We start from the raw sequence: 111550 nt of genomic DNA, 5'->3' as shown, positions 1-111550 counted from the left end.
CGACTGCGGACCGACCGGGTCGATCTCTATTACGCGCACAAGGATTACCCTGAGCTCGACATCGCGCAGATCGTCGAGGCATTCGACGGTGCGGTGCGCAGCGGCAAGGTGCGCGCCTTGGGCGCCTCCAACTTCGATGCGGCACGGCTCTCGGCAGCGCTGGACCAAGCAGAGGCAGCTGGCGCCACGCCGTTCGCCGCCTTGCAGAACGAATACAACTTGGTGGCACGTGATGCCTACGGGGAGGATCTTCAGAGCCTGGTGACGGAGCGCGACCTTGCGATGCTGCCCTTCTTTGGGCTGGCGTCAGGGTATCTTACCGGCAAGTACCGTACCGAAGCGGACTTCGCGCAATCGCTTCGGGGTGGGCGTGCCAAGGAGCTGGCTGGCACCAATGGTCCGCAGGTCTTGCAGGCGATGGACGAAGTCGCCGCAGAAACCGGCGCAAGCCATGCAGCGATCGCGCTGGCGTGGCTGGTGCGCCAGCCCGGCATTCCAGCGCCGATCGCGAGCGCGCGAACAGTCGAGCAGTTGCAGCAATTACTCGACTTTACGCGCGTTGAACTGACCGACGACCAGCTTGGACGACTGAGCGCAGCGGCTTAGGCGGGGTCTGCCAGACCCTGTAGCCCCAGCGGGTCGTACGGACCGATCGCAAGCTGCTCGAAAGTGCCGATGCCCTGTTCGCCGGTCGCTGCAGTAACGCGGCAGATCAGTTGGACATGCAAGTTATCGGGCCGCGCGGGGTCGATCGCCGCGAGGTCGATGTCCTCCCGCTCCACTTCCAGGGTACCGTGGTCGAGGCCATGGTTCCATTTGGGCGAGGTATAGCCCAGCCCCCGCATCTGAAACCGCCCGAGTACCTCGAACTCGAACCGCTCATCGGCAAACGATAGCGTCCCGCGTTGCGGCCATCGTGTCCCCGGCGCAGGCGGCGCGTCCATCGAACTGTGTTCGAATTCGCTGAAAGCTTCGGCACCATTACCGTCCGGCGCGATGACTGCTCGGGTATTCCACGGCGTACCATCCTGATGCGCGTTGAGATGCCAGAACAGACTGCGGCTGGGCAGGTTGACCGGAGTCCACTGCCAGAAGAACTGGCGAATCCCGCCGCCCGCCGCCTGCGGGTCCGAGGCACCGACCGGCCGCACCCCCCAGCTTCGGTCGCGAGTGCCGGCCGTGCCCGATGCGACACTCTCGCGTCTGCCGTCGATCTCAATCCACCCTTGGTAGTGACCGTTCTGGGTCAGCCGCGTGTAATCCATGATCGTGCGCGGTCCCACGCGCCATGTGAAGCGCGGCTCCTCGATCGGAAATGCGCGGCCGGTAAAGGTCAGGTCTGCGGATATCCCCTCCCCCTCCACCACCACCCGCAGTTTATGCAGCGGCTCGAGTATTTCTATGCGTATGGGCCCGCAGGACAGGTCCATACGCTCCATGCCCAGCTTGCGGCTGGCGTGCAGGCAATGTTGGGTCCCGCCCCTGATGGCGCAGAAATGGGCGTCCGCCACATCGAGGTGGGGATAGACGCCGAACGCGATCGCGAAAAATCCGCTGCCGTCAGGCGCATAGCCGTTGAAGAAATAGCGGTCGTAAAAATTGCGGTCCGTACCGGCATAGGCAACCGGCTCGGCGGTCTGGTGGATCGGATAATCGTCGCCTTTGGACAGCATCTCAGGCCTTTCCAGTCAGTAGATCGCTGGACTGGTGTTCTCGTGCGAGCGCGCAAGCACCCCGCGCCATCGACAGGAAGTTGGCGTCCCCGCGCTCCGTGCGCTCGACGAAAGCGGCACTGAACACGGCGGTGGACACCCCGTGCAGTGCACCCAGCCGGTAATCATCCCACACCGCGTCACGAGATAATGCGATCCCCCGTCCGGTCATCTCGGCACAGTAGAGATTGATCAGTTCGCCCTCCGCCTCGCGCCGCAAGTCATCGCCGATGCCGCAGCCGAGGAAATAGCCCAGATCGGTCAACCCGCTGCCGACCGCCACGGTCTGCCAGTCGAGCACCGCGATCGGTTCGGCCCCGCCGCGGATGTCGAACAGCATGTTGTCGAGCCGGAAATCGCCGTGAATGAGGCAGCGATCGCCCCCTTCGCGGCCGAACCACTGTTCATTCGCCTCGTTCAGTTCGGCGCACACCTGCATCAGTTCGGGTTCGAGCGTATCGGCGTAACGCTCGGCGAAGATGGCCTGCGCCTGCGGATATAGCGCCTTGACCTGCGCTAGCGCTTCAGGCCGCATGTGCAGCCACTCGCGGTCGATCATCTCCGCGTTGTTCCAGCTGGGCGCATGGATGGCGGCAGCCTGGCGGATCGCCTGTCGGGCCTCGGCCAACGAACAGCCGCCAAGCTGATTTCCCTGGCGGCATGGACCCAGGTCTTCGAACAGCAGGATAAAATCGGATCCGGCGTCATCGACCTCTGCGGCATAGGTTTGCGGAACGCGCACGTGCAACCGCGATGCCAATTCCCGGTAAAACAGCACTTCCTTGCGATATAGCCCGAACGCCGCTGCTGTGCCGCGGCTCGTGGTGTCGGCCGCCGGAAACTTGCCGGCCAGGGTCGCCGGCCCTTCGCCCCCTTCGTACGCGATCATGAAGCGAACGCTGTCGCCCACCTGGCCCGTGCCGATCGGCTGCCAGTCGACGCTTGTCACTCGCCCGCGCTCTAACTCTCCAGACGCTTGCAGGCGTTCGGTCAGCCATTCGGCGCTCACGGCCGACGGGTGCGCTGGAAATCCGCTCACGCTCTCTCCCTCTTTGCGAGGAACGCTACGGGTTGCCGTCGCTTATGACAATCGAGCTTGCGCACGGGGGTATCATGGACGGACCGCTTGAATGGATTGCCGCGATCGGAACGATGATCGCTGCCGGTCTGGTCGCCGCCGATCTCGGCCGGCGCGTCACGGGTTTCGGGTTCGTGCTCTTCTGCGCCGTGGCCATAACCTGGGTCGTGTCGGGCCTGACCAGCGACGCCCTGCCGATCGCGGCGATGAACGGCGTGCTGCTGATCATCAATGCATACGGGGTATGGCAGTACCTGCTGAGCCCGAAGAACCGCAAGGTCATGGATCGGCTCGAGCCGGTCGTAAAGAAGATTGAGCACGAGGTGGAAGCGGAGGAGCGGGCTTAGCCCTTCCCCCGCCGCCGATCACCAGACTTTCACGCGCTGATCCGGCGCTAGGTACAGCTTGTCACCTTCCTTCACGCCAAACGCGGCGTACCATTCGGGCATGTTTCGCACGGTGAGCGCCCGGTACTGGGCCGGAGCGTGGCCATCAGTGGCGATCCGCTGGCGCAGCGCAGCTTCGCGCATCTTGCTCGCCCAGGCTTGCGCATAGGCGATGAAAAAGCGCTGGTCGCCGGTGAAGCCGTCGATCACCGGCGCATCCTTGCCATTCAACGAGGCGCGGTAAGCATCGTATGATGCCTGCAGGCCGGCGATATCGGCGATGTTCTCGCCCAGGGTGAGCTCACCCTTCACGTTGAGCCCCGGGAACGGCTCGTACGTGTCGTACTGCGCGGCGAGCGCCTTGCCCGCCTCGTCGAACTTCTGCTTGTCGGCGTCGGTCCACCAGTTGCGCATCGCGCCGGTGGAATCGAATGCCGCGCCATTGTTGTCGAAACTGTGGCTGATCTCGTGGCCGATCACTGCTCCGATCGCGCCGTAGTTGAACGCTGGATCAGCCTTGGCATCGAAGAATGGCGGCTGCAGGATCGCGGCGGGGAAGTTCAGCGCATTCTGCACCGGCAGGTTAACCGCGTTGACCAGCTGCGCGTTCATCCACCACTCGTTCTTGTCGAGCGGCTTCCCGATCTTGCCAAGCTGCTGCTGGTAATGTGCGCGCTCCGCCGCGAGCACGCTGGCATAAGGGTTCTTGGGGTCGATCGTCAGGTTGCCGTAATCGACCCAGATGTCAGGATACCCGACCCCGACCGCCATCGTTTCAACCTTCTTTTTGGCTTCCGCCTTCGTTTCGGGCGCCATCCAGTCGAGCGCCTCGATCCGGTTGGCGAACGCGGTCTTGATGTTGTCGACCATGCCCTGGATTTCGGTCTTGGCCGAGGCGGGGAAGTACTTTTCGGCGTAAAGCTTGCCCAGCGCATCGCCCATGTATTCGTTCAGCGCAGCCAGCGCCCGCTTGTCGCGCGGACGTTGCTGTTCCTGGCCGAACAGCTGCTTGCCATAGAACGCGAAGTGCAGCTGATCGAGCTTGCTCGGCAGAACATCGGCGTGACTGTTGATCTGGTGGAAAGCGAGCCAGTCCTTCCACGCGTCGAGCGGCTCGCTCTGTACCAGCGCGGACAGCTTGGTGATCGCGCCCGGGTGATAGGCGTCGAACGTCTGGTACTCATCCAGGTTGGCGGCCTTGAAGAACGTGTCCCAGTCCATCCCCGGCGCATTGGCCGCGAAATCGGCTTGCGACCACAAGCTGCTGGCGGTCGCCCAATCGTCGCTTTCCTCGCGGCTCGCGTGCGCCTGCGCGATCTTCATTTCGAGGTTGAAGATGCGCTGCGCCTTGGCTTCGGCGTCGGCGACATCGGCCGCCGTCAGCAGTTCGGCGATATATTGCCGGTACCCGGTGCGCAGCCCGGCCATCTTCGGATCGGACGAGAGGTAGTACTCGCGCTCAGGCATGCCCAGGCCGCCCTGCAACAGGTACGGTACCACCTCCCCGCCCTTCAGCGCCTGGGTCACGAACACCCCGAACAGGTTCTCAGTCCCGAAGTCGGTCGCATTGAGCGGATCGACGTCGGCGCGGACCTGCGAACCCAGGACCTGCGCCAGCGCTGTCTTGTCGGAAATCTGCGCAAAGCGGGCCAGATCGGCCGCGATCGGTTGCATTCCCGCGGCGTCGATTGCCTGGGTGTCGAGGTAGCTCTGATAAAACGCCTTTACCTTGGCGCCCTCGCTTCCTTCCTCAGGATTCGATGCGACGATCTCGGAAAGCAGCGCCTCCAGGTTCTTCTCGGTCTGCTGGTCCGCGATCCAGAATCCGCCTACGCCCGAGCGGTCTGCCGGAATCTCGGTTTTTGCCAGCCACCCGCCGTTGGCGTACTGATACCAGTCGTCCCCCGGCTTGGCCGAGATATCCATCCAGTCCTTGCGGATCCCGATCTCGGTGCCGGGGGTCGAGGCGATCTCGGTCGCGGCCATGTCGCAAGCGACAGGCCCCAACGTCGCGGTGGCGACGCCGAGCATCAAGGCGGCCATCAAACGGGTATTCATCGGCGACTCTCCCGAACCGAACGGTTGCAATCGCCACCGTCTAGGAGCGTCAGTGCCGGTACGAAACAGACTTGATCCCCGTACAACCGTCTTTCGTCGAAAAGTCGCTCAGCCCGCCAGACGGCCCAAGCACGCTGCGCCCGGGTACACCGCGCTGGTGCCCAGTTCCTCCTCGATGCGGATCAACTGGTTGTACTTTGCCAACCGGTCCGAGCGCGCGAGGCTGCCAGTCTTTATCTGTCCGCAATTGGTGGCGACCGCGAGATCCGCGATGGTGGAATCCTCCGTTTCACCTGACCGGTGGCTCATGACGGCGGTGTAGCCCGATCGCTGTGCAAGGCTGACCGCCTCGAGGGTTTCGGTCAAGGTGCCGATCTGGTTCACCTTCACCAGCAGCGAATTCGCGAGGCCTTTGCCAATCCCCATCTGCAGGCGGCGCGGGTTGGTGACGAACAGGTCGTCGCCGACAAGCTGGACCGTCCCCCCGACCCGGTCGGTCAATGCTTTCCAGCCCTCGAAGTCGTCTTCGCTCATGCCATCCTCGATCGACCGGATCGGGTAGGCATCACACAACTGTGCCAGGAATTCGGCGTTTTCTTGCGGCGACAGCGACAGGCCTTCACCAGTCATCGCGTACTTCCCGCCGTCGAAATACTCGGTCGCCGCGCAGTCGAGCGCCAGCGCGATGTCCTCGCCCGGCTTGAACCCCGCCTGCTCGATCGAACTCATGATGAAATCGAGGGCGGCGCTGGTGCTGGCGAGATCGGGCGCGAAGCCGCCCTCGTCCCCCACGGCGGTCGAAAGACCCTTCTGGTGCAGAGCTTTCTTGAGAGTGTGAAACACCTCCGCACCCCAACGCACGGCTTCCGCCAATGTGGGCGCGCCGATCGGCATGATCATGAATTCCTGCACGTCGATCGGATTGTCGGCGTGCTCGCCGCCATTGATGATGTTCATCATGGGGACTGGCAACACGTGCGCGGCAACCCCACCGATATAGCTGTAGAGGGGCAATCCGCGCGCATCGGCCGCGGCCTTGGCGACCGCCAGACTTACACCGAGAATCGCGTTGGCACCCAGGCGGCTCTTGTTGTCGGTTCCATCCGCCTCGATCATTCCCAGGTCGATATCGCGCTGGTCTTCCGCATCGACGCCGGTGAGCAGTTCGCGCAGCTCGCCGTTGACGGCCTCGATCGCCTTGGTCACGCCCTTGCCCATGAAACGGGTTGCGTCACCGTCGCGCAACTCGACCGCTTCATGGGCACCTGTGCTGGCGCCTGACGGAACCGCGGCGCGACCGAAGCTGCCGTCTTCCAGGACCACGTCCACTTCGACCGTCGGATTGCCGCGACTGTCGAGGATCTCGCGCCCGTGAATGTCGATAATCGCGGTCATGGGGGTGCTCCAGACAAGAGGGTGTTGTATCGGGTTAAGACAGTGCCATATCGAGGGCAGCCGCCCTGTATGAGGCGGAACTATGCGGCGCAAGTCGCGTTCACCAAGCAATATCCCCCGGCCCACGGCCGGCGGCGATTTGTGTATTCGAGGGCAAGAAGGACAAACCACATGGCTGAGCCGACCCAGACTCCCAAACCCAAGACCACGCGCAAGGCGAGCAGCAGCAACCTGTCGGCTGACGCCGCCATCGCAGGCGCCGGTGCCAACGCCGCGGGGACTGACACCGGAGCGGCTACTGCCGCGACGATGAACAGCAACACGGCCGAGGCCAAGGGCCGGTTCAATGCTGCCTTGCAAGAGGCAAAAGCTGGCGCCGCTGCTCTGCGCAGCGAGGCAACAGAACGTGCGGCTGCGTACCGCGACCAGGCGCGCAGCCACAGTCAGGATTGGGTGGCGGAAGCCAAGACTTACGGTGATCAGGCGCGCGGCAAGGCCGGAGAACTGGCGGTGGACGGCAAGGGCCGGGTCGCTGAAGCCATCGCTGCGTTGGGCCGGGCGGTGTTCGACACCGCTCCGACGGTAGATGAAAAGCTGGGCGCCAAGTACGGCGACTACGCCCGCACCGCATCGCGTTCGCTCCAGGATGCATCGGCGCGGCTGGAAGCCAAGTCGGTAGACGAGATCGGCGAGGACGCACGCGAGTTCGTCCGTAAGAGCCCTGGCCTCGCAATCGGCATCGCCGCTGTGGGCGGTTTCTTGCTAGCGCGGATGTTCCGCAGTTCGAACGACTGACCCCTTCCGTTCCCGGGAGGGCACCTTGAGCGAACTCCAACCTGGTTTGAATGCTTCCGCCGGCCATGCGCCGGCGGAAGATCCTGCGTCGTTAGCCGACCATTCCCTGCGCGACGATGTCCGCGCGCTGATCGATGACGGCAAGACGTACGTCGAGGCGGAGCTGCAATTTCAGAAGAGCCGCGTAGCCTTGGTGGCCAATCGCGGACGATCCGGCGCGATCTTCGCGGTCGGCGCCCTGATCCTGCTGCATCTTGCCCTGATTACGCTGGCCATCGGAGCGGTCTACGCCCTGGCACCGGCAATCGGACGGTGGGGAGCAGTGGCGGTCGTGGTCGGCTTGCTCCTGATCGGCGGCATCGTGCTGGGCGTGATCGCGAAGCGGCGGTTCGGGGCACTGTCGATGGCGTTCAGCGGAGACTCCCGGCGATGACCGATCAGCTCGAGCGGAATTTTCGCGAGGACCGCAGGGTGCGCGATGCGGCGCGCGCGCTGGTGGATGCGGATCTTGCGAACCTGCGGGCAAATTACGCCGCCCGCGGACTATCCGACCGTATCAAGCATCACTTGACCGAAGGCGCCGCCGACGTGCTCGATGAGGCTGTGGCGGTGACCGAGGACAACAAGGGGGCGGTTGCGGCGCTGGTCGTGGCAATTGTCCTGTGGTTCGCTCGTCATCCGATCATCGACCTCCTTACAGACAGCGAGCCCACCCCGGAACATGAACCAACGCAGAGCCGTTGACGACCGAGCCACACTTTCAGGGATCCGGTAACTATGACCGACAGCCAAAAGCGTACTGAACTCAAGAACAAGATCGACGCCGCCGAGAAGCGTAACCAAGAGCGGAGCGGCGAGCAATCGTTCGGTGACTATGCGCGCGAAACGCGTGACAGAGCGACGTCGTTCGCCAAGGAACATCCGATCACGACCGTCCTAGGCGCCGCAGCAATCGGCGTTCTGATCGCCTCCCTCGTCCCAGGCCCCGGCCGCCGTTTGCGGAAGCGGGCGACCAAACAGGGTGCGGCATGGGCCGGCATGCTCGCTGACCTTGCCGTCAGCTATGGGTCGCAGGCCCTCGATAACGCCAGCAGCGCGGCGCGGTCAGGACAGGACAAGCTGGGCGATCTGGGAGACGCCTTGGGCCAAGGCGCGCGCACCGTTCGCAGAAGCGCGGCAGGCTTCGCCGACGAAGCCGGTACCGTCGGACGTGACGCGGGAAATCGCGCAGCCCGCACATTCCGCGATCTGCGCTCGCGCATTACCAACTAAGCCATTTGACTAAACGCAACCGATCGGCGCGGCGGGGTTCCCCTGCCGCGCCGGTTTGCCTATGGGGCGCGCGAATTCTCCCCAAGGATTGATCGATGACCGACAAGAAGCAGTTGCTCCACCTCGTCATGGGTGGCCGCGTAGCCGACCCGCAGACGCTTCAGTTCCAGGATCTCAATGCCGTGGAAGTGGTGGGCATCTTCCCCGATTATCCGACAGCGCTCGAGGCTTGGCGCAGCGCTGCGCAACGCACTGTCGACGATGCAGAGATGAAGTTCGTAATCGTCCACCTCCACCGGTTGCTCGACCCCGGGGCGGAGGGCAACTAGCATCATCGACCGACCGTAGCGAGATGACCGTTACCCTGGCGACAACGGTGCTCAGCGGGAATTAACGGCGAACGTCACGCCGATCGAGCCACGAATGGGCAGTCACCCACGAGCGCCCGCCCCTGCCACGACCTAACACACCGCGCGCGCGCCATCGCGTAGCGGTCGGCAGCTAGTTCGGCTTGTAGGAGACCTGCGTCGGCTCGGACCGCGTCAGGCGGGGAACGCTAGTGCCGACGGGTATCCAGGCTGTCGGGTTGTCTAGATGAACTCGACTTTCTCGACGAGATAGAACTTGTCGCCCGACGGCACGGTGACCTCGATCTCATCGCCAACCTTCTTGGTGATCAGCGCACGGCCGAGCGGTGAGTTGTAGCTGATGCGCCCCTGCTTGGCGTCTGCTTCGGTCTGACCGACGATCTGGTACTTCACCGGCTTCTCTTCGTCGTCGAGCAAAGTCACCGTCGCTCCAAACACGATGCGGTCGCCTGACAGCGAGGCCGGATCGATGATCTGGGCGCGGGTGATGCGGTCTTCCAGATCGGCGATCTGCGCTTCGACCTGGCCCTGACGTTCCTTTGCCGCGTGATATTCCGCGTTCTCGGACAAATCTCCGTGAGCGCGAGCCTCCTCGATCGCATCGACGATCTTGGGCCGTTCAGCGCGCAGCACTTTCAGGTCCGCGGTGATCCGCTCGTAACCTTCGGCCAGCATCGGCACTTTTTCCATCGTAGCCATCCGTATCTTTCTAATCTGCTCGTGCGCTCGGACAATTCGCGAGGGTGGCTGCCGGAGAGACAACCTCGTGCCGGTCGCGATGTCGGGGAGAACGCGTGGTGTTTGTCAGCTATAATAGTCCTGCAGCGGTCGCACTGCAAGCTGACTGGCCTTCACCTCGGTAATCGCGCGAGTAACCGCCAGGCTCGCTGCCGCGGTGGTGTAGTACGGCACCTTGGTTGCGAGAGCGCTCGCGCGGATCGACTGGCTGTCGAGCAGGGACTGCCAGCCTTCGGTGGTGTTGAAGATCAGCGCGATATCGCGGTCGATGATCCGGTCGACGATGTGCGGCTGCCCTTCGGCCACCTTGTTGACCCTTTCGACCGCGAGTCCCTGTTCCGCGAGGAAGCGCTGCGTTCCGCCGGTCGCGACGGCGGTGAAGCCATGCTCGATGAGCGCCCTGACTGCCGGAACGATTGCGGCCTTATCGCTGTCCTTCACCGACACGAACAGCACGCCATCATGCGGCAGGGTGTCGCCGGCGCCCAACTGCGACTTGAGGAAGGCAGTCGGGAAATCGCGGTCGATGCCCATGACCTCGCCGGTGGATTTCATCTCCGGGCCAAGCACGGAGTCGGAGCCGGGGAAGCGTGCAAAGGGAAAGACCGCTTCTTTCACCGCCATGTAGTTGAACGTCCGCTTGAACGGCGGGAAGCTCGACAGCGGCTCGCCGGCCATCACCCGCGCGGCGATCTTGGCGACCGGCTGGCCGATCGCCTTGGCGACGAACGGCACCGTGCGGCTGGCGCGGGGGTTCACCTCGATCAGGTAAACGTCATCGCCCTTCACCGCGAACTGGATGTTCATCAGCCCACGCACGCCGAGAGCCATGGCCAGCGCCTCGGCCTGGCGCTCCATCTCGGCGACGATTTCAGATGACAAGCTGTACGGCGGAAGGGTGCAGGCACTGTCGCCCGAGTGGACCCCGGCTTCCTCGATGTGCTGCATGACGCCGGCGATCCGCACCTCGGTACCGTCACACAAGGCATCGACATCGCATTCGATCGCATCGCGCAGGTACTGGTCGACCAGCACCGGGCTGTCGCCACTGACATTGACCGCGGTGGCGATGTAGTTGTCGAGCTGCGCCTCGCTGTCGACGATCTCCATCGCGCGCCCGCCGAGCACATAGCTGGGCCGCAACAGGACCGGATAGCCAATGCGCCGCGCGATAGCGGCCGCTTCGTCCCGGGTGCGCGCCAGGCCGTTGGCGGGTTGCTTGAGATTGAGCTTGGTCACCAGCTTGGCGAACCGCTCCCTGTCCTCGGCAAGGTCGATGGCGTCGGGCGAGGTGCCCAGAATCGGAATGCCTTCGTCCTCCAGCGCCTGCGCCAGCTTGAGCGGAGTCTGCCCGCCAAACTGGACGATCACCCCGACCAGCTCGCCGCGCGACTGCTCGACCCGCAGGATTTCCAGGACATCTTCGGCAGTTAAGGGTTCGAAATACAACCGGTCCGAGGTGTCATAGTCGGTGCTCACCGTTTCCGGATTGCAGTTGACCATGATCGTCTCATACCCCGCCTCGCTGAGCGCGAAACAGGCGTGGACGCAGCAGTAATCGAACTCGATGCCCTGCCCGATCCGGTTCGGCCCACCGCCAAGAATGACGATCTTGCGGCGGTCGCTGGGGGCTGCTTCGTCCTCCGGCTCGCCAAACGTCGGCGCCTCGTATGTCGAATACATGTACGGCGTGACCGCCTCGAATTCGGCGGCGCAGCTGTCGATGCGCTTGAACACCGGGAACACGCCCAGCTTGCGGCGCAAATCGCGCACCTCCGCTTCGCTGGTGGCACCGGCCATCGCGCGCAGGGTGTCGTGCAGCAGCCCTGCCCGCTTGGCCTGAGTTTCGCCCAATCCGCCCGCGACACCGACCGAGCGCACCGCCAGCGTGGCGAGCCGCTTGTCGGAAAAGCCCATCGCCTTCAGCCGCCGCATTTCCTGAGCGGTTCGCGGCAAACCTTGATGGCCCAGCATCTTCTCTTCGTAGATGATCGCTTCGATCTGGCGCAGGAACCATGGATCGTAGCCTGTGATCCGGGCGATTTCCGCCAGTTCGATGTCTTCGCGGAAAGCCTGCGCGACCTTCAGCAGGCGGTCGGGCGTGCGCTTGCTGAGCGAGGCGAAGATTTCGTCCCTGGGCGCGCCCTCAAGCTCGACGACGCGGTTGAAACCGTCGAGCCCGGTTTCCAGACCGCGCAGCGCTTTCTGCAACGATTCCTGAAAGTTGCGACCGATAGCCATCACTTCGCCGACCGACTTCATGGCGGTGGACAGCTCGTTCTTCGCGCCCTTGAACTTCTCGAACGCGAAGCGCGGGATCTTGGTGACGACATAGTCGATCGTCGGCTCGAACGCGGCGGGCGTGGCACCGGTGATCTCGTTGGTGATCTCGTCCAGCGTGTAGCCAACCGCAAGCTTCGCCGCCACGCGAGCGATCGGAAAGCCGGTCGCCTTGGACGCCAGCGCCGAAGATCGCGAGACGCGCGGGTTCATCTCGATGACGATCAGCCGGCCAGACTTCGGATCGACTGCGAACTGGACGTTCGAACCGCCTGTTTCCACACCGATTTCGCGCAGCACGGCGATGCTCGCCGACCGCATGATCTGGTATTCCTTGTCGGTCAGCGTCAGCGCGGGAGCGACCGTTATCGAGTCCCCGGTATGTACTCCCATCGGATCGACATTCTCGATGGCGCAGATGATGATCGCGTTGTCGTTCCGGTCGCGGACGACCTCCATCTCGTACTCTTTCCAGCCGAGCAGCGATTCCTCGATCAGGACTTCGGTGGTCGGGCTGGCGTCCAGACCCTCGCGAACGATCCGCTCGAACTCAGCCTTGTTGTAGGCGATCCCGCCGCCGGTGCCGCCGAGGGTGAAGCTCGGCCGGATGATCGAGGGCAACCCGGTCCGCTCGAGTACCGCGAACGCCTGCTCGACAGTGGTGGCCACCCCGCTGCGTGCGCTTTCGAGCCCGATTTTGTCCATCGCCTCGCGGAAGCGCTGGCGGTTCTCCGCCTTGTCGATCGCGTCGGCGTCGGCGCCGATCATCTGCACGCCGTACTTGGCGAGAGTGCCGTCATTGAATAGGTCGAGCGCGCAATTGAGCGCGGTCTGCCCGCCCATGGTCGGCAGCACCGCGTCGGGCCGCTCCTTCTCGATGATCTTGGCGACGATCTCGGGCGTGATCGGCTCGACATAGGTGGCGTCGGCGAACTCGGGATCGGTCATGATCGTGGCGGGGTTGGAGTTGACCAGGATCACCCGGTACCCCTCCTCCTTCAACGCCTTGATCGCCTGCGTGCCCGAATAATCGAACTCGCACGCCTGCCCGATGACGATAGGACCGGCGCCGATGACGAGGATTGAAGAGATGTCAGTGCGTTTGGGCATTACTCGCCTTGCGGTAGATAATGTTGGCTTGGATGGCACGCTTGGCTGTCTCTGCGAGAATGCAGTCGACCGCTTTCTTGTTCGCAGGAACCAAAGCAATCTCCGTGGTCGGAGAGTGGTCGTTGTAGAGAAACGTTGTCTCGAAGAACTTCGCTCCGCAATTCCGAGCTAGGTCGCCCGTCGCGTTGGCGATCATATCCGCGTCTCGGACATTGTCTTGCGCCCCCAGACGCTCAGGCTCAATCAACTCGAGGATCGCCGTTTCCGGTTGTGCGGGGGCGGGAGCAAATTGCTTTGCAAAAACGGCTATGATGGCTGTGACACCAGCCCCTAATGCGAACCAAATTAGCTTGGTTCGCCTCACCCCAACATCCCCACGAACTTCTCGAACAGGTAGAAGCTGTCCTGTGGCCCAGGGCTCGCTTCGGGGTGGTACTGGACGCCGAAGGCGCGCTTGCCCTTGATAGCGATCCCGCAGTTGCTCCCGTCGAACAGGCTGACATGGGTCTCCTCCACCCCCTCCGGCAGCGCAGTGTTGTCGACCGCAAAGCCGTGATTCATCGAGGTGATCTCGACCACGCCGTCTTCCAGCCGCTTGACCGGGTGGTTCGCGCCGCGGTGGCCCTGGTGCATCTTGCTCGTCCGCGCCCCGGCGGCGAGGCCGAGGATCTGGTGGCCGAGGCAGATGCCGAAGATCGGCACGTCCTTGTCCAGCAGCGCCTTCACCGTCGGCACCGCGTAGGCGCCGGTCGCCGCGGGATCACCGGGGCCGTTGGATAGGAACACCCCGTCAGGCTTCAGCGCCTCGATCTCGGCCAGCGAGGTCTGCGCCGGCACCACCGTCACCCGCGCCCCGGCCTGCGCCAGGTTGCGGAAGATGTTGTCCTTGCTGCCATAGTCGATCGCGACCACGTGCGGCTTGCCGTTCCAGTCCGCGCGGCCATAACCCTTGCCTAGTTCCCACGCGCCGCCGCCCCATTGCTCTTGCTTCTCGCGGCTCACCCGCTGGGCGAGGTCCATGCCCTCAAGCCCCGGCCACTCGCGCGCCCGCTGCAGCAGCTTGGCGAGGTCGAACTTGCCCTTGGGATGATGCGCGATCACCGCGTTCGGTGCGCCCGACAGGCGGATGCGGCGGGTGAGCGCGCGGGTATCCACGCCCGCCAGACCGATCTTGCCCTTTGCGCTGAGCCAGTCGCCCAGTTCCTGCTCCGCACGAAAGCTGGAGTGCGGGGTCACTTCCTCCCGCACCACGCAGCCAACCGCGCCTTCGACCTGACTCTCCACATCCTCGGCATTGGCGCCGACGTTGCCGATGTGCGGAAAGGTGAAGGTGACGATCTGCGCGGCGTAGGAGGGATCGGTCATCACCTCCTGATAGCCGGTCATCGCGGTGTTGAAGCACACCTCGCCCACGGCCTCGCCAACCGCGCCGAAGCCCTTGCCCCAGATCACCGTGCCATCGGCCAATACCAGCACGCCGGTCGCGCCTTCTGGTTGCGCAGGCGTATTGGCAGGATCAGGCATGGGCCCTCCGAGTCAGTGTTTTTCCGGCAATGTCGCTAAGTCCCAGCCGCTAGGCCCGGTTCCTTGCAGCGTCAACCCGCGCTAAGCGGCGCCTCAACAGCTCAACCGAAAGGCAGACCGAATGATCCGCGATACCATCAAGCAAGCCCAGATCGACGCGATGAAGGGCGGCGACAAGGAGCGGCTGGCCGCGGTGCGCCTGATCCTTGCCAAGCTGAAGGACAAGGACATCGAACTGCGAACGGCCTCGACCCAGCCCGACGATGACGCGCTGGCGGTCGATGTCCTGCAAAAAATGGCCAAGCAGCGGCGCGAGTCGATAACCATGTACGTTGAGGGTAATCGCGAAGAACTCGCCGAGCAGGAGCGCAAGGAGCTCAAGGTCATCGAGGAGTTCCTGCCACAGCAGCTTTCCGAGGACGAGACCCGCGCCGCGATCGCCGACATCAAATCAACCCTCGGCGCCGAATCGATTAAGGATATGGGCCGCGTGATGGCGGAACTAAAAGCCCGGCATGGCACTGTGCTCGACATGCAGACCGCCAGCCGGCTGGTCAAAGAGGCGCTGTCCTGACCGGGACACGCGCCGAAAGGGGGACACATGAGGAAACTGATCTCCGCATCGGCGCTCGCGCTGGCACTGGCGGCGTGTTCTGACCGCGACCCGTCGCCGCGCGAGGTCGGCGACCAGGAAGTGACCGACCTGAACCGCGTCGACAGCGACGGCGCGGCGGACGCGGCCGCCAAGGCTTTGACGGCGGGCGACCTGACCGAATTCACCCTGGGCGGCCGGATCGAGGAGAAAACTCAGGCGATGCGCAACAGCGCCGGCAACTTCGCCGACCTCCGCAGCTTCGTCGCGTGCCCCAAGGGTATGGATCCGTGCGATCCCGCGACCGCCCCGGCGGGTACGGTCTATACCTATGTCATGGTCGTCTATCCCGGCGGCGATAACGACGAGAGCACCGGCATCGGCGCGAACAATACCGCGAGCGACATCGAGCGCGCGACTTCGTTCCGCATGGTGATGCCGGCGCACGGTTTCACCGGCAACGCCGGTTATGCCAAGCCGGAAGCGCTGGCCGCGATCGGCCGCAAGGCGGACGTGGTGGTAAGCTGCGATGCCGGCAAGCTGGTGTGGACGGTGAGCGCGGGCGACGGCGGCGATCAGTGGGAGCAGAAAGAGCCGCTGACCTTCTATTGGCAAAGCACCCTGCCCCCGGCGGGCCTCGCCCCCGCGTATGCGTTCGACGCCGACAGCACGGAAGCGATCGGCAGCGGTCTCTACCCAGCGGCCAGGCAGGGCGTCAAAAACGCCTGCACCTGAGGTTGCATCGCAAGGCGATTCGCCCGCATTGAGGGCGCATGGCGCTATCCCCGCAATGGCTTGATGAACTGCGCGCGCGGATAACGCTCAGCACCGTGGTGATGCGCACCACCAAGCTGCAGCGCGCCGGTCGCGAGTGGAAGGCGTGCTGTCCCTTCCACGACGAAAAGAGCCCATCATTCTACGTCAACGACGCGAAGGGCTTCTACCACTGCTTCGGCTGCGGCGTGCACGGCGACGCGATCCGCTGGATGACCGACCAGCGCGGCATGTCGTTCATGGATGCGGTCAAGGAACTTGCCGGCGAGGCGGGTCTCGAGGTGCCCGCCCCCGACCCGCGCGCCGCCCAGCGCGCCGAGCAGCAGGCCGGCCTGCACGAGGTGACGCAGGCGGCGCAGGACTGGTTTCGCGCCAGTCTCGACACGCCCGCCGGAGCGAAAGCCCGCGAGTACCTCGCGAGCCGCGACTTCGATGCGCATACGCTGGAGCGGTTCGGCTTCGGTTACGCGCCGAACGCCCGCAACGCGATCGGTGGCGCGCTCAAGCAGTTCGACCGGGCCATGCTGATCGAGGCGGGCCTGCTCATCGCGGTGGACGAAAAGGAGCCGTACGACCGTTTTCGGGACCGCCTGACGATCCCCATCCACGATCCGCGCGGGCGGGTGATCGGGTTTGCGGCGCGCATCCTGGACGCTGACAAGAAAGACGCGCCTAAATACCTGAACTCGCCTGACACGCCACTGTTCGACAAGGGCCGGACCCTGTTCAATCTTCACCGGGCGGGCCCCGCCTCCCGCAAAAGCGGCCGGATCGTGGTGGTGGAAGGCCAGATGGACGCGGTCGCGATGGCAGCGGCGGGCTTCGAGGATGCGGTGGCACCGATGGGGACCGCGCTGACGGAGCGGCAACTGGAGATGCTGTGGCGGTTGGCGGATGCGCCGATCCTCTGCTTCGACGGCGACAACGCGGGCCAGCGCGCGGCGATGCGAGCGATCAGTCGCGCGCTACCGATGCTGAGCCCGGCCAAGACCCTGTCCATCGTCCAGCTGCCCCCCGGCCTCGATCCTGACGACCTGATCCGGCAGCAAGGTCCGCAGGCGATGGAGGCCTTGCTTGCCGCGCCCGCGAGCCTGATCGACACGCTATGGGCGTTCGAACAGACCGCGGCACCGCTTCGCACTCCGGAAGACAAGGCCGGGCTGCAAGCGCGGCTGATGGTGCACTGCGACGCGATCGAGCAGCCGGACATCAAGGCGCTCTATCGCCGCGAATTGCTGGAGAAGTTCTCCGCTTTCGCTTTCCCACCACGCCCGCCGCGCGCCGCGCGGGAAAAGCGCGAATGGAAAGGCGGCTTCATCAAGGCTGCCAATCCGCAGCTCGACCCTGTGGTCGCCGGGCGGCTCCGCCAGGCCGCCGATGGTGGATCGCGCGACCTGCTGGCAAGTGCCGTGATCGCCGGGCTGCTTCGCTTTCCGGACCAGATCCTTGCTCACGCCGAACCCTTGGCGCGGTTCGCATCCAGCGACGGGCGCAGCGGTCCGGCACTGGAAACACTGATCGAAGCGGCTGAAATGCTTGAACCCGGCCACGCCACGCCCATATCCGCACCGCAGGGTTTCGCACCTCCGCCGGACAAAAGCCGTTTTGCCTTCCTCGATGAAGGCGCCGATCCGCAGGACGCGCGCGAAGACTTGGCCGAAGCCGTGTCGCTTTTGGTGGAACGGCCCGCTTTGGAAGCCGCCCTGGCGGTCGCCACCGCGCGCTTCGAAACCGAGCCGGAGGCCGCGTTCGCGGAGCAGCAGCGGCTGCTCAAACGAAAGCTGGCGTTCGAGAAACGACTCGGGCTAATGGCGAGCCGCAGGGCCGCGCGCGCGGCTCAACCCGAAATTGACTCTCCGGTGGCAGACCCCGGCATTCCGGACGAAAACTGAATGACACGAGACGAAATGGCCACTCAAGAAGACGCCAACGGCAAGGACGACGCCCCGCTCATCGACCTCAATGAAGCGTCGGTGAAGAAGCTCATCATGAAGGCCAAGCGCCGTGGCTATGTCACGGTCGACGAGCTGAACGAAGCGCTGCCGCAGGACGAACTGTCGAGCGAGCAGATCGAGGACGTCATGTCCGCGATCAGCGAAATGGGCGTCAACATTGTCGAAAACGACGAGGATGCCGAAGCAGACGGCGAGTCCGAGGAAGACGTCGAAGAAGTCGGCACCGACGAAGACGACGACGACGAAGGTGCGTCCAACAAGCCGTCGAAACCTGCCGCGGCCGCGAAGAAGAAAGAGGTCATCGAGCGTACCGACGATCCGGTGCGGATGTACCTGCGCGAAATGGGCGCGGTGGAACTGCTCAGCCGCGAGGGCGAGATCGCCATCGCCAAGCGCATCGAAGCGGGCCGCGACATGATGATCATGGGGCTGTGCGAAAGCCCGATCACGTTCCACGCCATCATCCTGTGGTCGGAAGCGCTCAACAACGAAGAGATGCAGCTTCGCGAGATCCTCGATCTCGATGCCATGCTGTCCAAGGAACCGCCCGTCGAGAAGATGGAGGAAGGCGCCGAGGACGACGAAGACGGCGAAATCTCCGAGGAGACCGCCGGCCCGACCTACAAGGAAGAAGAAGAGGTCGAGGAAGAAGAGGAAGCCGACGAGGACGAGGACGGCGAGCCGCGGTCACGCCGAGTCGAGGAGGAAGAGGAGGAGGACAACACCCTCTCCCTCGCTCAGATGGAAGCGGCGCTGAAGCCGGCCGCTCTCGAGACCTTTGCCCGCATCACCGACCTGTTCAAGAAATTCGAGAAGCTGCAGAACGAGCGCGTCGACGTGCTTGGCCGGGGCGAGGATTTCCCCAAGGCCAAGGAAAAGAAATACGAGGATCTGCGCGAGCAGCTGACGGCCGAGGTCGAAAGCGTGCAGTTCCACGCCACCAAGATCGAATTCCTGGTCGACAACCTGTATTCCTTCAACCGCCGGCTGACCACGCTGGGTGGGCAGATGCTGCGCCTGGCCGAACGGCACAAGGTGAAGCGCGCCGACTTCCTGGGCGCCTACATCGGGAATGAGCTGGACGACACCTGGCTGCAGGCGAATGCGAAGAAGGACAAGAAGTGGGCGGCCTTCGCCGATAAGGAAGCCGACGCCGTCGAGCGCATCCGGGCGGAAATCGCCGACATCGCCAGCGCCACCGGCATGTCGCTCCCCGAGTTCCGCCGGATCGTCAACATGGTCCAGAAAGGCGAGCGCGAGGCGCGGATCGCCAAGAAGGAGATGGTCGAGGCGAACCTGCGCCTGGTTATCTCCATCGCCAAGAAATACACCAATCGCGGGCTGCAATTCCTGGATTTGATCCAGGAGGGCAACATTGGCTTGATGAAGGCGGTCGACAAGTTCGAGTACCGCCGCGGCTACAAGTTCAGCACTTATGCCACCTGGTGGATCCGGCAGGCGATCACCCGCTCGATCGCCGACCAGGCGCGCACGATCCGCATCCCGGTCCACATGATCGAGACGATCAACAAGCTGGTGCGGACCAGCCGCCAGTTCCTCCACGAACAAGGCCGCGAGCCCACGCCCGAGGAAATGGCCGAGCGGCTGTCGATGCCGCTCGAGAAGGTCCGCAAGGTGATGAAGATCGCCAAGGAGCCGATCTCACTCGAAACCCCCATCGGGGACGAGGAGGACAGCCATCTGGGCGATTTCATCGAGGACAAGAACGCGATCATTCCCGTGGATGCGGCGATCCAGTCGAACCTGAAGGAAACCGTCACCCGGGTGCTGGCGTCGCTCACCCCGCGTGAGGAGCGTGTGCTGCGCATGCGGTTCGGCATCGGCATGAACACCGATCACACGCTGGAAGAAGTCGGCCAGCAGTTCTCCGTGACCCGTGAACGCATCCGGCAGATCGAGGCGAAGGCGCTGCGCAAGCTCAAGCACCCCAGCCGCTCGCGCAAGATGCGCAGCTTCCTCGACCAGTAACGAGCGCGTCGCCGTCACCGTTGTTGTGCAGTTGTCGACCGGTCGGGGCAGTCTGCCCGTGCAGGTTGTTTACGTGCGCGAAGGTTCCGTGTGCGAGGGTGCCGGAGCATGAACGCGGACCTGCCGATTGACTTCGCCGCCCTGCTGGCGAAGTCGCCCAATCCTTACGTCCTGATCGATCGCGACCTGACGATCGTATGGATGAACGACGCCTACCTTGCAGCGACGGGGCGGCGGCGAGAAGACATTCTTGGCCAGGGAATGTTCCAGGCATTTCCCAGCGACCCCGCAAGCGAAAGCCACCGCTCGCTCGAAAGCTCTTTCTCGCGGGTGCTGCGGACCGGCGAAGTCGATGAGTTGGCGCTGATCCGCTACGACATCGCCAATCCGTCGGGCGAAATGGACACCCGGTTCTGGAGCGCGACTCACACGCCCGTTCACGACGATGCGGGCACTGTCCGCTATATCCTGCAGCATACGGTAGACGTCACCGAGCTTCACGGGCTGCGGCGATTGCGGGATGAAGCCGGTGTCTTTGAGCGGGCCGGAGCGATCCAGGCGCGCAATCTCGACCTGGCCGAGGAGCGGGACCGGTTCCGGGCCTATTTCGAACAAGCGCCCGGCTTCGTGGCGGTTCTTGCCGGGTCCAGGCACGTGTTCCTGATGGCAAATGCCGCATATCACCGGCTCGTCGGTGGACGCGAAATTATCGGCAAATCAGTTCTCGATGCGCTGCCCGAGGTCGCGGACCAAGGCTTCGTCGGCATCCTCGACAAGGTACGCGCGGAGCGGAAGACGTATCTGGGGGAACGGGCCGAGGTCCTGTTGCGAACCGAGGGGTCCGAAGAGCTTTCGTCCCGCTTCCTCAACTTCGCGTACCAGCCGATCATGGGCAACGGCCAGGTCGAAGCGATCCTGGTGCAGGGCCATGATGTCACTGAAGAGGTCGCAGCCGAGGAAGCGCAAAAGCTGCTGATCAACGAACTCAATCACCGCGTGAAGAACACCCTCGCCATCGTGCAGGGTCTGGCCGCCCAGTCCTTTCGCAAACTTGAGAACGGGAACGAGGCGCTGCACGCCTTTGATGCTCGGCTGAAGGCCCTGGCCGCCGCGCACAGCTTGTTGACCGAGCGCAATTGGGAACCGGCGCAGCTGGCGGACACCGTCCGCAGCGCGGTGGAGGCGACCGTGGGGACCGACATCAGCCGGTTCACCCTTTCCGGGCCCGACATGACGCTCACCCCGCAAACCGGGGTGTCGCTGGCCATGGTCCTGCACGAGCTGAGTACGAATGCGATCAAGTACGGCGCGCTGTCGGTTGATGATGGTCAGGTGACGGTCGACTGGACCACCGAGGCCGAACAGGATGCATGTGTGCTGACGATCGACTGGCGGGAGTCAGGTGGGCCAAGGGTCGCGCAGCCTACCAGGCGCGGGTTTGGCACGCGGCTTATCGAACGGGGCCTATCGGCGGAAGGCGAGAACAAGGTAACGCTCGACTTCCACCCCGATGGCCTGCAGTGCCACTTTGTAATGCGAATTGAAGGGCGTAGCCGATGAGTCTGGCCGGTTTAAAGATCCTCGTCGTCGAGGACGAGCCGATCATTGCGATGGCGCTGGAAGAACAGCTTGAGGACGCGGGCGCGCAGCCGGAAGTCGCCGGGTCGATCCAGCGTGCGCATGAGCTGCTGGACGCGCGGTCGTTCGATGCAGCGATCCTCGACATCAATGTCCACGGCGAAAAGAGCTACTCGGTCGCGCAGATCCTGGCTGGCCGTTCGGTTCCGTTCGTGTTTGCGTCGGGATACGGCGACACGCTGAACCCGGCGGAATATGCGAACGTCCCGACGTTGACGAAGCCATATGACATCGCTGCCGTGGTGAACGCTTTGGCAACCGCGCGCGCAGAATGAGGCGCTGCGTTTGGCGGGGGACAGCTCTGCTTTGAGGTAGCGATCCGCCCGCCGAGCGCCTATGTGCGCCGCCATGCGCATCGCCATTGCTTCCGATCATGCCGCGGTCGACCTCAAGGCCGCCCTGCGCGAGTGGCTGATCGACGAAGGCCACGAGGTCGCGGACCTCGGGCCCGACAGCCACGACAGCGTCGACTATCCCGATTTCGGTTATCGTTTGGCCGAGGTTGTAGCGGATGGCACTGCCGGTCTTGGCGTAGCCTTGTGCGGATCGGGCATCGGCATATCGATCTCGGTCAACCGCCACCCCTTGGTACGCTGCGCGCTGGTGTCGGAGCCGCTTTCGGCGGCCCTGGCGCGCGAGCACAATGATGCCAACGTGATCGCGCTCGGCGCCCGCCTGACCGGGATCGATATGGCCAAGGCGTGCGTCGGCGCGTTCATCGGCACCGAATTCGGCGGCGGACGACACCAGCGCCGGGTCGACAAGCTTTCCAACCCGCCCCCGTTCCAGGAGCCGGCATGAATCCCGCAGCCACCATCGACCGTCAGACTTCCGCCGATGCCCTCGACCGCTTCTGGGGGGATGATCTCGAGGCCGCGGATCCCGAGATCGCGGCTGCGGTGCGCGATGAGCTGGAGCGGCAGCGGACCCGCATCGAACTGATCGCCAGCGAGAACATCACCAGCCGCGCGGTGCTGGAAGCGACCGGATCGGTCTTCACCAACAAATATGCCGAAGGCTATCCGGGCAAGCGGTATTACGGCGGCTGCGAACATGCCGACGTGATCGAGAACCTCGCGATCGAGCGGGCCAAGCAATTGTTCGGATGCGCGTTCGCCAATGTTCAGCCCAACAGCGGCAGCCAGATGAACCAGGCGGTATTCCTGGCGCTGCTGCAACCGGGCGATACGTTCATGGGCCTCGACCTCAACTCGGGCGGTCACCTGACGCACGGTTCGCCGGTTAACATGAGCGGCAAGTGGTTCAATCCGGTCAGCTATGGCGTGCGCCGCGAAGATGAGCGGATCGACATGGAAGAAGTCCGCGCCACCGCGCTCGCGAACCAACCCAAGCTGATCATCGCCGGCGGCACCGCGTATTCGCGAGTATGGGACTGGGAAGGCTTCCGCCGCATCGCCGACGAGGTGGGCGCGTACCTGCTGGTCGACATGAGCCACATCGCGGGCCTGGTGGCCGGCGGCGCCCACCCCTCCCCCGTGCCGCACGCGCACGTGACGACGACGACCACGCACAAGAGCCTGCGCGGTCCGCGCTCCGGCGTGATCCTCTGGAACGACGAGGCGCTGTCCAAGCCGGTCAACATGGCGGTGTTCCCGGGCTTGCAGGGCGGGCCGCTGATGCATGTGATCGCCGGCAAGGCGGTGGCATTCGGTGAAGCGCTGCGGCCGGATTTCGCCGAGTACGCGCAGCGGATCGTGGAGAACGCGCGTGCCTTGGCAGCGGGCGTCGAGGCCGGCGGGCTGCGGGTGGTGTCTGGCGGCACCGACAATCATTCGATGCTGGTCGACCTGACGCCCAAGGACGTGACCGGCAAGGCGGCCGAGCATGGCCTCGACCGCGCTTATCTCACCTGCAACAAGAACGGCATTCCCTACGATACGCGCAGTCCGTTCGTGACCAGCGGGATCCGCCTCGGCACCCCGGCGGGAACCACCCGTGGCTTCGGGCCGGAGGAATTCCGCACGATCGGCGGGCTGATCGCCGAAGTCGTCGATGGGATGTCGCGCAATGGACCTGACGGCGATGCCCAGGTGGAACAAAGCGTTCGCCGCCGCGTCAGCGAACTGTGCGAAGCATTTCCCGTTTATCCCGGAAGGAATTGATGATGGACCAGAACAGCAACAACAACGGCGGGGGCCAGGATTGGGTCGCGGACGTGAAGACCGAAGTCAGCGGCATGGCCAAGGAAGGCATGCATCACCCGTCGACCAAGCCGGTGCTGGCGGGCGCCGCGATCGGCGCGGTGGCGGGCGTGCTGCTGCCGTTCGTGTCGCTGCCGGTGGGACTGGTCGCCGGCGCGGGCATCGCGCTCTACAACCGCGTCAAGAAGTAAGGCGCGCCAGGCCGGATGCGCTGCCCGTTCTGCGCCCACGACGATTCGCAGGTCAAGGACAGCCGCCCGACCGAGGACAGCACCGCGATCCGCCGCCGCCGCCAGTGTGAACGCTGCGGCGCGCGGTTCACCACCTTCGAACGGGTCCAGCTGCGCGAAGTGGTGGTGGTGAAATCAGGCGCCAATGGTCTGGAAAGGCGGCGTGAGCCGTTCGACCGCGCGAAGCTCGAACAGTCGATCGCGCTCGCGGTGCGGAAGCGCGGGCTGGAGCAGGAACGACTCGACCAGCTGATCAGCGGCATCCAGCGCCAGGTCGAAACGTCCGGCGAGAGCGAGGTGCCATCGGCGCGAATCGGCGAACTGGTGATGGAGGGGCTGCGCCAACTCGACAGCGTCGCCTACATCCGCTTCGCCAGCGTGTACCGCGACTTCAGCGAAGCGCGCGATTTCGAACAGTTCGCCAGCAGCGTACGGGACATCGGCGGTGGCTGATGACCCGGTCATCGTGCTAGTGCGCCCCCAGCTAGGCGAGAACATCGGCAAGGCGGCGCGGGCGATGCTCAACTTCGGGCTTACCGAACTGCGCCTGGTTGAGCCGCGCGATGGCTGGCCCAACCCCTCGGCCGGGCCTGCGGCATCCGGCGCGGACATCGTGCTTGAAAAGGCACAAGTCTTCGCGACCACCGCCGATGCGGTCGCTGACTGCGCGCACGTGTATGCGACCACGGTGCGCAAGCGCGGGGTCACCAAGCCGGTGGTGACGCCCGAGGCAGCCGCGCGTGAAATCCATTCGCAGATCGGCCGCAGCGCGATCCTGTTCGGGCCCGAGCGATCGGGGCTGGAGACCGATGACGTTGCCCTCGCCCGCGCGATCCTGACGGTGCCGATCAATCCCGAATTCGGCTCCCTGAACCTGGCGCAGGCGGTCATCCTCGTCGCTTATGAATGGTCCAAATCCCAGGCGCTCAGCTCACCGACCGAGGAGGAGCTACTGCCCCCAGCCCCGCAGGTCGAATTGGAGGGGATGATCGCCCAGCTCGAGACGATGCTTGAGCCCAAAGGGTTTTTCCGGCCGGAAGACCGCAGGCAACATACCCGGCGCACCTTGCGGAGCCTGCTGACCAAGCCCGCGTGGAATCACTTGGAGGTCCGCACCGTCCGCGGGGTGCTCAGCCACCTGGCCAAGCCCGATCGGTACTAACCGCGCAGACGGTCCCACTCGATCAGTTCGTAGGCGATCGATGCCTCGACCAATTGGTCCCACAGTTCCGCGATCCTGTCGCGCGGAAGGCCGGCCGCAGCCGCCCGGTCGGCCGCAGCGGCGATCACCGCAGCCTTCCGCCCTTCGTCGCGGACTGACGCCCGGTCCTGCTTGATTCGAGCCGCGGCGCGCATGTAGCCAAAGCGGCGCTCCAGCAAATCGATCAGCTCGCGGTCGGTCTGGTCCACGCCCGCGCGAACTTCGCGCATGGTCTGGCAATCGTCAGGTGAAACGATTTCGGTCATGGCGCGCGCGTTGGCCGTTCGGCGCGCGTTTGTCGAGAGCGCGACCTTGACCTTGGCGCGGTTCCTGCTAGGGGCGCGCTTCGCATTTGATCCCGTATCCCGGTGAAGCGGAGATCGCGGCGGACATATTCGGTCCGCCGGGCGATGCCGGGTTAAACGGCCGCCGTTTGGGCGGACCTGCAAATTGAAGGAACGACACCATGTCGAAGCGCAAGAGCGCCAAGCACAAACTCGACCGCCGGATGGGCGAGAACATCTGGGGCCGTCCCAGTTCTCCCGTCAATCGCCGCTCGTATGGCCCCGGCCAGCATGGTCAGCGCCGCAAGGGCAAGACCAGCGATTTCGGCCTCCAGCTGCGCGCCAAGCAGAAGCTCAAGGGCTACTATGGCGACGTGACCGAGAAACAGTTCAAGTCGACTTACGCCGAAGCCAGCCGCATGAAGGGCGACACCGGCCAGAACCTGATCGGCTTGCTCGAGCGCCGGCTGGACATGGTGGTGTACCGCGCGAAGTTCGCGCCGACGATCTTCGCCGCGCGCCAGATCGTCAGCCACGGCCACATCCGCGTCAACGGCGTGAAGTGCAACATCGCCAGCCGCCGCATCGCCGCGGGCGACGTCATCAGCCTGGGCGACAAGGCCAAGGAGATGGCTCTGGTTATCGAGGCGCAGAGCCTGCCCGAGCGTGACATCCCCGATTACGTCAGCCCCGATGGCACCGACAAGATCACCTTCACCCGCGTGCCCACGCTGGACGAAGTGCCTTACCCGGTGACGATGGAACCGAACCTGGTGGTCGAGTTCTACTCGCGCTGATCGCCAATCATTCGGAATGATTTGAAAGGGCGGTCCCGCGGGGCCGCCCTTTTTGCATGTTAGGGTGCGATCTCCGCCCCATCCCACGCGAAATGACGGCCGCTGCTGGCGGGGGTGAGGCGGTCGAGGACGGCGAGCAGATGATGCGCGGCCTCTTCAGGGGAAAAGGTCTCCCGACCGGCGGCAAACCTTTCGCTCAAGGAGGTGGCGACAGTCCCGGGATGGAGAGTGACGCACAGCGCCTCGGGCCTGCTGCGGGCAAGTTCCACCGCCAGCGTGCGGACGAGCTGCACCAACGCGGCCTTCGACGCGCGGTAGCCGTACCACCCCCCCAGCCGGTTATCGCCGATACTGCCGACGCGGGCACCGAGAGCCGCGAACGCGCTGCGGCCATAGCGGGGCAACAGCGGCAGAAAATGCTTGGCGACCAGCGCGGGCCCGGTGGCGTTCACCGCAAACAGCCGCGCAAGGTAGTCGGCATCAAGCGCAGTCCAGCTTTTCTCCGGCCTCTTGCCGCCGAGCGAGAGCGCACCGCTGGCGACAATCACCAAGTCGGCCACCCCGCCCGCTGCAACCCGCTCAGCCGCCCGCGCGATCGACGGCTCGTCTTCGATATCGATGTGCCTGTCTTCCGGGCCACTGCGCGACAGGCCCACGACCGTGCAACCACGCTTGTCCAATTCGGCTGCCAGCGCGCTGCCGATACCTCCGCTCGCGCCTATCACCACGGCGCGAGACCACGTCATCCCTTTGCGCCGTACTCAGCGAGAAAGGCGCTGGCGAAAGCGGTCATCCGCCCCTCGGCGATCGCGCTTCGCATGGCTTGCATCAGCTGCTGGTAGAACGACAGGTTGTGCTCCGTCAGCAGCATCGCGCCCAGCATCTCGCCAGCCTTGATCAGGTGATGAAGATAGGCGCGGCTGTAATGGCCGCACACCTCGCACGAGCAGCGCGGGTCGAGCGGCCCGGCATCCTCGGCATGACGCGCGTTGCGCAGGTTGACCGGGCCGGCCCAGGTGAATGCCTGCCCATTGCGGCCCGATCGGGTTGGCAGGACGCAATCGAACATGTCCACGCCGCGCAGCACCGCGCCCACCAGATCGTCGGGCTTGCCAACCCCCATCAGGTAACGCGGCGCATCATGCGGCAACTGCCCGGGCGCGAAATCGAGGGTGGCGAACATCGCCTCCTGCCCCTCGCCCACGGCCAGCCCGCCGATGGCGTAGCCATCGAAGCCGATCTCGCGCAGCGCACCGGCTGACCGAGCGCGAAGCCCCTCGTCGAGCGCCCCCTGCTGGATGCCGAACAGCGCCGCGTTGTCCGCGTGCTCGCCCCCTGCATCGAAGGCGTCGCGGCTCCGCCGGGCCCAGCGCATCGACATCTCCATGCTCGCCTCGATCTCGGCGAACGGACGGTCGGTGCGCGGGCATTCGTCGAATGCCATGACGATGTCGCTACCCAGCAGGCGCTGGATCTCCATCGATCGTTCGGGCGTCAGCAGGTGCTTGGACCCGTCGATATGGCTGGAGAACGACACGCCCTCCTCGGTCAGCTTGCGCAGGCTCGCAAGGCTCATGACCTGATAGCCGCCGCTATCCGTCAGGATCGGGCGCGGCCAGTTCATGAACCGATGAAGGCCGCCCAGCCGCGCGACCCGCTCCGCGCCCGGCCGCAGCATCAGGTGATAGGTATTGCCGAGCAGGATGTCGGCACCGGTGGCGCGGACGCTGTCCGGCTTCATCGCCTTCACCGTGGCAGCGGTACCCACCGGCATGAAGGCAGGTGTGCGAATTTCGCCGCGGCGCATGGCGATCACACCGGTACGCGCGGCGCCATCGGTGGCGTCGATCGTGAACTCGAAACGGGGCGTCATGACGTGCGCCTAGCCTCTCATCCAAGAAGCCGCCAGCCCGTGGAGCGGCAGGTTATGCTAACCAAGCGCAACATTGGAACCGCGTCGGGCCACCATCATTATCCCGGTACAATGACCAAATATCGCTTCGTCACCCCGACACGCACCGGCAAGTGGTACTCCGACATCGAGCAGGCACAGCGTTTTGCGGAACGCATCGGCGCCGGGTTCTTCGAACGGATGACCCGCCGTTTCGTCGCCTACAAGGACACCCGGCTGGAAAGCGCCGACTTCGTCAACTCCTGAGCCGCCAGCCAGAGCGGAAGATCCACGCGATGATCGTGATGCAGATCGCCAGGAATGCCAGCGTCAGCCCGAGCGATACGCCGATGCTTACATCCGCCTTGCCATAGAACGTCCACCGCAGACCGTTCACCAGATAGACGATGGGATTGCCCAGCGCGATCGTGCGCCACGGCTCGGCCAACATGTCGATCGAATAGAACGTGCCGCCCAGGAACGTCAGCGGCGTTAGGATAAGCAGCGGCACCATCTGCAGCTTCTCGAACCCTTCCGCCCACACGCCCAGGATGAATCCCAGCAAGGAGAAGCTGGCCGAAACCAGCAGGATGAACAGCAGCGCGAAGAATGGATGCGCGATCGTGTAGTCGACGAACAGCGTCGCCGTCAGCAGGATCACGGCAGCCAGGATCAAGCTTTTGGTCGCGGCCGCGCCGACAAATCCCAGCAACGTCTCGGCCACGCCCACCGGGGCCGAAAGCAGCTCGTAGATCGCCCCGGTGAAGCGGGGCATGTAAATCCCGAAGCTCGCGTTGCTGGTGCTTTCGGACAGCAGCGTCAGCATTAGCAGGCCGGGCACAATGAAGGCGCCGTAGTCGACCCCGCCGACATCGTTCATCTGCCCGCCGATCGCCGCGCCGAAGACGATGAAATAGAGGCTGGTGGTGAGCACCGGGGAAACCAGCGAACCGAACACGGTACGCATGAATCGCATCAGTTCGTTGCGATAGATCGCATAAGTGGAGCGCCAGTTGATCATGCCGCGCCCTCCTCGACCAGACCGACGAAGATGTCCTCCAGGCTCGATTCCTTCTGATCAAGCGCGGTGTAGGCGATCCCTTGCTGCGGCAGCGCCTGCGCGACCGCGGCGATCTCCGCCTTGCCTTTCCCCGCCCCGTCGCCGCCGCGATAGGCGAGCGTGAGGCCGTCGTCCTCCAGATGCAGCGGGTAGGCGCATAAACTGTCCGGCACTGCGCTCAAAGGCGCCGCGAGGCGGAAACGCGCCTCGGTACGGCCGAGCCGGGCCATGATCGCGGCCTTGTCGTCGACCAGCAGCAGGCGCCCCTGATTGATCACCCCGACCCGGTCGGCCATCTCTTCCGCTTCCTCGATGTAGTGAGTCGTCAGGATCACGGTGACGCCCTGGTCACGCAGGCGATCGATCTGCCGCCACATGTCGCGCCGCAGCTCGACATCGACGCCGGCGGTCGGTTCATCGAGAAACAGCAGTTCGGGATCGTGGCTCAACGCCTTGGCGATCAGCACGCGGCGTTTCATGCCGCCGGACAGGGCGCGGATTTGCTCCTTGCGCTTGTCCCACAGGCTCAGCGAGCGCAGCACCTCTTCGATCCGGGCGGGGTCCGGCGGCGATCCGAATAGTCCGCGCGAATAGGCGACCTGCCGCTCAACCGTATCGAACATGTCGAAGCCCAGTTCCTGCGGCACCAACCCGATCCGCTTGCGCGCGTGCCGCCAGTGCTGCGACAGGTCCTGGCCGAAGGCCGTGATGCGCCCTTCGGTCACCCGCACCAGCCCGCAGACTGCGCCGATCAGCGTCGTCTTGCCGGCGCCGTTGGGCCCCAGCAGCGCGAAGATCTCCCCGCGCCGGATTTGCAGATCCACCCCGTCGAGTGCCTTGAGCCCGCTGGGATAGACCTTGGTCAGCCCGGCGATGTCGAGAATCGTTTCCATTCGCCACCGACCATTGCCGCCCGCCGCGCCGGGCGCAACCAGTCTACGCTGCCGGCAGCCAATTCCCGTGGAACCCCGGCGGAATGATGTGCGGTACATGGATCCGCGCGACGTCCTCCAAGGTTGCAGCGTCGAGGATCGCAAGGTCGGTGGTCTCTCTATCCCGGTCGATGATGTAGCCCATCACCCATCCGTCACCCTCCGGCGCGTCGGCGTGCCGGGGGACGAACACGAACTCGCCCAGCACCGCGTGCGGTCCGAATTGGCGCTCGATCTGCGTCCCTGCCTCCAGATCGTGCCGGATCAGCGGTGCCGGACCGACAAAGTCCGCACTTTCCTTCTCCGGCAGGCCGGTCGCCCAAGCATAACGGTACGGCTGCGCGAAATACCGTTCGTCCGGTCGCGGGAACTCTTGCGGGGTCGCATCCAGGGTAACCCGCGTCACGGCGCCGCCCGACGGATCGACGGTCCAGCGCTCCAGCCCCAGGTTGCGTCCCGCTGGACCGCCGCCGTCGCCATCGAACATCGTGTCGTAAGCGCAGGCGTCGATCACCACTCGGCCCTGCTCGTCTTCATAACTGTTGGCGACGTGAAAGACGTAAGCGGGATCGACATCGTGCCAGGTCACGCTGGTCGGGCCGCCATCGCGGCGCACCAGGCCGACGCGCGCGCGGTGCTCACGGTTCCAGCGGTAGGGGAACTTGTGCCCGCTCAGCAGCGCTTTCATCGAGAACGTCACGGGCAGGTCGAAGATTACCACATAATGCGAGGTCAGCGCGCAATCGTGGATCGAGGGGCCGTTGCGGACCGCGATGGGCATTTCGCGCAGAACCGTGCCTTGGGCATCGAGAGCAACGTGGGTGACCCGGTTGGGCGCCGCCGCGTCGTAACAGATCGCATGAAACTCGCCTGTGACCGGATCGTGATGCGGGTGCGCAGTAAACGAACCGGCGAGCCCGCCGCCGAAGTCGCTGTACGCAAGCGTTTCGAGTCCGTCGCTCAGCTCGGCGGGATACGATCCTGCCTCCACCAGCGCCAGTGTCTTGCTGGCGACTTGAATCACGTTGGTATTGACGGTGTCGCTCATTCCGCGCCGCGGGCCCGGCGCGGCGGACGGACCGCCCGCTTCCTCCAACGCGTTCGAGCGGATGTAGCGGTTGCGGTACCACTCGGCCCGGCCATCCTTCAGCTTGATCCCGTGGACCATGCCGTCGCCCGTGAACCAGTGGTGCCCCTTGCCATCGGCGAAATGCGGATTGGGTCCGATGCGGACATAGCGGCCGTCGAGTTCCGGCGGAATGTGTCCGCTTACCGCCAGATCCGTCAGCGTCAGCTCGTCCGCCATCGGCGTGTGCAGGCCGCTCAGGAATGGGCTGTCATCGCTCAGCCGCTTGCGATTGAGCCCAGCGAGACTGGTCACGCCTGCGGTCACTGCCCCGCGAATGGTTTTCTCCAGCACGCTTGCCATTGTCGACTCCTAGGCCTAGCTCGATGTGAACAGCGTCAACTTAGCGGCTATGTAAACAGTGTCAACATCAGAATCGACTTATCATCACGGCTCCCTGCGCGATGCGCTGATCGCTGCGGGGATGAAGTCGCTCGAGGGGCCGGACGGGCTCGATCTGTCGCTGCGCGAACTGGCGCGCACAGTGGGGGTTTCGCCAACGGCGGTTTACCGGCACTTCCCCAACAAGGACGCGCTGCTGGCCGCTCTGGCGCGCGAGGGATTGGCGCTGCTGGGTGCCGCGCAGCGCAGCGCGCACGATGCGGCGGGCGGCGGTCCAGCGGGTTTCGTGGAGATCGGCCGCGCTTACGTGCGGTTTGCCTTGGCCCACCCCGCGCTGTTCCGGCTGGTGTTTGCCCATGGTGAACCGGCGGGTGACAAGTCCGACCCCGCGTCCGCGCTGTTGCACGAGACCACGGCCGAACTGTGCGGCGGCGATGGCCCCGCGGCAGGCCGGCTCGCCCTGCAGGCGTGGTCGCTGGGTCACGGAATTGCCATGCTGATGCTCGACAAGCGGCTGCCCGCGGATGATGCGCTGATCGAGCAATTGATCTGCCCCGGATCCTTCCTGGATCTGGGGAACGGCGCGTTTGACCGGGCGTAAGTTCACCAGATATCCAAGGAGCAGCGAATGAAGGGCTATCACGGCGACATCGAGAGCGCGACCGAGGGCAACACGGACTTCCGCCGCGTCCTGTACACGGGGCACAATATTCAGCTGGTGCTGATGAGCATCCCGCCGGGCGAGGAAATCGGCGCCGAAGTGCACGAGGACCGCGACCAGTTCTTCCGCTTCGAAGCCGGCGAGGGAGAGGTGATGGTCGATGACACCACCTACCGCGTCAAAGCCGACGATGCGGTGATCGTGCCGCAGGGCGCGCGGCACAACGTGCGCTGCACCGGCAGCGAGCCGCTCAAGATGTACACGATCTACGGCCCGCCCGAACATATCGACGGCACCGTTCACCGGACCCCGGACGAGGCGAAGTCGGCCCACGAGCATTTCGACGGCAAGACGACCGAGTAGCGGCATCCCCCGCGGAATCAGGGGAGCAGCAGCGACGAATCCCCATAGCTGTAAAAGCGATATCCGCTCTCGATCGCGCGGGCATAGACCGCCTGCATCCGCTCGCGGCCCATCAGCGCCGATACAAGCATGAACAGGGTCGATTTCGGCAGGTGGAAGTTGGTCATCAGCCCATCCACGGCTCTGAATCGATAGCCGGGGGTGATGAAGATGGAGGTGTCGCCCGCAAAATCGCGGATGATGCCGTCCTGGCCGGTGGCACTTTCGAGCAGGCGAAGCGATGTGGTGCCGACCGCAATCACCCTGCCCCCCGCCTCTCGCGCGGCGTTCAGGCGCGCCGCGGTCGGCGCATCGATCCGGCCCCACTCCGCGTGCATGGCGTGGTCATCGGTGTCGTCGGCCTTGACCGGGAGGAATGTGCCCGCGCCGACATGCAGCGTGAGGATTTCGCGCGCCACGCCAGCCGCCTCCAGCGCGGCTATCAGTTCCGGCGTGAAGTGGAGCGCGGCGGTCGGCGCCGCCACCGCCCCGTCGCGCGCGGCGAACATCGTCTGGTAGTCGCTTCTGTCGCGTTCGTCCGTCGGGCGCTTGCCGGCGATGTAGGGCGGCAGCGGCATCCGGCCCGCCCGCTCAAGCAGGACCTCGACCGGCTCGTCGCCGGCAAACGCCAGGGTCCAGGAACCATCGGGATGGCGGGCTTCGGCCACGGCGGCGACGTCCGCGCCGAACACCACCGTGTCGCCCTCACGCAGGCGCTTGGCATTGCGCACGAACGCGTGCCACCGCCTGAGGTCGACCCGCTTGTGCAGCGTCGCGCCGATCCGCGCCTCGCCCCGGCGGCCTTCCAGTTGCGCCGGGATCACGCGGGTGTCGTTGAACACCAGCACATCGCCCGGATTGAGCAACGTCGGCAAATCGCGCACAATGCGGTCGGCGAACGCTTCTGCGCCCTGCACCACCAGCAGACGTGCCGCGTCGCGCGGCGCGGCCGGCCGCAGCGCGATCAGTTCGGGCGGCAATTCGAAATCGAACAGGTCTACGCGCATCGGATTCCCGCCTGCGCGCCCGCTTACTGCGTCAGCGGCGCGTTCAGCTCGTCAACACTGACCGGGGATTCGATCGCGGGCGCCGGCGGCGCCACCGCCTGCGGCTTTCCGTCCGCGGCGATGGAGGCTTGCAGCACCACGGTAGGCTCAGCCGGCGGCTCGCCCCGGTTGATCGCGTCGACGGCATCCATCCCGGCGATGACCCGTCCGAAATTGGTGTATTTCCGGTCGAGGCTGAAGCGCGGATAAAACGTGATGAAGAACTGGCTGTTTGCCGAATCGTCGCTCGCCGCGTGGGCCATCGAGATGGTCCCGCGCAGGTGCGGCATCGGATTGAACTCCGCCTTGAGGTCGGGCAACGAAGATCCGCCGCGTCCGGTGCCGGTGGGATCGCCGGTCTGCGCCATGAAGCCTTCGATCACGCGGTGGAATTTCACCCCGTTGTAGAACCCCTCGCGCGTCAGGGTCTTGATCCGCTCCACGTGATTGGGCGCCCAGCTCGGCATCAGGCGAATGGCCACGCGCTGCCCGTTCGACAGGTCGAGCAGGAGGATGTTCTCGGGATCGTTGGCGATGTTGAAATCGACCGGAGCGTACACCCGCGGCGCGGCCGGAGCCTCCGCCGCGGCAGCCACCGTTTCAGTGGCGGCAACTGGTGCCGCAGCCTCGTCTTGCGCGGAAGCGGCAGAGGCGAGCGCCAGCGCGCACAGCGCTCCGGCAGCGAGCAGGCGGTTCAGCATGTAATTCCCGTCCAGAAGTGATCGTCCGTCGCCGCGCGCTGTAGCGGGCACCGACTGTCGGTTCAATGAATGGTTAGCCCGTGCCCCGGCGGCCGACCTGATCGACTTTGGCCATCACATCGGTGCGAATGGCAGGGGTGACGAACTTGGAAATGTCGCCGCCGTACAGCGCGATTTCCTTTACCAGCCGGCTGGCGATCGGCTGCAGGCTGACATCGGCCATCAGGAAGATCGTCTCGATCCGGTCGTTGAGCTGGCGGTTCATGCCGGTGAGCTGATATTCGTATTCGAAGTCGGTCACGCCGCGGATCCCGCGGATGATCACGGAGGCGCCCTGCGCCTCGGCGAAATCCATCAGCAGCGAATTGAAACCGACCACGGTGATGTTGCCGCTCACCCCGGCGAGTTCGCGCTTCACGATCGCGATCCGCTCGTCGTCCGAGAACATCGGCGACTTGGCGATGTTGGTGGTGACCCCGATGATCAGCCGGTCGACCAGCTTCGAGCCGCGCTCGATGATGTCCATGTGGCCCAGCGTGATGGGATCGAAGGTGCCGGGATAAATGCCGATGCGTTCAGCCATGGCCAGTTACCCTCGTATCGCGTGTTGTTTCTAGACTTTGATAACGCACACCGCGCAAAGGCTTTGCGTGGACCCAATATATGACGACGGTTGCTGTCGCTCCGGGCTTTCGACCGACGTACAGTATTTCGGCATCGCTCATCCGAAGGTACATTGGACAGCCGTGCACGTCGAACTCGCAATCATCCAAACCTTCCAGTGACTTTGACCAGCGATCGACACATTCGGATGTCGCGCTGACATCGAGCCGATCACTGTACGAAGGTTGCCCTTCTCCCCTTTGCAGATACGAATGTCTCTCGTCACTCACCCACATAGTCGCACAATGTGGGATCTTAGCCTCCTTCGGAAACGCAGAAATCAATGCATTTTCAGCCGACGTCCGCTGACATCCTGAGCACAAAACAGCCAGCGAGATTATGACGCTGGCTTTCACCGGTCCCTTTCCACGATGAACCGCGCCAGCGAGCGCAGCAGATCGGCCTCGTCGCCGTGAGCGGCCAGATGGCCAACCGCCTGATCGACAAGCGCCCGCGCCTGCATCCGAGCCGCTTCCACGCCCATCAACGATACGAACGTCGCCTTGCCCGCGCTCTCGTCCTTGCGCAGCGCCTTGCCCGCCGCTTGCTCGTCACCTTCGATGTCGAGCAGGTCGTCGGCGATCTGGAACGCGAGGCCGATGTCGCGCGCGTAGGCGCGCAGGTGGCCCCGCCCCTCTTCCGGGACCCGGCCCAGAATTGCGCCCATCTCCACGGCCGCGCCCAGCAGGGCCCCGGTCTTGAGCTGCTGGAGCCGCGTGATCGTCGGCAGGTCATAGTCGCCGGCGCTGGCCGCCATGTCCATCATCTGCCCGCCGGCCATGCCGTTCCACCCACTCGCTGCCGCAAGCGCGGCGGTCAGTTCGGCACGGACGAACGGATCGCCGGCGGTTTCCGGCATGGAGAGGATCTCGAACGCCAGCGCGTGCAGCGAATCCCCGGCCAGCACCGCCGTCGCTTCGTCGTAAGCCTTGTGCAGGGTCGGCTTGCCGTGGCGGGTCTCATCGTCATCCATGCACGGCAAGTCGTCGTGCACGAGCGAATAGACGTGGATCGCCTCGACCGCGCAGCCGGTCCGCACCGCCGCATCGCGGCTCACCGCGTACATGCTGGCGGTCGCGACCGTGAGCAGCGGACGCACGCGCTTGCCCCCGCCGATCGCGGCATAGCGCATCGCCTCCACCAACGGGGCGCGCGCGTCGTCGGGCACCGGCAGGAAGCCAGCCATGGCAGCGTCGACCTCGCGCTGGATGCGGGCGAGCGCGTCGCTCAGCAAGGCGTCGCCTGACGAAAGAACGTCAGTCATGAAGATCAGTCATCGCTGTCAAACGGCACGGAGTGGCTTGCCTGGCCGGTAGGGCCGGCGACGATCTTCTCGATCCGCGCCTGCGCTGCATCCAGTCGCGCCTGGCAGTGCGCGCGCAGCGCCTCGCCCCGCTCGTACAGCGTGATCGACTGGTCGAGCGGCACCTCGCCGCTTTCCAGCCGCCGGACCACGTCTTCCAGCGATCGCAAGGCATCCTCAAAGGTCATCGCGGCGATATCGGGAACGGTGTCGGCCATGCGCCATCCATTGACGGTCCGCCCCCGCCCGGTCAAGCTGGCCGCGGGGATCAAGGGGAGATTTGCGGCGATGTTCATCGGCCATTGGGCGCCGGCTCTGGCAGCCGCAGTCGTCAGCCGGCGCCAACCGCGGCTGGGCACCCTGTTCGTGGCGGCGCAGCTGGTGGACTGGGCGTTCTTCGCCTTTCTCCTGACCGGAACGGAACACATGCGCGTGGCGCCGGGCATCACCGCGATGAACCCGATGGACCTGTATGACATGCCGTATACGCACAGCCTGCTGGGCAGTGCGGCCTGGGCGGCAGGCTTTGCGCTGATCGTGTGGCTGTGGCGGCGGGATTTCCGGTTCGCGCTGCTGGTCGGGATGGTCGTGCTGAGCCACTGGCTGCTCGACCTGCTGGTGCATCGCCCGGACCTGACGATCGCTGGCGCACCGCCGCCGCTGGGGCTCGGCCTGTGGAACTACCCCGCCATTGCGATGCCGCTGGAACTGGCGCTGACGTTCGGCGCGCTGGCGTTCTACCTGTCGCGCACCCGCGGCCCGGCGCTCCCGCCGATCGTGCTGGGACTGGTGCTGCTGGCGTTGCAGGCGATCAACTGGTTCGGGCCCGAGCCTACCGCGGTGACGCCCGGCACCAGCATCCTCGCCTTTTTCGCCTATGGCCTGGCGACGCTGTCGGCCTGGTGGCTGGGGATGACTCGCCGGCGCATATCCATGCGGGGCTAGCGGCTGGCCTCCCCCGCCGCTAAGGGCGCGGCCATGCCGGAAATCACGCCCGAAGTCGTCGAGGCCCACGGCCTCAGCCCCGAGGAATACGAACGCGTCCTCCACGCGCTGGGACGCGAGCCCAATCTGGTGGAGCTGGGCATCTTCTCGGTCATGTGGTCGGAGCATTGCAGCTACAAATCGTCGCGCATTCATCTCAAGAAGCTGCCGACCGAGGCGCCGTGGGTGATCTGCGGCCCGGGCGAGAACGCCGGCGTGATCGACATCGGTGACGGGCAGGCTGCGATCTTCAAGATGGAGAGCCACAACCACCCGTCATATATCGAACCGTATCAGGGTGCCGCCACGGGCGTTGGCGGCATCCTGCGCGACGTGTTCACGATGGGCGCGCGGCCCGTCGCCAACATGAACGCCTTGCGCTTCGGCCGGCCCGACCACCCCAAGATGAAGCATCTGGTGAAGGGCGTGGTCGCCGGCATCGGCGGCTACGGCAATTGCGTCGGCGTGCCGACCGTCGGCGGGGAGACCAACTTCCACCGCGCCTACGACGGCAACATCCTGGTCAACGCGATGACGGTGGGCGTCGCCGATGCCGACCGCATCTTCTATTCGGCGGCGACCGGCGTCGGCAACCCGATCGTGTACGTCGGTTCCAAGACCGGGCGCGACGGCATCCACGGCGCCACTATGGCGAGCGCCGACTTCGGCGACGATGCCGATGCGAAGCGTCCCACAGTGCAGGTCGGCGATCCATTCACCGAAAAGCTGCTGATCGAGGCGTGCCTCGAACTGATGGCGACCGACATGATCGTGGCAATCCAGGACATGGGCGCGGCGGGCCTCACCTCCTCCAGCGTCGAGATGGCGACCAATGGCAAGGCCGGCATCCGGCTGGTGATGGACAACGTTCCCTGCCGCGAAGACGGCATGACCCCGTACGAGATGATGCTGTCGGAAAGCCAGGAGCGGATGCTCATGGTGCTGAAGCCGGGACGCGAGGCGGAGGCCGAAGCCATCTTCCGCAAGTGGGAGCTGGACTTCGCGGTGATCGGCGAGGTGACCGATACCGGGCACATGGTGCTGGAATTCGAAGGCGAGGTGGTGTGCGACATCCCCCTCGGCCCGCTCGCCGCCGATGCGCCGCTCTACGACCGGCCGGCGATGAGCCGCGAGGACTACAAGGCGTGGGCCAAGGTCGCGCCGCTGGGCGCGGTGCCGGCGAGCACCGATCTGGGAGCCGATCTGCTCAAGCTGATGGCCTCACCCGACCTCGCCTCGCGCCGGTGGATCTGGGAGCAGTACGACAGCCAGGTCGGCGCCGATACGCTCCAGCTATCGGGCGGCGACGCCGCGGTGGTGCGGGTTCATGGGACGCGGAAGGCGCTGGCGATGACCACCGATTGCACCCCGCGCTATTGCTATGCCGACCCCTACGAAGGCGGCAAGCAGGCGATTGCCGAGGCATGGCGCAACTTGTGCGCGGTGGGCGCGCGGCCGCTGGCGGTGACCAATTGCCTCAACTTCGCCAATCCCCAGCGGCCCGAGATCATGGCCCAGCTCACCGGATGTCTCGACGGCATGGGCGATGCCTGCCGCGCGCTCGACTTCCCGATCGTGAGCGGCAACGTCAGCCTGTACAACGAAAGCAAGGCGACCGGCGGCGGCAGCGCGATCCTGCCCACCCCCGCGATCGGAGGCGTCGGGGTGATCGCCGACTACGAGCAGATGGCCACCGTCGCTTTCAAGGCGGAGGGTCACGCGATCCTGGCGATCGGTGCGCACTACCCGGAGCTTGGCCAATCGCTGTGGCTGCGCGAAATTCACGGCCGCGAGGACGGCGAACCGCCGCAGGTCGACCTGGCCGACGAGCGGCTTAATGGCGAGATCGTCCGCCGGTTGATTGCTGATGGCAAGGTTACCGCGGTTCACGACATCAGCGACGGCGGCCTGCTGGTCGCGTTGGCCGAAATGGCGCTCGCGAGCGGCATTGGCGCGCAGGTAGACGCGATGACCAGCGAGTTCGCCTTTAACGAAGGACAAGCCCGTTATCTGGTGACGGTCGCGCCAGGCGTGGAGCTGGACCGCGGCCAGGTGCCGTTCGAACGGATCGGCACCACCGGCGGCGATGCGCTGGTGATCGGAGAGCAGTCGGTCGCGCTGGCGGACCTTCGCGAAGCCAGCGACAGCTTCTTCCGCGACTGGATGGAAAGCTAACTCCCGCCCGGGTCAGGCGGCGCGCTTTTCCTCGGCCGCCTCAGCCTTGCCGAGCAGGTCATAGGGGTTCACGCCCTCGCTCTGCCACACCTGGTGACAGCGGCGGTACCACGTGGGCTCACCGATGCCGAACTTCGCACGGGCATCGGCTAGGTCCATCGCCAGCAGCTCACGGATCGACATCTCGACCAGCGGCGGGCAGCTCTTGCCCCGGCGATGCGCCTCGCGCACGGCGCGCCACACGGGCGCCTTGCTCTTGACTTGCTTGGTGATGTTGAACGCGCCGGCATAGCCGAGCAGCAAGTGACCGGCAGCGGGTTGCTGGCCGTGCGTGAACAGCAGCACGCACTGTTCGCCCAGCGCGTCGCGACCGTAACCGGTGAGGATGTGCATCAGATCGTGGGTGTCGCGCTGGCGAAAGCCATACCATTCGATCAGGTCGCCGTACTTGGGACGCCCAATCTTCTCCGATTCGGCGACCAGCCCGGCGGCCGACAGCCCCTCGCTCTCCATGAAATCGCAATAGGCATGCGCGACCGAACCCTTGGGCAGCTTGCGCAGTTCGGCATGGTCATCGAGCATCGGCGGCAGGAACGGCTCCGCCTCGCGCAAGGCCTGACCGTGCTCGCTCAAGGTGGCAGCGCGCGCGCGCGGCATGAATGATTTCGACGGCAACGCCTCGTAGATCTCGAACACCAGCTTGGTGTTCTCCTTGTCCCTGATCAGCTCGCGGAACTTGGCGATGGCCTTGCCCACGTCGCGCTTGGGCATCGTGCGCGCGGGGTTGCGGAAGACGGTTCCGTCAGCCGCGCAGGCAAGATTCGGATCGGCGGGCGGGATCGGCTGGAGGTCGGTCATCGCAAGGCCCCTACTGACATCGGTGTCAATATAGCTTTAATGCTCCGCTCTGGGAAGCGGTTTCACCCCGCGACCCAGTCCTCGCGGGGAATGCCGAGAAGGTGGAGCACGGCGGTCAGGTCGCCGCGGTCGATCCAGCCATCCGCCGCGTCGCGCGCCTTGGGCTTCGCGCGATAGGCGATCCCCCAGCTGGCCGCCTGCAACATCGGCACGTCGTTGGCCCCGTCGCCGATGGCCAGCGTCGCGACATTGTCGCCCAACCGCTCTGCCTCTTCGAGCAGGACCTGCCGCTTGACCGCGCTGTCGGTGATGCCGCCGACCAGCGCGCCGGTCAGCTTGCCGCCCGCTACGCCGAGGCGATTGGCGACGACGTGATCGAACCCGATCTGCTCCGCCACCGGATCGGCAAAGTGATGAAAGCCGCCGGTCACCAGCACCGTGTGACACCCGCGCGCCTTGAGGGTCGCGATCAACGTGCGCGCGCCTGCCGTGGGCCGGATCCGTTCCGCAAGGCAAGTGGCGACCGTATCCTCGCCAAGGCCTGCCAGCAGCTTCACCCGCTCTGTCAGCGCGCTCACGAAATCGAGCTCACCCTCCATCGCCCGCTCGGTGATGGCCGAAACTTGCTCTTTCAAACCGGCGAAGTCGGCCAGTTCGTCGATGCATTCCTGCTCGATGGCCGTGGAATCCATGTCCGACACGAACAGGCGCGGCACCTCGATCTCGCGGGTGGAGACCAGCAGGTCGGCGGGGGAGAAATGTTCGTCCAGCACCCTCCGGAGCACCGCCGGGTCGCCGTCCGGCAGCGCGATCTGCAACGTGTCGCCGCAGAAATCGAGCATCGCGGCTGCCGCGATCCGCAGCCCTTGCGCCTCCAGCGCAGCGCTGGCGGCGTCCAGCCGCGCCTCCAGCCCGCCTCTTTCGAGCACGGCCGGGTCTGCTATCAGCCGCGCGATGAGCACCAGGACATCTCCGGAAAAGCCAGCGGTGGCGCTCATCGCAGGGCCCACCGCCAGCGGCAAGAGCGATCTGGCGGTCAGGCTGGCGCTGGCGCTGAAGGCGCGTGGCCGCACGGGCATCGTGATCAATGCCGACAGCGCACAGGTCTATGCCGACCTGCGCGTGCTCTCTGCCCGCCCCAGCGAACAGGAGATGCGCGGGGTCGAGCACCGCCTGTTCGGCACCTGGGACGGCGCGCAGGCCTGCTCGGCGGCAGACTGGGCAGAGGCGGCGCGGCAGGAGATCGCGCGAACCCATGCCGCCGGAGCGGTCCCGATCCTGGTCGGCGGCACGGGACTGTACCTGCGCACGCTGATCGACGGTATTGCCAAGGTGCCCGCCATCGATCCGGCCGTACGCGATGCGGTGCGCGCACTTGATCCCGCCGATGCCTATGCCGCGCTCACCCTGGAGGACCCGCAGCGCGCGGCCATCCTCCACCGGAACGACAAGTTGCGGATCGCCCGCGCTCTGGAGGTCGTCCGCTCCACCGGACTGCCGCTGGCGTACTGGCAGCAGGCCAACGGCAGCGGGATCGATAACGAAGTGACGCTGCATCCGGTCATCCTTCGCCCCCCGCTGTCCACCTTGCGCGAGCGCACCGAGGCGCGGTTTACCCGCATGCTCGATGAAGGCGCGGTCGAGGAAGTGCGCACCTTGCTCGACCGGGGTCTGTCACCCGAATTGCCGGTGATGCGCGCCATCGGGGTGCCGGAGATCGCCGGCTGGCTTGGCGGGGTGTGGTCACGCGAGGAAGCGGAACTTCGCGGGCAGCGGGCGACATGGCAGTACGTCCGCCGCCAGTTCACCTGGCTACGCGCCCAGCCCCCGCCGCACTGGCCGCGCATCGAAGAAGAACCTTTCGACGAGGAGGTCTCGTTTGCATCATTATTGCGCTGATCTGGCTTGACACCTAAGATTATGTCGTTAAGCCCAGCTTGTCTCGCATAGAGAAAAGGCCCGGCGCGCGCCCCACGCGTCGGGTCGCTTTTGTCTCGGGCCCCGGCTACCCCGCCGGCGGAAGAAGGAGCCAGACGGTGGACGAGCGCAGCGGCGCCAGAATCTTGATCGATAGTCTTGTCGAACAGGGGGTCGAATTCGTGTTCGGCTATCCCGGCGGCGCCGTGCTGCCGATCTATGACGAACTGTTCGCCCACAGCTCCATCCGCCACATCCTGGTCCGGCACGAAGCCGGCGCTGCGCATGCCGCCGAGGGGTATGCGCGCTCTACCGGCAAGCCGGGCGTGGTGCTCGTCACCAGCGGCCCCGGGGCGACCAACGCGGTCACCGGCATCGCCGACGCGTTCATGGATTCGATCCCTCTCGTCATCATCACCGGCCAGGTCGCGACCCCGCTGATTGGCACCGACGCGTTCCAGGAAGCCGATACCATCGGCATCACCCGCCACTGCACCAAGCACAACTACCTGGTGAAGGACCCAGCCGCGCTGCAGGCCACCATTGCCGAGGCGTTCCGCATCGCCACCACCGGACGGCCCGGTCCGGTGCTGATCGACATCCCCAAGGACGTGCAGGTCGCCGCCGCCCCGTGGACCGCGGCGGGCAACCCCTCCATGCCTTCCACTCGCTTCGACCCGCCCTCGACCGCCCCGATCGAAGCGGTGCTCGAGGCGGTGGAGATGCTCGCGAACGCGGAACGTCCCGTGTTCTACACCGGCGGCGGAGTGATTAATTCCGGCCCGCGCGCGAGCGAACTGCTGCGCCGGTTGCAGGACCTGACCGGCGCGCCGGTCACCAGCACCCTGATGGGCCTGGGCGCTTTTCCCGCGGATCATCCCGACTGGCTCGGCATGCTGGGGATGCACGGCACGTACGAAGCCAACATGGCGATGAACCGCTGTGACGTGATGGTATGCATCGGCGCGCGGTTCGATGACCGGGTGACCGGGCGGCTCGATGCGTTCAGCCCGGATTCGCGGAAGATCCACCTCGATATCGACCGGGCGAGCATCAACAAGACCGTCGATGTCGACCTGCCGCTGATCGGTGATTGCGCGGCGGTCCTGGAGCAAATGCTCGCCGCGTGGGGAGACCAGCGTGGGCAGGATCTCGGCGAATGGAAGGCGCGCATCGCCGGCTGGCGCGCACGCGAAAGCCTGGCCTACCCGCCCTCCCGCTCCGAGATCATGCCGCAGCACGCGGTCGAGCGGCTCAACGCGCTGACCCATGACCGCGCGCCGATCATCTCGACCGAGGTCGGCCAGCACCAGATGTGGGCCGCGCAGTATCTGGGGTTCGAAGCGCCCAACAAGTGGCTCACCAGCGGCGGCCTGGGCACGATGGGCTATGGCCTGCCCGCAGCCATCGGGGCGCAGCTCGGCAATCCGGACGCGCTGGTGATCGACGTCGCGGGCGAGGCGAGCATCCAGATGAACATTCAGGAGCTCGCCACCGCCAGCCAGTACCGCTTGCCAGTCAAGGTGTTCATCCTGAACAACCAGTACATGGGGATGGTCCGGCAGTGGCAGGAACTGACCTATGAAAGCCGGTATTCAAACAGTTACAGCGACTCCTTGCCAGACTTTGTGAAATTGGCGGAGGCATACGGCTGGAAAGGCATACGGATCGAGGACCAGGCCGATCTCGACGCCGGCATCCAGGCGATGATCGACCACCCCGGCCCGGTGATGGTCGATTGCCGCGTCGCGCAGGAGGCGAACTGCCTGCCGATGATCCCCAGCGGCGCGGCGCATACCGACATGCTGCTCTACGGCGACCGCGTGGAAGGCACGCTGGACGACGAAGCGAAGGCGCTCGTCTGATGCGCATCGCTCACGCCGAAGCCGAGCGGCACGTGCTCGCCGTCACCGTCGATAACGAAGCGGGCATCCTGGCCAAGATCGCCGGGCTGTTCACCGCGCGCGGGTACAACATCGACAGCCTGACCGTGGCCGACATTTCGGAAAACCACGCGGTCAGCCGGATCACCATTGTCACCAACGGGCCGCCGCGCGTGATCGACCAGATCCGCGCGCAGCTGGAACGGCTGATCCCGGTGCACAAGGTCGTCGACCTCACCGAGGAAGGCCCGCATGTCGAGCGCGAGCTTGCCCTGGTGAAGGTCGTCGGCACCGGAGAAAAGCGGGTGGAGGCGCTGCGGCTGGCCGACATCTTCCGCGCCAAGCCGGTCGATACCACCACCCAAAGTTTCATCTTCGAGATCACCGGAGCACCGGAAAAGATCGACAGCTTCGTCCACCTGATGCGCGAACTGGGGCTGGTCGAAGTCGGCCGTACCGGGATCGTTGGCATGATGCGCGGCGCCGAGGGCGCCTGAAGACCACCACCCAACAGCGGGAAAACACACGTGAAAGTCTATTACGACGCCGACGCCGACCTGAACCTGATCACCGGCAAGAAGATCGCCATCGTCGGGTACGGAAGCCAGGGCCACGCGCACGCGCAGAACCTGCGCGACAGCGGGGTGAAGGATGTCGCCATCGCGCTGCGCGAAGGTTCGGCCACCGCGGACAAGGCCAAGGGTGCCGGCTTCCAGGTCATGTCCAACCAGGAGGCGGCCCGGTGGGCGGACATCGTCATGATCCTCGCCCCGGACGAACACCAGGCGGCGATCTGGGAGAACGACCTCAAGGGCAACATGAAGCCCGGCAGCGCGATCGCCTTCGCGCACGGCCTCAACATCCATTTCGGCCTGATCGAGGCGCCCGCCGATATCGATGTGATCATGATCGCGCCCAAGGGTCCCGGCCACACCGTCCGCAGCGAATACCAGCGCGGCGGCGGGGTGCCGTGCCTGATCGCGGTGGATCAGGACGCGACCGGCAATGCCCATGACATCGCGCTCGCTTACGCCAGCGGCGTTGGCGGCGGACGCTCCGGCGTCATCGAGACCAACTTCAAGGAAGAGTGCGAAACCGATCTGTTCGGTGAGCAGGCGGTGCTGTGCGGCGGCATCACTCACCTGATCCAGGCCGGGTTCGAAACGCTGGTGGAAGCTGGCTACGCGCCCGAGATGGCGTACTTCGAATGCCTCCACGAAACCAAGCTGATCGTCGACCTGCTGTACGAAGGCGGGATCGCCAACATGCGCTATTCGATCAGCAACACCGCCGAATACGGCGACATCACCACCGGCCCACGGATCATCACCGCAGAGACCAAGGCGGAGATGAAGCGCGTGCTCGCCGACATCCAGCAGGGCCGGTTCGTTAAGAACTTCGTGCTCGACAACCGCGCGGGTCAGCCTGAACTGAAGGCGGCGCGCAAGGCCGCCGCGGCGCACCCGATCGAGCAGGTCGGCGCCAAGCTGCGCGCGATGATGCCGTGGATCGGCAAGAACAAGCTGGTCGACAAGGCGGTCAACTAGCGCCCTCAACTGGACAGCGGGGCGGCGAAGCGGCACTCTGGCGCAAACCTTCGGGAGAAATTTGCCATGCCCAGACTGCTGCCCGCCGCCTTGCTCGCCGCCGCCACCCTGGCCGTCGCCGCCACCGCGCAGATGCCGACGGAAAAGCCCGGCGCGCGTGATGCTGCGCGCGTTTCCGGCGGCACGTACCAGGCCGACCCGGCCCACACCCTCGTCGGCTGGCGGGTCGATCACCTGGGCTTCAGCGATTACTTCGGGCTGTTCGGCGATGTCACCGGCACGCTGACGATCGATCCCGCCAACCTGTCGGCGGCGCGGGTGGACGTCTCCATCCCGATCAACCCGGTGGTCGCCAGCAAGGGTCTGCAGGAACACCTGCTGCGGCCCGGCAAGGATGGCGGCAAGCCCGACTTCTTCGGTCCCGGACAGGCGCCGGCGCGGTTTGTTTCCACCAGTGTCGCCCCCGGCGCGGATGGCATGGGCGCATACATCCTTGGCAACCTGACCCTCAACGGCATCACCAGGCCGGTCGCGATCCAGGCGCAATTCACCGGGGCGGGCGCGATGCGGGGAACGGAGACGGTGGGCTTCTCCGGCCGCGCGCTGATCAAGCGCTCCGACTTCGGCATCACCAACGGCATTCCGCTGATTTCGGACGAGGTGGAACTCGACCTGTCCGCGGCGTTCGAGAAGAAGGCGGGCGCCAGCGAGCCGCAGCCCATGCCGGCGCCGGCGGCGAACGCCTGCAATGGTGACAAGGTGCAGCCCTGGTTCGGGAAGCAAGCTACTCCTGCGGTGCGCGCCGAGATCGCCGCTGCTACGGGCGCCAAGATGATCCGCTGGCTCTATCCCGACAGCATCGTCACGCAGGATTATCGTGCAGAGCGGCTCAACGTGCGGATGGACAAGGGCACCGACGTGATCCGCTCCGCCAGTTGCGGCTAGGCGGTCGTTGCAAATGTAACATTTGCCGAGCCACGCGGTTTGCCGCATGTTGTGGGGGTGACCCGCGAAACTCTGTGCCTGCTACGACTTACGCGCCCTTGGGCGTGACGCCGCGCGCTGCCTGACGGCGCGCTACGCGCCCAAGGGAGCCCGCCCGCATCCCAGCAGACACCGTCACGAGTTTTACCATGCCCATGCTCCGACAGCCCGGCGCCAAGTACGCCGCTTTCCCCCAGGTCCCGCTGCCCGATCGGCACTGGCCCAGCCGCACGATCACCGCCCCGCCGCGCTGGCTCAGCACCGATCTGCGCGACGGCAACCAGGCGATCGTCGATCCGATGGACGCGGTGAAGAAGAACCGCTTTTTCGACCTGCTGGTGGAGATCGGGGTCAAGGAGATCGAAGTCGGCTTCCCGAGCGCCGGGGCGACCGAGCTCGATTTCATCCAGGGCCTCGTTCGCTCGGGCCGCATTCCGGATGACGTGACGGTCCAGGTGCTCACCCAAAGCCGCGAGGACCTGATCCGCACCAGCTTCGCCAGCCTCGACGGCGCGCGCGCGGCGATCGTCCATCTCTACAACGCGGTCAGCCCCGCGTGGCGCGACATCGTCTTCCGCATGAGCCGCGCCGAGGTGAAGGCGATCGCCGTCGCCGGGGCCAAGGTCCTGCGCGACGAAGCGGCCGCCCGGCCCGGCACCGACTGGCATTTCGAATACAGCCCGGAAACGTTCTCGACCGCCGAACTCGATTTCAGCATCGAGGTGTGCGAGGCGGTGATGGAGGTGCTGCGCCCCACCCCCGACCGCCCCATCATCCTGAACCTGCCGGCAACGGTAGAGGCGGCGACCCCCAACATCTACGCCGACCAGATCGAATATTTCTGCCGCAACCTGCCGGGTCGCGACAGCGCGGTCATCTCGCTGCACACGCACAACGATCGCGGCACCGGGGTGGCCGCCGCCGAGCTGGGCCTGATGGCCGGCGCCGACCGGGTCGAAGGCTGCCTGTTCGGCAATGGCGAGCGGACTGGCAATTGCTGCCTGGTGACAGTCGCGCTCAACATGTACACGCAAGGGATCGATCCGGGACTCGACTTCTCCGACATCGACCGGGTGATCGAGACGGTGGAGTACTGCAACCAGATCCCGGTCCATCAGCGTCACCCCTACGGCGGCGAACTGGTCTTCACCGCCTTTTCCGGCAGCCACCAGGACGCGATCAAGAAGGGGTTCGAGTCGCTCGCGGGCCAGAACGACGAGCGCTGGCGGGTCCCGTACCTGCCGATCGACCCGGCGGATCTGGGCCGCAGTTATGAGGCGGTGATCCGGGTCAACTCGCAATCCGGCAAGGGCGGGTTCGCCTGGGTGCTGGAACAGGACCAGGGGCTGAAACTGCCCAAGTCGATGCAGGCCGACTTTTCGAAGGCGGTGCAGCGCATGGCCGACGAGCTGGGCCGCGAACTCAACGCAGGCGATATCTGGCTGGCGTTCCGCGAAACCTATCACGTCGACAACGAAGGCGGACGCTTCCAGCTGCTGGATTACGAGGAAACGCGCGGCGCCGACGGCACCCGCATCTTCGCCGGCACCATCGCGGTCGAGGGCCGCGCGCAATCGGTCAGCGGACGGGGCAACGGGCTGATTTCCTCGGTCGTCGGCACCTTGCGCGACAGCTTCGGGGTGGAGCTTGAGGTGCTGGATTACACCGAACACGCGCTGGGCGCGGGGGCCGATGCACGCGCGGCGGCTTTTCTCCAGTGCCGCACGGGCGACGGCGTTATCGTGTGGGGTGTCGGGATCGACGAAGACGTCGCGACCGCGAGCGTGCGGTCCGTCCTCAGCGCCGCCAACGCCGCGGTCGCGCCGTGATGCGCCGCATGGGGTGGCGCGCTGGCGGGAGCGCTCTATAGCGCGCGGTGGATATAACTCAGCACGTACAGGATTCGATTAGATGGCCGGCTTCAAGCTTCCCGATTTCAACGACCGGCGCGCGGCATCGCAGAATGCGCGCGCGAAGGCGGTAGGGAAGATCAAGCCCAAGCCGCCGGTCGATCCCGAAGAGCAGGCCCGCCGCCGCGCCGAACGCGAAGCGAAGGAGGCCGCCGAGTTCGAGAAGCGGCGCGCCGCCAAGGAAGCCAAGATCCAGGCCGATGCCGCTGCCAAGGCCGAGCAGGAGCGGCTCGAGGCCGAGGCCATTGCCGAGCAGGAGCGCCTGAAAGCGGAGGCGGAAGCCGCCAAGCAGCTGACGGAAGAAGAGCGCAAGGCCAAGCGCGACGCGAAATACGCCGCGCGCAAGAACAAGAAGAAGCGCTAGGGATTACCGGCACTGGCGGACGAGAGGAGCGGCACGATGAGCGAAGACATTCTCGAACCCGATCTGCCCATCATCGATCCGCATCACCATCTGTGGGACTTGCGGCCGGTCCTGGGCGCGTTTCCCGAACCGCGGCACGACTTCCTGGAAACGCTGGCGGGCGCGGCACAGTACACGTTCGACCAGCTGCAGGCCGATGCGCGCTGCGGCCACAACGTGATCGCGACCGTGTTCATGGAATGCGGCGCGTTCTACGACAACAGCCGGGGCGATGACCTGAAGGTTGTCGGCGAGGTGGAATTCGTCAACGGCGTAGCCGCGCAAGGGGCCAGTGGTCTCTATGGCGATTACCGCCCCTGCGCTGCCATCGTGGGCCATGCGGACCTGACTTTGGGGGCCCGGGCGGGCGAGGTGCTCGATGCGCTGCAGGCCGCTTCTCCGCGCTTTGTCGGGATTCGCCATGCCGCCGCGTGGGACGCCGATCCCGAGGTGCTCGGCCCGCCGTTCCACGCACCGGAAGGCCTCTATCGCGACGCTACGTTCCGCGAGGGGTTCGCCGAACTCGGCAAGCGCGGCCTGACGTTCGATGCCTGGGTGCTCGAACCGCAATTGGGTGATGTGCTCGAGCTCGCGCGCGCTTTTCCCGATCAGCCGATCGTGCTCGATCACTGCGGCACGCCGCTGGGGATCGCGAGTTATCGCGGCCAGCTGGAGGCGAACTTCAGCCGCTGGCGCAGCGCGATCCAGGCGATCGCCGAGTGCGAGAATGTGACGATCAAGCTGGGCGGGCTGGCGATGGCGTTCTGCCAGCTGCCGGATCAGGGCCCCGCCGCGGGTCGCGGTTCGGAGGAACTGGCTGGCTTGTGGAAGCCCTACATCGACACCTGTATCGAGGCTTTCGGCCCGGGCCGCGCGATGTTCGAAAGCAATTACCCGGTGGACCGCTGGGGCGCGAGCTACCCGGTGCTGTGGAACGCCTTCAAGCGCCTGGCCGCCGGGGCGTCGGATGCGGACAAGCGCGCGCTGTTTGCCGGCACGGCGGCGCAGGTATACGGGCTGGAGCGGCTGCTCGTCCAAGCCTGACACGCCCTGCCTCGCCGCGCTTGTGCTGACCGGACGCTTGCGCCATTAACGGCCCGGAATGCGGCCCCGGGGGAGGTGGCTTGAACATGGCGCGGCCACACAGCGACAGGCATGGCACCCATCGGCTGATTGTGAGTTCGGCTGCGCTGATCTCGTTGAGCCTTGCAACCGGCTGTGGCGGTGACCGGGACCGGCCCGCCGAGGTGTATCCGGGTCCGCCGCTTGCGCGCATCGACATGGCGCTGAACCCGCCGGCGTCTCGCCCGGCGACTGGGCCCAAACTCCAGGTCGATTCATCGCGAGCACTTGCGGTGGCGGCTCCAACCACGAAACCTGTCGTGCCCGCACCGCGCCCGGCGGCGTCCGCCTCCGTAACGATCGCTTCGCCACCGCAGCGGCGCACAACCCCTGTCCAGCTGGTCGTCCCGGCGGATCCAGAGCCGGCACTCGGCATCCTAGCAACGATGCCGGTCGCGCCGGTCGATCCCAGCGAGCGCGAAGTCATGCCTGCGCTCATTTCCCAGCCTGCGCCGGGCTCGGCGGAACCGGGCATCGCGCTGGTTCCAGCGACCCAGGTCGCCATCCGCGAAGCAGAGCCGGCCATCGCCGCGCTGCCTGACGCCGCCCCTTCCCTAGCCGCGATCGCCGCAAGCGGGACGAACGACAGCCCCGCCTTCGTCTCACAAGTGTCGGACAGCATTCGCGCCGCGTATATCGCGCAGATCGACGCATCCGCTCCTGAGCAGCGCCTGGCCGTCCGTTCGGGCGACAAGATGCTGGGCGCGGTGCAGTTCCAGGTCAGCGGGCAACAGGTGTCGGTGCACATCGGGCAGGTGCTCGACCTGTTCGCCGCGCAGATCGAACCGGCACTGTTCGCCCAGCTGCGCCAGTCCGCCGCCGCAGACGAGTTCGTCACCCTGGACCGCATTCGCAGCGCGGGAATCCCGCTCGATTACAATGCCGCGTACGACGAGCTGGTGCTCGGCCCCGACCGCGGCTGATCCATTCCACCGGAGATTTGTCCATGCCCCTTCCCGCCCCGTTCGATCGCCTGCGCCTGCCGGTCATCGGCTCGCCGCTGTTCATCGTGTCGGGGCCGGAACTGGTCATCGCCCAGTGCAAGGCGGGGATCGTCGGCAGCTTCCCCGCGCTGAACGCGCGCCCATCTGGCGTTCTCGACGAATGGCTGCACCGGATCACGGAGGAACTGGCCGCGCACAACCGCGACAACCCCGATCGTCCCGCGGCACCCTATGCGGTCAACCAGATCGTCCACAAATCGAACAACCGGCTCGATGAGGACATGGACGTCTGCGCGAAGTGGCAGGTGCCGATGGTGATCACCTCGCTGGGCGCGCGGGAGGATGTGTTCGCCGCGGTATCGAGCTGGGGCGGAATCACGCTCCACGACGTGATCAACGATCGTTTCGCCCGCAAGGCGATCGAGAAGGGGGCGACCGGCCTGATCCCCGTCGCCGCCGGTGCGGGCGGCCATGCCGGGACGCTTTCGCCGTTCGCCATGCTGCAGGAAATCCGCACCTGGTTCGATGGGCTGGTCGCGCTGTCCGGCTCGATCGCGCATGGCCGCTCGGTGCTGGCGGCGCAGGCGATGGGGGCGGACTTCGCCTACATCGGCTCACCCTGGATCGCGACGACGGAGGCCAATGCCGACCAGCGCTACAAGGACGCCATCGTGGAAGCGAAGGCGGACGGGATCGTCTATTCCAACCTGTTCACCGGGGTGCACGGCAATTACCTGCGCTCCTCGATCGAGGCGAACGGGATGGACCCCGATAATTTGCCGGTGAGCGATCCGTCCGCGATGAACTTCGGCTCGGGCGGCAACACCGAGGCGAAGGCGTGGAAGGACATCTGGGGCTCGGGCCAGGGTATCGGCATGGTCCAGGCGGTCGAAAGCGTGGCCGACCGGGTCGACCGGCTGGAGACGGAATACCGCGCCGCCCGTCAGGAACTTGCCGCCAAGGTGGTGTGAGCTAGAACACCCCCAGCGCCAGTCCTTCGACCAACGCCGCCCCCAGCTCGCGGCACCGGTCGAGTTCTGCCGGTAGCACCGTTTTCGGCGCCAGAATTGCTTCCGGGGTCTGCGCCGCCAGATTGACGATCAGGGGATCGGCCACTCGCTTCAACCGCCAGCCGGTGGCGATGCGGTCGATCTGCCGCTGGGCCCCCGCCCCGTCCGATCCCGCCGCGATGGCCGTGGCATACGCCCGGCCTTCGATCCGGCCTAGCACCGGGTAATAGCAGCGGTCGAACATCTCCTTCATCAGCCCACTCATGCTCGCGAGGTTTTCCGGGCACACGAACAGATAGCCACCAGCGTCCAGCAAGTCGGCAGGTTGAACCTCTTGTGCGCTGAGCAGGCGGGCTGTTTCGCCCGCGCCGTGTGCAGCCGCCACGGCCATGGCCCGGGCCGCCCCGGTGCGGCTGTGCCAGACGATCAGCAGGGTTCGGTCCACACCTCAGACCATCGCCCATTTGCGGTAGGTTCGCCAGTGGCTTACAAGCGGCGTCATGGCTTCCACCGTCAGTTCCGTCTTCGGTATCGAGCGTTCGCTCTCAGGCAAGGCGTGGCGCTGGCGCGGCGGCAATATGGACCTGAGCGACGGCAACGGCTCGCTCGACGATCTGATCACCCAGCTGCTGCTCTCGCGCGGAGTAGCGCGGGACGATCTCGACCGGCATCGCACCCCCACGCTGCGGGCCTTCTTGCCAGACCCTTCCCACTTCCGCGACATGGACACTGCGGCCGAGCGGATCGCCCAGGCCGTGCTGACCGAGGAGACGGTGGCCGTTTACGGCGACTACGACGTCGACGGCGCCACCAGTGCCGCACTGCTGATCCGCCTGCTGCGCATGCTGGGCCGCCCTGCCCGCTATTATATCCCGGACCGTCTGCTCGAGGGTTACGGACCCAGCGGCGAAGCGCTCGTGCGACTGGGAGAAGAAGGGGCGAGCCTCGTCGTCACCGTCGATTGCGGCGCGATGGCGCACGACGCGCTGGCCCAGGCACACGCCGCCGGGGTCGACGTCATCGTGGTCGATCACCACAAGTGCTCGGCCGAACTCCCCCGCGCGGTTGCCCTGGTCAACCCGAACCGGCTCGACGAAAGCGAACTTGGCGCCGAGCATGGACACCTCGCCGCAGTGGGCGTGGCGTTCCTGCTCGCGGTCGCGGTCGTTCGAACCTTGCGCGCACGCGACTTCTTTGCGGACCGGCCAGAGCCCGATCTCATCGGCCTGCTCGACCTGGTCGCGCTCGGCACGGTGGCAGATGTCGCCCAGATACGCGGGCTCAACCGGGCGTTCGTGGCCCAGGGCCTCAAGGTGATGAGCCGCCGCGCCAACGTCGGCATGGCGGCATTGATCGACGCCAGCCGGCTGAAACGCGCGCCTGTCTGCAGCGATCTCGGCTTTGCGCTTGGCCCGCGGATCAATGCCGGCGGGCGAGTGGGCGAGGCGACGCTGGGCGTGCGCCTGCTCACCACCGAGAATCCGGACGAGGCGGCGGAGATCGCCCAGCAACTGTCCGCATTGAACGAAGAACGGCGGGCGATCGAGGCGGAGGTCCAGTCCGCGGCGGAAGCCATGCTGGAAGGCCAGCACAACCGGTCAGTTCACGTGCTCGCTGGCCGGGGGTGGCACCCGGGCGTGATTGGCATTGTCGCCGGGCGGATCAAGGAAAAGACCGGCAAGCCCGTGGTGGTCATCGCGCTCGACGAAGACAGCGGCAAAGGCTCCGGCCGTTCGATCGGCGGCATCGACCTGGGCGCCGCCATCATTGCCGCGCGCGAATCGGGGCTGCTCGTCGCCGGGGGCGGACACGCGATGGCTGCGGGCCTGACGGTCGATGCTGAAAAGCTCGGCCCTCTGGCCGATTGGCTTGACGACCGGCTGGGAGGCGCCGTCGCGCGGGCGATGGAAAGCGGCACGATGCCGCTCGACCTGGCGCTGGCACCCGGCGGCCTCACGCCGGAACTGGTGGACGCCCTCGATGGCGCCGGTCCGTTCGGTATGGGCTGGCCAAGCCCTCGCATCGCGGTGGGACCAGTGCGGCTCGTCCGCGCGGATCTCGTCGGCAACGATCATGTCCGGCTGGTCGCAAGCGGAAATGACGGTCGCAGTTTCAAGGCGATCGCCTTCCGGGCGGCCGAAAGCCCGCTAGGCCAAGCGCTGCTCCACGGCTCGCGCGGGCGAAGCCTGTGGCTCGCCGGGCGGCCCAAGATTGATGACTGGGGCGACCGGCTGCAAGCGGAACTTCATCTCGAGGACGCCGCCTGGGCAGACTAGCGGCGGCGCGTGGAGCGCCCCTCGCCGAAGCTTGGCAGCGGAATCCAGCCGCCTTTCCTGAACGCTGCAAGCGCTCTTTTGGCGGGGATCAACTTCAGCATCAGTGCGAGGGTTGACCGCGCATCACCTCCCCCCTAATGCGCCCGCCACGCTTCCCGGCGTGGCCCCTTCGTCTAGCGGTTAGGACGCGGCCCTTTCACGGCTGAAACACGGGTTCGATTCCCGTAGGGGTCACCATCGGGAGCGCGCCGGACCTTGGGTTTGGCCCCTTCGTCTAGCGGTTAGGACGCGGCCCTCTCACGGCTGAAACACGGGTTCGATTCCCGTAGGGGTCACCATTTCTCCCACCAGCACTCGGCTACTCCCCAACTCACCGTAAGCAGATTCGCGCATCCGGCGACCCGGCGGTGGTACTCGCAACCTCGTCGCGACCGGCTTTCAGCCCCACCGATCTCTCCATGATCCAAGCACTGCTGGCGCGGCCGGTGCGTGCGCGCTACGGCGCCCGGTGATGGAGCAGCCTGCAGCCAAGCCCTGGACCGGTATCGCGCTGGCCATTCTGGCATGCGCCGCTCTGGCGATCATGGGCGAGAAGCCGTGGTTTGCGCTCGCCATTCTGCTGATCTGGATCGGATCGCTGTGGCTCAAGTTCGACGAACCGCCATCCATGGAGACAGCGTCTGGCGAAGCTGGCCTGACCCGCGACACCATGGCCGAGCTGATCGAGCATTCGGGTACCCCGCTCCTCCTGACCAGGCGCGACCGGGTGACGATTGCCAATCGTGCGGCGCGGGACGTGCTGGGTCCGCATATCCTGGGCCAGGACGTACGCATCGCGCTGCGTCATCCAGAGGCAATCGCTCTAGCCGAGCACGATGAACCGGCATCGGCGACAGTCTACAATCTCGCGCGGCGACGCGACGTGTGGCTGGTCAGCCGCAAGCCGTTCAACGGCGATTACGCGGTGATCGATCTGACGGATCAGTCTGCGGGCGCGAACGTTGGTCGCGCGCACACGGACTTCGTCGCCAACGCCAGTCACGAACTGCGCACCCCGCTCGCCTCCATTATAGGATACGTGGAGACGCTGATCGACGAGCCTGGCGACGAATCGCTACGCGCACGGTTTCACCAGACGATTTTGCGCGAGGCGAAGCGGTTGCAGCAACTAGTTGACGATCTGCTGTCGCTGTCACGTGTCGAGGCGGGCGAGCATGACCTGCCGTCCGAGCATATTGATCTGGCACCGCTTGTCCTGCTGGCCGCTCGCGATGCTGCGGGCCCCGCACGGGCGGATCGAATCGATTTCGCGCTGGAAGATGCAACGATCCAGGGCGACGTCCCCCAACTTGAGCAAGCGGTGCGCAATGTGGTCGACAATGCACTCAAGTACGGCGCCGATGACGGCCGCGTGCGCATCTCGTTGACCAGCGAGGGGGAAGCTGCCGAGTTAACGGTCGCGGACCAGGGCGACGGCATCGCCCCCGACCATCTGCCGCATCTCACGCGGCGATTCTACCGCGTCGACCCGGGTCGCAGCCGGGCGTCGGGCGGAACCGGGCTAGGCCTGGCCCTCGTCAAGCACATCGTCGAACGGCATCGCGGACGTCTGGACATCGCCAGCGAGCACGGCGCCGGCACCACCGTCACCATTCGCCTGCCGATTGCGCGGGGCGATAACTCCGCTAGTCACGATACTGTCACACAACTGTAGCATCCGCCCAACCCAACAGATCCGACGGACATCTTTCCCAACCCATGTCGTCTTCGCTTCTCCTCCTGCTGATGCTTGGCCTGGGCTTGGCCGGATGGCTGACGGCGCGCGCCCGGGCCTGGGGGTTCCGGCGCCGGGGGCATACGCGGCTGGCTGCTCTGCCCAGCTATCACGGATGGTACGCCGCGCTGTCGATCGTGCTGCCGGTGATCGCCTTCATCGCACTGTGGAGTGCAATAGCGCCCGGCCTGATCGACCGGGCAGTCCTGGCGCACCCTGCGGCCGCCAATTTGCCGCAGTTCGATTTTCAGCGCAACGCACTGCTGGCCCAAGCATATTCCGTGGCCCGCGGAGCGACCGCGACGGTCTCATTGCCCGAAGCGGCCACGCTGGTCGAACCGTACCGCGAAGCGCTGGCCCGTTATAACCTCATCGGCATTCTCGCGACGATTGCCATCGGCCTGGCCGGCGGAGCTTTCGCGTTCCTGCGCCTCAAACCCGATTTCGCCGCCCGTACGCGGGTAGAGCGGATCGTGATGCTGATCCTGCTGCTGGCATCGCTGGTGGCGATCCTGACGACCCTGGGCATTCTGGTGAGCCTGGTGTTCGAGACGGTGCGCTTTTTCGGTATGGTCTCGCCGATCGATTTCCTGTTCGGCACACACTGGTCGCCGGATCCCATGTCCGATCCCGCCGCTGTGGACGGCAGCCGCTATGGCGCGGTGCCGCTGTTTTGGGGGACGATTTTCATCGGCGCGATCATCGCCATGATCGTCGCCATCCCTCTCGGCCTGATGAGCGCGATCTACCTGACGCAATACGCGCACCCGTCGTGGCGGCGGACGCTCAAGCCGGCGCTGGAGATCCTCGCGGGCGTGCCCACGGTGGTCTACGGCTATTTCGCGGCGCTCAGCATCGCACCGTTGATCCGCGATGCGGCGCAGGCGCTGGGGGTCGCGAACGCGAGTTCGGAAAGCGCGCTTGCCGCAGGGTTGGTGATGGGCGTGATGATCATTCCGTTCGTATCCTCGATGGCGGACGACAGCATCGCCGCCGTGCCGCAAGCCATGCGCGATGGCAGCCTGGCGATGGGCGCCACGAAATCCGAAACGATCCGTCGGGTTCTGCTTCCAGCGGCGCTCCCCGGGATCGTGGCGGGCGTCATGCTGGCGGTGAGCCGCGCGATCGGCGAAACGATGATCGTGGTCATGGCGGCATCGACTGCCGCCAACCTGACCGCAAACCCGTTGGAGGCGATGACCACGGTGACCGTGCAAATCGTCGCCATGCTCACTGGCGAAGGCAGCTTCGATCATCCGGCGACCCTCAGCGCGTTCGCGCTCGGATTCGTGCTGTTCATGGTCACCCTGGCCCTCAACTTCATCGCGCTCCGGGTCGTGAAGCGTTTCCGGGAGGCATATGACTGACACCCTGCCCACCCGCACCGCCGCGTTCGAGGCCCGGATCAAGCAGCGTTATCGTTCGGAGCAACGCTTCAAGGCGCTGGGCCTGACCGCCGTTCTCTTTTCGGTGGCTGTGCTGCTGTTCCTGCTCGGCACGATGTTGCTCAACGGTGCCGGCGGGTTCCAGCGGGCGGAGCTGCGCGTTCCCATCGACTTCACGCAGGGCAGCGTGTCGGTCGATGCGGCAACGCTCGCGCAGCCCGATGCGCTGCAGCGTTTGCAGGCGCAAGGTCTCCCCGAACTTGTGCAGTTCTCTGCCGCCACCGAACTGGGTGAGCCGGGTGCCGAAGAGCTGTCGGCTGAAGCTTGGCGTGAGGTAGGCAGCGCGATCATCGCCGACCCGGGATTGCTGCAGCGTAAGGCGACCTTCGACCTGCCCGCCAGTTCCAACCTGGCAGCCGCACTTGCCGGCGAAGGTAAGCCCGAACTGCACGGACTGGCGCAGACGCTTTCCAGCGAAGGCAAGCTGGCCGAGCGGTTCGATCCGGGTTTTCTGACCCGTTCGGACGCGACCGATCCGCAGGCAGTAGGGATCTGGGGAGCGTTGAAGGGGTCGATGCTGACGATGCTGGTAACGCTGTTGCTGGCGTTTCCGATCGGCGTGTTGGCGGCGCTCTACCTCGAGGAATACGCGCCGAAGAACCGGTGGACCGATCTAATCGAAGTCTCGATCAACAACCTTGCCGCAGTGCCGTCGATCATTTTTGGGCTTCTGGGACTGGCGGTATTCCTCTGGCTGTTCCCGAACATGCGCTCCGCGCCGCTGATCGGCGGCATGACGCTAGCCCTGATGACCATGCCGGTGATCGTCATTTCCGGTCGCAACGCCATCAAGGCCGTCCCCCCAAGCATCCGCGACGGTGCGCTGGCGATCGGCGCTTCTCCGGTGCAGGTAGTGTTCCACCACGTCTTGCCCCTGGCCCTTCCCGGGATGCTGACTGGCACGATCATCGGCATGGCCCGTGCTCTGGGCGAAACAGCGCCGCTGCTGATGATCGGCATGCGCGCGTTTGTCGCCACGCCGCCCGACAGCCTGACCGCACCCGCCACTGTGCTGCCGGTCCAGATTTTCCTCTGGTCGGATGAAATCGACCGCGGTTTCGTGGAGCGGACCAGTGCGGCCATTATCGTGCTTCTCGTGTTCCTTCTCGTCATGAACGGGCTGGCGATCTATTTGCGAAACAGGTTCGAAAAAACATGGTGACCGTCGTCCATCCCAACCTCGAGAACACTGACTCCAAGATGCGCGCGCGCGACGTGTCGGTGTTTTACGGTGACAAGCAGGCAATCGACGACGTGTCGATCGACATTCCCTCGCAGTACGTGACCGCATTCATCGGCCCTTCCGGCTGCGGCAAATCGACTTTTCTGCGCACACTCAACCGGATGAATGACACCATTGCATCCGCGCGGGTGGAGGGCTCGATCGAACTGGATGGCCAGGATATTTACCGGTCGAAAATGGACGTGGTCCAGCTTCGCGCGCGCGTGGGCATGGTGTTCCAGAAACCGAACCCATTCCCCAAGAGCATCTACGAAAACGTTGCTTACGGTCCGCGGATTCACGGTCTTGCTGAAGGAAAGGCTGAACTCGACGGGATCGTCGAGCGTTCGCTCGCCCGCGCCGGCCTGTGGAACGAGGTGAAAGACCGGCTGACCGACAGCGGGACGGCCCTCTCCGGAGGACAACAGCAGCGGCTGTGCATTGCCCGTGCGATTGCGGTCGATCCCGAGGTCATCCTGATGGACGAACCGTGCAGCGCGCTCGATCCCATCGCGACCGCGCGGATCGAGGAACTGATCCACGAACTGCGCGGCCGCTATGCGATCGTAATCGTGACGCACTCAATGCAGCAGGCTGCGCGCGTCAGCCAGCGGACGGCATTCTTTCACTTGGGCAAGATGGTGGAATACGGGCGCACATCGGACATCTTCACCAATCCGCTCGAGGAGCGGACGAAAGACTACATCACCGGCCGGTACGGCTAAGGGACTCAACGATCATGGAACATACCGTCAAGGCGTTCGACGAGGACATCACCCGCTTGCGTGGCCTGATCGCCGAAATGGGCGGAATGGCCGAAGTGGCGCTCAATCGCGCGATGGACGCGCTGGTCAAAGGCGACGACGCCCTGGCCGACCAGATCGTTGCCGATGACAAGAAGATCGACGCGATCGAAGCGGAGGTCGACAAGCTCGCGGTGCGGATCATCGCCTTGCGGGCCCCCATGGCCGACGACCTGCGCGAAGTGATTGCCGCGTTGAAGATCGCTGGCGTGGTCGAACGGATCGGCGATTATTCCAAGGCCATCGCCAAGGCGAGCCGCCAGATCGAAAGCCGCAAGCGCTTCGGCCCCCTCACGCTGGTACCCGCGATGGCGGACATCGCTGCCGAAATGGTCCACGACGCGCTCACCGCCTACGCCGCCCGCGATGCCGCGCTTGCGCGCGAGGTGATCGCGGCGGACGAGAAGGTGGATAACTTCTACGAATCGATCTTCCGCAACCTTGTCAGCCACATGGTCGAAAACCCCGCTACGATCAGTTCGGCGGCTCAGTTGCTGTTCGTCGCCCGCAACATTGAGCGCATCGGCGACCATGCCACCAACGTGGCCGAAATGGTCCACTTTGCCGCGACCGGCGCTTACCCCGCCGATATGGACAACTAGCCATGGCCGCGGCCAAGCTGCTGCTGGTCGAGGACGACCCGGCGCTCGCCGAGCTTCTCGAATATCGCTTCGCCAACGAAGGCTATTCGGTGCGATTGACGGCGGATGGCGACGAGGCGCTGCTGATGGCGGCGGAAGACGTCCCCGATCTGATCATTCTTGATTGGATGATCGAGGGCACCAGCGGGATCGAAGTGTGCCGCCGGCTGCGGCGCGACAAGGCGACTGCGCACGTGCCGATCGTGATGCTGACCGCGCGCGAAGGCGAGGACGACAAAATCCGCGGCCTGGAGACAGGGGCGGACGACTATCTGACCAAGCCGTTCTCCCCGCGCGAGTTGCTTGCGCGGGTTGCAGCGGTGCTGCGGCGCATCCGTCCGGCACTGGCTGGCGAGGCGCTGACGGTGGGCGATCTGACTCTCGACCCGGTGGCTCACCGGGTGACGCGCCGCGGACAGCCGGTTCGGCTCGGGCCGACTGAATACCGTCTGCTTCGCTTTCTGATGGAAAGCCCGCGCCGGGTGTTCAGCCGCAATCAGCTGCTCGACGGCGTTTGGGGCAGCGAGAGCGAAATCGAGCTGCGCACGGTCGATGTCCACATCCGCCGCTTGCGGCAGGCTATTGCGGTCGATGGCGCTGACGATCCGGTGCGCACCGTACGTAGCGCAGGCTATTCCCTCGAAGGCTGACGCCGCTGCTGCGGCAGCGTCTAACGGCATACTCCGCCCAAACCGCGCGCTTGCTGGTCAAGGTGCAGGTGGTCCCGGTGTGCGGCATTGTAATCGGGGCTGAGAACAGTCCCGAACACCTGGCAGCCGGCGTCCCGCACCCGGTGAAGAAACTCCGCCGAAGGCTCCGCCCCTGCCCAATCACCTGCGACCGTGATCCGGCGACCGTCCGCCAGAACGAACGCCGCGATGTCGATCGCGTTGCCGGTGGAATGTTCGCTCCATGCGCCCTCGCCCCGGCCGTAGACCCGTCGGCAGGAGAAGGCGCCGTAGTGTTCGATCCGCTCCACATCGGTGCCGAGCAGTTCCCGCGCCGCGGGCTGCACTCCGGTGCGCAGCCACAATTCGAGCGCAGCGGCCACAGCGCAGGTGGTGGGCGGCTGGCGGGGGCTGAGCGGAAAGTCCGTCAGGACTGTCCGGTCGGGACGGGCGCAGGTGGCCTCTCCGGCAGGCGGCAGCGCGGTGAACGCGACGCCGCTGCGTGCAAGGACGGCGCGACAGTCTGCGGCATCGTCGCGCAATGCTGACAGTTTGCGCTCCGTCGCCCAGCCCGGCGGGTCGCGCAGGTCGAGCGGAGCCCACGGGTTGTACTCGGGATGCGCCATCAGCCAACCCTGTCCGCTCAGGAGCAGCGCAGCGAAGATAAGCAAGGGAAAGGCCCAGCGATCGAAGCGGCCGGGCGAGAACAGGCGCATGGACTATGAAGCCGCAGGGATGCTCGACCGTTCCCCGTTGCGCCGGCGCTTAGCAAACGCTGGCATCGGAAGGGGTCAGGCGCGTTTACGCTGCCAAGTGAATTTGAGGGGCAGCGCGCAGCTTTCGCTGGTGATGTCGGCGGATACCACCGCGCCTTCACCGTTGTTGGAGCGGAAGGGGATGTAGTACTCCTGCCACCGACCGGCACCATCGGCACGGACCACCCGATCGATGGGCTTCATGTCACCGTTGGTGATCACTAGCCGCGCCTCTTCGCCGGGATTTAGCCCGGCAACGGTTAGGACGTAGAATTGGCCGTTGGTGCCGACTTCTCCCAGACATGCGCCGTCGCTGGTGCGGTCGACCCGGTACCATCCGCGCTTCAGCACGATCGGGTCGTATGCCGTCGCAACGGTCGCGCTGGTCAAGGTCAACACTGCGATCAGGATGCGCGTCAGCATCGGCTACTCCGGATGTTCGCAGCGACTATACAGGTTCGTCAGCGCCTGGTCCCGCAAACTGGCGGAGCGGCCCATAGCGGCACGGTTAGTGAAAGTCGCGGCTGGGTGGGAGCGGCAGCAGCCTGGGCACGATCCGCACGTCGCGCGGATGGCCGCCGGCGCTCGGTCCATGATAACCGCAATCGCGATTGCCCGGCCCGGGCGGCTGCCATGGCACACCCTTGCCCGGCGACTGTTCCTGCCCCTCGTCATCGACCAGGACCCCGCCGGGTCCCCACCGGCTGGGCAGCGGATTGTTGCAGTGATCGGCGCGCGCGATCGTCACGGGCATCAGGTCATCCGACAGGCGGTGAAGATCCTGCGTGGCGTCGGTCAGATGATGCGCGATGACGTGGATCACCTCCTCATCGTATTCGACCCGGCCGCGCACTTCCATCAGGCGCGCGCCCATGATGACCTTGCGGTACTTTTCCATCATGTCGGGCCAGATGACGAGGTTGATCACTCCGCTTTCGTCCTCCAGCGTGATGAAGCACACCCCCTTGGCACTACCGGGGCGCTGGCGGATCAGCACCACGCCCGCGACCTGCACCATCGAGCGGAACTTGCGCCCCCGCAGGTCGTCCGCCCGGTGGAAACCGCGCTCGGTCAGCGAAGGGCGCAGGAAGCTCAAGGGGTGCGCCTTCAGGCTCAGTCGGTGAGTCTGGTAATCGGCCACAACTTCTTCGGCGAGCGCCATTTCGGGTAGGAGGATGTCCTTGCGTTCAGCCCCTTCCTCGCGCTCGCGCATGGCGGCGAACAGAGGCAGGTCTTCCGCCCCCACCAGCGTGCGCGCCTGCCATAGCGCCTGGCGGCGCGGCAGCTCGATAGAGCCGAAGCAATCGGCTGCGGCGAGCCGTTCGACATGCGCGGGCGGAACCCGGCCCCGATCGCGGACTTCGCGCACGTCCCCAAAGCGTCCGTTCGCCTGCCGTGCGGCAACCAGCCTGGCAGCCACGGACTCCGGCAGCCCATCGATCTGCCGCAAGCCCAGCCGCACCGCCCAGCCCCGGTCGTGCCGCCACCGATCCTGCCCGGCGCGAAAGCGCGGCCGGGAGTGCCTGGGTTCGTCAACCGGCTCCAGCGTGCAATCCCAGTCCGAATGATTCACATCGATCGGCAGCACCGCGACCCCGTGCTCCTCCGCATCGCGCACGATTTGCGACGGTGCGTAGAACCCCATCGGCTGCGAATTGAGCAGCGCGGCAGCGAACGCGGCGGGGTAGTGGCACTTAAGCCAGCTGGAGACATACACCAGGTGCGCGAAACTGGCTGCATGGCTTTCGGGAAAACCGTATTCGCCAAAGCCTTTGATCTGGTTGAAGCAGCGATGGGCGAACTCGGGATCATAGCCGCGCGCGATCATGTTCCCGACCATCATGTCCTGGTGCTCGTGCACCATCCCGCGGCTGCGGAACGTGGCCATCGCCTTGCGCAGCCGGTCGGCCTCTGCCGGCGAGAACTTGGCCGCGTCGAGCGCGATCTTCATCGCCTGTTCCTGGAAGATCGGCACCCCGAAAGTGCGCTTGAGGATCGACGACAGCTCATCCGGCGGCCCGCATTCAGGCGCCGGCGATGGCAGGTTGAAATCCCGCCGCCCTGCCCGGTACTCGCGCCGCGCCTTCAGGTACGGGTGCACCATGTCACCCTGGATGGGCCCGGGCCGGACGATGGCCACCTGCACCACCAGATCATAGAATTCGCGCGGCTGCAGGCGCGGGAGCATGTTCATCTGCGCGCGGCTCTCAACCTGGAACACGCCCAGCGAATCGCCGGTGCACAGCATGTCGTAGACTGCCGGCTCCTCCTGCGGGATCGTCGCCAGATCGTAATCCTGACCATGATGGTCCTGCAGCATCTTCAGGGTTTTGCGGATGCAGGTCAGCATGCCCAATGCCAGCACGTCGATCTTGAAAATGCCCAGATCGTCGATGTCGTCCTTGTCCCATTCGATGAACGTGCGATCCGGCATCGCGCCGTTCCCGATCGGCACCGTCTGGGTGAGCAGCTTGTCGGTAAGGATGAAACCGCCGACGTGCTGGCTGAGGTGCCGCGGCATGCCGATCATCTGCTCGGTGAGCTTGAGCACGCGGGTGAGCTGCGGATCGCTCAGGTCGAGCCCGGTTTCATTGCGGACATGCTCTTCGTTGATTTCGCGGCCATGCCCCCCCCACACCGTACGCGCGAGCGCCGAGGTGACATCTTCGGACAGGCCCATCGCCTTGCCGACTTCCCGGATCGCCATGCGCGGACGATAGTGGATGACCGTTGCGCACAGTCCCGCGTGCTGCCGGCCATACGTCTGATAAATCCACTGGATCACTTCTTCCCGCCGCTCATGCTCGAAATCGACGTCGATGTCGGGCGGCTCCCGGCGCTCCTTGGTGATGAAGCGTTCGAACAGAAGCTGGTGCTTGGCCGGGTCCACCGCAGTGATCCCAAGGCAATAACAGACCGCCGAATTGGCCGCCGACCCGCGCCCCTGGCACAGGATGCCCTCCCCGTGCGCGAAGTCGACAATTTCCTTGATCGTCAGGAAGTAGGGCGCCAGCTGCAGCTGTCCGATCAGCCGCAGTTCACGTTTCAGCGTCTTCTTGACCCTCGGGGGCATTCGGACCGGATAGCGCCGCCTGGCCCCTTGCCAGGTCAAGCGGCGGAGGTACGCCTGCGGAGTCAGGCCGTCCGGATACGCGCGCTCAGGGTATTCGTATCGCAGCTGGTCGAGGCTGAACCGGCATTTGTTCGCAACCTCGCGCGTCGCTTCGATCGCATGGGGCCAGCGGGCGAACAGCGCGATCATCTCACGCGGCGATTTCAGGTGCCGCTCGGCGTTTGAATTGAGCAGCAGGCCGGCATCGGTGACAGTGGTCTTGTGCCGGATGGCGGTCATCACATCCTGCAGCGGGCGCCGCTCCGGCAGGTGATAGAGGACATCGTTCGTCGCCAGCAGCGCAAGGCCGTGATCCCGGGCCAGCACATCGAGCCGGTTGATCCGCGCGATGTCGTCCTCTCCATAAAGGTAACTCGCCGCCAGATGGCGCAGGGTGGGCAGTTGCCGGGGGAGATGTGGCAGGAGGTCGGTGAAAGCGCCGGTCAGCGCCATCTGTTCGCCTTCCGCGCGGGTCTGGCCGGGAAACGCGACGACGTTGCTGGGCACCGCGATGGTCAGTTGCTGACCCAGGTCACGCGGCGGCAGCAGGATCAGCTGCACCCCTTCGGCATGCGCGGCCAGCATGGCGAGCGAGATGTGGCACGCCCCCTTGTCCTGCCACTCGCCATCAAGCGTGCTCATCCGTCCGGCGGAGATCAGCTGGCACAATCGGCCATAGGCCGCGCGGTCGACGGGATAGGCGAGGAAGGCCAGACCCTCGACCGTTTCGATCCGGCATCCGATCAGCGGGCGCAGGTGCAGCTTCTTCGCCTCGGTATGGATGCGCACCACGCCGGCCATCGAATTGACGTCGGCGATGGCGATACTGTCGTAGCCCAGGGCATGCGCGGTGATCACCAGATCGACCGGGTCCGAAGCGCCGCTTAAAAAGGAAAAGCAGCTGGCGAGGCCGAGTTCGACGAACGGCGACCACGCCGGGCGCGCGATCAGTCCGGGATCGAGTTCGATCCGGCGGCGCGGAACCTGAAGGTCGTTTTCGGGCACCTCACAGGCCTAGGCTTGAACCAGTTGCGCGAGCCGTTCCTTCACTGCCAGAAGATCGGCATCGAACAGGCGCGATTGTTCGTCGCGAGCGGGCCCGTCGAGGCGCAACAGGTACGACGGATGTGCAGTGACCCATAGTTCGCTGCCGTCTTCCAACGCATGCGGCACGCCGCGCGCCCGGGATATGCTGACCGTCTTGCCCAGCATCCCGCGTGCGGCACTGGCACCCATTGCCAGGACCAGCTTGGGCTGGACCAGCGCACGCTCGCCTTCCACCCAGAAGCGGCAGATGTCGATTTCCTTGGATGTTGGCGATTGGTGCAGCCGGCGCTTGCCGCGCTGGACGAACTTGAAGTGCTTGACCGCGTTGGTGACGTAAGCGCTGCGCCGGTCGATGCCGACACGCTCCAGATGGCGGTCGAGCAGTTGCCCCGCAGGTCCGACAAAGGGGCGACCGGCGAGGTCTTCCTGATCCCCCGGCTGTTCGCCCACGATCATCAAGCCGGAAAAGCCCTTGGCGTAGTCCTGCGGACCCTCGCCCATCACAGCGTGATTGTCGAGCAGACCGATAGGGCACATCCGGCAGGCGTGGATCGCCTTGTCGATCGCTTCGAGCGAGGACGGCCGTTCACCCATGTCCAGCGTGCCTGCGGCGACCATCTGCGACTCCCGCGCTTGTGCCCCGGCGACCAGCTCGGGAATGAGCGCCGCTTCGGGCATGTTCTTCCAGTACTTGCGAGGCATTTCCTTGAGCATCGCCCCGATCTTCAAACGCGCAGGGTTGAAGATCGACGCATAGTATTTGCGCCATAAATCCTCGGTCGGATCACCGGCAGGAGCATCGGAGCGCTGGGCGGGCGGGCCTTCCTCCAGCCGGTCGCCATCCCAGTGAAGCGATCCTTTGGGCGTCAGGATCGACCAGCGCATGTTGGCAAAGCGGCGGACGAAAAACCCGGCGTTTGCCCGCAAGATGTGATGCTCAGGCTCGAACCATGCGACGTAGTGTTCTTCATCACCCTCTTCGACCAGGCGGAAACGAACAAAGGCCCGCATCTTGTGGATGTCGCGCCGCACCGCCTTCGCCAGATCCTCCAGCCGCCGGACATCAGCATCGGCGCCGTCCTCCAGCAGCCGCGGGTTCGCCTGCAACCGCCACAGCAAGCGGTAGAGCAGCGAAAATCGCGCTGCATCCGAATGGCAGATCGCGCTTTTGGCGAGTTGCACGAACGCGCGACTGGCGCGCACCGGACGGGCCCCAGGCGGTATCGCCGGAAGGCGACGGCGGCCACCGGCGAACAAATCCCTCGCCACGCTTGGATCGCTCCACGCGACCCGGTCGGGCGGCACGTCACACTGGACCATCGCCCGCGCCTGATCGCGCCAGAACTCGAAGTCATCGGGCTCAAGCATGGTGACGCAGAACGCGCCTGGCAAACGCATGTCGCGGAACGGCGCACTCATGCCGCGAACAGCTCCAGCTGCTCCGTTTTGGGTGCCAGCAGCGCGCGCAGATCCGCGCGATCGGTCAGCATCAGCGGTCGCCAGTCGGCAGTGATGATGAACGGGCGCACCTTGGCGATCGACACGGTCAGTTTGGCCACGTCGTCGAGCCGCATCGTCCGGTGGCGGCGGCTGGCGAGAATACGCTGTACCGCGCGCACGCCCAGGCCCGGCACGCGCAGCAAGGCTTCCTTCGGCGCGCGGTTCACATCCACCGGAAAGCGCTCTCGAAATTTGAGCGCCCAGGCCAGTTTGGGATCGATGTCGAGCGGCAGGTTACCATCGGCCTCAGTCGCCTGCATGACCTCGGCCGGCTGATAGCCGTAAAACCGCATCAGCCAGTCAGACTGGTAGAGCCGGTGCTCGCGGATCAACGGCGGCCGCTTCAGGGGCAGGACCGCGCTCGCGTCGGGAATTGGACTGAAGGCGCTGTAGTAAACCCGGCGCAGGCGAAAGTTGTCGTACAGCCGGCTGGCCTTGCCGACGATATCGGCATCCGTTGCCGCGTCGGCACCGACGATCATCTGCGTCGATTGCCCGGCAGGGGCGAACCGCGGCGCATGCTTGAACCGCTTCTTCGCGTCCTTCGCCTCGACGATGTCGCTCTTCACCTTGCCCATTGCGCCTTCGATCTGGCGCGCGCTTTTGTCAGGCGCGAGCCGCACCAGCCCGGCATCGGTCGGCAATTCGACGTTGATCGATACCCGGTCGGCATAGAGACCGGCCTGATGCACCAGCTCGGGATCAGCTTCGGGAATGGTTTTGAGGTGAATATAGCCGCGAAAGTCGTGCTCTTCGCGCAGCATGCGCGCGACCTCGACCAGCTGCTCCATCGTGTGGTTGGAACTCTTCACGATGCCTGAAGAGAGGAACAGCCCCTCGATGTAATTGCGGCGATAGAAGCTCAGCGTCAGGTCGACCACTTCCTGGGGAGTGAACCGCGCGCGGCGCACATTCGAGCTCTTGCGGTTAATGCAGTAATGGCAGTCGAACACGCAATGGTTGGTCAGCAGGATCTTGAGCAGCGAAATACACCGGCCATCGGGCGCATAGGCGTGGCAGATGCCCATCCCTTCGGTCGAGCCGATCCCTTTCCCACCCGCCGAGCTGCGTTTGACCGTGCCGGAGGATGCGCACGAGGCATCGTACTTGGCCGCGTCGGCAAGGATTTCCAGCTTCTCGATGATCGTTTGCGGGCCCATCTGTTCCATATATGTTCTTGTGTAGGATTCGCCAACAGGGTTTCTGCGCAACCTGTGGTTTCCGGATGCGTTGAGAGTTCATGGGCACCTTTCGCATCGGCACCGCCGGCTGGAGCATCGCCCGCCAGGCGGCAGACCGGTTCCCGATCGAAGGCAGCGGGTTACAGCGCTATTCCGCCGTGTTCGACGCGGCGGAGATCAACAGTTCGTTCTACCGCCCGCACCGCCTTTCCACCTGGGAGCGTTGGGCCGACAGCGTACCGGCCGATTTCCGGTTTGCAGTCAAAGTGCCGAAGGTAATCACGCATGAGGCGAGGTTGATCGGCTGCGGCGAAGCGGTTGCGACGTTCCTTGGCGAGGCGGACGGGCTCGGCGAAAAACTTGCGGTGTTGCTGGTCCAGCTTCCGCCTAGCCTCGCGTTTGATGCAGATGTGGCGCGGCGGTTCTTTGTCGATCTGGCATCCCGCAGCACCGCGGCGATCGCCTGCGAACCGCGCCATGTAAGCTGGTTTGCAGATGAGGCCGATGCGCTGCTTGGCGAGCTCAGGGTCGCGCGGGTGGCAGCCGATCCTGCGCGTCATCCGGGTGCCGGAGAACCAGGTGGGTGGCGCGGTCTCGGTTACTGGCGGCTGCACGGATCGCCGGTGATGTACCGGTCAAGCTATGCCGACCGGATCGGACATTATGCGCAGGCCTTGCGGGATGAGCTTGAAGCTGGGCGCGAGGCCTGGTGCATCTTCGATAACACCGCCTCGTCAGCCGCGACCGGTGATGCGCTGGCGCTGGCCGAGGCGCTAGGCGCATAATCCCTGCAGGAACCAGTCAGGCTCTCCGCCGCGCCCGTCGCCGAACAGGCCCAGTCGGTAGATCCAGTAGCGGCGGCCTTCCCGGTCCTCGATCCGGTAGTAATCGCGCAGGCGGGTACTGCCCTTCTCGCGCCACCATTCGGGTGCGATCCGTTCGGGTCCTTCGACACGGACGATTTCATGGAGGTGACCGCGCCAGCGAAACGACCTTGGGTACCCCTTGGGAGTGGGGTAGATAACGGTGATCCTTTCCGGGCGGTCGAGCAGCTTCAGAGGGCGGGCATGAAACGCTAGGTGTCCCTGGGTCGGGGGTGCCGGATCGAGCGGTGGTTGCCAGCGCTGCGCACGTTCCGGAACATGACTGGCATACGCCACCGGACGCCGCACCGCATCGGGGCCCAGGCGTACCGTCAGCCGGTCGATGCACGCGGCCAGGCTGGTGCCCTGCACCTCGGCTGCAGCCTCGATATCGGATTGTGCAAGCGCGAGCGGCTCGGTCCAGCTGGCGCGCAGGCGCACGGTCTCAATGCCGAAACCGGCATCGATGTCATCCAGCTTGGCGGCAAACAGCCGGGTGATATGCGCCGGTTCGCGCGTCGCCGCGGCGAGTTCGAGCTGGCGCACCGCCACTTCGCCATCGACCCGCCACATGCCCAGCTCCAGCCGGCGAGCGCCCTGGGCCAGGGCTTCCAGAGCCTGGGCCATGTCGGCAGCCAGATCGGCGACCACGGTGTCGAGCAGCGGGCGGTGGCGGATCGGCTCCATCAGTCGGCGCTGCACCAGCGGCATCGTCTGCGGCGTAACCGGCAGCAATGGTTCGGAGATGCGTCCCAGCAGCTGGTCGAGGCGGATCAGCGGGTTGGCGGTGGGAGACTTGCTACGAAACCGTCGATGCAGCGCGTCGCGCCCCCGGGCTTCCCCAAACCGGACGGTCAGATCACCAATCCGCTTGAGACCCAGCCGGCGCAATACGGTGAGCACGTCCTCATCAAGCCGCAGAGCCGCAACCGGCAAGTCAGCCAGAGCGGCGGCCATGTCATCCGCCGGAGAAAGGATCGTGCCGCCGGGCCCGTGATGCGCCAGCGCCCATGCCGCGCCCGCGGTCGGTGCGATCGCGCAGCGCAGCGAGAACCCGCGAGCGGCGAATTTGTCCCGCACATCGGCGACTAGCTGCTCCTCGCCGCCGAACAGATGCGCCACGGCGGTCACGTCGACTAGCAGTCCATCCGGTTCGTCGAGCGCCGACCATGGGCCCCAGCGCAGCGCCCATACCGCAAGCTTTTCGAGGAGCGCGCGATTGCCCGCGGGATCGCTCGGCATCACCGCGATCTGCGGGCACAGCGCGCGGGCATCGGCCAGCATCATGCCTGGGCGCGCGCCCGCCGCCAGACCGGCATAGTTGGCGGCATCGATCCGCGGACCGTGCGCGGTTTCGGTGATCAGCGCGAGCGGTTCGGCGTCGGCGCCCTCCCCGCGTGCCAGCCCTTCACCAAGCCGCCAACTGTCGATCGCCAGCCGCGAAAGCCAGACCGACAGGATACGGCGTGGCGGAGACGTCCGGGTGATCGGCGGGGTGAGCCGCGGCGAGAGCGTTTCCGCCATCGTTCAGGATCCATGTGCCGGGAGGATGCATGCGGGCGCGGAACAGGTCCGCGCGCCAGGTGGGAGTGCCGGGTGCCTCATGGTTCCAGCACGGCTGCGGCGACGGGGCGGCGCGCACGTCCCATCGCATGCGCGCCGAAGACAGGTCGTGCGCGGCATCAAGCCGCACCAGCCATAACGGCACGCCATGCTTTTCGGAGGTCAGCGTCAACCGGCGTGAAGCGGTGAAATCAAGCGCCTTGGGATTGCCAACCACTTCGCCGACCACCGCGGCGACATCGCGGCAGCGCAGGCCTTCCTCGAGCGCGAACAGCGCGTCTTCGCTGCTTTCGCAGATGACGTGGATCAGATGGTGGCGCAGACTGGCTGGCAACCCCGCACGATAGGGCCGCCCGCTAAGCTTGAGCGCGGCACGGTCCTGCACCCACAGCAACGGGCGATCATCCCCAGCTTGTTCAGCCGCACCGAGCCGCCCCATGCGCAAGGCATCAATGGCCAGCGCCAGCGCCGCCGCGGCTCCGCTCGCTTCGTTGGCGGGCGCGAAAACTTCGCTGTGATGCGGCGGCGCCAGCCCCGGCCGCCACCGGGGCGCACGGGTGGAGACACGCGCCAGCTCGGAAGCAGGGACAAGAGCGGCTGGAAGAGCAGCGTGGGTCATGGCGGTGAAACGACTCATCTGTTCCCTGTATGTTCCAAGGCAGATCGATTCGCAACGCGGAACCTCGTTCATGGCATTCCGTTCACCTTGCGAACAAGGAGACCCACACATGAAGTACGATCAGGGCAACGCCGATGAGCTGAAGCAGAAGTTCTGGCATGCGTTTGCTGACTCCCCCTTTGTTTTCGTGTCGCTGCAATCGACCGCCAACGACGCGGTGGTGATGACCGCGCAACTCGACAAGGACGCGAACCACGCCATCTGGTTCTTCACTTCCAAGGACAACCATCTCGCCCAGATGGGCCCCGCCACCTGCACCTTCGCCAGCAAGGGGCACGACATGTTCGCCCGTTTTGAAGGTGTCCTGACCGAGGAAACGAGCCGTGAACGGCTAGACAAGCAGTGGTCGAACTTCGTCGAAGCATATTTCCCCGGCGGCAAGGACGATCCCAACCTGCTGATGCTACGCATGGATCTCGGCAATGCCGAATTGTGGGCGGCCGACCAGGGCATTCTCACAACTGCCAAGATGGCGATGGGCATGGATGTGCGCGCGGATGTCGCCGACAACCACACCGAAGCTCGTCTCTAACATCCATCTCTGTCAGATTTGAAGAAGGGCCGCTCCTGCAACCAGGAGCGGCCCTTCTTCAATTCAAAGCGGGAAGCCTTGTCACCGCGACGGCGGATCGATCGGCACCATCGTTTCCTCACCCGCGACGTCATCGACCACTTCGACGATCCCCTGGCCAAGGTGGCTCCGGCGGCGGCTGTATGCGAAGTAGACTACCAGGCCGATCACTCCCCAGATTGGCAGCACCAGCATCGCATCCATCGGCAGGTTCAGGAACAGGAAGATCGTCCCTGCGATCGTCAACGGGCCGATCAGCCACAGCGCGGGAGTCTTGAACTTGCGCGGAGCGTCAGCAGCGGTCTTGCGCAGGATTATAACCGCAATGGCAACCATCATGAATGCATAGAGCGTGCCGGCGTTGGCGATGTCCGCCAGCCTGCCGACCGGCAGGAAAGCCGCCGCGAACGCCACGGCGACGCCGGTGATGGCCGTGATGACGTGCGGGGTCTTCCACTTGGGGTGCACTTGGCTCCACGATTGGGGCAGAAGCCCATCGCGGCTCATGACGAACGCCACGCGAGTCTGGCCGAACAACAGGATCAGGATGACCGAAGGAAGCGCAACGAAAGCTGCGATGCCCAGCATGTTGCCCACGCCGGACCAGCCGATCTGACGCAGCACATGCGCCAACGCCTCGTTGGAGCAGACCAGCGGCAGCGCGTCGGCGGCGTAGGTGGCGCACTGGCGAGCCAGTTCTTCGGAGCCGGCAGGGAACGGTACGCCGTTGGGTCCCATGATCGGCTGGCCGCCGACCGTTCCAATGGCACCTGCTGCCACGAGGATATAGAACACGGTACAGAACAGCAGCGATCCGATCAGGCCGATCGGCACGTTGCGCTGCGGGTTCTTGGTTTCCTCCGCCGCCGTAGAGACAGCGTCAAACCCGACGTAGGCGAAGAAGATGGTCGCCGCCGCGCCCACCGCTCCAAGACCGGATCCGAAACCACCGAACACGCCGGCGGGGAGGAACGGATTGAACTTTTCGCTCGAGAAATACTCGCTCGGCAGGGTCAGCAGGATGAACGCGGTCAGCGCCGTCACCTTGATTGCCACCAGCACCGCATTGACCCGCGCGCTTTCGGTGGTGCCGATCATCAGCAGCCAAGTGACCAGCAGAGCGATCACGACCGCGGGGAGGTTGATGAACCCACCCTCGACCCCGCCAAGCGCCAGCGGCGCTCCCGAAAGGTAAGCGGGCAGTTGAATGCCCAGAAATTCGTTCAGGATCGTTCCCGTGAAATAGCCCGACCAGCCGACGGACACGGCGCTGGCAGCGACGGCATATTCAAGCACGAGCGCCCATCCGACCGTCCAGGCGAGCAGTTCGCCCATGGTCGCATAAGTGTACGTATAAGCTGATCCCGCCACCGGGATCATCGCTGCGATTTCAGCGTAGCAAAGCGCCGCGACGATGCAGATGGCACCCGCTATGGCGAACGCCAGCATCAAACCCGGGCCTGCTTTCTGTGCCCCTGCTGCGGTAAGCACGAAGATCCCCGTGCCGATCACACAGCCGATCCCGAACAGGGTCAGCTGAAACCAACCCAGGGAACGATGCAGCGACTTCTTTTGCGCCGTCGCCAAAATGGCGTCGAGCGGCTTGACGCGATCGAGTATCATGGACCCGTATCCCTCTTGTCAGGCGACCGTGGGCGGCCTGCCTCCCTCATGAGGTGAGTAGCTAACGTCGCTGGATGCCATGGCAAGCCTATTCGAAACGCTTTCCCCACCCACGCCTCGCCGCTAAAGCGCTGGCGATGTCCACGACCTTCCAACTCGATACCGCGACCAGCCGCGCAAATCCGACCCCCCAGCCGATGCGCCGGCTGACGGTCCCGGCGATCAAGGGTCGCAAGACCGGCGGCGCAACCGGTGAGCCCTTGGTCATGCTGACTGCCTATACCGCGCGCCAGGCGCAGCTGCTCGATGAACATTGCGACATGCTGTTGGTGGGAGATTCGCTAGGCCAGGTGATTTATGGCCTGCCTTCGACCCTGCAGGTGACGCTCGAGATGATGATCGCCCACGGCGCCGCCGTGGTGCGCGGCAGCTATCACAGCCTGGTGATCGTCGACATGCCATTCGGCGCCTACGAAGCGAGCCCGCAAAGGGCGTTTGAAAGCGCCAGCCGGATCATGGCCGAGACGGGGTGCGCGGCAGTCAAGCTTGAGGGGGGCCAGGCGATGGCGGAGACTATCGCGTTCCTGTCGGGCCGCGGAATTCCCGTGATGGCCCATGTCGGCCTGACCCCTCAGGCGGTGAACGCGCTTGGTGGCTATGGCGCGCGCGGACGCAGCCAGGAGGAGCACGCCAAGATCATTTCCGACGGCAGGGCGGTGCAGGAGGCAGGCGCCTTCGCGGTCGTTGCCGAAGGCGTGGTCGAACCCATCGCGGTGGCGCTGACCCAAAGCCTCGAAATACCGGTCATCGGCATCGGTGCATCGGCACAATGCGACGGCCAGGTCCTGGTGACGGAAGACATGCTCGGCATGTTCGAACGGGTGCCACGGTTCGTGAAACGGTATGAAGATCTCGCCAGCGTCATCTCGAACGCTGCCGCCACGTACGCCGGGGAGGTGCGCGCCCGCGCATTCCCCACCGCCGACCAAACCTACCAGCCCAAATAAGGCCACTCGCCCCCCATGGACACGCTCAAGCGCTTTTACGGCTTATCGCTGATCTTCACCCTTATCTGCCTGGGACTGGGCGTATGGTACGGTGCGGAAAGCACCGGCACGATGTCCGGCACCGCACAGATGCTGTGGATCATCGTGGTCCTGTCGGTCCTCGAGATTTCGCTCAGTTTCGACAACGCGGTGGTCAATGCCTCCGTACTGAAGAACATGGACCATGTCTGGCAGCGGCGCTTCCTGACGTGGGGCATCCTGTTCGCGGTCTTCGGCATGCGGATCGTATTCCCGCTGGCGATCGTCGCGATCGCTGCGGGACTAGGTCCGATAGACGCGGTCAACTTGTCGCTTAACGATCCGCTGGAGTACGAGCGGATCGTTTCCAGCGCGCATATTGGCATCGCCGGCTTCGGTGGCGCATTCCTGGCCATGGTTGGGTTGAAATTCTTTTTCGACGGCGAGAAAGACATTCACTGGATCGGCACGATTGAGCGGTTTCTTGGCCGGTTCGCCGCGCTGCCGGCAGCAGAGATTGCGCTGTTGCTGCTTGCCGTCTGGGGCATTTCGCTCACGCTGGAATCGGCGGACGCTCTCACGTTTGTGGTCGCGGCGATCCTGGGGCTGGTCACCTTCATCGCGGTCGAAGGCGTCAGCACCATGCTGGAATTGCACGAGGAAAAGCAGCGGCTGCTCGGCGCGGCGGTGCGCAGCGGACTTGGCGGGTTCCTGTACCTCAACATCCTCGATGCCAGCTTCAGCTTCGACGGGGTGATCGGCGCCTTCGCACTGTCGAACAACATGATCGTGATCGCGCTGGGCCTGTCGATCGGCGCGATGTTCGTGCGCTCCATGACCATCCATCTGGTCGAGAAAGGAACGCTAGCGCAGTATCGTTACCTCGAACACGGAGCCTTCTGGGCGATCATCGTGCTGGGCGGGATCATGTTGCTGTCAGCGCGCTGGCACATCCCGGAAACCATCACTGGCCTGATCGGTGCGATCCTGATCGGACTGTCACTGTGCTGGTCCGTGCGCTTCAATCGGACGCATCCGGAAGGGGATGTCGCGCCAGCCGAGTAGCAAGCGGCGCTGATACGACCAACTGCAGCAGGTGGTAGATCAGCAACGGCAGCAGCACCATGCCGGCTACTTCCGGCGGGAATAGCACCGCCGCGAGCGGGGCGCCCATAGCGATGCTCTTGTGCGCCCCGGCGAACAGGAACGCGATCCGATCGCCGCGGTCCAGCCGAATGGCTCGCGCCGTGATCCACGATCCGGCAAAAGCGATAGCGAGCAACAGCACCACGCCGGCGAGCAGCACCAGCCACTCTCGTGCGCCGATCACCGTCCACAGTCCCTGTTCGACCGCGCCCGAGAAAGCCACGTAGACGGCGATGGCAATCGACAGGCGGTCCATCCAGCTGACGAGCGAGCGATGATCGCCCACCCAGCGGGCCAGCCGGGTCTGTAGCGCTTGCCCGAGGGCGAACGGCAGGACCAGGATCAGCATGACCTTGCCGAGGCCGGAGGCGTCCATCTCCGCCGCTCCGCCGCCTCCCAGCAGTGCGAACAAGGGGGCAGCGACGAACACGCCCGCCACGTTCAGCAGGGCGGCCGCCACGACCGAACTGGCGACGTTGCCGCCCGCAAGCGACGAGTACGCGGTGGCGGACTGTACTGTCGACGGCATCGCTCCAAGGTAGAGGAAACCCAACGCCACGAGCGGCGACAGGGCTGGTGCCAGGGCCAGTTCGAATGCCTTGCCAGCGAGCGCCATCACCAGGAAACACCACAGGGCAAGCGGCACCAGAAAGCGCCAGTGCCCGATGCCCCGAACCACCTCGGCGCGCGACAACCGCAGCCCGTTGAGGAAGAACAACACGAAGATCGCGGCGCTCGACACGTCCTGTGCCACTTCGCGCGTAGCTCCAGTCGCCGGAAAGATGCTAGCCAGAATAATCGCGAGCACCAGCAGGCGCACCATGAGATCGATGCTGGAAAACAATCGCCGCACGACGCGCCTGTGGCGGGCCATTCGGCGCTTGTCGAGCGTCAGCCGCCGAGGGACGCGCTGCGGCGAGCGAGTACGGCAGCGGCCTTTGCATTGCCGGGTCCGACCCAAACATGCGCGGCGACGAGATCTTTGGCCGCTCCGGGGTGTCCCCCGGCCTTCAGCGCGGCTGCCATCCGCTTCGTGAGCGGCCATGAAGGCTTGATCGCGGCTGAAGAGTGGTAGTGCCGCATCGCTCCTGCCCAATCGCCCGCAACAAACGCTGCATCTCCCGCAAGGGCCATGGCCTCGGCCGAGCCGGGATGTTTCAGCAGCCAGCGTTTTGCAGCTGCGCGGGCGTCTTCTGTGCGCCCTGCGCGGATCAGTCCACGAACCAGCGTCACGGCGTCCGCTCCTCTCGCTACAACGCGCGTCGGCGCCATGCCCAGCGATGTCGCTGGGGGCAGCACACCCACCCGCATCTCAGCCGATCGCGCCAGTGCACGGTCCAGGTACAGGCCGGCGTGGGCGCGATCCCCCTGGTTCTCGTATGCTCGTGCCACCAGCAGGGCGACGTACGGATCGAGCTGCTCTTGGGAAAACCGCGCAATCAGTTCCCTATCGGAGCCAGCCAAGAACAGAGCCCGCGCCAGCAGGACCTGCACACGCCGGTTGTCCGGCTGACGTCGCAACACCCCATCAAATACTTGCGCCGCGCTGATGGGGTTCCCGCCTTCCAGATCGAGCACTCCAAGCAAAAGCATTGCCGCCGGCGTTCTTTGAACCGCGTCACCGCTGCGCTGGAGCAGGGATCGCGCGAGGTCAAAACGGCCTCCGCGGGCCGCGAGAACCGCCTGAAGACAGAGCGCGCGTCCGTCGCCCGGTGCGACCGCGGCGAGGTGCCTTACTGTTACCAGCATTTCGTTGGCGCGGCCCAGTTCCCCAAGGGTAGCGGCGTATTCGACCAGCAAATTGGGTTCGTCAGGAGCTACCGAAAGCCCCCGTTCGAGCAACGGCAAAGCAGCGGCATTGCCATGCGCATCGCGTTCCATCTGCGCACGCAACAATAACGCCGTTACATTGTCTGGACCAAGCGCGAGGGCGCGATGCGACGCTTCGGCTGCCTGCACCTGCTCCCCGCCGCGATAACGCAGGCGAGCAATATCGAGCCAAAGCTCAGGATTGTCCGGAGCGCCCGTCAGCGCGCGGTCGAATGCCTGACCCGCGCCTGGTAAGTCACCCTCCGCCATGCGCAGGCGGCCGAGCATGTGAAACCCGTGCGCCGCAACGGCGGGGGCGAATTCCACCGAGCCGAGCCAACGCCGGGCCTCCGACAGGTTACCCTGAGCCAATTCGGCCTCGCCCAGGAACGGCGCCAACTCGTTCGCAGGCTGCCCTGCCTCAAGTTCACGTTTCAGCGCCCACTCCGCGCTGATGGCGTCCCCTTGCGCGAGTGCCGCCCGCCAATCATCGGACCGCGCCGCCCCTGTCCCGCCCCCGCAGCCGTACAGCAACAGCGCGAGAGCCAGTGTCAGGTCACGCGTGGAGATCATACTGCTTGAGCAGATCGTAAAGCGTAGGACGACTGATGCCCAACAGCTTGGCACTGCTGGAGATGTTGCCCTCGCTGCGTGCCAGCGCATGGCGGATCATCGTGCGATCGGCCTTCTCGCGGGCACTCTTGAGGTTGAGCAGTTCGGCCGGACCATCATCCACCGGAGCGATGAGGTCGAGATCCTCGGCACTGACGAGTTTCCCATCGGTCATGATCACCGCGCGCTTCACCCGGTTTTCCAGTTCGCGCACGTTGCCCGGCCATTGCCACGCGTCGATGGCGGAGAGTGCATCGGGAGCGAACCCTTTGACGCGCGGGTTCATCTCGGGCGCGAAGCGACTGAGGAACGACTTTGCCAGCAGCACGGCATCGCCCGGGCGCTCGGCGAGCGTAGGCACTTTCACAACGATCTCGGCCAAGCGATAGAACAAGTCTTCGCGGAACGTCCCCGCGCCGATCATGGCTTCCAGGTCCTGATGCGTGGCGCAGACGATGCGGGTGTTCACCTCGATCGCTTTGCGTCCGCCGATCCGCTCGATCGTGCGCTCCTGCAGGAACCGCAGCAGCTTGACCTGCAACGGTAGCGGAATGTCGCCCACTTCGTCGAGGAACAGGGTCCCGCCGTGCGCCAATTCGATCTTGCCTTCGTTGGCGCGCACGGCGCCTGTAAAGGCGCCTTTTTCGTGGCCGAACAGTTCCGCCTCGAGCAACGTCTCCGGAATAGCCGCGCAATTGAGCGCGACGAACGCCCCGCCCCGACGGTCGCTCGCCTGGTGCAACCCGCGGGCGAGCAGTTCCTTGCCGGTCCCGCTGGCGCCCAGCAGCATCACCGACACGTTGGTATTGGCCACCCGTTCGATCGTGCGCGCGACCTTGGCCATTTCGGGCGCCGCAGTTATCATCGTGCCGAGCACGGTCTTGTCCTCACCTACCTTGGCGGCAAGGCGTCGGTTCTCCTCCTCGATCTCGCGCAAGGCGAACGCGCGGCGGACGATCAGGCCCAGCGCGTCGATGTCGACCGGCTTCTGGTAGAAGTCATACGCGCCGCGTTCGATCGCTTCGAGGGCGCTCGACCGTGCGCCATGGCCCGAGGCGACGATCACTTTGGTATCGGGTTTCAGCGCCATGATCGCATCGAGCACCGCGAAACCTTCACTGGTGCCGTCGGGATCCGGCGGCAGCCCCAGGTCGAGCGTGACCACTGCCGGCTCCTCCGAGCGCAGGGCGGCAAGCGCGCTATCGCGGTCGCCGGCGATCGTCACCGCGAAGTCCTCGTACGCCCACTTGAGCTGCGCTTGCAGCCCTTCGTCGTCCTCGATCACCAGCAGGCGTGGCTTTCCCTCGCGCATCACGCGGCCTCACTTTCGAAGTTCTGTTCGAGATATCCGGCAGCCGCCGATAGCGGGAGCGCGATAGAGAAGCGGGTGCCCAGTCCTTCGCGGGATTCGACATCAAGGCGCCCGCCCATTGCGCGAACCAGCTCGCGCGCCTCGAACGCGCCGATGCCGAAGCCGCCATTCTTCGAAGACACGAACGGCTTGAACAGGCTCTCCCGCAAAAAGCGCGGACTCATGCCCGTGCCGGAATCGACGATCTCGATCCGGCCCTGCAACCCATCACACGACACGTCGAGGTAGACCGGCACGCCAGGCGGACTTGCGTCGATAGCGTTCTGCACCAGATGCACCAACGCCTGCTCCAGCCCTTCCGGGTCGGCCAAAACGGTGCATTGATCCGCCCGCGTCAGGTCCACCGGATGCAGTGCGGCGCAGCGGCTGGCGACCCGTCGCGCCAGAGCTGTCAGATCGACGGACTGCCGCGATGCGCTTCCGCTGGCGCCATACCGGCCGAGGCGGGCAAGCAGTGCGTCGAGCTTTTCTGCGCTCTTGGTCAGTGTCACCAGCATGTCCTGGCGGAACTCGGGGTTATCGGCGTGGCGCTGCGCATTGCGCGACAACAGCGAAAGCTGGCTCGCCAAGTTCTTGATGTCGTGCATCACGAAGGCGATCCGGCGATTGAATTCGTCGAACTGCGCCGCTTCCATCAAGGCTTCGTGACCCGCCTGCTCCGCGAGATAGCTCGCAAGCTGCCGGCCCACCACCTTGAGGAGGTCGAAGTCCTCCCAATCCAGGCGGCGCGCAACCGGGGGGCGCGCAAGCAGCGCGATACCGATCAACCGATCGAAATGCAGCAGGGGTACCACGGCCCAGGCCCGCTGATCGTGGCACATCCACGGCGGCACCTCGGATTGCTCGCCGGATGAACCGGCGCCCGCCCGCACCTCGTCCAACTCGACGACCTTGCCGGCCCGTTCGAGCGTGGCCACCAGTTCGGGCGAGCACGCCTTGGCAGGCACAGTGACCTCCGGCCACTGCCAACGCCCAGCCAGCTGAAAACGGCCGTCCTCCGCTGGCAGCAACAGCACTGCGCCCTGGCTGTCGGTAATGTCGGCCAGCGCTTGCGCTGCCCGGTCAGGCAACGCGGGCGCTTCGGGACCGGCGCGGCCGATGGTGCCGGTGAAGCGCAACCACTCGGCCCGATAATCGTACCGGTGCTGAAACAGGTGCTTGTAGGTTTTGACCCGCAACCAGCCGCGCAGCTTCGCCGATGGAAGCCACAGCAGCGCACCGGTCGCCGCGGCGAACAGGAATGCGACTTGCGTCAGCCGGGCGAAATCGCCTCCCAGCAGACTGAGCGACTGCGACAGCAGCAGCATCACCAGCAGGTAACCGCCGATAAGGATCAACGACAAGGTCTGGAACGCGACCGTGCGGCTCGCGGACAGCTTGAGGTCGGCAGCGCGCGCGTTGGCGCCGATCGCCAGCAGCACCGCCATAATCACCGGGACCAGTCCGCGCAGCGCGACCATCTCTGCAGGCATCGTCCGCGCGAACCAGGCCACCGTGTAGAGATTGAGCTGGTATCCCCACATCAGCGCCAGCGCAGCCGCTGCCCAGCGGATCACCTGGCGCGATACGGCAGAGGCACCGGCGTAAAGGTTGTGCACCAGCACCAGTGCTCCGACCGCCACCAGCGCTCGCAGCAGTGCGGTTACGGATAGGGTGACGGAGTGCACCTGAGCCTGAGAACCGAAACGCGCATCCAGAATGACGACGCCGACCTGCAGCAGTTCGACCAGGCACAACGCAATCACCAGGGGACGGATCGGCCCGAGGCTGTGATCGCGCCCGTCGTTGCCGAACAACCGGTAAAGTACGATGATCCACGCCACGTTTCGGGCGCTTTCGAGCAGGTTGGCAGCAGTGGCCTGTGGTCCCCATGCGGCATGGGTCACGCACCACAGCGCGGTGATCGCCAGCGCCGCGATGGTCGCGCCGCGTTCGCGGCGTTGGCTTTGCTTGCGCCACAGGAATGCAGCGACCAGCGTGCAGCTGACTGCGGCCGCAAGGCTGAGGAAGAAACCGGCAACGATCCACACGTGGGCCATCTCAGCGGGCGCCTTCCGGCCACAGCACGACCCGCAAGGTCTGCAGAAGGATCAGCAGGTCGAGGAAGGGGGTGTAATTCTTGGCGTAATAGAGATCGTATTCCAGCTTGGCCCGCGCGTCTTCAACGCTGGCGCCATAGGGATAGTTGATCTGTGCCCACCCGGTAATGCCCGGCTTCACCATGTGCCGCTCGGCATAATACGGCAGCTTGTCCTCTAGGTCGGTGACGAACTGCGGCACTTCCGGCCGCGGACCCACGAAGCTCATCCGGCCGGTGAGCACGGTCCAGACTTGCGGCAGCTCGTCGATCCGCACTTTGCGAATGAAGCGCCCGAGGCGCGTGACCCGCGGATCGTCCTTCAGCGCCCACTGAGCGCCGTTCTTTTCGGCGTCGATGCGCATCGAGCGGAGCTTCACCAACTGGAAGCTCTGGCCATAAAGCCCCACTCGGGTCTGGCGGAAAAACGCAGGGCCCTTGCTGTCGAGCTTCACCAAGAGCGCGAACACGGCGATCAGCGGCAGCGTCAGGGCGAGCAGCAGGCCGCTGGCCGCGATATCGAACACCCGCTTGGCCGCGCTGGACACCACCCGTCCCGAGCTGAACCCGTCGGAAAAGATGAGCCAGCTCGGATTGAGCGTGTCGAGATCGACCCGCCCGGTTTCGCGTTCCAGGAAGCTGGAGAAATCGTTGACGTGAACCCCGTGGGTCTTGATCCGGAGCAAGTCTTTGAGCGGAAGCGAATTGCGCCGCTCCTCCAGCGCCAGGACCACCTCGCTGGCGCCGATATTCTCGACGAAGCGGCCAAGGTCGTGGATCGCTGCGCGGGGGATCGCCTCGTCGATGACCGGCGAACCTTCGTTCATCCCGATGAAGCTGACCACCGCGAAACCGCTCTCCGGTCGCTCCGCCAATTCCTTGATCCGCCTTGCTCGCAGTCCATCGCCCAGCACCAGGACGCGTCGGCGGAACGCCGCGGTGCCGATCACCGATCCGAGCAGCAGACGGTTCGCGATCAGAAGTGCGATCCCCAGGAACATCGCATACAGCAGGGTGGACCGCCAGAACGTGTGACCCGGCAGGACAAAGTCGATCACCGACAGCGCGATGATGCCTATGCTGACCGCTACCAGCAACCGCGCGCCGGCATAGCGCATCGACCGCAAGGCATCGGCGCCATAGGTGCCGACGGCGATCATCGCCAACCACACTGTCATGGCGAACATTGCGAGCATGACGAGGCGATCGCCGAGCGACCCCGTCCCTGTGCCGATCTGCGATGCGCGAACCTGCCACGCAACTTCCCCCGCGATCAGCAACAGCGCGAGATCGAACAGGCCCAGCAGCATCACCGCGTGCGGGATATAATGCTTGAAAAGGCGGATCATCGTCTCGGCCCGGGGCGCTCCTATCGAGGCAAGCCCTAGGACCGAGAGATGAAATGTCGGTAAACTTTACAGCGGGACCCTGACCTGACGCACACCGGGGCGGGCGTGGAACGGCTCAGTTATTGTTTGTCACGTTGTCGGCAGCGTCCTGTGCAGCATTGCCCACCTGTTCGGCAGCGTTGCCGACATCGCTGGCGGCATCTGCGATGGCGTTGTCTTTTGCGGATTCCGAGTTGCTCATGCCTGAAAAGAACCAGATCGCAGCGATGAGGGCGACGATCAGAACCAGCGCGATGACCCAGCCGGACCCGCCGCCCCTGCGCTCGCCATCGGTCACAACCGTATGCGTGGTATGAGTGTCGCCGGCAGGCGTCCTCACTTCGGTGATGCGTTCGTCAACCATTGATGGCACTCCCTCATAAAATGCTGACCGGAAACGAATGGCTGGGTCCGCAGGTTCCGCGATCGATGGTTAACGACTAGAACCGAAACGGCGTCACGCCCTCCTCCAGGGACGAGAACGCGAGCGTCGTCCCGCGTGGGGGGAGCGCGCGCTGAAGACATCCACGCACATGGCAACGATCGCAACCAAGGCCGAACGGCGTCGCCTCCTCGGCCCGAAGCGACCGGCCGCGAGCCGCCGCGAGTTCGCTTGCCAAGCGCGCCTCCAGGCCCAACACGACGACGAACCGCCCACCGGCCCGCCCGTCCACGGTGCGCGCGATCGTCAGCCAATGTGCGGGTGCTGCGCCAGCGCCATCCTGCAGCACCGTCTGCACGAACAGTTCGCCTGGTTGTTCGAACGCGCGGTGGGCATGCCACAAGGGACACGAGTTGGCGCTTTCCAGCAGCGTCGCACCGCTCGCACCGGCAAAGCGCTTTGAATACTGGCCCGCCCGGTCGAGCCGGGCCATGAAAAACGGTAACCCGCGCTGTCCCACGCGCTGAAGGGTCGTCAACCGGTGCGCCAGTTGCTCAAACCCAACGCCGAAACGCCGAAGCAGAACGGGGAAGTCATATCCGGTGGCCTCGCACGCGCGCAGGAAGCGTCCATAAGGCATCACCAGAGCTGCCGCGACATAGGCCGTGAGATGTCGTTCGAACAGGGCGCGCGCCGCCGGCTCGGCGAACTGGCCCCCAGCCGCAAGGTTGGCGATCTCGTCTCGGAATTCGAGTTGCGCGATCTGGGTCGCCGCCTCGAACGTGCGCGATGCCGGATCGAGCATTTCACCCAGCTGAAGCTGCCGCGCATGAAGGTCCAGCCTGCGCAGCGCGTCGGGCATGACCTCGCGCGGCAGAATCCGGATTCCCAACTGATGCCGATCGCGTAGCCGCTCAGCGAGCGCGGTATAGGTATCGCCGCGCGACAGACGCAATTCATCAGCGAGACTTTCGGCGGCTGCATCGAGATCGGCGAAATGGTTGCGCCAGCGCTCGATTTCGCGGCGAGCGGCATCGGTCGGGTCCTCGCGCCGTTCGGCGGGTCCCGCGTTGTCGTACAGGCGGGCGAACGCCGCGGCCGCTTGCGGCGCGGCTGACAGCATCTCGGCGAGTTCGTCCCGATCGATGCCGAGATCGCTGAACCGCTCGTCGGCCATCCGTCGCGCGAGACCGTCGACCCCGCCGATTGCCTCATCCTCCCGCAAGCTGCGCGGATCGAAATCGAACTGTTGCACCACTTGCAGCACGACGCGCGCTGACAGAGGACGCTGGTTGCGCTCGATCAGGTTGAGGTAGCTGGGAGAAATGGCCAGTCGGCTCGCCATGGCCGCTTGCGTCAGTCCGGCCCGTTTTCGCAACCGTCGGAGCGCCGCACCGACGAACAATCCCGCCTCGGGCATTTGTAAAGTCCTTTACAGGTTTTCACATTGGATTGCCTTTAGGACACCCCACTGACAAGATTGTTTGTCATTTTTGTGATCGAACCGGAGCGTGGTGTGTCATTCAGTCGACACAAGCCGACACGGGAATCGATCCATGACTTACCAAAGCAGCATCACTGACCTCCGCCACACAATCGAAAACGCGGGCGCACCGTGGGCTGCGATCGACGCCGAGAGCGCGGCGCGGATGAAGCTGCAAAATCGCTTTCCGACCGGTCTCGACATCGCCCGCTACACCGCCAGGATTATGCGCGAGGACATGGCGGCGTACGATGCCGATCCGGCGCAATACTCTCAGTCGCTGGGTTGCTGGCATGGCTTCATCGGTCAGCAGAAGCTGATCGCGATCAAAAAGCATTTCGGCACCACGAACAAGCGGTACCTCTATCTGTCTGGCTGGATGATCGCCGCGTTGCGGAGCGAGTTCGGCCCCCTGCCCGATCAATCGATGCACGAGAAGACTTCGGTCCCCGCGCTGATCGAAGAACTCTACACCTTCTTACGCCAGGCTGATGCCCGCGAGCTCGGCGGTCTGTTCCGCGAACTCGACAAGGCGCGGGAGGGTGGCGATGAAGTGGAAGCCAAGCGCCTCCAGCACGCCATCGACAACCACGAAACGCACGTCGTGCCGATCATCGCCGATATCGATGCCGGCTTCGGAAATGCCGAGGCAACCTATCTCCTCGCCAAGAAAATGATCGAGGCGGGTGCCTGCGCAATCCAGATCGAAAACCAGGTGTCCGACGAAAAACAGTGCGGCCACCAGGACGGCAAGGTCACCGTGCCGCACGAGGATTTCCTCCAGAAGATCCGTGCGGTTCGCTACGCCTTTCTCGAGCTCGGCGTTGAGGACGGAGTGATCGTCGCCCGGACCGACAGCCTCGGCGCGGGTCTGACCAAGCAGATCGCCTATTCAAAAGAGCCGGGCGACCTGGGCGACCAGTACAACAGCTTCCTCGATTGCGAGGAAGTCGATGCCGGCCAGATCGGCAACGGCGACGTCCTCATCACCCGCGATGGCAAGCTGCTGCGGCCCAAGCGCCTGCCGTCCAACCTGTTCCAGTTCCGCGCTGGCACGGGCGAGGACCGCTGCGTGCTGGATTCCATTACATCGCTGCAGAATGGCGCGGACTTGCTGTGGATCGAGACCGAAAAGCCCCACATCGGACAGATCGGCGGGATGGTGAACCGCATCCGCGAGGTGATCCCCAATGCCAAGCTGGTGTACAACAATTCGCCTAGCTTCAACTGGACGCTCAATTTCCGCCAGCAGGTGTTCGATGCCTGGACAGAAGCGGGCAAGGATGTCTCGGCTTATGATCGCGCCAGGCTTATGAGTGTCGACTACGATTCAACCGACCTTGCCGCCGAAGCCGATGAACGCATCCGCACCTTCCAGGCCGACGCGGCGCGTGAGGCGGGCATCTTCCATCACCTGATCACGCTGCCGACGTACCACACGGCCGCGCTCAGCACCGACAATCTTGCTCGTGAATACTTCGGCGATGCCGGCATGCTGGGCTACGTGAAGAACGTGCAGCGCGAAGAAATCCGCCAGGGCATCGCTTGCGTGAAGCACCAGAACATGTCGGGCAGCGACATCGGTGACGATCACAAGGACTACTTCGCAGGCGAAGCCGCGTTGAAGGCTGGCGGCGAGCACAACACCATGAACCAGTTCGCCGCTGCGTAAGGGATAACCGCGATGACCGAAGAGACACCCGCACCTGAACCCAGCCGCGCCCGCGCCCTGCTGTCGACTGCTGATTTCCGCCTCCTCCGCACCGCGCTGACCGCGTATGCCCGCAGCTGCGAGGATCGGGAGGAACTGGCGAAGATCAACGCGCTGCATCACCGGCTGGGCAGCTACACCTGACAGGATCTCCTGGGGAGGAGAGACGGCCGTCGGGGATCCCCCGTCTCCGGCGGCCGTCAACCAATCCGCAACCATCCATGGTTTCGAGGCCTTCAGCCTTGATGCGCTAGTGCACCGAGCATGGTTCGCAAGGCACCGACCGCATCAACCGGCGCGCAGATGTACCGCCACTTCGCCGTGCTTACGCTCGCGGTGACGGCAGCGGTCGGCGTGTTTGCCGATGGCGAAAACCGCAAGGCGGCCGCCAGCGAATTGAAGCCTGTCGCTACTCGCTCATCTCCTCACGCCGGCCCGACAGAGCTTGCCCGCAAAAGTGTTCAGCCGCACGCCGCTTTCGCGGTGACAGACACCTTCGACCGCAGCTTCGGTGAGCCGATGGATAGGGCGGGATCTTCTGCGCAGCCGGGCGCACTCGAAAGCGACTTCGCGAACGGGACGGCGGGGGCAGCGCCTGCTTCGTTCAACGCTTACGGCGTTTCCGCAGCGGTGTGGGCGCGCATGACCGATGAGCAGAGAAGAGACCTGATCGCCCGCTACGAAGCTGCGCGTGACCAATCAGGACAACCTGAGCGTGCCGAGCAGATCGACGGGCTGATGGCGGCTTCGCGTGCTCGTTCGGGCGAGGCGACAACCTCCGACTAAGTCTCTGGCGCAACGGCGGGCGCGGCCCGCCCGCTGGTACTCCATGCAGCGAGGGTTTCACCTGAGGCACCATTCTCGATGGCTACTTCGTCGATGATGGTGCTGATCAGGCAGACCGGGCGCTGCCGCCCATCGGCGGCCTGGCGGCAGGCCATGGGCGTCGCACCGGTCCCGCGCGCAAGCCTGCCGCTGATCCGCAGGCGGAACCCTTTCGAAGCGTCAAGTTCCTCCGGCGGCACCCGCAGTACGGCTTCGTAGGCGGTGCCGTCACGGCGACCGCGTCGAGGCCCGTCCGTTAGGAAGACCTGGCCGATCGCCAGCGTCGGTTCGGGTACCGTGCCGGGCGCTTGAGGTTCCGCCGGGGATTCCTGTAGTTCGCCATCTCGCGCCGGCGTGACAGCTGGCGCTGGACATGCCTCGTTCGAAGTCCACGGATGCTCTATCCAGAACCCTTCGACCGCCTCGACCCGGAGGGCGCTTTCGTCAAACCACCAGGCGCCGCCCGACCATTGAACGGGCGCGATGACGAAGCCGAGCGTCTCATCCTCGCTGTCATAGAGCCAACGCATTGGTACTTCGGCATCGGGCTCCGCCGGACCCTCGCATCCGAACGGGAGACGCAGTTCAAAGCGCCGCCCGCCAGAATCGACCAACTCCTCACCGGGCGCGCGGCGACTGGTAAACGCATCGGCCGCTTCTGCCGCCAGTGAAATCAGATCCGCTCGTCCAAGAATGCCGGCCGGTGTCGGTGACGGATCGGGCTTTGGTGATGCGACAGGTGCGGGCGAGAGCGCTTCCGGAGCGCTTCCCCGCCCAAGCAGAAACCCTGCGCCGCCTACTAGGACCACGGCGGCCAGCGCGCCCGCAAGAACTAGACGGCTGGCGCGTGGGCTTGGCTCTTGCATGGCCAATTGATAGGCAAATCCGAAGGCAGACTCCAGACCCCGCAAAAGCTGGGGCGATCTTCCTGCAGGAAAGGCGCGCATGTCCAGCTATCGACCCGCCGCCCCGGCTTGGCGCCATACGTGAACGTCGACGAGATCCTCACCCTCATAGTGCTCGCGGCAGTGGTCGCGGCTTTGATCTGGGACGTCGTTCGACCGGACGTGGTAGCCCTAAGCGGCGCCGCGGTTCTGCTCATGACGGGCGTCGTCCGCCCGATCGAAGTTCAGGGCGCGTTCGCCAGTCCGGCCATTATCGCGCTCGCCTCGCTATTCGTCATTGCTTATGCGCTGGAACTGTCTGGCTTGCTCGACCGCGCGATCACGGCCGGGGTCAAGTCGTGCAAGCGCGCGGGAGCCGCGGGCATATGGATGCTCCTCTCGGCGATCGGGGTCGTCTCCTGCTTCCTCAACAGCACTCCGATCGTCGTACTCGGCGCGCCCGTGATCCGCGACGTGGCAAAGGCGCTCAAGCTTTCGCCGAAGCGGTATCTCATGCCGTTGTCGTATATCTCGGTGCTGACCGGATGTTGCACGCTCATCGGCACCTCGACCAATCTGCTCGTCGACGACATGGCGAGTATTGCCGGCCAGCCACGCTTCGGAATTTTCGAGATCACCCCGGTGGGAGTGCCGATGGCAATCATCGGCGGACTCTACCTGTTTCTTTTCAGCGGCCGGCTGCTGAAAAAGTCGATCAACGAAGACGGCGCGGAGGAGGAAAAGAAGGAAGATACGCGACGCGGTCTCGCCAGCCTTGCCGCCGCCGGGACCGATGACGTTCACGTGCAGGTCGGGCATGCGGAACTGTTTGCCGAGCCCCGCCCGTTCCAGCCGATCAAGGCGGCGATCGCCTCGGCCATCTTCCTTGGCGCGATTGCCGCCGCGGCCTTGAATATCGCTCCCATCGCGGCGAGCGCCTTCGCCGGCGCCGTCCTGCTGATCCTGCTCAAGGTCATCACCCCCGACGAAGCGTATGGCGGGCTCAAACCGGATATCCTGATCCTGATCGCGGGTATGGTCGTGATCGGGATCGCGATGGAAGAAAGCGGATTGGCCGATGCCGCCACCCGGATTCTCATCGGATCGACCGACGAGATCAGCCCGCTTGCGGCGCTGATCGTGCTTTATCTCGTGACGATGATCCTGACCGAACTTTTGTCCAATGCGACCGTGGCGGTGCTGGTCACGCCGATCGCGGTCGCGCTCGCGGAAAGCCTCGGCGTCAGTCCTCGCCCGTTCCTGGTCGCAGTGATGATGGCCGGAAGCGCCGCCTTCGCGACGCCGTTCGGCTATCAGACGAACGTCATCGTCTATCAAATGGCGGGTTATCGCTACACCGACTTCCTGCGCGTCGGCCTGCCCCTGAACGCAATCACCGGGATAGTGGCGATCGTCGCCATCCACTTCGCCTTCCCGTTCTAGGCGGGTCGGCAATCAGGTCTGGTGCCCCCGGCCGGAGTCGAACCGGCACTCCTTGCGGAACTCGATTTTGAGTCGAGCGCGTCTACCAATTCCACCACGGGGGCACAGGCGGAGCGCGGCTTAGCCGCCGCAAGAGCGCGCGGCAAGCGGCCGTCAGCCCTTAAGTGCGCCGGCGAGGTTCTTGTGCAGCTTGGAATGAAGGCCGTCGTTCGCGGCCAGAACCTGCCGATCGCATACTGGCAAGGAGCGACCCCGGTAATCGGTCACGAACCCACCCGCTTCGCGCACCAGCAAACAGCCGGCCGCCGTGTCCCATGCGGCAAGATCGCTCTCCCAGAAACCGTCGAAACGTCCGGCGGCGACCCATGCCAGATCGAGGGATGCGGCACCGAAGCGCCGGATGCCGGCTACTTGCGGGCCGATGGCTGCCAGCACGCGCGTCCATTCCCCAAAGTCGCCATGCCCGCCATAGGGTATGCCGGTGGCGACGAGAGCATCCGCCATGTTCTTCCTGCTCGACACTCTCAGCCGCTTGTCCTGCAGCCAGGCGCCACGGGTCTTTTCCGCCCAGAAGGTCTCGTCAGTGATCGGCTGATAGACCACGCCGGCAATCACTTCGCCCCAGCCCGACCCATCCGGCTTGGGTTCCTGCGCGGCGATCGAAATCGCGAAATGCGGGATACCGTGAAGGAAGTTGCTGGTGCCGTCGAGCGGATCGACCACCCAGCGCGGCATCCCCGGCTTGCCTTCGATCGTGCCGCCTTCTTCCAGTTCGAACCCCCAGTCGGGCCGCGCGTGGAGCAGTTCGTCGTAGATCGTCCGTTCGGAAATCTGATCGGCCTTCGACACGAAATCGGCCGGTCCCTTGCGGCTGACCTGGAGGTGCTCGACCTCGCCGAAATCGCGCCGCAGTTTTCCGCCCGCCTTGCGCGCGGCTTTCTCCATCACACGGATCAGGCCCGAAATCGCCGCCATGATGTGTTAACCAGCCTTGCCGACGTAGGTCCGCTCATAGACGTCGACCACGATCCGCGTGCCGCTGCCGATATGCGGCGGCACCATCACGCGCACGCCATTGTCGAGGATCGCAGGCTTGTAGCTCGAGGACGCCGTCTGCCCCTTAACCACCGCATCAGCTTCGACGATGGTGGCTTCGATCTGGCTGGGTAGCGCGACCGAGATCGGCTTCTCATCCCACAGTTCCAGGTCGACTTCCATGCCGTCCTGCAGGAACGCTGCTGCCTCTCCCACCAGGTCGGCGGGCAGAGTGATCTGTTCGTACGAATCCTTGTCCATGAACACCAGCATCTCGCCATCGGCGTAGAGATACTGATACGCCTTCTGGTCCAGGCGCACGCGCTCGATCGTGTCGGCGCTGCGGAAACGGACGTTGGTTTTGCGGCCGTCCTGCAGGTTCTTCATCTCGACCTGCATGTACGCCCCCCCCTTGCCGGGCTGGGTGTGCTGGATCTTGGCCACCTTCCAGATCCCGCCGTCGTATTCGAGGATGTTACCGGGACGAATGTCCACGCCGGAGATTTTCATCGCTAAAGAGCCTCTTGGAGTAATTGGCCGCGCGGGTGAGCCCCCGGGGGCGCGGCACCATGCCTGCGCGCCTTAGCGGCTCGGTCAGCAACCGGCAAGGCAGGTGGCGGCAACAGCTGGTGCATGCTACGAATGCCCCTGATGACGAGCCACTTTTTCGCTGTACTGCTGCTCGCGACCGCGGGTTTCGGAACCGCCGCCCACGCCGAAGGCAAGCTCGGCACCCTGCCGCACGGCCGCTATGTCTGCGAGCTTCCGGGCGATGCGGCGGGGCTGGCATCGCGACCGGTCGACAAGGCCTGGTTCGAAATCACCAATGCGTCGACCTACGTGACTGAAACCGGCAAGGGCACCTATCTACTGTCCGGCGACGACGTGGTGTTCACCCGCGGCCCCATGCGGGGTGCCCGGTTTGAACGGGTCAGCCCCAAACGGCTTCAGCGCACGAACCTTGAAGGCGAATTCGCCAAGATGCGCTGCGTGCGCACCGGGTCATCGCGCTAGACCTACTTCCCACCCAGCAAGGGATACGGGTTGATGGCGGTAGCCGGCTCCGACCACCTCGCTCCCGGGTGCGTCTGCAGCACCGCGAAATGAAGATGCGGCCCTGCCGGATCAGCATTACCGGTGTGCCCTACGCTGCCAAGCCGCTGGCCGGCGGTCACCTTCTGACCTTCGCGCAGTCCCGGCGCATAGTTTCTGAGGTGGGCATAATAGTAGATCGTCCGCTGGTCGGGTGAACGGACGTAGATCGTCAGCCCGCCGGCTTTCGATGTGAACAGCTTTTCGATCCGTCCCGGCGCCGCGGCGATGATGGGCGTTCCTTCCGCCGCCATGACGTCAATCGCGTCATGCACCCGCGTCCCTCCGCCGCGCGCCTGAGTAAAAGTGTCGGTCAAATCGGCGGCAGTCTTGCCGACTACCGGCACCACGAGCGTTGCGCCGCGTGCCGGAGCCATGACCGATCGACCAGCCAACTGCCGGTCCGATTGCTGCACGCCGCGGGAAGCATTCGCAGCAGACTGGGGCGCCTCTCCTCCGCTCGCGAAATTCGCTTGCTGCATGATCGTCCCACCCGCCACGATCCAGACCGCTGACGTCAGTGTCGCGGTCACCACAATCGTCAGCAGCCGATCGAGCTGGTGCAACATGGCCTATTTCTCGAAAATCACCTGGGTATCGGTGCTTACCATCTGCGCCAGTCGCGCCGCATCCCAGTTGGTGAGTCGCACGCAGCCGTGAGATTCTGCGCGGCCAATGGTCTGCGGCTCGGGCGTGCCGTGGATCCCATAGTGTTCCTTGCTAAGGTCAATCCAGACGACCCCGACCGGACCGTTCGGACCCGGCGGCAAAGTGGCTTTTTCATCCGTCGCCTCGGCATCCCAGAACAGGTCGGGATTGTAGTTGAACGGCGGATTATGGGCGACTGCGTTGATCTTCCATTCGCCGAGCGGAAGCGGGTCGCGGCTCGATCCGGAGGTCACGGTGAACAGCGCAATCAGCTTGCCGCCCTGATCGAACGCTTTCAGCGTGCCCTTGCTCTTGCTCACAACAACCTTTGCGGCCTTCGGCTGATCCGTACCGACACCCAGACTTTGCAGCGTCTGCTGCCACTTGGCATCCTTGACCGAACCCGGAGCGATGCGATCGGCACCGATGTTCGGTACGCGGATCAGCTTTCCTGCGGTAAAGGTCGATGGCAGCGGCGCTAGGTCCGCCGCGCCCGATGCGGTCGCCGATGGGGAGGGAGTTGGCGAGGCGCTGCCGGTCGGCCCGGGCGTTGCCGTGGCTGAAGGGCTAGCTCCCCCGGCTGCCGCTGAATCGGCCATCATGCCTGCGGGCCTTCCGCCCGGGTTCAATGACTTGAGCACGTCAACCGTGGTGTGGAACCGCTCGGCCAGACGTTCATCGAGATTCTGATATCCCAGCCGCTCCAGCTTCGCCTGATCTTCCGGCTCATCGGGGGTGCGCATGTACTGCTCATTCCCCCAGTCCGCCGGAATGCGCACTACCCGCGTTGCAGGGATGGACTGCCACTGACTGAGCTTGGACCTGGTCGCTTCGTCCAGTTCGCCTGTAACCGGCAGGCCGTTGGCTTCCTGGAAACCGTTGAGAGCGTTTTCAGTCGACATGCCCATCTTGCCATCGATCACGCCAGGCCCGAACCCTTGCCGATCAAGCACGACCTGAGCCTGCATCACCGGACGCGCGTCTACGTCAGGGATGTCAGGCACGTCCGAAGCGGCGTCCCCTCCGTCGTGCGAAGCCATCGTGTCGGCCAGGTTCTCGGTGGTCGCATTCACCGCACGGTCGGCCTCTGCCCCGGCATCGTTGTCTCGATCCGTGCCGTTGAAGCCACAGGCGGCAAGCGCGAAAGCTGAAGCGGCGGCGATGAAAGAGCGCATGGAAAATCCTGTGTCTGCGGGGCGCGACCCACCCCTTCCCCGGAACAATCGATAACGATAACCAATGACCGCCGGTTCGTTTCCTGCGGGACTGGGAGCGTTCAGCACAATCTCCCTCTGCGAGGAGGGTTGGGGACGTTAAGAGCGGATTCGTCCCGCCCCTGCCATTTAGGCGTTGGCCTCTGCGATGGCGCGCTTGAATGCACGGACGTTGGCTTCCTCGTCGCCAGTCCACACCGCGGCCGAAACAGCCAGAAAGTCCGCGCCCGCCTTCACCAGCGGACCACAGTTGTCAGGCGTGATTCCGCCGATCGCCACGCACGGAATCTCGACCATCTGCTGCCACCATTCCAGGACTGCCAACTCAGGCCGATGCTCGCTGGCCTTGGTCGTGCTGGGGAAGAAGCTGCCGAACGCGACGTAGTCCGCGCCCGCTTCGCCCGCTTCCAGCGCCAAATGGCGACTGGCGTGGCAGGTCACCCCGATCTGGGAGTCTCGCCCGAGTTGTTCGCGCGCATCTCGCACATCGCCGTCCGCTTGGCCCAGATGCACCCCGTCGGCACTCAGGCGCTTGGCGAGCCCGATGTCGTCGTTCACGATGAAAGCGCATTCATGCGCCGCGCAGATGGCCTGGAGCGGCGCCGCCAGCGCTGCGGCCGCGTGCTGATCAATGGCCTTCACCCGAAACTGGAACGCCGCCACGTGGCCGGCGGCCAGCGCCCGTTCAAGCCGGGCCGGAAAGTCACCCGTCACGTCCAGCGGCGAAATGAGGTAAAGGTGACAGTGCGATACGGCATGGGTGTTCGGTTGGCTTGGCGCGCTCACAATTCGATACCTCCAGGTGCCAGTCCGCATCTGCGCCGGCTGGATGACAGCGTAATTGCGGGCTGTTCGGTCGCGGGAAGCGCGCCGTCAAGCACCGCGCAGCGTTTGCCCAAGGCGGGGCCTTTCGTTGCTGTGCGGGGTTCGCAGTGAGATACGGCTCGCCAGGATCGCCGCGTGACGTTCAGTCCTGCGAAAGTACCGGGCGGGATATCACGCCGGCATGATGAAAATCCCCGCGCTCGTGCTGGCCCTGGCCCCGCCTTCGGTGACCGCTTGTGCGGTGGTGCCGCCCGCCGACAGCACCCCGCCTCAGCCCGCCGGTTACGCGGTGCCCATCGGCCAGCCGGTGCAGGTGGGCGATCTGATCCTCACGCCGAGGAAGCTGGTGGAGGACAGCCGCTGCCCGATGAATGCCCGCTGCGTATGGGCCGGCCGGGTGGTCGTGAAGACCACCATTGCCGGCGCCGGATGGGCGGATACCGCGGATCTGACTTTGGGAGAGCCGTACGGCACGCATGGCAAGGTCATCGCGCTGGTTTCGGTCCGGCCGGAAAAGATGGCCGGCACCGAAACGCAGCCGATGGAGTACCGATTCGTCTACGAGCCGCGCTAGCTTGTCTGCTAGCGGACGGAGGCGAGGTGGATTTGGTCGATCGCCGAACCGAGCGTGGCGTCGAATTCCTCGTCGCTCTGCTGGTGGCGCAGGTCCTGCAGCAAGCCCCGGCTGAAGCTGGCGATCATGCCCTGGTTCTCCGCCAGCTTGGCGCACGCTTCTTCCGTTGAATACCCGCCCGAAAGCGCGACCACGCGCAGCACCTTGGGGTGGTTGATCAGCGGCTGGTAGAGATTGGCTTCCACCGGGATCGACAGCTTGAGCATTACCTGCTGGCCTTCGGGCAGCGCGTCGAGTTCGCGGCTTATCGCCTGCAATAGCACCCTCTCACCCTCAGCCCGGTCGCTTGCCTTGATGTCGTATTCGGGCTCGAGGATCGGCATCAACCCAGCGGCGACGATGCGCTTCCCTTCCTCGAACTGCTGGCGAACGATTCGCTCGATGCCGCTGGCCTGGTTGGACTTGATCACGCTGCGCATCTTGGTGCCGAACACGCCCTTGTCGCGCGCGCGGCCAAGCAGGCTTTCCAGTTCCGGCATCGGCTTCATCAGCTGCACACCATCCGCCTCGTCCTCCAGGCCCTTGTCGACCTTGAGAAACGGCACCACTCCGCGCTCGGCGAGCCGTTCGGGCACCGGCTTGCCGCCGCTCATGCCGTCCATGGTTTTTTCGAACAGGATCGCGCCGATCACCTTGCCGCCGCCGAAGCAGGGGCTTTCGATGATCCGCTCACGCATCGCGTGGATCAGGCCGAACATCTCGTCCTCGTCGGACCAGGCGCCGTCCTCGATGCCGTAGCCGGTCAGCGCCTTCGGTGTGGAACCGCCGGACTGGTCGAGTGCGGCGATGAAGCCTTCACCCGTGGCGATGCGGCGGGTCATGTCGTCGGTATTCATTGCGTGTCCCTGTCTTGTCGAATGCTAGCTGCGTTTGCCGACCTTGCGGATGATCCCGGTGAAGGTGAATACCGGTTTGCCGTCGGCTGTAATTGTGCCGCGCACGAAAATCGTCTTGCCGCCGGCCCGCACAACCTCTCCGCGCGCTTCCATCCACTGACCCACGCGCGATGGGTCGAGGAACTCCGAGGTCATGCTCAGCGTGACAGCGAAATTGTCCCGCAATTCGTTGTGCGCGATCGAGAACAGCGCGAAATCGGCGAAGGTCATCAGGCAGCCGCCGTGCATGAACCCCCCGCCGTTCATGTGCTTCTGCTCAGCGCGGAAAGCGCAGACGGCCTGGCCGTTCTCGTCGTTGCGGAAATAGAACGGTCCCGCGCGGGTTTCGAACGCGTCGTGCGGCCAGTTCATCCATCCGGCGAATTCGCCCTCGGTAACCTCGATCGGCCCGTGCGACGTTTGCGACTTTTCCTCGCTCATTGCTCCAGCGCCTTCACGCCCGGCAATTCGCGCCCTTCCATCCACTCCAGGAACGCGCCACCGGCGGTGGAAACATAGGTAAAATCCGCCGCCGCGCCCGCGTGATTCAGCGCGGCCACCGTATCGCCGCCACCTGCCACAGATACCAGGCTGCCGTCCTGCGTCAGGGCGGCAGCGATGCGGGCCAGCGATACGGTTGCGGCATCGAACGGATCGGTCTCGAACGCGCCGAGCGGTCCATTCCAGACCAGCGTGCGGCAGGTCTTGAGAACGTCAGCCAGCGCCTCGACCGCAGCCGGACCCACGTCGAGGATCATTTCGTCGGCCGCGACCTCGTGAACGTTGCAGATCCGCATGGACGGCGGATTGGCGGCGAATTCCTTCGCGACCACCACGTCGTATGGCAGATGCACCGTGCAGCCGGCATGATCGGCACGGTCAAGGATCGCGTTCACCGTCGGCGCCAGTTCGTGCTCGCACAGGCTCTTGCCCACACCGACCCCGCGTGCGGCGAGGAAGGTGTTGGCCATGCCGCCGCCGATGATCAGGTGCTGCACGCGGCCCACCAGGTTTTCCAGCACGGCCAGCTTGCTCGAAACCTTCGCCCCGCCAACTACCGCGGCGACGGGCGCTTCCGGATTGCCGAGCGCCGCGTCGAGGGCCTTCAGCTCCTTTTCCATCGCGCGCCCGGCATAGGCCGGCAGCAGATGCGCCAGGCCTTCGGTCGAGGCGTGCGCCCGGTGCGCGGCGGAAAAGGCGTCGTTCACATAAAAGTCGCCGTTCGCCGCGATAGCGCGGGCAAATTCAGGATCGTTGGCTTCTTCGCCCGGCCAGAACCGGACGTTGTCGAGCAACCCGATGTCGCCGGGACGCAAGATGCCGATCGATTGTTCGACCACCGGTCCTGACAATTCCGAGATGAACATGACCTCGCGGCCCAGCACACGTTCGAGGTCGCCCTGCACGACGCTGGTGCTCATCGTCGAATAGCGCTCACCTTTCGGGCGTCCGAAATGGGCCAACAACAGCACCTTGGCGCCGGCGTCCGCCAGTTCGAGGATCGTCGGCGCGCTCGCCTCCACCCGGGTGAGGTCGCTCGCCCGGCCTTCGTTCATCGGCAGGTTTAGGTCTACGCGTACCAGAGCAACCTTGCCGGAGAGATCATCCGGCAGGTCGTCGAGCGTCTTGAAGCTGGCCATGTTCAGCCGCCTCAGATGAACTTCGCCATGACCCCGGCGGTGTCGATCATCCGATTGGAGAAACCCCACTCGTTGTCGTACCAGCTCACGACCCGCGCCAGCTTGCCTTCAAGCACGGCCGTTTCCAGCGAATCGACCGTAGAGGACGCCGGGTAGTGGTTGAAATCGCTCGAAACCAGCGGCTGATCCGTGAAATCGAGCACGCCCTTCATCGGCCCATCCGCGGCCGCCTTCAGCGCCTCGTTGATCTCTTCCCTCGTGGTGTCTCGGCCCGGCGTGAACGCCAGGTCGATCAGCGACACGTTCGGCGTCGGCACGCGGACGCTCGAGCCATCGAGCTTGCCTTTCAGCTCTGGCAGAACCAGACCGACCGCGCGCGCGGCGCCGGTGGTCGTGGGGATCATGTTCATCGCCCCCGCCCGCGCCCGGCGCAAGTCCGAGTGGATCTGATCCAGCATGCGCTGGTCGTTGGTGTAGCTGTGGATTGTCGTCATGAACCCGCGTTCGATGCCGATCGCGTCGTTCAGCACCTTGGCGACGGGCGCCAGGCAGTTCGTGGTGCAGCTTGCGTTCGATACGATGACGTCATCTGCGGTGAGCGTGTCCTGGTTCACCCCGAACACGATCGTCTTCGAAACGCCGGTTGCCGGCGCGGAGATCAACACGCGCTTGGCGCCAGCTGACAGATGCGGCCGGCTCGCTTCGTCCGACTGGAAAAAGCCTGTGCATTCAAGCACCAGGTCGACGCCGTTGGCACCATGCGGCAGGTTACCGGGATCACGCTCCGCGGTCACTTTGATGTGCCGGCCGTTCACGACGAGATCGTTGCCATCAGTCTCGACCGTGCCGGGGAAACGCCCGTGGGTGCTGTCGAACCCGAACAACAGCGCGTTCGACTTGGTGTCGGCCAGGTCATTGATCGAAACCAGTTCCAGATCGTGATCGGTGCGCTCCAGGATGGCGCGCGCCACCAGCCGTCCAATGCGTCCGAACCCGTTGATCGCAACCTTGGTCGCCATGTGAAAAGCTCCTGCTAAATACTTAGTTTTGTTTTGATTTGTGGCACGATCGCTTCGGCAGTGAGGCCAAACTTCGCGTAGAGATCTTCTGCCGGCGCAGACGCTCCGAAGCGGTCGAGACCGATCTTCAGGCCATTTGCCATGGTGTACCGGTCCCACCCGAGCGTCGCGCCAGCCTCGATCGACACGCGCAGCAACTGCTCGGGCGGCAGGTTCGGCAGCAGATCGGACTTGTACGCCTCGTCCTGCGCCTCGAACAGCTCAATGCACGGCATCGAGACTACGTCGGCGCCGATGCCCTCTGCCTCAAGCGCGTCGGCGGTGGCGACAGCCACTTCCACTTCGGAGCCGGTCGCGATCAGGATGACCTTGCGCGCCGCTCGCGCCGCGCGGAGCCGATAGGCACCCCTGGCGGACAGCATGCCGCCTTCCTCGCGAAGCTGGGGCAGGTTCTGGCGACTCAGCGCGAGCACCGATGGCGTGTTCGGGGTCGACAGTGCGAGTGCCCAGCACTCGGCGGTTTCCACCACGTCACACGGGCGGAACACGTTCAGGTTCGGAATCAGCCGCAGGCTCATCAACTGCTCGATGGGCTGGTGCGTCGGCCCGTCCTCGCCAAGTCCTATCGAATCGTGGGTAAACACGTAGATCGCGCGGGTCTGCTGCAAGGCGCTCAACCGCACGGCGTTGCGGCAATAGTCGCTGAAGATCAGGAAGGTCCCACCGTAGGGGATCACCCCGCCGTGCAGCGCCATCCCGTTCATCGCACAGGCCATGCCAAATTCGCGAATGCCGTAATACAGGTACCGGCCAGCGTAATCGTCTGCGGTAAGCGGCGTGGTGGCCTTGGTCTTGGTGTTATTCGAACCCGTCAGGTCCGCCGATCCGCCAATCATCGCCGGTACGTCGGCCGTCAGCACTTCGAGCGCCATCTCGCTGGCCTTGCGGGTTGCCACCTTTTTCGGTTCCGCCAGAAGGCCCGCGATGAAGCCGTCAAGGCCGGTCGCCGACATCTCGCCCGCCATGCGCGCGGCGAATTCGGCCGCCTTGCTCGACTGATCTAGCCGCCCCTGCCACTCGTGGTGCGCTGCCGCCCCCCGCGCGCCAACAGCGCGCCAGTCCGCCAGGATGGCATCGGGAGTAACGAACGGCGCGTCGGTCCAGACCAGGTGTTCGCGCGCGGCGGCCACTTCAGCGTCACCCAGCGCCGCGCCGTGCACGCCGCTGGTGCCCTGCTTCGTGGGCGCGCCCTTGCCAATGATCGTACGGCATTCGACCAGCACCGGCGAGGCATCGTGAGCCTTCGCTTCGGCAAGCGCGCGGTCGATGTCGGCGAAATCGTGCCCGTCGCACTCGATCACGTGCCAGCCCGAGGCGCGATAGCGGGCGGGGATGTCCTCGCACGTAGACAGGTCGGTCGACCCATCGATGGTGATGCGGTTCGAATCCCACAGCACCTTTAGCCGGCCAAGCCGCAGGTGACCGGCAAGCCCGATGGCTTCGTGATTGACGCCCTCCATCAGGCACCCGTCGCCAGCCACCACCCAGGTGTTATGGTCGACCAACGCATCGCCGTAGCCAGCGTTGAGGTGCCGCTCGGCCACGGCCATGCCCACCGCCATCGCCAGCCCCTGTCCCAACGGACCGGTAGTGCACTCGATTCCGGGGATCAGAAAGTTTTCCGGATGTCCGGCGCACACGCTGCCCAGTTGGCGAAAGTTGCGGATGTCGTCGATCGTCGGCGAGGCGTAGCCCGATAAATACAGCAGGCTGTAGATCAGCATCGAACCATGGCCCGCGCTCAGCACGAAACGGTCGCGGTCCGCCCAGTCGGGCGCAGCAGGATCGAACTTGAGGTACTTGGACCAGAGCACCGTGGCGACATCGGCCATGCCCATCGGCATCCCGGGGTGTCCGGAGTTCGCGGCCTGTACCGCATCCATCGACAAGGCCCGAATGGCGTTGGCCATCGGCGCCAGTCGGGCGGCGGCCGATTGCTCGGGCTCTGGCGTCATCCGGGAAGTCTCCAGCTAAGCGCGATTCGAGCGCGCGCGGACCCCTTCGCGGAGGCACCGCGTCAGGTCAAGGCGGGCGCCGTCCCGGCGGCCTCCGAAGCGACCGAAAGACAGTTATCAACAGGTTGCGGTAAGGCTTTGCATGGCCGTGGAAAACGCGATAATTCGCGGCATGATGACGGGCGACAGGACTGAAGCAGCCGTACAGCGGATCGAGCATGCGCTCGCCCGGATCGCCCATGCCGCGGACCGCGCGCGCGATCCGTCACCCGCCACGCCGCCGTCGGTCACCGCGCTGGTCGAACGTCACGAAAGTCTGCGGGAAACGGTCGCGCAGGCGCTCGGTGATCTCGACGCTCTGCTTGGGGAGCTTGAAGGGTGAGCGAGGTCGCGCTGTCAATCGGGGGACGGACCTACCGGGTCGCCTGCGCAGCCGGCGAAGAGGACCGGGTGACGCGCCTTGGAAGCGCGATCAGCGACAAGCTGGCCTCGATGGGTCGCCTTACCGGCAACGATGCGCAGAACCTGCTGTTCGCCGCTCTTCTGCTGGCGGATGAAGTGCACGAAGGCCGTGACACCGTCACGCGCGCGGAGAGCGATATCGCGGCGGCTAAGGCGCAGGCGGGCTCAGCCGTTGGCGAGATCGAGGAATTGAAGGCCACCCTCGCCAATCGCGAGGCGGAGTTCGAGCGGTTGCAGGTGGCGGAGCATAACCGTGCGCACGAGTTTGAAGCGGCACAGGACAGGCTGGCCGAATTGAGCGAGCGGTTGGCGGAACGCGAGATCAACGAACGCGCGCTCCACGATCGGATCGAGGCGCTGGAGGCGCAGAGGGAAGAGCTGGCAGCCCTTCCAGTGAGCGACGGCCCCCGCTCGAATGAGGACGAAGATCTCGCGCCGGCGCTTGAACGGCTGGCAGAAATGCTCGAGCAAACGGCGGATAAGCTTGAGGGCGGCTCGCAGGCACCCTAGATAAGTGGCGGCGGGACTGCCCGGCACGAGCCGCAACATTATCCCTGGGCTATAAGCAATCCTAGGGGGCTGTCCCTACCTTGGCGACCGGGTTTGTCCCGGGGACCGGGGCACATGGTCCCCACCTGACCTACGGCGTCAGAGGATACTGGGGCAACGACCCATGGTGGTTCCGCCACTCCACAACCGAAAAGGCGACTTGCCGTGACCGAGACCAAAGCCGCCTTGCGCAAGTCCTTGCGCGCAGAGCGTCGCCGGCATGTCGCCGCGTTGCCCGATGCGACCCGCGCGCTGTTATTCCGGGTGCCGCCAGCTCCCCTATTGGCGCTGGTTCCCGAACGAGCGACCGTGGGTCTCTACCACGCGACCGCCAACGAGGCGCCTGCGGCCGCCTACGCCCGCTTTTTCCACGAGCGTGGCCACCCCATCGCCCTTCCCCGCTTTGGCGATCACGCCGCGGTGATGGAGTTCGCGGCCTTTACCGATCCTTTTGGAGAAGACGACCTGGAGACAGGACCGTACGGCCTCAAGCAACCGGACCCGAATGCAGAGGTGATGGTCCCGGATGTCCTGATCGTGCCGGTGGTCGGATTCAGCGCCGAAGGTCATCGGCTCGGCCAAGGCGGCGGGCATTACGATCGCTGGTTGGCCGCCCATCCGCATGCCATCGCAATCGGGCTGGCGTGGGATACCCAGTTGATCGACACAATGCCGCACGAGCCGCACGATCGTTCACTGGCGGCAGTCGTTACCCCCACGCGCCTTTACGGACCCTTTGCATGAGAACCGAACCCACCGCGCGCATCCCACTCGGTATCCTGGCACTGCTCGCCGCGCTGAGTGTCTACGCGCTGGTGGTGGCGCGCTACGTGCCCGACCTGATCGGCGCGTGGCCGACGCTGGGACAGGCGGCGGTTTACCTGGTGCTGGGGATCGTCTGGCTGCTGCCGCTCAAGCGCTTTATGGTCTGGATGGAGACCGGCAGCTTCCGCCTGCCGAAGCAGAACTGACGCCGCTATCGCTAAGCGAAAAATTCCCAAGTGGCGCGAGTGACGGGGCTCGAACCCGCGACCTCCGGCGTGACAGGCCGGCACTCTAACCAACTGAGCTACACCCGCGCATCTGGGGTTCGCACCGCTTGGGAGCCGCGCCACTAAGGGGTCGAAACTGGGCTGTCAACCGCGCGTCGGGCTGCTTTGTGCATGCATCGCGATGCACGAAAAATTAACCACGCCGCGCCATTCCTCACCTGCCCCGCGTGCGGGGCTTGGGGGGAAGTGAAACATGCGAATGGGACTGGTTGCAGGAGCCGTGCTGTGCCTGATGGCAGGCGGGGTGAGTGCCGCGAACGGGGTCGGCATTGAACGGTCGGTGTACGTGGAGCGGAGCCAACAGGGCACCCGGGCCCTGGAGCCGGCGACCACCCTGCGCAAAGGCGACAAGGTCGTGTTGGTGCTCGCCTGGCGCGCGGCTGCCGCGCGCGGTTTCACATTGGAAAGCGCGGTGCCCCGTTCACTCGCATTTCAACGCGCCGGCAATGAGGAGGTGGAGGTTTCCATCGACCAAGGGCGTAACTGGGGACAGCTGGAGGACTTGCGGATCGGCAGCAGGCTGGCTTCTGCTGAAGACGTGACGCACCTGCGGCTCCGCGTCCCGCCTTCCGCTCCGGCAGGGCGAATTACCTACAGCGCGATCGTCCGCTGACTTAGCACTTTTCGTACTTCCAGTTGCGCTTCTTGCCGTCGGCCAGCCACTCGATCGCTTGCGCGATTCGGCTGGAACGGGTTTCCGCGCGTTTGGCGCCCACAATCCAGTCCAGATAATCGCGTCGATGCGACGGTGCGAACCCGTCGAAAGTGACCTTCGCTGCGGGACTTGCCGCAAGCGCCGCGGCAAGATCGTCGGGCACCGTAATCTCCGGCCTGGTCGCCTTGGAGCGTGGGCGTCCGGCGCTGCCGTGCGTCGTTATCCGCTCCGCCGCCGATGCCAGGTGATCGCGCAACTCCGCCTCGGGAGGCAGGTCATCGAGCGAAGCGATCTTGCCGAACTGCCCCATGCCTTCGCCCCGGGCGGGCGCTCCCTGCCGACCGTCGCCGTGGATGACGAACGAACAATGCGCCTTGAAGGCCGCCATTCCGGCGACGTTCTTACCAGCCAGCGTGAAGTGCGGCATGCCCCACTTGATCGTCTCCTCAGCGCCGGGCAGCACCTCGTGCACCACCGCCCGCAACCGGGTCAGGATCGGCCGCGCGAAGGGCGCAGCGTTAACGATGTAGGCGTCGATGCGCGGATCGATCTTCATGCTACATCTCCTGTCGAGAGAGCAGCATAGATCGATCAGCTTGCCAGCAAAAGCGCAGGCGTCTCGATCAGCCGCTTGACCGCTTGAACGAAGCTCGCCGCATCCCAGCCGTCGACCACTCGGTGATCGCACGAAATGGAGATGTTCATCAGCTTGCGCTTCTCGATCCTTTCGCCGCCCATGCCATCGGGCACGAACATCGGCCGTTCGACGATCCGGTTGGGTCCGATGATCGCCACTTCGGGCCGGTTGATGACCGGGGTGGTCGCGACACCGCCCAGGGGCCCGAGAGATGTCACCGTCAGGGTTGAGCCGCTGAGCTCGTTCGACTTGGCCGAACCGTCGCGCGCTGCTTCTGCCAGCCGCCGGATTTCAGTCGCCAGTTGCCACAGATTGCGGGCCTGCGCGTCGCGGATCACCGGCACCATCAGCCCGCCATCAGTCTGGGTCGCCATGCCGAGATGGACTGCGCCGTGGCGGGTCACCACGCCGGCTTCGTCATCGAAGCGGGCGTTGATCATCGGATAGTCGGGCAGCGTCTTGCAAATCGCCGCGATCAGCAGCGGCAGCATCGTCAGCTTCGGCTTTTCCCCGCGCGCGGCGTTGAGCTGCTCGCGCAGGCGCTCCAGCTCGGTCACATCGCACTCTTCCACGTAGGTAAAGTGGGGGATGTTGCGCTTGGCCGCCGCCATGTTCTCCGCGATCCGCCGGCGCAGGCCAATGACCTTGACCGTCTCGTCGGCCCGGGTCTTGCCGCTCGGCGCATGTCCGCTCGCCCCGCCGTACGACAGAAACGCGTCGAGATCGGAGTGACGGATGCGCCCCTCCTCGCTGGGACGCACTTCGCCAAGATCGACGCCCAGGTCTTTCGCGCGCTGGCGCACCGCCGGGGTTGCCAGAACCTTTGCCCGACCGGACGAGGGCGACTGCGTTTGCGCAGGACTCTTGCTGGCGGGCGAGGCAGCGCTGTCCGAAACGGCAGGTCCGGTCGCAGCGTCCGGGCGAGCCGTGTCGGTCTCGGGTGCTGAAGCCGGCCGAGTGTCGCGCGCGATGGCGGCGTCCGCATCGCCCGCGTCCGAATTCTCGGCCGCGATCCGCTGTTCCATCTCTGGCGCCTTGGGTGCCGGAGCCTCAGCCGGCGAACCCGCCGTCTGCGGCGCTCCGCCCGCGTCGGCATTGCCTGCGCCCTCGGTCTCGATCACGACCAGCATCGATCCGATCGCAATGACGTCGCCGGCCTCGCCCGCGACTTCGACCACGGTGCCCGATACCGGACTTTCCATCTCGACCGTCGCCTTGTCGGTCATCATGTCGGCGATCTGCTGATCTTCCTGAACGACGTCGCCCGGCTTGACGTGCATCGCCACGATCTCGGCTTCGGCAATGCCTTCGCCGATGTCGGGGAGGTTGAAGGTGTACCGGCCCATCTTAAGCTTCCAGTATCTTGTCGAGCGCTTCGCCGATGCGAACCGGTCCAGGGAAATAGGCCCACTCGAGGCTGTGGGGATAAGGGGTGTCGAACCCGGTCACGCGTTCGACCGGAGCTTCGAGATGATAGAAGCAGCGTTCCTGCACCAGCGCGCTGAGCTCTGCGCCGAAGCCGCTGGTGCGGGTCGCTTCGTGCACGATCAGGCAGCGGCCGGTCTTTTCGACCGACGCCTCGATCGCCTCGATGTCGAGCGGCACCAGCGTGCGCAGGTCGATGATTTCGGCATCGACGCCCTTTTCGCGGCACACCGCTTCGGTCACGTGGACCATCGTGCCGTAGGTCAGCACCGTCAGCGCATCGCCCTCGCGCACCGTGCGCGCCTTGCCGAGCGGGATACGGTAATAGCCTTCGGGCACCTTGCTGTCGGGGTGGTTCTTCCACGGCTCGACCGGCTTGTCGTAGTATCCGCTGAACGGGCCGTTGTAGATCCGCTTCGGCTCGAAGAAGATTACCGGGTCGTTATCCTCGATCGCCGCGATCAGCAGGCCCTTGGCATCATAGGGCGTGCTCGGGATCACGGTCTTGAGGCCCGAGACGTGGGTGAACAGCGATTCCGGGCTCTGGCTGTGGGTCTGGCCGCCGAAGATGCCGCCGCCGAACGGGCTGCGCACCGTCATCGGCGCGATGAACTCTCCCGCCGAGCGGTAGCGAAGCCGCGCCGCTTCGCTGATCAACTGGTCGATGCCGGGGTAGATGTAGTCGGCGAACTGGATTTCCGGCACCGGACGCAGGCCGTATGCCCCCATGCCGACCGCCGCGCCGATAATCCCGCATTCGGAGATCGGCGTGTCGAACACCCGGTTCTTGCCGTGCTTTTCCTGCAGCCCCGCCGTCGCGCGGAACACGCCGCCGAAATAGCCCACGTCCTCGCCCATGATCACGACCATCGGGTCGTGAGTGAGCATGATGTCGAGCGCGTCGTTGATCGCCTCGATCATGTTGAGATTGCGCGTGGGCGCGTCGGCGAGGCCGACCGGCGCTTCGTCGATCACGCTGCTGGCCACTTGATTTCCCTTTCACGGATCGCCTGCGCCGCCTGTTCCTCGAGGTGCCAGGGCAGTTCCTCGAACACGTCTTCGAACATCGTATGGAACGGGTGGTGGAGACCGTGACCGAGGATGCCGTTCTTCTCGGCCTCCTTGGTCGCTGCCTTGACCTGCTCGGCGCTGTCGAGATCGAGCTGTTTCTGCCGCTCCTCATCCCATTCACCGAGGGTGATGAGGTGGTTCTTGAGCCGCATCACCGGGTCGCCCAGCGGCCATTCGCTGCGCTCCTGCGCACTGCGGTACTGGCTCGGATCGTCGGAGGTGGAATGCCCTTCGGCCCGGTAGCTGAAGTGCTCGATCAGCGTCGGCCCGGCGTTGGCGCGGGCGCGGTTGGCGGCCCACTGCTCAGCCGCGTAGCAGGCAAGCGCGTCGTTGCCGTCCACCCGCAGCGATGCGATCCCGTAGCCGACCCCGCGCGCGGCAAAGGTCGCGCGCTCGCCGCCGGCAAAACCGGAAAAGCTACTGATCGCCCACTGGTTATTGACCACGTTCAGGATTACCGGCGCGTTGTACACCGTGGCGAACAGGCAGGCGGCGTGAAAGTCGCCTTCCGCGGTGCTGCCCTCGCCCACCCAGGTCGCCGCGATCCGGCTGTCGCCACGCATCGCGCTCGCCATCGCCCAGCCCACCGCCTGCGGAGTCTGCGTGGCTAAGTTGCCGCTGATGGTGAAGAACGAATGCTCGCGGCTGGAATACATGATCGGCAGCTGCCGGCCCTTCAGCTTGTCGCCGCGGTTCGAATAGATCTGGTTGATCATCTCGATCAGCGGATACCCGCGCGCAAGCAGGATGCCCTGCTGGCGATAGCTGGGGAACACCATGTCGTCCGCCGCCAGGGCCATCGAGGCGGCGACGCTGGTCGCCTCTTCCCCGGTGCACTTCATGTAGAAGCTGGTCTTCCCCTGCCGCTGGCCCCGGTACATCCGTTCGTCGAACGCGCGGGTCAGCGCCATCGTCGACAGCATCCGGCGCAGCGTGTCAGGATCGAGCTTCGGGTCCCAAGGACCATGCGCGGCGTTGTCCTCTCCCAGCACGCGAATCAAATCGTTGGCAAGCGGGGCGGTGTCGATCGCGGCGCAGGTCTCGTCCGGCCGCGGCTGGGCGCCGGCCTCGGTGATCTTCAGGTCTGAAAAATCCACCGCGTCACCGGGGCGGAACTTGGGTTCGGGAACGTGGAAGCTCAGGGCCGGGCGATTGCGCCCCGCCTGTCCAGTCTCGTCAGGGCCGTTGGCCAACTCGCTCTCCCGCAGTGCAGCATTGTTATGCGATTGGGACATTTTATTTCAGAGGAGGTGAGCGAGTCAAGAAAACCCCCGTCAAACCGCCACCGGCGCCTTGAGGGCGCTGAGCGGCGTATATTGCGTCACCTCGAAATCTTCGATCCGGTACTCGAAGATCGAGGCTGGCCGCCGCAGGATCTCAAGCCGCGGCCGTCCCTGCGGTTCCCGGGTCAGCTGTTCCTCGATCAGTTCGGCATGGTTGAGATAGAGGTGCACGTCCCCGCCCATCCAAACGAACTCGCCCGGTTCCAGATCGACCTGCTGCGCCAGCATCCGCTGCAGCAGTGCCGCCGACCACAGGTTGAACGGTAGACCCAGGGCGACATCACAGCTGCGCTGGTAGAGCAACGCATTCAGCTTCCCGTGCGCGACATGGAACTGGTAAGTCTTGTGGCATGGAGGCAGAGCCATCCTGTCGAGTTCCGCGACATTCCAGCCCTCGATGATGTGGCGCCGGCTGCCGGGGTTCTCGCGCAGTGAGCGCACCACTTCGGCCACCTGGTTGATGCCCTCGCCCGGCTCGTACAGGCCGTCGGGGCGATAGCGGAAGGTCGGCCAGTCGACCCATTGCTTGCCATAGACCGGCCCCAGGTCCCCCCAGTTGGCGGCGAACACCTCGTCCTCGGCAATGCGCCGGACGAATTCCTCGATCGGTAGGTCATCGCCGGTTTCGCGGACATAGCGCGCGTGCGGCCAGTCGTCCCAGATGTGCACGCCCTGCAGCACGAGCGGCCGGATGTTGGTCTCGCCGGTGAGGAACCACAGCAGTTCGCGCGTGGCGGTTTTCCAGTAGACCCGCTTGCTGGTTATCAGCGGCATGGCCCCGCCCGCCAAGTCGAACCGCAGTTCCGCTCCGAACACCGAACGCGTACCGATGCCGGTGCGGTCGATCCGCTCCGACCCTTCGCGCCAGATGCGCCGCATCAGGTCCAGGTATTGCGTCTCAGGGTGAAGCGATCCGGCGAGCATGTCATCGCCCTAGCGCGGCAAAACCGTGCTTGCCACCCCGCGCGCCCCTCCCTATAGGCCCGCTCCTGCCTCGCCCAGCCTAGCTGGGATGAGATCGGTCGGGGAATAGCTCAGCCTGGTAGAGCACTGTCTTCGGGAGGCAGGGGCCGGAGGTTCGAATCCTCTTTCCCCGACCATTTCACTTTCGCGCCAATTCACGGGTAGCTGGCGTATACCATGCGCCCGGCGTCGCCGAAGGCGATGACCTGGTAGGGCTGCACGCGGCCGCCGGCCTCCATTCCGGGTGAACCCATCGGCATCCCGGCAACCGCCAGCCCCGTCACGCCCGCCGGCCGTTCGGCAAGCAGGCGCTTGATCTCTCGCGCCGGCACGTGGCCTTCGATCACATACCCTTCGATCACCGTGGTATGACATGACGAAAGGTCGACCGGCACGCCCAGCCGCGCCTTCACCGCATCCATCGGCTCGTCCTCGCGCACCTGCACCTCGTGAGCGAGCTGTTCGTGAGCGTGCGCCGCCCAGTCCTTGCAACACCCGCAGCCCGGGTCGCGGAACATGACGTAGGGCATCGCCTGGGCGGCGCCCGTGCATGCGGCAAGCAGGATGGCGCCGGATACGGTCGCCAGGCGGCGGATGAGCGGATGGGCGTTGATCATGGCATTCTTCTAACCCGGCAGGCGCGACCGGCAAGCGCCTTGTCGGGGAAGAACGGCCGCCGGTGCTGGCGAAGCCGGATGTGGCTATATAGGCTGGCTAGTCATGACGGAGACCGCGCACGCGACCAGAAACGGCGCCTATGCAAAAGGACTGGCGCGCGCTTTCGCCGGCGCGATAATCTTCGCTTTCCCGCTGCTGATGACGATGGAGATGTGGTGGCTCGGCTTCTACCTCGATCGCGGGCGGTTGACGCTGTTCATGGTGCTCAACCTGGCGCTGCTCATTCCTCTGTCCCGGCAAGTGGGCTTCGAGAAAACGAGGAGCCACGCCCAGGACGTTATCGATGCGTTTACGGCGTACGGGATCGGCATCGCCGGTTCTGCCCTGATGCTGGGCGTGTTCGCGATCATTACCCCTGAAATGCCGCTGGGGGAGATCCTGGGAAAGATCGCGGTGCAGTCGGTCCCTGCCAGCATCGGAGCCTTGCTCGCCCGGGCACAGTTCGGAGAACGGGACGACGAAGACGAGCCAGAGAGGCCGCCAACCTACACGCGGGAACTGTTCGTGATGCTGGTCGGCGCGCTGTTCCTCGCGTTCAATACCGCGCCGACCGAGGAAATGATGCTGATCGCGTTCAAGATGACCCCTTGGCATGCGCTGGCGCTGGTCGCGCTCTCCATTCTGGCGCTGCATGCGTTCGTGTACGCGCTCGATTTTCGGGGCGAGGAGAAACTGGCCGAAGCGCAAAGCGGATGGCGCGGCATCATCGCCTTTTCGATCGCGGGTTACGGCATCGCCCTCCTCGTCAGCCTCTATGTCTTGTGGACGTTCGGCCGCACCGATGGCGCCGACCCGCTGCAGATCGCGATGATGGTGTCGGTGCTCGGCTTTCCCGCCGCGCTCGGCGCCGGCACGGCCCGGCTCGTGGTATAGGGAGGCGGCATGACCAACACCGCATCGTCAGGCGAAGAACTCCCTAGGATCGCGATCCTGGCGGGGGCGATCGGCTTTCTGCTTACTTCCGGTCTTATCGGGTTCATCGGATGGCAGGCGTTGTCGGGCGCGGGCGGCGCGACGACGCCGGCACTATCGGTGCAGGCAGGCCGCATCCATCCCACGGCGGGTGGCTACCTGGTGGAATTCGAAGCAACCAACCGGTCGCCCCGGACGGCGGCGGCGGTCGAGATCGAAGCGACGCTCGAGGCTGCCGGATCGCAGCCAGTGATCAGCGTGGTCTCGCTCGATTACGTCCCGGGCGATTCGTCGCAGCGAGGCGGCGTCGTGCTCCCGGCCGATCCGCGCACCGGTCGCTTTACCTTGCGAGTGACCGGCTACGCCGAGCCGTGACGTCACGGCGTCACGGGCGAAAGACAGTTGCGTGCCAGGGTCGTCACCCGCCGCGCAGCAGCTGCACGCCCCAGTCTCGCTCGAACAGGTAGAGCAGCACACGCGCCGCCTCTCCCCGCGGGCTGGCAAGGCCGCCGTCGCGCTCCATCAGCAGCCGCGCGTCGTCGTGTGCCAGCGGCAGCAGCCGCTGGATCTGCTCCAGCGTCGCAAGCTTGAACGGCGCGTCGCCAGACTGGCGGGTGCCGAGCAGTTCGCCGCCGCCCCGCAGCCGCAGGTCCTCCTCCGCGAGATAAAAGCCATCCTGAGATTCGCGCATCAGTGCCAGCCGTTCGCGCCCGACTTCGCTCAGCGCTTCGCCCCGCAGCAGCACGCAAACCGATTTCTGGCTGCCCCGTCCCACCCGGCCGCG

113 protein-coding genes, 5 tRNA genes and 1 other RNA gene (2 of these 119 only partly in view) are annotated in these 111550 nt (G+C 65.1%); 62 read left to right on the top strand and 57 right to left on the bottom strand.

Going from position 1 to position 111550, the window contains the following annotated elements:
* Window positions 1–606, top strand: partial view of an aldo/keto reductase gene (locus tag C0V74_RS01680; RefSeq protein WP_143250346.1) — the 3' portion only. It extends 321 nt beyond the left edge of the window; 606 of the gene's 927 nt are visible here — the last part of the coding sequence; its start codon lies beyond the left edge, outside the window; it ends in the stop codon at window positions 604–606.
* Here the strand turns inward: C0V74_RS01680 and C0V74_RS01675 are convergent.
* Entirely contained in the window at window positions 603–1673 is a 1071-nt protein-coding gene (locus tag C0V74_RS01675) for a hypothetical protein (protein WP_143250345.1), read from the bottom strand. The two genes, C0V74_RS01680 and C0V74_RS01675, sit on opposite strands and share 4 nt — an antisense overlap.
* Before the next feature lies 1 nt (window position 1674).
* Window positions 1675–2751, bottom strand: a complete 1077-nt coding sequence (locus C0V74_RS01670; RefSeq protein ID WP_143250344.1) for a phosphotransferase — start codon at window positions 2749–2751, stop codon at window positions 1675–1677.
* A gap of 74 nt (window positions 2752–2825) precedes the next feature.
* On the opposite strand from C0V74_RS01670, the gene C0V74_RS01665 reads away from it, so the two are divergent.
* Window positions 2826–3137 carry a hypothetical protein gene (locus C0V74_RS01665; RefSeq protein WP_143250343.1) on the top strand — a complete coding sequence of 104 codons (312 nt, stop codon included), beginning with the start codon at window positions 2826–2828 and terminating at the stop codon, window positions 3135–3137.
* Window positions 3138–3155: 18 nt separating this feature from the next.
* On the opposite strand, the gene C0V74_RS01660 is transcribed toward C0V74_RS01665, so the two are convergent.
* Window positions 3156–5234: a M13 family metallopeptidase gene (locus tag C0V74_RS01660; RefSeq protein WP_143250342.1), complete on the bottom strand. Its 2079-nt coding sequence runs from the start codon at window positions 5232–5234 to the stop codon at window positions 3156–3158.
* A 108-nt stretch (window positions 5235–5342) separates the two neighbouring features.
* Complete coding sequence (gene eno, locus C0V74_RS01655) at window positions 5343–6629, bottom strand: phosphopyruvate hydratase (protein ID WP_143250341.1); 1287 nt, start codon at window positions 6627–6629, stop codon at window positions 5343–5345.
* Window positions 6630–6800: 171 nt separating this feature from the next.
* Between eno and C0V74_RS01650 the strand changes: the two genes are divergently transcribed.
* From C0V74_RS01650 to C0V74_RS01630, 5 genes are all read left to right on the top strand, one after another.
* Entirely contained in the window at window positions 6801–7424 is a 624-nt protein-coding gene (locus C0V74_RS01650) for a hypothetical protein (RefSeq protein WP_143250340.1), read from the top strand.
* 25 nt (window positions 7425–7449) lie between these two features.
* Window positions 7450–7857, top strand: coding sequence for a phage holin family protein (locus tag C0V74_RS01645; protein WP_143250339.1), 408 nt, complete (start codon window positions 7450–7452; stop codon window positions 7855–7857).
* Window positions 7854–8168, top strand: a complete 315-nt coding sequence (locus C0V74_RS01640) for a hypothetical protein (RefSeq protein WP_143250338.1) — start codon at window positions 7854–7856, stop codon at window positions 8166–8168. The genes C0V74_RS01645 and C0V74_RS01640 overlap by 4 nt, the downstream gene beginning before the upstream one ends.
* Window positions 8169–8201: 33 nt before the next feature.
* Window positions 8202–8696 carry a hypothetical protein gene (locus C0V74_RS01635; RefSeq protein ID WP_143250337.1) on the top strand — a complete coding sequence of 165 codons (495 nt, stop codon included), beginning with the start codon at window positions 8202–8204 and terminating at the stop codon, window positions 8694–8696.
* Between the two features lie 95 nt (window positions 8697–8791).
* Window positions 8792–9025: a DUF4170 domain-containing protein gene (locus tag C0V74_RS01630; RefSeq protein WP_131623211.1), complete on the top strand. Its 234-nt coding sequence runs from the start codon at window positions 8792–8794 to the stop codon at window positions 9023–9025.
* A 261-nt stretch (window positions 9026–9286) separates the two neighbouring features.
* On the opposite strand, the gene greA is transcribed toward C0V74_RS01630, so the two are convergent.
* The 4 genes from greA to carA form a co-directional block, all read right to left on the bottom strand.
* The gene (gene greA / locus C0V74_RS01625) at window positions 9287–9763 is read right to left on the bottom strand and encodes a transcription elongation factor GreA (RefSeq protein WP_131623213.1); all 477 of its coding nucleotides are present in this window, start codon (window positions 9761–9763) and stop codon (window positions 9287–9289) included.
* Between the two features lie 105 nt (window positions 9764–9868).
* Window positions 9869–13192, bottom strand: coding sequence for a carbamoyl-phosphate synthase large subunit (carB, locus tag C0V74_RS01620; protein WP_143250336.1), 3324 nt, complete (start codon window positions 13190–13192; stop codon window positions 9869–9871).
* Entirely contained in the window at window positions 13176–13556 is a 381-nt protein-coding gene (locus C0V74_RS01615) for a hypothetical protein (RefSeq protein WP_143250335.1), read from the bottom strand. The genes carB and C0V74_RS01615 overlap by 17 nt, the downstream gene beginning before the upstream one ends.
* Window positions 13553–14716: a glutamine-hydrolyzing carbamoyl-phosphate synthase small subunit gene (carA, locus tag C0V74_RS01610; protein ID WP_143250334.1), complete on the bottom strand. Its 1164-nt coding sequence runs from the start codon at window positions 14714–14716 to the stop codon at window positions 13553–13555. Before carA ends, C0V74_RS01615 begins: the two co-directional genes overlap by 4 nt.
* 121 nt (window positions 14717–14837) lie before the next feature.
* On the opposite strand from carA, the gene C0V74_RS01605 reads away from it, so the two are divergent.
* From C0V74_RS01605 to C0V74_RS01555, 11 genes are all read left to right on the top strand, one after another.
* Window positions 14838–15290, top strand: a complete 453-nt coding sequence (locus C0V74_RS01605) for a GatB/YqeY domain-containing protein (RefSeq protein WP_131623220.1) — start codon at window positions 14838–14840, stop codon at window positions 15288–15290.
* A gap of 27 nt (window positions 15291–15317) precedes the next feature.
* Entirely contained in the window at window positions 15318–16043 is a 726-nt protein-coding gene (locus C0V74_RS01600; protein WP_143250333.1) for a hypothetical protein, read from the top strand.
* Between the two features lie 38 nt (window positions 16044–16081).
* On the top strand, window positions 16082–17974 hold the full coding sequence (dnaG, locus tag C0V74_RS01595) for a DNA primase (RefSeq protein WP_143250332.1): 1893 nt from the start codon (window positions 16082–16084) through the stop codon (window positions 17972–17974).
* A gap of 15 nt (window positions 17975–17989) precedes the next feature.
* A complete protein-coding gene (rpoD, locus tag C0V74_RS01590) occupies window positions 17990–20026 on the top strand; it encodes an RNA polymerase sigma factor RpoD (protein ID WP_131623226.1) in 2037 nt (678 codons plus the stop codon).
* Between the two features lie 108 nt (window positions 20027–20134).
* A complete protein-coding gene (locus C0V74_RS01585; RefSeq protein ID WP_246844918.1) occupies window positions 20135–21586 on the top strand; it encodes an HWE histidine kinase domain-containing protein in 1452 nt (483 codons plus the stop codon).
* Window positions 21583–21939 (top strand): response regulator, encoded by a 357-nt coding sequence (locus tag C0V74_RS01580; protein ID WP_143250331.1) that lies wholly within the window; start codon window positions 21583–21585, stop codon window positions 21937–21939. The genes C0V74_RS01585 and C0V74_RS01580 overlap by 4 nt, the downstream gene beginning before the upstream one ends.
* A gap of 73 nt (window positions 21940–22012) precedes the next feature.
* On the top strand, window positions 22013–22465 hold the full coding sequence (gene rpiB, locus C0V74_RS01575; RefSeq protein WP_131623229.1) for a ribose 5-phosphate isomerase B: 453 nt from the start codon (window positions 22013–22015) through the stop codon (window positions 22463–22465).
* A complete protein-coding gene (gene glyA / locus C0V74_RS01570; protein WP_143250330.1) occupies window positions 22462–23787 on the top strand; it encodes a serine hydroxymethyltransferase in 1326 nt (441 codons plus the stop codon). Before rpiB ends, glyA begins: the two co-directional genes overlap by 4 nt.
* Window positions 23787–24017 (top strand): hypothetical protein, encoded by a 231-nt coding sequence (locus tag C0V74_RS01565; protein ID WP_131623233.1) that lies wholly within the window; start codon window positions 23787–23789, stop codon window positions 24015–24017. Before glyA ends, C0V74_RS01565 begins: the two co-directional genes overlap by 1 nt.
* A 15-nt stretch (window positions 24018–24032) precedes the next feature.
* Window positions 24033–24509 (top strand): transcriptional regulator NrdR, encoded by a 477-nt coding sequence (nrdR, locus tag C0V74_RS01560; RefSeq protein ID WP_131623234.1) that lies wholly within the window; start codon window positions 24033–24035, stop codon window positions 24507–24509.
* On the top strand, window positions 24502–25218 hold the full coding sequence (locus C0V74_RS01555; RefSeq protein WP_143250329.1) for an RNA methyltransferase: 717 nt from the start codon (window positions 24502–24504) through the stop codon (window positions 25216–25218). Before nrdR ends, C0V74_RS01555 begins: the two co-directional genes overlap by 8 nt.
* On the opposite strand, the gene C0V74_RS01550 is transcribed toward C0V74_RS01555, so the two are convergent.
* A complete protein-coding gene (locus tag C0V74_RS01550) occupies window positions 25215–25523 on the bottom strand; it encodes a chorismate mutase (protein ID WP_143250328.1) in 309 nt (102 codons plus the stop codon). The two genes, C0V74_RS01555 and C0V74_RS01550, sit on opposite strands and share 4 nt — an antisense overlap.
* Before the next feature lie 200 nt (window positions 25524–25723).
* Between C0V74_RS01550 and rpsD the strand changes: the two genes are divergently transcribed.
* Window positions 25724–26338: a 30S ribosomal protein S4 gene (gene rpsD / locus C0V74_RS01545; protein ID WP_131623240.1), complete on the top strand. Its 615-nt coding sequence runs from the start codon at window positions 25724–25726 to the stop codon at window positions 26336–26338.
* 59 nt (window positions 26339–26397) lie between these two features.
* On the opposite strand, the gene C0V74_RS01540 is transcribed toward rpsD, so the two are convergent.
* Together C0V74_RS01540 and tgt are read right to left on the bottom strand one after the other, a co-directional pair.
* The gene (locus C0V74_RS01540; protein ID WP_143250327.1) at window positions 26398–27084 is read right to left on the bottom strand and encodes an SDR family NAD(P)-dependent oxidoreductase; all 687 of its coding nucleotides are present in this window, start codon (window positions 27082–27084) and stop codon (window positions 26398–26400) included.
* Window positions 27081–28211 carry a tRNA guanosine(34) transglycosylase Tgt gene (tgt, locus tag C0V74_RS01535; RefSeq protein WP_143250326.1) on the bottom strand — a complete coding sequence of 377 codons (1131 nt, stop codon included), beginning with the start codon at window positions 28209–28211 and terminating at the stop codon, window positions 27081–27083. Before tgt ends, C0V74_RS01540 begins: the two co-directional genes overlap by 4 nt.
* 111 nt (window positions 28212–28322) lie before the next feature.
* Between tgt and C0V74_RS12800 the strand changes: the two genes are divergently transcribed.
* Window positions 28323–28496: a hypothetical protein gene (locus tag C0V74_RS12800; RefSeq protein ID WP_168194124.1), complete on the top strand. Its 174-nt coding sequence runs from the start codon at window positions 28323–28325 to the stop codon at window positions 28494–28496.
* Here C0V74_RS12800 and C0V74_RS01530 read toward each other — a convergent pair.
* The 3 genes from C0V74_RS01530 to C0V74_RS01520 are packed head-to-tail and all read right to left on the bottom strand — an operon-like array spanning window position 28486 to window position 31650.
* Window positions 28486–29250 carry an ABC transporter permease gene (locus C0V74_RS01530; protein WP_131623248.1) on the bottom strand — a complete coding sequence of 255 codons (765 nt, stop codon included), beginning with the start codon at window positions 29248–29250 and terminating at the stop codon, window positions 28486–28488. The genes C0V74_RS12800 and C0V74_RS01530 overlap by 11 nt on opposite strands.
* The gene (locus tag C0V74_RS01525; RefSeq protein ID WP_143250325.1) at window positions 29247–30182 is read right to left on the bottom strand and encodes an ABC transporter ATP-binding protein; all 936 of its coding nucleotides are present in this window, start codon (window positions 30180–30182) and stop codon (window positions 29247–29249) included. Before C0V74_RS01525 ends, C0V74_RS01530 begins: the two co-directional genes overlap by 4 nt.
* Window positions 30183–30225: 43 nt before the next feature.
* Window positions 30226–31650, bottom strand: coding sequence for a carotenoid oxygenase family protein (locus C0V74_RS01520; protein ID WP_143250324.1), 1425 nt, complete (start codon window positions 31648–31650; stop codon window positions 30226–30228).
* 58 nt (window positions 31651–31708) lie between these two features.
* Between C0V74_RS01520 and C0V74_RS01515 the strand changes: the two genes are divergently transcribed.
* Entirely contained in the window at window positions 31709–32290 is a 582-nt protein-coding gene (locus tag C0V74_RS01515; RefSeq protein WP_246844917.1) for a TetR/AcrR family transcriptional regulator, read from the top strand.
* Window positions 32291–32317: 27 nt separating this feature from the next.
* Window positions 32318–32713, top strand: coding sequence for a cupin domain-containing protein (locus C0V74_RS01510; protein WP_131623256.1), 396 nt, complete (start codon window positions 32318–32320; stop codon window positions 32711–32713).
* Window positions 32714–32730: 17 nt separating this feature from the next.
* Here the strand turns inward: C0V74_RS01510 and queA are convergent, their stop codons facing one another.
* The 5 genes from queA to C0V74_RS01485 all read right to left on the bottom strand — a co-directional run bounded on the left by queA (window position 32731) and on the right by C0V74_RS01485 (window position 36683).
* Window positions 32731–33759: a tRNA preQ1(34) S-adenosylmethionine ribosyltransferase-isomerase QueA gene (gene queA / locus C0V74_RS01505; protein WP_143250323.1), complete on the bottom strand. Its 1029-nt coding sequence runs from the start codon at window positions 33757–33759 to the stop codon at window positions 32731–32733.
* A 23-nt stretch (window positions 33760–33782) separates the two neighbouring features.
* Entirely contained in the window at window positions 33783–34499 is a 717-nt protein-coding gene (locus C0V74_RS01500; protein WP_143250322.1) for a peptidylprolyl isomerase, read from the bottom strand.
* Window positions 34500–34572: 73 nt separating this feature from the next.
* Window positions 34573–35082: a pantetheine-phosphate adenylyltransferase gene (gene coaD / locus C0V74_RS01495; protein WP_143250321.1), complete on the bottom strand. Its 510-nt coding sequence runs from the start codon at window positions 35080–35082 to the stop codon at window positions 34573–34575.
* A 432-nt stretch (window positions 35083–35514) separates the two neighbouring features.
* A complete protein-coding gene (locus tag C0V74_RS01490; RefSeq protein ID WP_143250320.1) occupies window positions 35515–36426 on the bottom strand; it encodes a polyprenyl synthetase family protein in 912 nt (303 codons plus the stop codon).
* Window positions 36427–36431: 5 nt separating this feature from the next.
* The gene (locus C0V74_RS01485; protein WP_143250318.1) at window positions 36432–36683 is read right to left on the bottom strand and encodes an exodeoxyribonuclease VII small subunit; all 252 of its coding nucleotides are present in this window, start codon (window positions 36681–36683) and stop codon (window positions 36432–36434) included.
* Here C0V74_RS01485 and C0V74_RS01480 point away from each other — a divergent pair.
* Both C0V74_RS01480 and purL read left to right on the top strand, forming a co-directional pair.
* Window positions 36682–37410: a hypothetical protein gene (locus C0V74_RS01480; protein ID WP_246844916.1), complete on the top strand. Its 729-nt coding sequence runs from the start codon at window positions 36682–36684 to the stop codon at window positions 37408–37410. The two genes, C0V74_RS01485 and C0V74_RS01480, sit on opposite strands and share 2 nt — an antisense overlap.
* A gap of 33 nt (window positions 37411–37443) precedes the next feature.
* Complete coding sequence (gene purL / locus C0V74_RS01475) at window positions 37444–39624, top strand: phosphoribosylformylglycinamidine synthase subunit PurL (protein WP_143250317.1); 2181 nt, start codon at window positions 37444–37446, stop codon at window positions 39622–39624.
* Window positions 39625–39636: 12 nt separating this feature from the next.
* On the opposite strand, the gene C0V74_RS01470 is transcribed toward purL, so the two are convergent.
* Window positions 39637–40482, bottom strand: a complete 846-nt coding sequence (locus C0V74_RS01470; protein ID WP_143250316.1) for a Coq4 family protein — start codon at window positions 40480–40482, stop codon at window positions 39637–39639.
* Window positions 40483–40544: 62 nt separating this feature from the next.
* On the bottom strand, window positions 40545–41480 hold the full coding sequence (gene serB / locus C0V74_RS01465) for a phosphoserine phosphatase SerB (RefSeq protein ID WP_143250314.1): 936 nt from the start codon (window positions 41478–41480) through the stop codon (window positions 40545–40547).
* Here serB and miaA point away from each other — a divergent pair.
* The 10 genes from miaA (at window position 41437) to C0V74_RS01415 (ending at window position 52163) form a co-directional block, all read left to right on the top strand.
* Window positions 41437–42381, top strand: a complete 945-nt coding sequence (gene miaA / locus C0V74_RS01460; RefSeq protein WP_143250312.1) for a tRNA (adenosine(37)-N6)-dimethylallyltransferase MiaA — start codon at window positions 41437–41439, stop codon at window positions 42379–42381. The genes serB and miaA overlap by 44 nt on opposite strands.
* A 137-nt stretch (window positions 42382–42518) precedes the next feature.
* A complete protein-coding gene (gene ilvB, locus C0V74_RS01455; protein ID WP_143250311.1) occupies window positions 42519–44264 on the top strand; it encodes a biosynthetic-type acetolactate synthase large subunit in 1746 nt (581 codons plus the stop codon).
* Window positions 44264–44779, top strand: coding sequence for an acetolactate synthase small subunit (ilvN, locus tag C0V74_RS01450; protein ID WP_143250310.1), 516 nt, complete (start codon window positions 44264–44266; stop codon window positions 44777–44779). The genes ilvB and ilvN overlap by 1 nt, the downstream gene beginning before the upstream one ends.
* A gap of 30 nt (window positions 44780–44809) precedes the next feature.
* Entirely contained in the window at window positions 44810–45829 is a 1020-nt protein-coding gene (ilvC, locus tag C0V74_RS01445; protein ID WP_143250309.1) for a ketol-acid reductoisomerase, read from the top strand.
* Between the two features lie 66 nt (window positions 45830–45895).
* Complete coding sequence (locus C0V74_RS13300) at window positions 45896–46774, top strand: I78 family peptidase inhibitor (protein ID WP_143250307.1); 879 nt, start codon at window positions 45896–45898, stop codon at window positions 46772–46774.
* A 188-nt stretch (window positions 46775–46962) separates the two neighbouring features.
* Window positions 46963–48642 carry a 2-isopropylmalate synthase gene (gene leuA, locus C0V74_RS01435; protein ID WP_143250306.1) on the top strand — a complete coding sequence of 560 codons (1680 nt, stop codon included), beginning with the start codon at window positions 46963–46965 and terminating at the stop codon, window positions 48640–48642.
* An 82-nt stretch (window positions 48643–48724) separates the two neighbouring features.
* The gene (locus tag C0V74_RS01430; RefSeq protein WP_131623284.1) at window positions 48725–49087 is read left to right on the top strand and encodes a DUF6481 family protein; all 363 of its coding nucleotides are present in this window, start codon (window positions 48725–48727) and stop codon (window positions 49085–49087) included.
* Window positions 49088–49123: 36 nt separating this feature from the next.
* On the top strand, window positions 49124–50170 hold the full coding sequence (locus C0V74_RS01425; protein ID WP_143250305.1) for an amidohydrolase family protein: 1047 nt from the start codon (window positions 49124–49126) through the stop codon (window positions 50168–50170).
* A gap of 338 nt (window positions 50171–50508) precedes the next feature.
* Window positions 50509–51171 carry a hypothetical protein gene (locus C0V74_RS01420; protein ID WP_143250304.1) on the top strand — a complete coding sequence of 221 codons (663 nt, stop codon included), beginning with the start codon at window positions 50509–50511 and terminating at the stop codon, window positions 51169–51171.
* Window positions 51172–51194: 23 nt separating this feature from the next.
* Window positions 51195–52163 (top strand): nitronate monooxygenase family protein, encoded by a 969-nt coding sequence (locus C0V74_RS01415; protein WP_143250303.1) that lies wholly within the window; start codon window positions 51195–51197, stop codon window positions 52161–52163.
* A gap of 1 nt (window position 52164) precedes the next feature.
* Here the strand turns inward: C0V74_RS01415 and C0V74_RS01410 are convergent, their stop codons facing one another.
* Window positions 52165–52593 (bottom strand): NAD(P)H-dependent oxidoreductase, encoded by a 429-nt coding sequence (locus C0V74_RS01410; RefSeq protein WP_143252115.1) that lies wholly within the window; start codon window positions 52591–52593, stop codon window positions 52165–52167.
* 109 nt (window positions 52594–52702) lie between these two features.
* Here C0V74_RS01410 and recJ point away from each other — a divergent pair, with 109 nt between their 5' ends.
* From recJ to phoB, 9 genes are all read left to right on the top strand, one after another.
* The gene (gene recJ, locus C0V74_RS01405) at window positions 52703–54478 is read left to right on the top strand and encodes a single-stranded-DNA-specific exonuclease RecJ (protein ID WP_143250302.1); all 1776 of its coding nucleotides are present in this window, start codon (window positions 52703–52705) and stop codon (window positions 54476–54478) included.
* A 162-nt stretch (window positions 54479–54640) separates the two neighbouring features.
* A tRNA-Glu gene (locus tag C0V74_RS01400) sits at window positions 54641–54715 on the top strand.
* 26 nt (window positions 54716–54741) lie between these two features.
* Window positions 54742–54816, top strand: a tRNA-Glu gene (locus C0V74_RS01395).
* 173 nt (window positions 54817–54989) lie between these two features.
* Window positions 54990–56192: an ATP-binding protein gene (locus tag C0V74_RS01390; RefSeq protein ID WP_143250301.1), complete on the top strand. Its 1203-nt coding sequence runs from the start codon at window positions 54990–54992 to the stop codon at window positions 56190–56192.
* Between the two features lie 44 nt (window positions 56193–56236).
* A complete protein-coding gene (gene pstC, locus C0V74_RS01385) occupies window positions 56237–57619 on the top strand; it encodes a phosphate ABC transporter permease subunit PstC (RefSeq protein ID WP_143250300.1) in 1383 nt (460 codons plus the stop codon).
* On the top strand, window positions 57612–58859 hold the full coding sequence (gene pstA, locus C0V74_RS01380) for a phosphate ABC transporter permease PstA (protein WP_143250299.1): 1248 nt from the start codon (window positions 57612–57614) through the stop codon (window positions 58857–58859). Before pstC ends, pstA begins: the two co-directional genes overlap by 8 nt.
* A complete protein-coding gene (pstB, locus tag C0V74_RS01375) occupies window positions 58853–59644 on the top strand; it encodes a phosphate ABC transporter ATP-binding protein PstB (protein WP_143250298.1) in 792 nt (263 codons plus the stop codon). Before pstA ends, pstB begins: the two co-directional genes overlap by 7 nt.
* 14 nt (window positions 59645–59658) lie before the next feature.
* Complete coding sequence (phoU, locus tag C0V74_RS01370) at window positions 59659–60324, top strand: phosphate signaling complex protein PhoU (RefSeq protein WP_131623301.1); 666 nt, start codon at window positions 59659–59661, stop codon at window positions 60322–60324.
* A 2-nt stretch (window positions 60325–60326) separates the two neighbouring features.
* Window positions 60327–61013, top strand: coding sequence for a phosphate regulon transcriptional regulator PhoB (gene phoB, locus C0V74_RS01365; protein WP_143250297.1), 687 nt, complete (start codon window positions 60327–60329; stop codon window positions 61011–61013).
* 20 nt (window positions 61014–61033) lie between these two features.
* Here phoB and C0V74_RS01360 read toward each other — a convergent pair whose 3' ends face one another.
* The 5 genes from C0V74_RS01360 to C0V74_RS01340 all read right to left on the bottom strand — a co-directional run bounded on the left by C0V74_RS01360 (window position 61034) and on the right by C0V74_RS01340 (window position 68605).
* Window positions 61034–61747 (bottom strand): extensin family protein, encoded by a 714-nt coding sequence (locus C0V74_RS01360; RefSeq protein WP_143250296.1) that lies wholly within the window; start codon window positions 61745–61747, stop codon window positions 61034–61036.
* A 75-nt stretch (window positions 61748–61822) separates the two neighbouring features.
* On the bottom strand, window positions 61823–62209 hold the full coding sequence (locus C0V74_RS01355) for a hypothetical protein (RefSeq protein WP_143250295.1): 387 nt from the start codon (window positions 62207–62209) through the stop codon (window positions 61823–61825).
* A gap of 85 nt (window positions 62210–62294) precedes the next feature.
* Window positions 62295–65903, bottom strand: coding sequence for an error-prone DNA polymerase (locus C0V74_RS01350; protein ID WP_143250294.1), 3609 nt, complete (start codon window positions 65901–65903; stop codon window positions 62295–62297).
* Between the two features lie 9 nt (window positions 65904–65912).
* Window positions 65913–67364, bottom strand: coding sequence for a UdgX family uracil-DNA binding protein (locus C0V74_RS01345; RefSeq protein ID WP_210413428.1), 1452 nt, complete (start codon window positions 67362–67364; stop codon window positions 65913–65915).
* Window positions 67361–68605: a putative DNA modification/repair radical SAM protein gene (locus C0V74_RS01340; RefSeq protein WP_131623905.1), complete on the bottom strand. Its 1245-nt coding sequence runs from the start codon at window positions 68603–68605 to the stop codon at window positions 67361–67363. Before C0V74_RS01340 ends, C0V74_RS01345 begins: the two co-directional genes overlap by 4 nt.
* 80 nt (window positions 68606–68685) lie before the next feature.
* On the opposite strand from C0V74_RS01340, the gene C0V74_RS01335 reads away from it, so the two are divergent.
* On the top strand, window positions 68686–69411 hold the full coding sequence (locus C0V74_RS01335) for a DUF72 domain-containing protein (RefSeq protein WP_131623313.1): 726 nt from the start codon (window positions 68686–68688) through the stop codon (window positions 69409–69411).
* Here C0V74_RS01335 and C0V74_RS01330 read toward each other — a convergent pair.
* Together C0V74_RS01330 and C0V74_RS12980 are read right to left on the bottom strand one after the other, a co-directional pair.
* Window positions 69400–71013, bottom strand: a complete 1614-nt coding sequence (locus C0V74_RS01330; protein ID WP_143250293.1) for a DUF6504 family protein — start codon at window positions 71011–71013, stop codon at window positions 69400–69402. The genes C0V74_RS01335 and C0V74_RS01330 overlap by 12 nt on opposite strands.
* Window positions 70898–71689, bottom strand: coding sequence for a hypothetical protein (locus C0V74_RS12980; RefSeq protein WP_210413427.1), 792 nt, complete (start codon window positions 71687–71689; stop codon window positions 70898–70900). The genes C0V74_RS01330 and C0V74_RS12980 overlap by 116 nt, the downstream gene beginning before the upstream one ends.
* A gap of 91 nt (window positions 71690–71780) precedes the next feature.
* On the opposite strand from C0V74_RS12980, the gene C0V74_RS01320 reads away from it, so the two are divergent.
* Complete coding sequence (locus C0V74_RS01320) at window positions 71781–72263, top strand: pyridoxamine 5'-phosphate oxidase family protein (protein ID WP_143250292.1); 483 nt, start codon at window positions 71781–71783, stop codon at window positions 72261–72263.
* 81 nt (window positions 72264–72344) lie between these two features.
* On the opposite strand, the gene C0V74_RS01315 is transcribed toward C0V74_RS01320, so the two are convergent.
* On the bottom strand, window positions 72345–73925 hold the full coding sequence (locus tag C0V74_RS01315) for an amino acid permease (protein ID WP_143250291.1): 1581 nt from the start codon (window positions 73923–73925) through the stop codon (window positions 72345–72347).
* Window positions 73926–74062: 137 nt separating this feature from the next.
* On the opposite strand from C0V74_RS01315, the gene panB reads away from it, so the two are divergent.
* Together panB and C0V74_RS01305 are read left to right on the top strand one after the other, a co-directional pair.
* Entirely contained in the window at window positions 74063–74932 is an 870-nt protein-coding gene (gene panB, locus C0V74_RS01310) for a 3-methyl-2-oxobutanoate hydroxymethyltransferase (RefSeq protein WP_143250290.1), read from the top strand.
* A gap of 15 nt (window positions 74933–74947) precedes the next feature.
* Window positions 74948–76015, top strand: coding sequence for a DUF475 domain-containing protein (locus C0V74_RS01305; protein ID WP_143250289.1), 1068 nt, complete (start codon window positions 74948–74950; stop codon window positions 76013–76015).
* Here the strand turns inward: C0V74_RS01305 and C0V74_RS01300 are convergent.
* The 7 genes from C0V74_RS01300 to C0V74_RS01270 form a co-directional block, all read right to left on the bottom strand.
* Entirely contained in the window at window positions 75972–76970 is a 999-nt protein-coding gene (locus tag C0V74_RS01300) for a bile acid:sodium symporter family protein (protein ID WP_143250288.1), read from the bottom strand. The genes C0V74_RS01305 and C0V74_RS01300 overlap by 44 nt on opposite strands.
* Window positions 76971–76987: 17 nt before the next feature.
* Window positions 76988–78304 (bottom strand): tetratricopeptide repeat protein, encoded by a 1317-nt coding sequence (locus C0V74_RS01295; RefSeq protein WP_168194123.1) that lies wholly within the window; start codon window positions 78302–78304, stop codon window positions 76988–76990.
* 157 nt (window positions 78305–78461) lie between these two features.
* A complete protein-coding gene (prsR, locus tag C0V74_RS01290; protein ID WP_143250286.1) occupies window positions 78462–79829 on the bottom strand; it encodes a PEP-CTERM-box response regulator transcription factor in 1368 nt (455 codons plus the stop codon).
* On the bottom strand, window positions 79829–81928 hold the full coding sequence (gene prsK, locus C0V74_RS01285) for an XrtA/PEP-CTERM system histidine kinase PrsK (RefSeq protein WP_143250285.1): 2100 nt from the start codon (window positions 81926–81928) through the stop codon (window positions 79829–79831). The genes prsR and prsK overlap by 1 nt, the downstream gene beginning before the upstream one ends.
* A gap of 1 nt (window position 81929) precedes the next feature.
* Window positions 81930–83315: a TIGR03013 family XrtA/PEP-CTERM system glycosyltransferase gene (locus tag C0V74_RS01280; protein ID WP_143250284.1), complete on the bottom strand. Its 1386-nt coding sequence runs from the start codon at window positions 83313–83315 to the stop codon at window positions 81930–81932.
* Between the two features lie 115 nt (window positions 83316–83430).
* On the bottom strand, window positions 83431–83718 hold the full coding sequence (locus C0V74_RS01275; protein ID WP_143250283.1) for a hypothetical protein: 288 nt from the start codon (window positions 83716–83718) through the stop codon (window positions 83431–83433).
* A gap of 76 nt (window positions 83719–83794) precedes the next feature.
* A complete protein-coding gene (locus C0V74_RS01270; RefSeq protein ID WP_143250282.1) occupies window positions 83795–85156 on the bottom strand; it encodes a short-chain fatty acyl-CoA regulator family protein in 1362 nt (453 codons plus the stop codon).
* Window positions 85157–85292: 136 nt separating this feature from the next.
* Between C0V74_RS01270 and C0V74_RS01265 the strand changes: the two genes are divergently transcribed.
* The 3 genes from C0V74_RS01265 to C0V74_RS01260 all read left to right on the top strand — a co-directional run bounded on the left by C0V74_RS01265 (window position 85293) and on the right by C0V74_RS01260 (window position 87716).
* Window positions 85293–86891 carry an isocitrate lyase gene (locus tag C0V74_RS01265; protein WP_143250281.1) on the top strand — a complete coding sequence of 533 codons (1599 nt, stop codon included), beginning with the start codon at window positions 85293–85295 and terminating at the stop codon, window positions 86889–86891.
* A gap of 12 nt (window positions 86892–86903) precedes the next feature.
* Window positions 86904–87074: a hypothetical protein gene (locus tag C0V74_RS12795; protein ID WP_168194122.1), complete on the top strand. Its 171-nt coding sequence runs from the start codon at window positions 86904–86906 to the stop codon at window positions 87072–87074.
* 120 nt (window positions 87075–87194) lie between these two features.
* Window positions 87195–87716, top strand: coding sequence for a hypothetical protein (locus C0V74_RS01260; RefSeq protein WP_131623337.1), 522 nt, complete (start codon window positions 87195–87197; stop codon window positions 87714–87716).
* Here the strand turns inward: C0V74_RS01260 and C0V74_RS01255 are convergent.
* Window positions 87713–88285 carry a hypothetical protein gene (locus C0V74_RS01255; protein WP_143250280.1) on the bottom strand — a complete coding sequence of 191 codons (573 nt, stop codon included), beginning with the start codon at window positions 88283–88285 and terminating at the stop codon, window positions 87713–87715. The two genes, C0V74_RS01260 and C0V74_RS01255, sit on opposite strands and share 4 nt — an antisense overlap.
* A gap of 456 nt (window positions 88286–88741) precedes the next feature.
* Here C0V74_RS01255 and C0V74_RS01250 point away from each other — a divergent pair, with 456 nt between their 5' ends.
* Entirely contained in the window at window positions 88742–90082 is a 1341-nt protein-coding gene (locus C0V74_RS01250) for an SLC13 family permease (RefSeq protein ID WP_143250279.1), read from the top strand.
* A 19-nt stretch (window positions 90083–90101) separates the two neighbouring features.
* On the opposite strand, the gene C0V74_RS01245 is transcribed toward C0V74_RS01250, so the two are convergent.
* From C0V74_RS01245 to efp, 3 genes are all read right to left on the bottom strand, one after another.
* Window positions 90102–90186, bottom strand: a tRNA-Leu gene (locus C0V74_RS01245).
* 49 nt (window positions 90187–90235) lie between these two features.
* A complete protein-coding gene (locus tag C0V74_RS01240; protein ID WP_143250278.1) occupies window positions 90236–91057 on the bottom strand; it encodes an inositol monophosphatase family protein in 822 nt (273 codons plus the stop codon).
* Between the two features lie 6 nt (window positions 91058–91063).
* Window positions 91064–91627 (bottom strand): elongation factor P, encoded by a 564-nt coding sequence (gene efp, locus C0V74_RS01235; protein ID WP_131623345.1) that lies wholly within the window; start codon window positions 91625–91627, stop codon window positions 91064–91066.
* A gap of 141 nt (window positions 91628–91768) precedes the next feature.
* On the opposite strand from efp, the gene C0V74_RS01230 reads away from it, so the two are divergent.
* Window positions 91769–92131, top strand: a complete 363-nt coding sequence (locus tag C0V74_RS01230) for an elongation factor P (protein WP_143250277.1) — start codon at window positions 91769–91771, stop codon at window positions 92129–92131.
* Between the two features lie 2 nt (window positions 92132–92133).
* Here C0V74_RS01230 and C0V74_RS01225 read toward each other — a convergent pair whose 3' ends face one another.
* The 3 genes from C0V74_RS01225 to thiE all read right to left on the bottom strand — a co-directional run bounded on the left by C0V74_RS01225 (window position 92134) and on the right by thiE (window position 94857).
* Window positions 92134–92775 carry a M23 family metallopeptidase gene (locus tag C0V74_RS01225; protein ID WP_246844985.1) on the bottom strand — a complete coding sequence of 214 codons (642 nt, stop codon included), beginning with the start codon at window positions 92773–92775 and terminating at the stop codon, window positions 92134–92136.
* Between the two features lie 6 nt (window positions 92776–92781).
* Window positions 92782–94032, bottom strand: a complete 1251-nt coding sequence (locus C0V74_RS01220) for a L,D-transpeptidase family protein (protein WP_168194121.1) — start codon at window positions 94030–94032, stop codon at window positions 92782–92784.
* Window positions 94033–94200: 168 nt separating this feature from the next.
* Window positions 94201–94857: a thiamine phosphate synthase gene (thiE, locus tag C0V74_RS01215; protein WP_246844915.1), complete on the bottom strand. Its 657-nt coding sequence runs from the start codon at window positions 94855–94857 to the stop codon at window positions 94201–94203.
* A gap of 220 nt (window positions 94858–95077) precedes the next feature.
* On the opposite strand from thiE, the gene C0V74_RS01210 reads away from it, so the two are divergent.
* The gene (locus C0V74_RS01210) at window positions 95078–95470 is read left to right on the top strand and encodes a hypothetical protein (RefSeq protein WP_210413426.1); all 393 of its coding nucleotides are present in this window, start codon (window positions 95078–95080) and stop codon (window positions 95468–95470) included.
* Between the two features lie 8 nt (window positions 95471–95478).
* On the opposite strand, the gene C0V74_RS01205 is transcribed toward C0V74_RS01210, so the two are convergent.
* From C0V74_RS01205 to tkt, 5 genes are read right to left on the bottom strand one after another with little or no spacing between them, the layout of a single operon-like run.
* Window positions 95479–96366, bottom strand: a complete 888-nt coding sequence (locus C0V74_RS01205; protein ID WP_131623353.1) for a fructose bisphosphate aldolase — start codon at window positions 96364–96366, stop codon at window positions 95479–95481.
* A 24-nt stretch (window positions 96367–96390) separates the two neighbouring features.
* On the bottom strand, window positions 96391–96846 hold the full coding sequence (locus tag C0V74_RS01200; RefSeq protein ID WP_143250274.1) for a PaaI family thioesterase: 456 nt from the start codon (window positions 96844–96846) through the stop codon (window positions 96391–96393).
* Window positions 96843–98045, bottom strand: coding sequence for a phosphoglycerate kinase (locus C0V74_RS01195; protein ID WP_143250273.1), 1203 nt, complete (start codon window positions 98043–98045; stop codon window positions 96843–96845). Before C0V74_RS01195 ends, C0V74_RS01200 begins: the two co-directional genes overlap by 4 nt.
* A gap of 11 nt (window positions 98046–98056) precedes the next feature.
* Window positions 98057–99064 carry a type I glyceraldehyde-3-phosphate dehydrogenase gene (gene gap / locus C0V74_RS01190; RefSeq protein ID WP_143250272.1) on the bottom strand — a complete coding sequence of 336 codons (1008 nt, stop codon included), beginning with the start codon at window positions 99062–99064 and terminating at the stop codon, window positions 98057–98059.
* A 14-nt stretch (window positions 99065–99078) separates the two neighbouring features.
* Window positions 99079–101079 carry a transketolase gene (gene tkt, locus C0V74_RS01185; protein WP_143250271.1) on the bottom strand — a complete coding sequence of 667 codons (2001 nt, stop codon included), beginning with the start codon at window positions 101077–101079 and terminating at the stop codon, window positions 99079–99081.
* A 142-nt stretch (window positions 101080–101221) separates the two neighbouring features.
* Here tkt and C0V74_RS01180 point away from each other — a divergent pair, with 142 nt between their 5' ends.
* The 5 genes from C0V74_RS01180 to C0V74_RS01160 all read left to right on the top strand — a co-directional run bounded on the left by C0V74_RS01180 (window position 101222) and on the right by C0V74_RS01160 (window position 103061).
* Entirely contained in the window at window positions 101222–101461 is a 240-nt protein-coding gene (locus C0V74_RS01180; RefSeq protein ID WP_246844914.1) for a hypothetical protein, read from the top strand.
* Window positions 101458–102051: a cell division protein ZapA gene (gene zapA, locus C0V74_RS01175; RefSeq protein WP_143250270.1), complete on the top strand. Its 594-nt coding sequence runs from the start codon at window positions 101458–101460 to the stop codon at window positions 102049–102051. Before C0V74_RS01180 ends, zapA begins: the two co-directional genes overlap by 4 nt.
* A 10-nt stretch (window positions 102052–102061) precedes the next feature.
* A non-coding RNA gene (gene ssrS, locus C0V74_RS01170) (6S RNA) lies at window positions 102062–102228 on the top strand.
* Window positions 102229–102255: 27 nt separating this feature from the next.
* On the top strand, window positions 102256–102834 hold the full coding sequence (locus tag C0V74_RS01165; RefSeq protein WP_143250269.1) for a 5-formyltetrahydrofolate cyclo-ligase: 579 nt from the start codon (window positions 102256–102258) through the stop codon (window positions 102832–102834).
* Complete coding sequence (locus C0V74_RS01160) at window positions 102831–103061, top strand: DUF2842 domain-containing protein (protein WP_131623367.1); 231 nt, start codon at window positions 102831–102833, stop codon at window positions 103059–103061. Before C0V74_RS01165 ends, C0V74_RS01160 begins: the two co-directional genes overlap by 4 nt.
* 31 nt (window positions 103062–103092) lie before the next feature.
* Here C0V74_RS01160 and C0V74_RS01155 read toward each other — a convergent pair.
* Window positions 103093–103169 (bottom strand) — tRNA-Asp (locus C0V74_RS01155).
* A 172-nt stretch (window positions 103170–103341) separates the two neighbouring features.
* Between C0V74_RS01155 and C0V74_RS01150 the strand changes: the two genes are divergently transcribed.
* Complete coding sequence (locus C0V74_RS01150) at window positions 103342–103755, top strand: hypothetical protein (RefSeq protein ID WP_246844913.1); 414 nt, start codon at window positions 103342–103344, stop codon at window positions 103753–103755.
* Window position 103756: 1 nt separating this feature from the next.
* On the opposite strand, the gene C0V74_RS01145 is transcribed toward C0V74_RS01150, so the two are convergent.
* Genes C0V74_RS01145 through C0V74_RS01125 form a run of 5 tightly spaced genes read right to left on the bottom strand, consistent with a single transcriptional unit; the run spans window position 103757 to window position 109137 of the window.
* Window positions 103757–104353 (bottom strand): YdeI/OmpD-associated family protein, encoded by a 597-nt coding sequence (locus tag C0V74_RS01145; RefSeq protein ID WP_143250267.1) that lies wholly within the window; start codon window positions 104351–104353, stop codon window positions 103757–103759.
* A 35-nt stretch (window positions 104354–104388) separates the two neighbouring features.
* Entirely contained in the window at window positions 104389–105780 is a 1392-nt protein-coding gene (locus C0V74_RS01140; RefSeq protein WP_143250266.1) for a dihydrolipoamide acetyltransferase family protein, read from the bottom strand.
* Between the two features lies 1 nt (window position 105781).
* Entirely contained in the window at window positions 105782–106780 is a 999-nt protein-coding gene (locus C0V74_RS01135; protein WP_210413464.1) for an alpha-ketoacid dehydrogenase subunit beta, read from the bottom strand.
* 50 nt (window positions 106781–106830) lie between these two features.
* Window positions 106831–108165 carry a 3-methyl-2-oxobutanoate dehydrogenase (2-methylpropanoyl-transferring) subunit alpha gene (locus C0V74_RS01130; RefSeq protein WP_143250265.1) on the bottom strand — a complete coding sequence of 445 codons (1335 nt, stop codon included), beginning with the start codon at window positions 108163–108165 and terminating at the stop codon, window positions 106831–106833.
* A gap of 39 nt (window positions 108166–108204) precedes the next feature.
* Window positions 108205–109137, bottom strand: a complete 933-nt coding sequence (locus C0V74_RS01125) for a thymidylate synthase (RefSeq protein WP_143250264.1) — start codon at window positions 109135–109137, stop codon at window positions 108205–108207.
* Window positions 109138–109236: 99 nt separating this feature from the next.
* Here C0V74_RS01125 and C0V74_RS01120 point away from each other — a divergent pair.
* Window positions 109237–109313 (top strand) — tRNA-Pro (locus C0V74_RS01120).
* 18 nt (window positions 109314–109331) lie between these two features.
* On the opposite strand, the gene C0V74_RS01115 is transcribed toward C0V74_RS01120, so the two are convergent.
* Complete coding sequence (locus C0V74_RS01115) at window positions 109332–109793, bottom strand: DUF411 domain-containing protein (RefSeq protein ID WP_143250263.1); 462 nt, start codon at window positions 109791–109793, stop codon at window positions 109332–109334.
* 103 nt (window positions 109794–109896) lie between these two features.
* Here C0V74_RS01115 and C0V74_RS01110 point away from each other — a divergent pair, with 103 nt between their 5' ends.
* Entirely contained in the window at window positions 109897–110727 is an 831-nt protein-coding gene (locus C0V74_RS01110; protein ID WP_143250262.1) for a TIGR02587 family membrane protein, read from the top strand.
* A gap of 9 nt (window positions 110728–110736) precedes the next feature.
* Window positions 110737–111141, top strand: a complete 405-nt coding sequence (locus C0V74_RS01105; protein ID WP_143250261.1) for a hypothetical protein — start codon at window positions 110737–110739, stop codon at window positions 111139–111141.
* A gap of 43 nt (window positions 111142–111184) precedes the next feature.
* Here the strand turns inward: C0V74_RS01105 and recG are convergent, their stop codons facing one another.
* Window positions 111185–111550 carry the 3' end of an ATP-dependent DNA helicase RecG gene (recG, locus tag C0V74_RS01100; protein WP_143250260.1) on the bottom strand. It continues 1695 nt past the right edge of the window, so the window shows 366 of its 2061 coding nt (coding positions 1696–2061); its start codon lies off the right edge, out of view; its stop codon occupies window positions 111185–111187.

This window comes from Altererythrobacter sp. TH136 (assembly GCF_007065885.1).
Taxonomy (GTDB): Bacteria; Pseudomonadota; Alphaproteobacteria; order Sphingomonadales; family Sphingomonadaceae; genus Tsuneonella.
This window is presented reverse-complemented; position numbering and strand designations above follow the sequence as displayed.

Coding starts and splice junctions, on each gene's coding strand:
- C0V74_RS01675 (WP_143250345.1), bottom strand. CDS start 1,673: ATGCTGTCCAAAGGCGACGATTATCCGATCCACCAGACCGCCGAGCCG.
- C0V74_RS01665 (WP_143250343.1), top strand. CDS start 2,826: ATGGACGGACCGCTTGAATGGATTGCCGCGATCGGAACGATGATCGCT.
- C0V74_RS01660 (WP_143250342.1), bottom strand. CDS start 5,234: ATGAATACCCGTTTGATGGCCGCCTTGATGCTCGGCGTCGCCACCGCG.
- eno (WP_143250341.1), bottom strand. CDS start 6,629: ATGACCGCGATTATCGACATTCACGGGCGCGAGATCCTCGACAGTCGC.
- C0V74_RS01650 (WP_143250340.1), top strand. CDS start 6,801: ATGGCTGAGCCGACCCAGACTCCCAAACCCAAGACCACGCGCAAGGCG.
- C0V74_RS01640 (WP_143250338.1), top strand. CDS start 7,854: ATGACCGATCAGCTCGAGCGGAATTTTCGCGAGGACCGCAGGGTGCGC.
- C0V74_RS01635 (WP_143250337.1), top strand. CDS start 8,202: ATGACCGACAGCCAAAAGCGTACTGAACTCAAGAACAAGATCGACGCC.
- C0V74_RS01630 (WP_131623211.1), top strand. CDS start 8,792: ATGACCGACAAGAAGCAGTTGCTCCACCTCGTCATGGGTGGCCGCGTA.
- greA (WP_131623213.1), bottom strand. CDS start 9,763: ATGGCTACGATGGAAAAAGTGCCGATGCTGGCCGAAGGTTACGAGCGG.
- carB (WP_143250336.1), bottom strand. CDS start 13,192: ATGCCCAAACGCACTGACATCTCTTCAATCCTCGTCATCGGCGCCGGT.
- carA (WP_143250334.1), bottom strand. CDS start 14,716: ATGCCTGATCCTGCCAATACGCCTGCGCAACCAGAAGGCGCGACCGGC.
- C0V74_RS01605 (WP_131623220.1), top strand. CDS start 14,838: ATGATCCGCGATACCATCAAGCAAGCCCAGATCGACGCGATGAAGGGC.
- C0V74_RS01600 (WP_143250333.1), top strand. CDS start 15,318: ATGAGGAAACTGATCTCCGCATCGGCGCTCGCGCTGGCACTGGCGGCG.
- dnaG (WP_143250332.1), top strand. CDS start 16,082: ATGGCGCTATCCCCGCAATGGCTTGATGAACTGCGCGCGCGGATAACG.
- rpoD (WP_131623226.1), top strand. CDS start 17,990: ATGGCCACTCAAGAAGACGCCAACGGCAAGGACGACGCCCCGCTCATC.
- C0V74_RS01585 (WP_246844918.1), top strand. CDS start 20,135: ATGAACGCGGACCTGCCGATTGACTTCGCCGCCCTGCTGGCGAAGTCG.
- C0V74_RS01580 (WP_143250331.1), top strand. CDS start 21,583: ATGAGTCTGGCCGGTTTAAAGATCCTCGTCGTCGAGGACGAGCCGATC.
- rpiB (WP_131623229.1), top strand. CDS start 22,013: ATGCGCATCGCCATTGCTTCCGATCATGCCGCGGTCGACCTCAAGGCC.
- glyA (WP_143250330.1), top strand. CDS start 22,462: ATGAATCCCGCAGCCACCATCGACCGTCAGACTTCCGCCGATGCCCTC.
- C0V74_RS01565 (WP_131623233.1), top strand. CDS start 23,787: ATGATGGACCAGAACAGCAACAACAACGGCGGGGGCCAGGATTGGGTC.
- nrdR (WP_131623234.1), top strand. CDS start 24,033: ATGCGCTGCCCGTTCTGCGCCCACGACGATTCGCAGGTCAAGGACAGC.
- C0V74_RS01550 (WP_143250328.1), bottom strand. CDS start 25,523: ATGACCGAAATCGTTTCACCTGACGATTGCCAGACCATGCGCGAAGTT.
- rpsD (WP_131623240.1), top strand. CDS start 25,724: ATGTCGAAGCGCAAGAGCGCCAAGCACAAACTCGACCGCCGGATGGGC.
- C0V74_RS01540 (WP_143250327.1), bottom strand. CDS start 27,084: ATGACGTGGTCTCGCGCCGTGGTGATAGGCGCGAGCGGAGGTATCGGC.
- tgt (WP_143250326.1), bottom strand. CDS start 28,211: ATGACGCCCCGTTTCGAGTTCACGATCGACGCCACCGATGGCGCCGCG.
- C0V74_RS12800 (WP_168194124.1), top strand. CDS start 28,323: ATGACCAAATATCGCTTCGTCACCCCGACACGCACCGGCAAGTGGTAC.
- C0V74_RS01530 (WP_131623248.1), bottom strand. CDS start 29,250: ATGATCAACTGGCGCTCCACTTATGCGATCTATCGCAACGAACTGATG.
- C0V74_RS01525 (WP_143250325.1), bottom strand. CDS start 30,182: ATGGAAACGATTCTCGACATCGCCGGGCTGACCAAGGTCTATCCCAGC.
- C0V74_RS01520 (WP_143250324.1), bottom strand. CDS start 31,650: ATGGCAAGCGTGCTGGAGAAAACCATTCGCGGGGCAGTGACCGCAGGC.
- C0V74_RS01510 (WP_131623256.1), top strand. CDS start 32,318: ATGAAGGGCTATCACGGCGACATCGAGAGCGCGACCGAGGGCAACACG.
- queA (WP_143250323.1), bottom strand. CDS start 33,759: ATGCGCGTAGACCTGTTCGATTTCGAATTGCCGCCCGAACTGATCGCG.
- C0V74_RS01500 (WP_143250322.1), bottom strand. CDS start 34,499: ATGCTGAACCGCCTGCTCGCTGCCGGAGCGCTGTGCGCGCTGGCGCTC.
- coaD (WP_143250321.1), bottom strand. CDS start 35,082: ATGGCTGAACGCATCGGCATTTATCCCGGCACCTTCGATCCCATCACG.
- C0V74_RS01490 (WP_143250320.1), bottom strand. CDS start 36,426: ATGACTGACGTTCTTTCGTCAGGCGACGCCTTGCTGAGCGACGCGCTC.
- C0V74_RS01480 (WP_246844916.1), top strand. CDS start 36,682: ATGCGCCATCCATTGACGGTCCGCCCCCGCCCGGTCAAGCTGGCCGCG.
- C0V74_RS01485 (WP_143250318.1), bottom strand. CDS start 36,683: ATGGCCGACACCGTTCCCGATATCGCCGCGATGACCTTTGAGGATGCC.
- purL (WP_143250317.1), top strand. CDS start 37,444: ATGCCGGAAATCACGCCCGAAGTCGTCGAGGCCCACGGCCTCAGCCCC.
- C0V74_RS01470 (WP_143250316.1), bottom strand. CDS start 40,482: ATGACCGACCTCCAGCCGATCCCGCCCGCCGATCCGAATCTTGCCTGC.
- miaA (WP_143250312.1), top strand. CDS start 41,437: ATGAGCACCAGGACATCTCCGGAAAAGCCAGCGGTGGCGCTCATCGCA.
- serB (WP_143250314.1), bottom strand. CDS start 41,480: ATGAGCGCCACCGCTGGCTTTTCCGGAGATGTCCTGGTGCTCATCGCG.
- ilvN (WP_143250310.1), top strand. CDS start 44,264: ATGCGCATCGCTCACGCCGAAGCCGAGCGGCACGTGCTCGCCGTCACC.
- C0V74_RS13300 (WP_143250307.1), top strand. CDS start 45,896: ATGCCCAGACTGCTGCCCGCCGCCTTGCTCGCCGCCGCCACCCTGGCC.
- leuA (WP_143250306.1), top strand. CDS start 46,963: ATGCCCATGCTCCGACAGCCCGGCGCCAAGTACGCCGCTTTCCCCCAG.
- C0V74_RS01430 (WP_131623284.1), top strand. CDS start 48,725: ATGGCCGGCTTCAAGCTTCCCGATTTCAACGACCGGCGCGCGGCATCG.
- C0V74_RS01425 (WP_143250305.1), top strand. CDS start 49,124: ATGAGCGAAGACATTCTCGAACCCGATCTGCCCATCATCGATCCGCAT.
- C0V74_RS01415 (WP_143250303.1), top strand. CDS start 51,195: ATGCCCCTTCCCGCCCCGTTCGATCGCCTGCGCCTGCCGGTCATCGGC.
- C0V74_RS01410 (WP_143252115.1), bottom strand. CDS start 52,593: ATGGCCGTGGCGGCTGCACACGGCGCGGGCGAAACAGCCCGCCTGCTC.
- recJ (WP_143250302.1), top strand. CDS start 52,703: ATGGCTTCCACCGTCAGTTCCGTCTTCGGTATCGAGCGTTCGCTCTCA.
- C0V74_RS01390 (WP_143250301.1), top strand. CDS start 54,990: ATGGAGCAGCCTGCAGCCAAGCCCTGGACCGGTATCGCGCTGGCCATT.
- pstC (WP_143250300.1), top strand. CDS start 56,237: ATGTCGTCTTCGCTTCTCCTCCTGCTGATGCTTGGCCTGGGCTTGGCC.
- pstA (WP_143250299.1), top strand. CDS start 57,612: ATGACTGACACCCTGCCCACCCGCACCGCCGCGTTCGAGGCCCGGATC.
- pstB (WP_143250298.1), top strand. CDS start 58,853: ATGGTGACCGTCGTCCATCCCAACCTCGAGAACACTGACTCCAAGATG.
- phoU (WP_131623301.1), top strand. CDS start 59,659: ATGGAACATACCGTCAAGGCGTTCGACGAGGACATCACCCGCTTGCGT.
- phoB (WP_143250297.1), top strand. CDS start 60,327: ATGGCCGCGGCCAAGCTGCTGCTGGTCGAGGACGACCCGGCGCTCGCC.
- C0V74_RS01360 (WP_143250296.1), bottom strand. CDS start 61,747: ATGCGCCTGTTCTCGCCCGGCCGCTTCGATCGCTGGGCCTTTCCCTTG.
- C0V74_RS01355 (WP_143250295.1), bottom strand. CDS start 62,209: ATGCTGACGCGCATCCTGATCGCAGTGTTGACCTTGACCAGCGCGACC.
- C0V74_RS01345 (WP_210413428.1), bottom strand. CDS start 67,364: ATGAGTGCGCCGTTCCGCGACATGCGTTTGCCAGGCGCGTTCTGCGTC.
- C0V74_RS01340 (WP_131623905.1), bottom strand. CDS start 68,605: ATGGGCCCGCAAACGATCATCGAGAAGCTGGAAATCCTTGCCGACGCG.
- C0V74_RS01335 (WP_131623313.1), top strand. CDS start 68,686: ATGGGCACCTTTCGCATCGGCACCGCCGGCTGGAGCATCGCCCGCCAG.
- C0V74_RS01330 (WP_143250293.1), bottom strand. CDS start 71,013: ATGGCGGAAACGCTCTCGCCGCGGCTCACCCCGCCGATCACCCGGACG.
- C0V74_RS12980 (WP_210413427.1), bottom strand. CDS start 71,689: ATGAGTCGTTTCACCGCCATGACCCACGCTGCTCTTCCAGCCGCTCTT.
- C0V74_RS01320 (WP_143250292.1), top strand. CDS start 71,781: ATGAAGTACGATCAGGGCAACGCCGATGAGCTGAAGCAGAAGTTCTGG.
- C0V74_RS01315 (WP_143250291.1), bottom strand. CDS start 73,925: ATGATACTCGATCGCGTCAAGCCGCTCGACGCCATTTTGGCGACGGCG.
- panB (WP_143250290.1), top strand. CDS start 74,063: ATGTCCACGACCTTCCAACTCGATACCGCGACCAGCCGCGCAAATCCG.
- C0V74_RS01305 (WP_143250289.1), top strand. CDS start 74,948: ATGGACACGCTCAAGCGCTTTTACGGCTTATCGCTGATCTTCACCCTT.
- C0V74_RS01300 (WP_143250288.1), bottom strand. CDS start 76,970: ATGGCCCGCCACAGGCGCGTCGTGCGGCGATTGTTTTCCAGCATCGAT.
- prsR (WP_143250286.1), bottom strand. CDS start 79,829: ATGCGCGAGGGAAAGCCACGCCTGCTGGTGATCGAGGACGACGAAGGG.
- prsK (WP_143250285.1), bottom strand. CDS start 81,928: ATGGCCCACGTGTGGATCGTTGCCGGTTTCTTCCTCAGCCTTGCGGCC.
- C0V74_RS01280 (WP_143250284.1), bottom strand. CDS start 83,315: ATGATCCGCCTTTTCAAGCATTATATCCCGCACGCGGTGATGCTGCTG.
- C0V74_RS01275 (WP_143250283.1), bottom strand. CDS start 83,718: ATGGTTGACGAACGCATCACCGAAGTGAGGACGCCTGCCGGCGACACT.
- C0V74_RS01270 (WP_143250282.1), bottom strand. CDS start 85,156: ATGCCCGAGGCGGGATTGTTCGTCGGTGCGGCGCTCCGACGGTTGCGA.
- C0V74_RS01265 (WP_143250281.1), top strand. CDS start 85,293: ATGACTTACCAAAGCAGCATCACTGACCTCCGCCACACAATCGAAAAC.
- C0V74_RS12795 (WP_168194122.1), top strand. CDS start 86,904: ATGACCGAAGAGACACCCGCACCTGAACCCAGCCGCGCCCGCGCCCTG.
- C0V74_RS01260 (WP_131623337.1), top strand. CDS start 87,195: ATGGTTCGCAAGGCACCGACCGCATCAACCGGCGCGCAGATGTACCGC.
- C0V74_RS01255 (WP_143250280.1), bottom strand. CDS start 88,285: ATGCGTTGGCTCTATGACAGCGAGGATGAGACGCTCGGCTTCGTCATC.
- C0V74_RS01240 (WP_143250278.1), bottom strand. CDS start 91,057: ATGGCGGCGATTTCGGGCCTGATCCGTGTGATGGAGAAAGCCGCGCGC.
- efp (WP_131623345.1), bottom strand. CDS start 91,627: ATGAAAATCTCCGGCGTGGACATTCGTCCCGGTAACATCCTCGAATAC.
- C0V74_RS01230 (WP_143250277.1), top strand. CDS start 91,769: ATGACGAGCCACTTTTTCGCTGTACTGCTGCTCGCGACCGCGGGTTTC.
- C0V74_RS01220 (WP_168194121.1), bottom strand. CDS start 94,032: ATGCGCTCTTTCATCGCCGCCGCTTCAGCTTTCGCGCTTGCCGCCTGT.
- C0V74_RS01210 (WP_210413426.1), top strand. CDS start 95,078: ATGATGAAAATCCCCGCGCTCGTGCTGGCCCTGGCCCCGCCTTCGGTG.
- C0V74_RS01205 (WP_131623353.1), bottom strand. CDS start 96,366: ATGAATACCGACGACATGACCCGCCGCATCGCCACGGGTGAAGGCTTC.
- C0V74_RS01200 (WP_143250274.1), bottom strand. CDS start 96,846: ATGAGCGAGGAAAAGTCGCAAACGTCGCACGGGCCGATCGAGGTTACC.
- C0V74_RS01195 (WP_143250273.1), bottom strand. CDS start 98,045: ATGGCCAGCTTCAAGACGCTCGACGACCTGCCGGATGATCTCTCCGGC.
- gap (WP_143250272.1), bottom strand. CDS start 99,064: ATGGCGACCAAGGTTGCGATCAACGGGTTCGGACGCATTGGACGGCTG.
- tkt (WP_143250271.1), bottom strand. CDS start 101,079: ATGACGCCAGAGCCCGAGCAATCGGCCGCCGCCCGACTGGCGCCGATG.
- C0V74_RS01180 (WP_246844914.1), top strand. CDS start 101,222: ATGGCCGTGGAAAACGCGATAATTCGCGGCATGATGACGGGCGACAGG.
- C0V74_RS01160 (WP_131623367.1), top strand. CDS start 102,831: ATGAGAACCGAACCCACCGCGCGCATCCCACTCGGTATCCTGGCACTG.
- C0V74_RS01150 (WP_246844913.1), top strand. CDS start 103,342: ATGGGACTGGTTGCAGGAGCCGTGCTGTGCCTGATGGCAGGCGGGGTG.
- C0V74_RS01145 (WP_143250267.1), bottom strand. CDS start 104,353: ATGAAGATCGATCCGCGCATCGACGCCTACATCGTTAACGCTGCGCCC.
- C0V74_RS01140 (WP_143250266.1), bottom strand. CDS start 105,780: ATGGGCCGGTACACCTTCAACCTCCCCGACATCGGCGAAGGCATTGCC.
- C0V74_RS01135 (WP_210413464.1), bottom strand. CDS start 106,780: ATGATCGAGGCGATCAACGACGCGCTCGACATCATGCTCACTCACGAC.
- C0V74_RS01130 (WP_143250265.1), bottom strand. CDS start 108,165: ATGTCCCAATCGCATAACAATGCTGCACTGCGGGAGAGCGAGTTGGCC.
- C0V74_RS01125 (WP_143250264.1), bottom strand. CDS start 109,137: ATGCTCGCCGGATCGCTTCACCCTGAGACGCAATACCTGGACCTGATG.
- C0V74_RS01115 (WP_143250263.1), bottom strand. CDS start 109,793: ATGATCAACGCCCATCCGCTCATCCGCCGCCTGGCGACCGTATCCGGC.
- C0V74_RS01110 (WP_143250262.1), top strand. CDS start 109,897: ATGACGGAGACCGCGCACGCGACCAGAAACGGCGCCTATGCAAAAGGA.
- C0V74_RS01105 (WP_143250261.1), top strand. CDS start 110,737: ATGACCAACACCGCATCGTCAGGCGAAGAACTCCCTAGGATCGCGATC.